The sequence below is a fragment of the Mycolicibacterium nivoides genome (assembly GCF_003855255.1).
Lineage (GTDB): Bacteria > Actinomycetota > Actinomycetes > Mycobacteriales > Mycobacteriaceae > Mycobacterium > Mycobacterium nivoides.
Map to the genome: position 1 here is coordinate 3564771 of NZ_CP034072.1, position 110413 is coordinate 3675183.

The 110413-nt window shown below is 63.2% G+C and carries 138 protein-coding genes and 15 tRNA genes (1 of these 153 running past the window's edge); 58 read left to right on the forward strand and 95 right to left on the reverse strand.

The features are described 5' to 3' along the window. Together EH231_RS17170 and EH231_RS17175 are read left to right on the forward strand one after the other, a co-directional pair. Positions 1–717: the 3' portion of a L,D-transpeptidase gene (locus tag EH231_RS17170; RefSeq protein ID WP_090426718.1), read on the forward strand. It extends 105 nt beyond the left edge of the window; 717 of the gene's 822 nt are visible here — the last part of the coding sequence; the start codon falls outside the window, past its left edge; the stop codon is at positions 715–717. Positions 718–772: 55 nt separating this feature from the next. Next, positions 773–1939 carry a hypothetical protein gene (locus tag EH231_RS17175; RefSeq protein WP_124712841.1) on the forward strand — a complete coding sequence of 389 codons (1167 nt, stop codon included), beginning with the start codon at positions 773–775 and terminating at the stop codon, positions 1937–1939. A gap of 77 nt (positions 1940–2016) precedes the next feature. On the opposite strand, the gene EH231_RS33880 is transcribed toward EH231_RS17175, so the two are convergent. From EH231_RS33880 to EH231_RS17190, 4 genes are all read right to left on the reverse strand, one after another. Then, positions 2017–2166 carry a hypothetical protein gene (locus EH231_RS33880; RefSeq protein ID WP_164480927.1) on the reverse strand — a complete coding sequence of 50 codons (150 nt, stop codon included), beginning with the start codon at positions 2164–2166 and terminating at the stop codon, positions 2017–2019. 268 nt (positions 2167–2434) lie between these two features. Continuing rightward, positions 2435–2710 (reverse strand): hypothetical protein, encoded by a 276-nt coding sequence (locus tag EH231_RS17180; RefSeq protein ID WP_241177752.1) that lies wholly within the window; start codon positions 2708–2710, stop codon positions 2435–2437. Next, positions 2703–3035 (reverse strand): hypothetical protein, encoded by a 333-nt coding sequence (locus EH231_RS17185; RefSeq protein WP_124714301.1) that lies wholly within the window; start codon positions 3033–3035, stop codon positions 2703–2705. Before EH231_RS17185 ends, EH231_RS17180 begins: the two co-directional genes overlap by 8 nt. Before the next feature lie 2 nt (positions 3036–3037). Then, positions 3038–3433 carry a hypothetical protein gene (locus EH231_RS17190; protein WP_124712842.1) on the reverse strand — a complete coding sequence of 132 codons (396 nt, stop codon included), beginning with the start codon at positions 3431–3433 and terminating at the stop codon, positions 3038–3040. A gap of 195 nt (positions 3434–3628) precedes the next feature. Here EH231_RS17190 and EH231_RS17195 point away from each other — a divergent pair, with 195 nt between their 5' ends. From EH231_RS17195 to EH231_RS34605, 6 genes are all read left to right on the forward strand, one after another. Then, positions 3629–3820 carry a hypothetical protein gene (locus EH231_RS17195; protein WP_124712843.1) on the forward strand — a complete coding sequence of 64 codons (192 nt, stop codon included), beginning with the start codon at positions 3629–3631 and terminating at the stop codon, positions 3818–3820. Then, positions 3817–4572: a VOC family protein gene (locus EH231_RS34320; protein WP_241177753.1), complete on the forward strand. Its 756-nt coding sequence runs from the start codon at positions 3817–3819 to the stop codon at positions 4570–4572. Before EH231_RS17195 ends, EH231_RS34320 begins: the two co-directional genes overlap by 4 nt. Before the next feature lie 126 nt (positions 4573–4698). Continuing rightward, positions 4699–5088, forward strand: coding sequence for a hypothetical protein (locus tag EH231_RS17205; RefSeq protein ID WP_124712844.1), 390 nt, complete (start codon positions 4699–4701; stop codon positions 5086–5088). A 140-nt stretch (positions 5089–5228) separates the two neighbouring features. Further along, complete coding sequence (locus tag EH231_RS17215) at positions 5229–5852, forward strand: hypothetical protein (RefSeq protein ID WP_124712845.1); 624 nt, start codon at positions 5229–5231, stop codon at positions 5850–5852. A gap of 203 nt (positions 5853–6055) precedes the next feature. Next, complete coding sequence (locus EH231_RS17220) at positions 6056–6934, forward strand: phosphotransferase enzyme family protein (protein ID WP_164480928.1); 879 nt, start codon at positions 6056–6058, stop codon at positions 6932–6934. A 125-nt stretch (positions 6935–7059) separates the two neighbouring features. After that, on the forward strand, positions 7060–7182 hold the full coding sequence (locus EH231_RS34605; RefSeq protein ID WP_277425604.1) for a hypothetical protein: 123 nt from the start codon (positions 7060–7062) through the stop codon (positions 7180–7182). A gap of 65 nt (positions 7183–7247) precedes the next feature. Here the strand turns inward: EH231_RS34605 and EH231_RS17225 are convergent, their stop codons facing one another. The 5 genes from EH231_RS17225 to EH231_RS17245 form a co-directional block, all read right to left on the reverse strand. Further along, on the reverse strand, positions 7248–9710 hold the full coding sequence (locus EH231_RS17225; protein ID WP_124712847.1) for a hypothetical protein: 2463 nt from the start codon (positions 9708–9710) through the stop codon (positions 7248–7250). Between the two features lie 184 nt (positions 9711–9894). Beyond that, positions 9895–10536 (reverse strand): hypothetical protein, encoded by a 642-nt coding sequence (locus EH231_RS17230; RefSeq protein ID WP_241177754.1) that lies wholly within the window; start codon positions 10534–10536, stop codon positions 9895–9897. Then, positions 10533–10916 carry a MerR family transcriptional regulator gene (locus EH231_RS17235; RefSeq protein ID WP_124712848.1) on the reverse strand — a complete coding sequence of 128 codons (384 nt, stop codon included), beginning with the start codon at positions 10914–10916 and terminating at the stop codon, positions 10533–10535. The genes EH231_RS17230 and EH231_RS17235 overlap by 4 nt, the downstream gene beginning before the upstream one ends. Continuing rightward, entirely contained in the window at positions 10913–11176 is a 264-nt protein-coding gene (locus EH231_RS17240; protein ID WP_124712849.1) for a glutaredoxin family protein, read from the reverse strand. Before EH231_RS17240 ends, EH231_RS17235 begins: the two co-directional genes overlap by 4 nt. A 79-nt stretch (positions 11177–11255) precedes the next feature. Further along, positions 11256–11630: a hypothetical protein gene (locus tag EH231_RS17245; RefSeq protein WP_124712850.1), complete on the reverse strand. Its 375-nt coding sequence runs from the start codon at positions 11628–11630 to the stop codon at positions 11256–11258. A gap of 259 nt (positions 11631–11889) precedes the next feature. Here EH231_RS17245 and EH231_RS17250 point away from each other — a divergent pair, with 259 nt between their 5' ends. Then, positions 11890–12366 carry a hypothetical protein gene (locus EH231_RS17250; RefSeq protein ID WP_124712851.1) on the forward strand — a complete coding sequence of 159 codons (477 nt, stop codon included), beginning with the start codon at positions 11890–11892 and terminating at the stop codon, positions 12364–12366. A gap of 475 nt (positions 12367–12841) precedes the next feature. On the opposite strand, the gene EH231_RS17255 is transcribed toward EH231_RS17250, so the two are convergent. Both EH231_RS17255 and EH231_RS17260 read right to left on the reverse strand, forming a co-directional pair. Continuing rightward, positions 12842–15124: an AAA family ATPase gene (locus EH231_RS17255; protein WP_124712852.1), complete on the reverse strand. Its 2283-nt coding sequence runs from the start codon at positions 15122–15124 to the stop codon at positions 12842–12844. A 99-nt stretch (positions 15125–15223) separates the two neighbouring features. After that, positions 15224–15406, reverse strand: a complete 183-nt coding sequence (locus tag EH231_RS17260) for a helix-turn-helix domain-containing protein (protein WP_164480929.1) — start codon at positions 15404–15406, stop codon at positions 15224–15226. A 323-nt stretch (positions 15407–15729) separates the two neighbouring features. Here EH231_RS17260 and EH231_RS17265 point away from each other — a divergent pair, with 323 nt between their 5' ends. The 4 genes from EH231_RS17265 to EH231_RS17280 all read left to right on the forward strand — a co-directional run bounded on the left by EH231_RS17265 (position 15730) and on the right by EH231_RS17280 (position 18659). Further along, on the forward strand, positions 15730–15933 hold the full coding sequence (locus EH231_RS17265) for a hypothetical protein (protein ID WP_124712854.1): 204 nt from the start codon (positions 15730–15732) through the stop codon (positions 15931–15933). An 86-nt stretch (positions 15934–16019) separates the two neighbouring features. Then, entirely contained in the window at positions 16020–16838 is an 819-nt protein-coding gene (locus EH231_RS17270) for a chymotrypsin family serine protease (protein WP_241177755.1), read from the forward strand. A gap of 46 nt (positions 16839–16884) precedes the next feature. Further along, complete coding sequence (locus EH231_RS17275) at positions 16885–17175, forward strand: hypothetical protein (RefSeq protein WP_124712855.1); 291 nt, start codon at positions 16885–16887, stop codon at positions 17173–17175. Between the two features lie 2 nt (positions 17176–17177). After that, on the forward strand, positions 17178–18659 hold the full coding sequence (locus tag EH231_RS17280; protein ID WP_124712856.1) for a hypothetical protein: 1482 nt from the start codon (positions 17178–17180) through the stop codon (positions 18657–18659). A gap of 13 nt (positions 18660–18672) precedes the next feature. Here the strand turns inward: EH231_RS17280 and EH231_RS17285 are convergent, their stop codons facing one another. Continuing rightward, positions 18673–18894 (reverse strand): hypothetical protein, encoded by a 222-nt coding sequence (locus EH231_RS17285; RefSeq protein ID WP_124712857.1) that lies wholly within the window; start codon positions 18892–18894, stop codon positions 18673–18675. Positions 18895–19008: 114 nt separating this feature from the next. Here EH231_RS17285 and EH231_RS33885 point away from each other — a divergent pair, with 114 nt between their 5' ends. Beyond that, positions 19009–19158, forward strand: coding sequence for a hypothetical protein (locus tag EH231_RS33885; protein WP_164480930.1), 150 nt, complete (start codon positions 19009–19011; stop codon positions 19156–19158). A gap of 13 nt (positions 19159–19171) precedes the next feature. On the opposite strand, the gene EH231_RS17290 is transcribed toward EH231_RS33885, so the two are convergent. Continuing rightward, on the reverse strand, positions 19172–19465 hold the full coding sequence (locus EH231_RS17290; RefSeq protein WP_124712858.1) for a hypothetical protein: 294 nt from the start codon (positions 19463–19465) through the stop codon (positions 19172–19174). Then, positions 19462–19935, reverse strand: coding sequence for a GNAT family N-acetyltransferase (locus EH231_RS17295; RefSeq protein ID WP_124712859.1), 474 nt, complete (start codon positions 19933–19935; stop codon positions 19462–19464). Before EH231_RS17295 ends, EH231_RS17290 begins: the two co-directional genes overlap by 4 nt. Before the next feature lie 175 nt (positions 19936–20110). On the opposite strand from EH231_RS17295, the gene EH231_RS17300 reads away from it, so the two are divergent. Next, positions 20111–21292 carry an HNH endonuclease gene (locus EH231_RS17300; RefSeq protein ID WP_206429580.1) on the forward strand — a complete coding sequence of 394 codons (1182 nt, stop codon included), beginning with the start codon at positions 20111–20113 and terminating at the stop codon, positions 21290–21292. On the opposite strand, the gene EH231_RS17305 is transcribed toward EH231_RS17300, so the two are convergent. Together EH231_RS17305 and EH231_RS17310 are read right to left on the reverse strand one after the other, a co-directional pair. Further along, positions 21253–22260, reverse strand: coding sequence for a DNA cytosine methyltransferase (locus EH231_RS17305; RefSeq protein WP_241177756.1), 1008 nt, complete (start codon positions 22258–22260; stop codon positions 21253–21255). The two genes, EH231_RS17300 and EH231_RS17305, sit on opposite strands and share 40 nt — an antisense overlap. A 145-nt stretch (positions 22261–22405) precedes the next feature. After that, on the reverse strand, positions 22406–22831 hold the full coding sequence (locus EH231_RS17310; RefSeq protein WP_277425605.1) for a very short patch repair endonuclease: 426 nt from the start codon (positions 22829–22831) through the stop codon (positions 22406–22408). 88 nt (positions 22832–22919) lie between these two features. Between EH231_RS17310 and EH231_RS17315 the strand changes: the two genes are divergently transcribed. Further along, the gene (locus tag EH231_RS17315; RefSeq protein WP_124712862.1) at positions 22920–23465 is read left to right on the forward strand and encodes a hypothetical protein; all 546 of its coding nucleotides are present in this window, start codon (positions 22920–22922) and stop codon (positions 23463–23465) included. 521 nt (positions 23466–23986) lie between these two features. Beyond that, the gene (locus EH231_RS17320; RefSeq protein ID WP_124712863.1) at positions 23987–24271 is read left to right on the forward strand and encodes a hypothetical protein; all 285 of its coding nucleotides are present in this window, start codon (positions 23987–23989) and stop codon (positions 24269–24271) included. A gap of 77 nt (positions 24272–24348) precedes the next feature. Here the strand turns inward: EH231_RS17320 and EH231_RS17325 are convergent, their stop codons facing one another. Further along, positions 24349–25026 (reverse strand): DUF8548 family protein, encoded by a 678-nt coding sequence (locus EH231_RS17325; RefSeq protein ID WP_124712864.1) that lies wholly within the window; start codon positions 25024–25026, stop codon positions 24349–24351. Positions 25027–25117: 91 nt separating this feature from the next. Between EH231_RS17325 and EH231_RS17330 the strand changes: the two genes are divergently transcribed. Further along, positions 25118–25714, forward strand: a complete 597-nt coding sequence (locus EH231_RS17330) for a uracil-DNA glycosylase family protein (RefSeq protein WP_124712865.1) — start codon at positions 25118–25120, stop codon at positions 25712–25714. Between the two features lie 112 nt (positions 25715–25826). Here EH231_RS17330 and EH231_RS17335 read toward each other — a convergent pair whose 3' ends face one another. From EH231_RS17335 to EH231_RS17345, 3 genes are read right to left on the reverse strand one after another with little or no spacing between them, the layout of a single operon-like run. Further along, complete coding sequence (locus EH231_RS17335) at positions 25827–26708, reverse strand: hypothetical protein (RefSeq protein WP_124712866.1); 882 nt, start codon at positions 26706–26708, stop codon at positions 25827–25829. After that, entirely contained in the window at positions 26705–27463 is a 759-nt protein-coding gene (locus EH231_RS17340) for a helix-turn-helix domain-containing protein (protein ID WP_124712867.1), read from the reverse strand. The genes EH231_RS17335 and EH231_RS17340 overlap by 4 nt, the downstream gene beginning before the upstream one ends. After that, positions 27460–28296 (reverse strand): TIGR04255 family protein, encoded by an 837-nt coding sequence (locus EH231_RS17345; RefSeq protein WP_124712868.1) that lies wholly within the window; start codon positions 28294–28296, stop codon positions 27460–27462. The genes EH231_RS17340 and EH231_RS17345 overlap by 4 nt, the downstream gene beginning before the upstream one ends. 130 nt (positions 28297–28426) lie before the next feature. On the opposite strand from EH231_RS17345, the gene EH231_RS17350 reads away from it, so the two are divergent. Continuing rightward, positions 28427–28852 carry a hypothetical protein gene (locus tag EH231_RS17350; RefSeq protein ID WP_124712869.1) on the forward strand — a complete coding sequence of 142 codons (426 nt, stop codon included), beginning with the start codon at positions 28427–28429 and terminating at the stop codon, positions 28850–28852. Between the two features lie 114 nt (positions 28853–28966). Continuing rightward, positions 28967–29164, forward strand: coding sequence for a helix-turn-helix domain-containing protein (locus tag EH231_RS17355; RefSeq protein ID WP_124712870.1), 198 nt, complete (start codon positions 28967–28969; stop codon positions 29162–29164). Between the two features lie 3 nt (positions 29165–29167). Here EH231_RS17355 and EH231_RS17360 read toward each other — a convergent pair whose 3' ends face one another. Next, positions 29168–29455, reverse strand: a complete 288-nt coding sequence (locus EH231_RS17360; protein WP_124712871.1) for a helix-turn-helix domain-containing protein — start codon at positions 29453–29455, stop codon at positions 29168–29170. Positions 29456–29596: 141 nt separating this feature from the next. Here EH231_RS17360 and EH231_RS17365 point away from each other — a divergent pair, with 141 nt between their 5' ends. After that, complete coding sequence (locus tag EH231_RS17365; RefSeq protein ID WP_124712872.1) at positions 29597–29911, forward strand: hypothetical protein; 315 nt, start codon at positions 29597–29599, stop codon at positions 29909–29911. A gap of 545 nt (positions 29912–30456) precedes the next feature. On the opposite strand, the gene EH231_RS17370 is transcribed toward EH231_RS17365, so the two are convergent. From EH231_RS17370 to EH231_RS17385, 4 genes are all read right to left on the reverse strand, one after another. After that, on the reverse strand, positions 30457–33345 hold the full coding sequence (locus tag EH231_RS17370; protein ID WP_124712873.1) for a bifunctional DNA primase/polymerase: 2889 nt from the start codon (positions 33343–33345) through the stop codon (positions 30457–30459). Then, a complete protein-coding gene (locus EH231_RS17375) occupies positions 33342–33581 on the reverse strand; it encodes a hypothetical protein (protein ID WP_124712874.1) in 240 nt (79 codons plus the stop codon). Before EH231_RS17375 ends, EH231_RS17370 begins: the two co-directional genes overlap by 4 nt. An 84-nt stretch (positions 33582–33665) precedes the next feature. Continuing rightward, positions 33666–33890: a hypothetical protein gene (locus EH231_RS17380; RefSeq protein ID WP_124712875.1), complete on the reverse strand. Its 225-nt coding sequence runs from the start codon at positions 33888–33890 to the stop codon at positions 33666–33668. Next, a complete protein-coding gene (locus EH231_RS17385) occupies positions 33887–34081 on the reverse strand; it encodes a helix-turn-helix domain-containing protein (protein ID WP_241177757.1) in 195 nt (64 codons plus the stop codon). Before EH231_RS17385 ends, EH231_RS17380 begins: the two co-directional genes overlap by 4 nt. Before the next feature lie 261 nt (positions 34082–34342). Between EH231_RS17385 and EH231_RS17390 the strand changes: the two genes are divergently transcribed. The 12 genes from EH231_RS17390 (at position 34343) to EH231_RS17440 (ending at position 43784) form a co-directional block, all read left to right on the forward strand. Then, entirely contained in the window at positions 34343–35362 is a 1020-nt protein-coding gene (locus EH231_RS17390) for a hypothetical protein (protein WP_124712877.1), read from the forward strand. Between the two features lie 2 nt (positions 35363–35364). Further along, the gene (locus EH231_RS33890) at positions 35365–37362 is read left to right on the forward strand and encodes a helicase HerA domain-containing protein (protein WP_164480931.1); all 1998 of its coding nucleotides are present in this window, start codon (positions 35365–35367) and stop codon (positions 37360–37362) included. Between the two features lie 19 nt (positions 37363–37381). Further along, the gene (locus tag EH231_RS17400; protein ID WP_124712878.1) at positions 37382–38056 is read left to right on the forward strand and encodes an FtsK/SpoIIIE domain-containing protein; all 675 of its coding nucleotides are present in this window, start codon (positions 37382–37384) and stop codon (positions 38054–38056) included. 19 nt (positions 38057–38075) lie between these two features. Next, complete coding sequence (locus tag EH231_RS17405) at positions 38076–38900, forward strand: hypothetical protein (protein ID WP_124712879.1); 825 nt, start codon at positions 38076–38078, stop codon at positions 38898–38900. Between the two features lie 91 nt (positions 38901–38991). Beyond that, on the forward strand, positions 38992–39369 hold the full coding sequence (locus EH231_RS17410; protein ID WP_124712880.1) for a hypothetical protein: 378 nt from the start codon (positions 38992–38994) through the stop codon (positions 39367–39369). Further along, the gene (locus EH231_RS17415) at positions 39369–39848 is read left to right on the forward strand and encodes a hypothetical protein (protein ID WP_124712881.1); all 480 of its coding nucleotides are present in this window, start codon (positions 39369–39371) and stop codon (positions 39846–39848) included. Before EH231_RS17410 ends, EH231_RS17415 begins: the two co-directional genes overlap by 1 nt. A 120-nt stretch (positions 39849–39968) precedes the next feature. Next, positions 39969–41084 carry a DUF2637 domain-containing protein gene (locus EH231_RS17420; RefSeq protein ID WP_164480932.1) on the forward strand — a complete coding sequence of 372 codons (1116 nt, stop codon included), beginning with the start codon at positions 39969–39971 and terminating at the stop codon, positions 41082–41084. A 64-nt stretch (positions 41085–41148) separates the two neighbouring features. Beyond that, on the forward strand, positions 41149–41715 hold the full coding sequence (locus tag EH231_RS17425) for a hypothetical protein (protein WP_124712883.1): 567 nt from the start codon (positions 41149–41151) through the stop codon (positions 41713–41715). A gap of 20 nt (positions 41716–41735) precedes the next feature. Continuing rightward, positions 41736–42401, forward strand: coding sequence for a hypothetical protein (locus EH231_RS17430; RefSeq protein WP_124712884.1), 666 nt, complete (start codon positions 41736–41738; stop codon positions 42399–42401). Positions 42402–42415: 14 nt separating this feature from the next. Next, positions 42416–42850, forward strand: coding sequence for a hypothetical protein (locus tag EH231_RS17435; RefSeq protein WP_124712885.1), 435 nt, complete (start codon positions 42416–42418; stop codon positions 42848–42850). 87 nt (positions 42851–42937) lie between these two features. Further along, a complete protein-coding gene (locus EH231_RS33895; RefSeq protein ID WP_164480933.1) occupies positions 42938–43078 on the forward strand; it encodes a hypothetical protein in 141 nt (46 codons plus the stop codon). An 82-nt stretch (positions 43079–43160) separates the two neighbouring features. Beyond that, the gene (locus EH231_RS17440) at positions 43161–43784 is read left to right on the forward strand and encodes a hypothetical protein (protein WP_124712886.1); all 624 of its coding nucleotides are present in this window, start codon (positions 43161–43163) and stop codon (positions 43782–43784) included. A gap of 67 nt (positions 43785–43851) precedes the next feature. On the opposite strand, the gene EH231_RS17445 is transcribed toward EH231_RS17440, so the two are convergent. The 7 genes from EH231_RS17445 to EH231_RS17475 form a co-directional block, all read right to left on the reverse strand. Continuing rightward, entirely contained in the window at positions 43852–44112 is a 261-nt protein-coding gene (locus tag EH231_RS17445; RefSeq protein WP_124712887.1) for a helix-turn-helix domain-containing protein, read from the reverse strand. Between the two features lie 177 nt (positions 44113–44289). Next, positions 44290–44715 (reverse strand): hypothetical protein, encoded by a 426-nt coding sequence (locus EH231_RS17450; RefSeq protein ID WP_124712888.1) that lies wholly within the window; start codon positions 44713–44715, stop codon positions 44290–44292. A gap of 52 nt (positions 44716–44767) precedes the next feature. Beyond that, complete coding sequence (locus EH231_RS17455) at positions 44768–45394, reverse strand: GAD-like domain-containing protein (protein ID WP_241177758.1); 627 nt, start codon at positions 45392–45394, stop codon at positions 44768–44770. 263 nt (positions 45395–45657) lie between these two features. Beyond that, the gene (locus EH231_RS17460; RefSeq protein WP_124712890.1) at positions 45658–46023 is read right to left on the reverse strand and encodes a DUF2185 domain-containing protein; all 366 of its coding nucleotides are present in this window, start codon (positions 46021–46023) and stop codon (positions 45658–45660) included. Positions 46024–46033: 10 nt separating this feature from the next. Next, on the reverse strand, positions 46034–46705 hold the full coding sequence (locus tag EH231_RS17465) for a hypothetical protein (protein WP_241177759.1): 672 nt from the start codon (positions 46703–46705) through the stop codon (positions 46034–46036). A 65-nt stretch (positions 46706–46770) separates the two neighbouring features. Continuing rightward, the gene (locus tag EH231_RS34325; RefSeq protein WP_241178219.1) at positions 46771–49059 is read right to left on the reverse strand and encodes a hypothetical protein; all 2289 of its coding nucleotides are present in this window, start codon (positions 49057–49059) and stop codon (positions 46771–46773) included. Further along, entirely contained in the window at positions 49056–49334 is a 279-nt protein-coding gene (locus EH231_RS17475) for a type VII secretion target (RefSeq protein WP_124712892.1), read from the reverse strand. The genes EH231_RS34325 and EH231_RS17475 overlap by 4 nt, the downstream gene beginning before the upstream one ends. 142 nt (positions 49335–49476) lie before the next feature. On the opposite strand from EH231_RS17475, the gene EH231_RS17480 reads away from it, so the two are divergent. The 3 genes from EH231_RS17480 to EH231_RS17485 all read left to right on the forward strand — a co-directional run bounded on the left by EH231_RS17480 (position 49477) and on the right by EH231_RS17485 (position 50832). Then, complete coding sequence (locus EH231_RS17480; protein ID WP_124712893.1) at positions 49477–49923, forward strand: hypothetical protein; 447 nt, start codon at positions 49477–49479, stop codon at positions 49921–49923. A 271-nt stretch (positions 49924–50194) separates the two neighbouring features. Further along, positions 50195–50329 (forward strand): hypothetical protein, encoded by a 135-nt coding sequence (locus tag EH231_RS34610; RefSeq protein ID WP_277425606.1) that lies wholly within the window; start codon positions 50195–50197, stop codon positions 50327–50329. Between the two features lie 2 nt (positions 50330–50331). Next, positions 50332–50832 (forward strand): hypothetical protein, encoded by a 501-nt coding sequence (locus EH231_RS17485; protein WP_124712894.1) that lies wholly within the window; start codon positions 50332–50334, stop codon positions 50830–50832. 11 nt (positions 50833–50843) lie between these two features. Here the strand turns inward: EH231_RS17485 and EH231_RS17490 are convergent, their stop codons facing one another. After that, positions 50844–51329, reverse strand: a complete 486-nt coding sequence (locus EH231_RS17490) for a hypothetical protein (RefSeq protein WP_124712895.1) — start codon at positions 51327–51329, stop codon at positions 50844–50846. A gap of 380 nt (positions 51330–51709) precedes the next feature. Between EH231_RS17490 and EH231_RS17495 the strand changes: the two genes are divergently transcribed. Continuing rightward, positions 51710–52279, forward strand: a complete 570-nt coding sequence (locus EH231_RS17495) for a metallophosphoesterase (RefSeq protein ID WP_124712896.1) — start codon at positions 51710–51712, stop codon at positions 52277–52279. Here EH231_RS17495 and EH231_RS17500 read toward each other — a convergent pair. Then, positions 52276–52779: an SMI1/KNR4 family protein gene (locus EH231_RS17500; RefSeq protein WP_164480934.1), complete on the reverse strand. Its 504-nt coding sequence runs from the start codon at positions 52777–52779 to the stop codon at positions 52276–52278. The two genes, EH231_RS17495 and EH231_RS17500, sit on opposite strands and share 4 nt — an antisense overlap. 138 nt (positions 52780–52917) lie before the next feature. Between EH231_RS17500 and EH231_RS17505 the strand changes: the two genes are divergently transcribed. After that, a complete protein-coding gene (locus tag EH231_RS17505) occupies positions 52918–54132 on the forward strand; it encodes a tyrosine-type recombinase/integrase (protein ID WP_124712897.1) in 1215 nt (404 codons plus the stop codon). 142 nt (positions 54133–54274) lie between these two features. Here EH231_RS17505 and EH231_RS17510 read toward each other — a convergent pair. From EH231_RS17510 to EH231_RS17520, 3 genes are all read right to left on the reverse strand, one after another. Beyond that, positions 54275–54351 (reverse strand) — tRNA-Phe (locus EH231_RS17510). A gap of 41 nt (positions 54352–54392) precedes the next feature. Next, positions 54393–54469: transfer RNA gene (locus tag EH231_RS17515), tRNA-Asp, on the reverse strand. Positions 54470–54516: 47 nt separating this feature from the next. Beyond that, positions 54517–54589 (reverse strand) — tRNA-Glu (locus EH231_RS17520). A gap of 558 nt (positions 54590–55147) precedes the next feature. Here EH231_RS17520 and EH231_RS17525 point away from each other — a divergent pair. The 5 genes from EH231_RS17525 to EH231_RS17545 all read left to right on the forward strand — a co-directional run bounded on the left by EH231_RS17525 (position 55148) and on the right by EH231_RS17545 (position 57443). Then, positions 55148–55522: a hypothetical protein gene (locus EH231_RS17525; RefSeq protein WP_124712898.1), complete on the forward strand. Its 375-nt coding sequence runs from the start codon at positions 55148–55150 to the stop codon at positions 55520–55522. 76 nt (positions 55523–55598) lie between these two features. Beyond that, positions 55599–56069: a histone-like nucleoid-structuring protein Lsr2 gene (locus tag EH231_RS17530; RefSeq protein WP_124712899.1), complete on the forward strand. Its 471-nt coding sequence runs from the start codon at positions 55599–55601 to the stop codon at positions 56067–56069. Positions 56070–56155: 86 nt separating this feature from the next. Beyond that, positions 56156–56902, forward strand: coding sequence for a nucleotidyltransferase domain-containing protein (locus EH231_RS17535; protein ID WP_124712900.1), 747 nt, complete (start codon positions 56156–56158; stop codon positions 56900–56902). Between the two features lie 89 nt (positions 56903–56991). Then, positions 56992–57183 carry a hypothetical protein gene (locus EH231_RS34795; RefSeq protein WP_420891974.1) on the forward strand — a complete coding sequence of 64 codons (192 nt, stop codon included), beginning with the start codon at positions 56992–56994 and terminating at the stop codon, positions 57181–57183. Then, entirely contained in the window at positions 57180–57443 is a 264-nt protein-coding gene (locus tag EH231_RS17545; RefSeq protein ID WP_206429582.1) for a hypothetical protein, read from the forward strand. The genes EH231_RS34795 and EH231_RS17545 overlap by 4 nt, the downstream gene beginning before the upstream one ends. A 326-nt stretch (positions 57444–57769) precedes the next feature. Here the strand turns inward: EH231_RS17545 and EH231_RS17555 are convergent, their stop codons facing one another. The 27 genes from EH231_RS17555 to EH231_RS17695 form a co-directional block, all read right to left on the reverse strand. Next, complete coding sequence (locus tag EH231_RS17555) at positions 57770–58192, reverse strand: hypothetical protein (RefSeq protein WP_124712903.1); 423 nt, start codon at positions 58190–58192, stop codon at positions 57770–57772. 2 nt (positions 58193–58194) lie between these two features. Continuing rightward, the gene (locus EH231_RS17560) at positions 58195–58449 is read right to left on the reverse strand and encodes a hypothetical protein (RefSeq protein ID WP_016040713.1); all 255 of its coding nucleotides are present in this window, start codon (positions 58447–58449) and stop codon (positions 58195–58197) included. Beyond that, complete coding sequence (locus EH231_RS17565; RefSeq protein WP_124712904.1) at positions 58449–58916, reverse strand: hypothetical protein; 468 nt, start codon at positions 58914–58916, stop codon at positions 58449–58451. Before EH231_RS17565 ends, EH231_RS17560 begins: the two co-directional genes overlap by 1 nt. 4 nt (positions 58917–58920) lie before the next feature. Beyond that, the gene (locus tag EH231_RS17570) at positions 58921–59838 is read right to left on the reverse strand and encodes a PE-PPE domain-containing protein (RefSeq protein ID WP_206429583.1); all 918 of its coding nucleotides are present in this window, start codon (positions 59836–59838) and stop codon (positions 58921–58923) included. A gap of 53 nt (positions 59839–59891) precedes the next feature. Then, positions 59892–60803: a peptidoglycan-binding protein gene (locus EH231_RS17575; protein ID WP_206429584.1), complete on the reverse strand. Its 912-nt coding sequence runs from the start codon at positions 60801–60803 to the stop codon at positions 59892–59894. 54 nt (positions 60804–60857) lie between these two features. Beyond that, positions 60858–61799 carry an LtfC-like domain-containing protein gene (locus tag EH231_RS17580; RefSeq protein ID WP_124712907.1) on the reverse strand — a complete coding sequence of 314 codons (942 nt, stop codon included), beginning with the start codon at positions 61797–61799 and terminating at the stop codon, positions 60858–60860. Between the two features lie 181 nt (positions 61800–61980). Continuing rightward, the gene (locus EH231_RS17585) at positions 61981–64074 is read right to left on the reverse strand and encodes a glycine-rich domain-containing protein (RefSeq protein WP_206429585.1); all 2094 of its coding nucleotides are present in this window, start codon (positions 64072–64074) and stop codon (positions 61981–61983) included. A gap of 195 nt (positions 64075–64269) precedes the next feature. Further along, on the reverse strand, positions 64270–64656 hold the full coding sequence (locus EH231_RS34800) for a phage tail fiber protein (RefSeq protein ID WP_124712909.1): 387 nt from the start codon (positions 64654–64656) through the stop codon (positions 64270–64272). 84 nt (positions 64657–64740) lie between these two features. Beyond that, a complete protein-coding gene (locus EH231_RS17595; protein ID WP_124712910.1) occupies positions 64741–65016 on the reverse strand; it encodes a phage fiber-tail adaptor protein in 276 nt (91 codons plus the stop codon). 165 nt (positions 65017–65181) lie between these two features. Continuing rightward, positions 65182–66978: a phage tail family protein gene (locus EH231_RS17600; protein ID WP_124712911.1), complete on the reverse strand. Its 1797-nt coding sequence runs from the start codon at positions 66976–66978 to the stop codon at positions 65182–65184. Beyond that, a complete protein-coding gene (locus EH231_RS17605; RefSeq protein WP_124712912.1) occupies positions 66962–67459 on the reverse strand; it encodes a phage gene 29 protein family protein in 498 nt (165 codons plus the stop codon). The genes EH231_RS17600 and EH231_RS17605 overlap by 17 nt, the downstream gene beginning before the upstream one ends. A 24-nt stretch (positions 67460–67483) precedes the next feature. After that, entirely contained in the window at positions 67484–69217 is a 1734-nt protein-coding gene (locus EH231_RS17610; RefSeq protein WP_124712913.1) for a Gp37-like protein, read from the reverse strand. Next, positions 69218–70132, reverse strand: a complete 915-nt coding sequence (locus EH231_RS17615; protein ID WP_124712914.1) for a hypothetical protein — start codon at positions 70130–70132, stop codon at positions 69218–69220. It abuts the gene before it with no gap. 88 nt (positions 70133–70220) lie between these two features. After that, positions 70221–75326: an NlpC/P60 family protein gene (locus EH231_RS34615; RefSeq protein ID WP_124712915.1), complete on the reverse strand. Its 5106-nt coding sequence runs from the start codon at positions 75324–75326 to the stop codon at positions 70221–70223. Positions 75327–75355: 29 nt separating this feature from the next. Then, positions 75356–75748 (reverse strand): hypothetical protein, encoded by a 393-nt coding sequence (locus EH231_RS17625; protein ID WP_124712916.1) that lies wholly within the window; start codon positions 75746–75748, stop codon positions 75356–75358. 137 nt (positions 75749–75885) lie between these two features. Further along, entirely contained in the window at positions 75886–76185 is a 300-nt protein-coding gene (locus tag EH231_RS17630; RefSeq protein WP_124712917.1) for a hypothetical protein, read from the reverse strand. Positions 76186–76273: 88 nt separating this feature from the next. Next, positions 76274–77176 (reverse strand): Ig-like domain-containing protein, encoded by a 903-nt coding sequence (locus tag EH231_RS17635; protein ID WP_124712918.1) that lies wholly within the window; start codon positions 77174–77176, stop codon positions 76274–76276. 27 nt (positions 77177–77203) lie between these two features. Then, a complete protein-coding gene (locus EH231_RS17640) occupies positions 77204–77707 on the reverse strand; it encodes a phage tail termination protein (protein WP_124712919.1) in 504 nt (167 codons plus the stop codon). Between the two features lie 9 nt (positions 77708–77716). Continuing rightward, complete coding sequence (locus EH231_RS17645; RefSeq protein ID WP_206429587.1) at positions 77717–78052, reverse strand: hypothetical protein; 336 nt, start codon at positions 78050–78052, stop codon at positions 77717–77719. A 95-nt stretch (positions 78053–78147) separates the two neighbouring features. Continuing rightward, positions 78148–78486, reverse strand: coding sequence for a hypothetical protein (locus EH231_RS17650; protein ID WP_124712921.1), 339 nt, complete (start codon positions 78484–78486; stop codon positions 78148–78150). 472 nt (positions 78487–78958) lie between these two features. Next, entirely contained in the window at positions 78959–80107 is a 1149-nt protein-coding gene (locus EH231_RS17660) for a major capsid protein (protein ID WP_124712923.1), read from the reverse strand. Positions 80108–80149: 42 nt separating this feature from the next. Further along, positions 80150–80749 (reverse strand): hypothetical protein, encoded by a 600-nt coding sequence (locus EH231_RS17665; RefSeq protein ID WP_124712924.1) that lies wholly within the window; start codon positions 80747–80749, stop codon positions 80150–80152. A 50-nt stretch (positions 80750–80799) separates the two neighbouring features. Further along, entirely contained in the window at positions 80800–81855 is a 1056-nt protein-coding gene (locus tag EH231_RS17670; RefSeq protein ID WP_124712925.1) for a VG15 protein, read from the reverse strand. Positions 81856–81872: 17 nt separating this feature from the next. Further along, positions 81873–83528 carry a phage portal protein gene (locus EH231_RS17675; RefSeq protein ID WP_124712926.1) on the reverse strand — a complete coding sequence of 552 codons (1656 nt, stop codon included), beginning with the start codon at positions 83526–83528 and terminating at the stop codon, positions 81873–81875. Then, positions 83529–85091, reverse strand: a complete 1563-nt coding sequence (locus EH231_RS17680) for a terminase large subunit domain-containing protein (RefSeq protein ID WP_206429588.1) — start codon at positions 85089–85091, stop codon at positions 83529–83531. It abuts the gene before it with no gap. A 208-nt stretch (positions 85092–85299) separates the two neighbouring features. Further along, positions 85300–85572 (reverse strand): hypothetical protein, encoded by a 273-nt coding sequence (locus EH231_RS17690; protein ID WP_241177760.1) that lies wholly within the window; start codon positions 85570–85572, stop codon positions 85300–85302. A 125-nt stretch (positions 85573–85697) separates the two neighbouring features. Then, entirely contained in the window at positions 85698–86075 is a 378-nt protein-coding gene (locus EH231_RS17695; protein ID WP_124712930.1) for a hypothetical protein, read from the reverse strand. Between the two features lie 893 nt (positions 86076–86968). Between EH231_RS17695 and EH231_RS17700 the strand changes: the two genes are divergently transcribed. The 4 genes from EH231_RS17700 (at position 86969) to EH231_RS17715 (ending at position 90516) form a co-directional block, all read left to right on the forward strand. Then, on the forward strand, positions 86969–87340 hold the full coding sequence (locus EH231_RS17700) for a hypothetical protein (protein WP_124712931.1): 372 nt from the start codon (positions 86969–86971) through the stop codon (positions 87338–87340). 248 nt (positions 87341–87588) lie between these two features. After that, positions 87589–87828: a hypothetical protein gene (locus tag EH231_RS17705; protein ID WP_124712932.1), complete on the forward strand. Its 240-nt coding sequence runs from the start codon at positions 87589–87591 to the stop codon at positions 87826–87828. A gap of 395 nt (positions 87829–88223) precedes the next feature. Then, a complete protein-coding gene (locus tag EH231_RS17710) occupies positions 88224–89465 on the forward strand; it encodes an AAA family ATPase (protein WP_124712933.1) in 1242 nt (413 codons plus the stop codon). A gap of 202 nt (positions 89466–89667) precedes the next feature. After that, complete coding sequence (locus tag EH231_RS17715) at positions 89668–90516, forward strand: DUF7192 family protein (RefSeq protein WP_124712934.1); 849 nt, start codon at positions 89668–89670, stop codon at positions 90514–90516. Positions 90517–91197: 681 nt separating this feature from the next. Here EH231_RS17715 and EH231_RS17720 read toward each other — a convergent pair. Then, positions 91198–91680 carry a hypothetical protein gene (locus tag EH231_RS17720; protein ID WP_124712935.1) on the reverse strand — a complete coding sequence of 161 codons (483 nt, stop codon included), beginning with the start codon at positions 91678–91680 and terminating at the stop codon, positions 91198–91200. A gap of 59 nt (positions 91681–91739) precedes the next feature. Between EH231_RS17720 and EH231_RS17725 the strand changes: the two genes are divergently transcribed. The 10 genes from EH231_RS17725 to EH231_RS17780 all read left to right on the forward strand — a co-directional run bounded on the left by EH231_RS17725 (position 91740) and on the right by EH231_RS17780 (position 96195). Beyond that, positions 91740–91955 (forward strand): hypothetical protein, encoded by a 216-nt coding sequence (locus EH231_RS17725; RefSeq protein WP_124712936.1) that lies wholly within the window; start codon positions 91740–91742, stop codon positions 91953–91955. A gap of 1 nt (position 91956) precedes the next feature. Then, the gene (locus EH231_RS17730) at positions 91957–92235 is read left to right on the forward strand and encodes a hypothetical protein (RefSeq protein WP_124712937.1); all 279 of its coding nucleotides are present in this window, start codon (positions 91957–91959) and stop codon (positions 92233–92235) included. A 12-nt stretch (positions 92236–92247) separates the two neighbouring features. Then, positions 92248–92511: a hypothetical protein gene (locus EH231_RS17735; RefSeq protein ID WP_124712938.1), complete on the forward strand. Its 264-nt coding sequence runs from the start codon at positions 92248–92250 to the stop codon at positions 92509–92511. Between the two features lie 271 nt (positions 92512–92782). Then, on the forward strand, positions 92783–92992 hold the full coding sequence (locus tag EH231_RS17745) for a hypothetical protein (protein ID WP_124712940.1): 210 nt from the start codon (positions 92783–92785) through the stop codon (positions 92990–92992). A 32-nt stretch (positions 92993–93024) separates the two neighbouring features. After that, positions 93025–93399 (forward strand): DUF3846 domain-containing protein, encoded by a 375-nt coding sequence (locus EH231_RS17750; protein ID WP_124712941.1) that lies wholly within the window; start codon positions 93025–93027, stop codon positions 93397–93399. A 96-nt stretch (positions 93400–93495) separates the two neighbouring features. Continuing rightward, entirely contained in the window at positions 93496–94347 is an 852-nt protein-coding gene (locus EH231_RS17755) for a DUF7192 family protein (RefSeq protein WP_124712942.1), read from the forward strand. A 424-nt stretch (positions 94348–94771) separates the two neighbouring features. Next, positions 94772–95335 (forward strand): hypothetical protein, encoded by a 564-nt coding sequence (locus tag EH231_RS17765; protein ID WP_124712944.1) that lies wholly within the window; start codon positions 94772–94774, stop codon positions 95333–95335. A 27-nt stretch (positions 95336–95362) separates the two neighbouring features. Then, the gene (locus tag EH231_RS17770; RefSeq protein WP_206429589.1) at positions 95363–95797 is read left to right on the forward strand and encodes a DUF6283 family protein; all 435 of its coding nucleotides are present in this window, start codon (positions 95363–95365) and stop codon (positions 95795–95797) included. Between the two features lie 2 nt (positions 95798–95799). Further along, a complete protein-coding gene (locus tag EH231_RS17775; protein ID WP_124712945.1) occupies positions 95800–96132 on the forward strand; it encodes a hypothetical protein in 333 nt (110 codons plus the stop codon). Next, positions 96123–96195, forward strand: a tRNA-Lys gene (locus tag EH231_RS17780). Before EH231_RS17775 ends, EH231_RS17780 begins: the two co-directional genes overlap by 10 nt. A 197-nt stretch (positions 96196–96392) precedes the next feature. Here EH231_RS17780 and EH231_RS17790 read toward each other — a convergent pair. Then, positions 96393–96462, reverse strand: a tRNA-Asn gene (locus EH231_RS17790). Positions 96463–96608: 146 nt separating this feature from the next. On the opposite strand from EH231_RS17790, the gene EH231_RS33905 reads away from it, so the two are divergent. Continuing rightward, positions 96609–96758, forward strand: coding sequence for a hypothetical protein (locus tag EH231_RS33905; RefSeq protein ID WP_164480935.1), 150 nt, complete (start codon positions 96609–96611; stop codon positions 96756–96758). A 76-nt stretch (positions 96759–96834) separates the two neighbouring features. Here the strand turns inward: EH231_RS33905 and EH231_RS17795 are convergent. The 29 genes from EH231_RS17795 to EH231_RS17975 all read right to left on the reverse strand — a co-directional run bounded on the left by EH231_RS17795 (position 96835) and on the right by EH231_RS17975 (position 110258). Continuing rightward, positions 96835–96906 (reverse strand) — tRNA-Cys (locus tag EH231_RS17795). A 362-nt stretch (positions 96907–97268) separates the two neighbouring features. Next, entirely contained in the window at positions 97269–97892 is a 624-nt protein-coding gene (locus tag EH231_RS17805; protein WP_206429590.1) for a DUF4417 domain-containing protein, read from the reverse strand. A gap of 108 nt (positions 97893–98000) precedes the next feature. Beyond that, positions 98001–98089 (reverse strand) — tRNA-Ser (locus EH231_RS33910). 1 nt (position 98090) lies between these two features. Then, positions 98091–98166, reverse strand: a tRNA-Lys gene (locus EH231_RS17810). A gap of 111 nt (positions 98167–98277) precedes the next feature. Continuing rightward, a tRNA-Gly gene (locus EH231_RS17815) sits at positions 98278–98351 on the reverse strand. A 67-nt stretch (positions 98352–98418) separates the two neighbouring features. Next, positions 98419–98493: transfer RNA gene (locus EH231_RS17820), tRNA-Gln, on the reverse strand. A 1-nt stretch (position 98494) separates the two neighbouring features. Beyond that, positions 98495–98567 (reverse strand) — tRNA-His (locus EH231_RS33915). A 1-nt stretch (position 98568) separates the two neighbouring features. Next, positions 98569–98642, reverse strand: a tRNA-Leu gene (locus tag EH231_RS17825). Positions 98643–98655: 13 nt separating this feature from the next. Next, positions 98656–98847: a hypothetical protein gene (locus tag EH231_RS17830; protein WP_124712949.1), complete on the reverse strand. Its 192-nt coding sequence runs from the start codon at positions 98845–98847 to the stop codon at positions 98656–98658. A gap of 186 nt (positions 98848–99033) precedes the next feature. Further along, positions 99034–99393 carry a hypothetical protein gene (locus EH231_RS17835; protein WP_124712950.1) on the reverse strand — a complete coding sequence of 120 codons (360 nt, stop codon included), beginning with the start codon at positions 99391–99393 and terminating at the stop codon, positions 99034–99036. Positions 99394–99426: 33 nt separating this feature from the next. Next, positions 99427–99499: transfer RNA gene (locus EH231_RS17840), tRNA-Trp, on the reverse strand. Positions 99500–99707: 208 nt separating this feature from the next. Beyond that, positions 99708–99781: transfer RNA gene (locus EH231_RS17845), tRNA-Pro, on the reverse strand. A 483-nt stretch (positions 99782–100264) separates the two neighbouring features. Further along, positions 100265–100337, reverse strand: a tRNA-Thr gene (locus EH231_RS17855). A 485-nt stretch (positions 100338–100822) separates the two neighbouring features. Continuing rightward, positions 100823–101077 carry a hypothetical protein gene (locus tag EH231_RS17865; protein ID WP_124712953.1) on the reverse strand — a complete coding sequence of 85 codons (255 nt, stop codon included), beginning with the start codon at positions 101075–101077 and terminating at the stop codon, positions 100823–100825. Positions 101078–101172: 95 nt separating this feature from the next. After that, positions 101173–101391: a hypothetical protein gene (locus tag EH231_RS17870; protein ID WP_124712954.1), complete on the reverse strand. Its 219-nt coding sequence runs from the start codon at positions 101389–101391 to the stop codon at positions 101173–101175. A gap of 980 nt (positions 101392–102371) precedes the next feature. Continuing rightward, positions 102372–103157: a ribonuclease H-like domain-containing protein gene (locus EH231_RS17890; protein ID WP_124712957.1), complete on the reverse strand. Its 786-nt coding sequence runs from the start codon at positions 103155–103157 to the stop codon at positions 102372–102374. Continuing rightward, positions 103154–103567: a hypothetical protein gene (locus EH231_RS34340; protein ID WP_124712958.1), complete on the reverse strand. Its 414-nt coding sequence runs from the start codon at positions 103565–103567 to the stop codon at positions 103154–103156. The genes EH231_RS17890 and EH231_RS34340 overlap by 4 nt, the downstream gene beginning before the upstream one ends. Beyond that, a complete protein-coding gene (locus tag EH231_RS17900; protein ID WP_124712959.1) occupies positions 103542–103802 on the reverse strand; it encodes a DUF7427 family protein in 261 nt (86 codons plus the stop codon). The genes EH231_RS34340 and EH231_RS17900 overlap by 26 nt, the downstream gene beginning before the upstream one ends. Before the next feature lie 96 nt (positions 103803–103898). Further along, positions 103899–104312, reverse strand: a complete 414-nt coding sequence (locus EH231_RS34805) for an HNH endonuclease (RefSeq protein ID WP_124712960.1) — start codon at positions 104310–104312, stop codon at positions 103899–103901. A 378-nt stretch (positions 104313–104690) separates the two neighbouring features. Beyond that, positions 104691–104930 (reverse strand): hypothetical protein, encoded by a 240-nt coding sequence (locus tag EH231_RS17915; protein ID WP_124712962.1) that lies wholly within the window; start codon positions 104928–104930, stop codon positions 104691–104693. 106 nt (positions 104931–105036) lie between these two features. After that, complete coding sequence (locus EH231_RS17925; protein WP_124712964.1) at positions 105037–105465, reverse strand: hypothetical protein; 429 nt, start codon at positions 105463–105465, stop codon at positions 105037–105039. 12 nt (positions 105466–105477) lie between these two features. Further along, positions 105478–106167: a Clp protease ClpP gene (locus tag EH231_RS17930; protein ID WP_206429591.1), complete on the reverse strand. Its 690-nt coding sequence runs from the start codon at positions 106165–106167 to the stop codon at positions 105478–105480. Then, on the reverse strand, positions 106164–106352 hold the full coding sequence (locus EH231_RS17935; RefSeq protein WP_124712965.1) for a hypothetical protein: 189 nt from the start codon (positions 106350–106352) through the stop codon (positions 106164–106166). The genes EH231_RS17930 and EH231_RS17935 overlap by 4 nt, the downstream gene beginning before the upstream one ends. 10 nt (positions 106353–106362) lie before the next feature. Continuing rightward, complete coding sequence (locus EH231_RS17940; RefSeq protein ID WP_124712966.1) at positions 106363–107661, reverse strand: RNA ligase family protein; 1299 nt, start codon at positions 107659–107661, stop codon at positions 106363–106365. Next, positions 107661–107963, reverse strand: coding sequence for a hypothetical protein (locus EH231_RS17945; protein ID WP_124712967.1), 303 nt, complete (start codon positions 107961–107963; stop codon positions 107661–107663). The genes EH231_RS17940 and EH231_RS17945 overlap by 1 nt, the downstream gene beginning before the upstream one ends. Before the next feature lie 346 nt (positions 107964–108309). Further along, the gene (ssb, locus tag EH231_RS17955; RefSeq protein ID WP_124712969.1) at positions 108310–108699 is read right to left on the reverse strand and encodes a single-stranded DNA-binding protein; all 390 of its coding nucleotides are present in this window, start codon (positions 108697–108699) and stop codon (positions 108310–108312) included. A gap of 631 nt (positions 108700–109330) precedes the next feature. Beyond that, positions 109331–109567 (reverse strand): hypothetical protein, encoded by a 237-nt coding sequence (locus EH231_RS17965; protein WP_124712971.1) that lies wholly within the window; start codon positions 109565–109567, stop codon positions 109331–109333. Beyond that, positions 109557–109961, reverse strand: a complete 405-nt coding sequence (locus tag EH231_RS17970; RefSeq protein WP_124712972.1) for a WhiB family transcriptional regulator — start codon at positions 109959–109961, stop codon at positions 109557–109559. Before EH231_RS17970 ends, EH231_RS17965 begins: the two co-directional genes overlap by 11 nt. Next, entirely contained in the window at positions 109962–110258 is a 297-nt protein-coding gene (locus EH231_RS17975) for a WhiB family transcriptional regulator (RefSeq protein ID WP_124712973.1), read from the reverse strand. Positions 110259–110413 lie beyond the last annotated feature (155 nt).

The following is a 110413-nucleotide window of genomic DNA, read 5'->3' on the forward strand; positions in this document are numbered from 1 at the left end:
GATCCGGCGCCGTTCGAGCCGCCGAGGCTCGTGCCTGCCGACGGCGCGACCGTCGGGGTGGCCCAGCCGATCATCATCAACTTCCCGGGCCCCGTCGAAGATGCCGGCGCCACCGAGAACGCCATCCATGTCTCGTCGGTGCCGGAAGTTCCCGGCAAGTTCTACTGGATCACCCCCACGCAGCTGCGCTGGCGTCCGCTGAGCTTCTGGCCGGCACACACCGCGGTCACCGTCGATGCCGCCGGCACGGTGTCCAACTTCACCACCGGGGACACCCTCGTGGCCACCGCCAACGACGCCACGCACCAACTGACGGTCACCCGTAACGGGACCGTGGAGAAGACCCTCCCGATGTCGATGGGTATGGCGTCCGGGGGCCGCCAGACTCCGAACGGCACCTTCTACGTCCAAGAAAAGATGCCCTCGGTGGTGATGGATTCGTCGACCTATGGCGTCCCGGTCAACTCGCCGAACGGCTACAAGCTGACGGTCGATCTGGCGGTCCGGTTCGACGACAGCGGCGACTTCGTCCACAGCGCTCCGTGGTCTGTCGCCGATCAGGGCAAGCGCAACGTCAGTCACGGCTGCATCAACATCAGCCCGGCCAACGCGCGATGGTTCTTCGACAACTTCAGCCCCGGCGATCCCATCATCGTGCAGAACTCCTCCGGCGGCACCTACTCCCGCTACGACGGTTCCAACGATTGGCAGATCTAAGTCTCGCGACGGTCAGCACGCGGTAGCGGTCGGCAGACCGCGGTAAGGGGGAACCGTGGCGAAAGGATCACCGATCGTTCAGGCGTGGAACGACGCTTTCAAGCCTGCATGCCGGCGCCGCGGGATGCGGTTCGTCAGCGCGACCGGGTTCCTCCTCGACGACGTCTACGTCACCGAACTCTTCTACCCGCAGGCGTTCCACCCGGACAAGGACCCGGACCGGCTGCGGATCAGCTGGACCGTCGACATCAAGCCGCTCGCCGTCGACGAGATCCTGTGGGCCGCTTTCATACCCGACGTGGTGATGGGGCAGCAGATGCAGATCAACCGCCGCATCAACGGCGCCTTCAAAGTGCAGCCGCTGCGGATCGGCAGTGGTCACCGGGACGTCCCGGTGACCAGCGAACCAGACTGGGGTCCGATACTCGACGAGTTCGACCGGGTCCGTGCCGAGTTCATCGCCGCGCATCCGACTGCGGCCGATTACGCGGCGGCGGTGGAGCAACACCCGGACGGCATCGCCCCCAACCGGGCCTTGACCCGCACCGTCACCGCACTGATCGCCGCCGGCCGGACCCCTGACGCGGCACGGATGGCCGACACCGCGATCGCCCGCGGCGAGCGGGGTGAGATGTCCTCGACGGTCGACGTGCTCAAGTACCTGGCCGCCTACGCGAAAGGGCCTGCGGCGTATGCGGAATTCACGACGAGCCTGATCCCCACCCACGACTACACCGTGCTCTACGAGTCGCGCGCGAGCAGGCAGACAGGCCTGTGTCGGGAACATCACCCCGGCAGCATGCGCCGAATGCTCGCCGAGATGAACGGCGCCGAACCCTGGGCCATCGTGGTCAGCGTCCGCCCGCCGGTAGGAACACCAGCCGACTTCTCGACATCGCTGTACCTACAGGCGGCCGGCACAGCCGAGGCCATGCAGATCGAGTTCTGCCGACCCGGCGGCGCCGATATCGGCGCGGTGTCGGTGCGGTCGGTCGTCGGCCATCCACACCCCGGCACAGCCGCGCTCGATGTCGACATCGTGCTGCCGCGCAGCGTCCAGACGATCAGCCGCCACGAGGTGTTCACCGCGCAGGAGGCGGCGGACATGTTCGAGCGCTTCTACCGGACCGACACGATCGGTGACGGCTACACACTGCGGCCCGTCGAGGGGTACACCGCCGACGGCGGCCACATCGACCTGCGTGGAGTGCGCAATGGTTGAGAAGACGGCCCCGAACTGTTCAACGTCGCACTTGGCCGGGCGTATCGCGAACGCGATCGTCATACCTCCGCGTAGCCCTAGGCATGATTGCGGCGATGCTGCGCCGCTGCCAACCGAAGCAACTCGGAATATCCCGGTTCAAAGTTCTTCGGTGTGCCGGCATCGAATCGACCCGCGAGGTAGCCGTTCAGCTCGTTGGCGATGATCGCGATGATCGCGACGACCAACTACCGTCCTGAAACCACAAAAGGCTGTTCATTACTTGCCCCACTGTGACGGCGTTCCGCAGGCCCACCGCCCCTTAGAAACAGAAAAACCCACCGTCGCCAGTGGGTTCTCTCAGTGGCCAGGGCCGGGATCGAACCGGCGACCTTCCGCTTTTCAGTAGTGCGCTTGAGCGTTGCCCCAGGTCGCAGATTCCCATCCCGGATCCATGACCTGGGGTTTCTCTGTCGCGGACGCACGCGACGCCGCCGCTTGTGTGTCACCTCTGTGTCACGTCGTGTCACCTGACCCCTGATCGGGCTCCCCTCGCCGCAGCGCGTCGCGCAGCTCGCGCATCCACATCTGTGTGAACTCCACCCGCTCCCCGGCCGGCACGTCTGCGGCGACCAGCTCCGCCAAGACGGTCGCGGTGTGCAGGTCGAGTTCGTCGTCGTACTGCAGGAACTCGACGGCGGCACGCTCCGCCACCGAGAGGTCCGGTCCCGGTTCGCCGGCTGCGGCCGCGCGCATCAGGCGGGTCTCCCAGGCGCGCCGCTCCCTAGTCATCGGCATCTCGCACCTCACGTCGGAGCACCAACGCCACCGTCGGTTCGCCGACCAGTTCCGGCAGCGGACCGGGATCGGCGATCGCCCATCCCGCCGCGTCTTCACCGGCGACCGCACGCGCCGCGTCGTCGAGGTGATCGAACCGGCCGAGATAACTGGGCCGGTTCGACAGTTCCTGTACCTCGGTCAGTGCGACCGCCCCGATCTGCGAGTAGGCAGCCTCGTACGCGTCGACCAATACCGGTATGTCTCCTGGGATCTGGTCGAGTAGCTGGCGCAGCTCCGCGACCGTCTTCGGCGGCGGGAACGCGATGTGCTCGGTCACGGTCAAGGTCGAACCACCTTGTATCCCTGCTTCTCCGCAGCTGCGCACTCCGCGCAGAGCGTGCGGATCCCACCGAACCGAGAGATCCACAACCGGCCAGGCTTCCCGCACAGCTCGCACACGGTGGCTGCCTTCTCCTCGGCGGCCCGGACCAGTGCGCGCATGCGCTCGTGATCGTCGTCGGTCGCGGTGTCGGAGACCTCGAAGTAGACGCGCAACTCGGACAGTTTCTGCTTCACCTGGTGCACTGTGTAGCCGGGATCAATCGCGGCGAGCTGCCGGTCGAGTTCCACGATGATCGGGTACCAGCCCGGGCCGGTATCGATCGACTGGCCCATCTCCGGAGAGATCCGGCGCAAGATCGGCTGCAGCTCCGGGTGCTCGTCCTCCATGTTCATGCCTTGATGATGACCGCCTGTACTGACGCCTCGCGACCGATTTCCTCGATGCACGCCGCGGTGCATGTGCAACGGAACCAGCAACATCGACTGGGCGTGCGACGGCGTCTAGGCGCGATGCAGGATCACCGAACTGGTCTGCACCGCTTGTGATTCCAGCTCCCGTCTGTCACATCGACATGGCACGCTGCGAGCATGAGCAACACCGCGACAACCTGGCCCGTGATCCGCGCCAGCGCCTCGAACATCGCAGCGACGGCCGAGTTCTTGTCCCTGCTGTTCGACGCACCGGTAGTGATCACCGCTGCGGACGAAGCCGTGGCAGCGCCGGCCGAGCGGCACCTCGTGATGATCGTGGCCGAGCCATCGGCGGGAGGTGCAGCGTGATCACGGAGATCAGGCTCCAGTCGAACAACGGCGAGCGCACCGCTGCGTTCTGGTCCGCGATCTTCGACGTGGCGGCGGAGGATCTCGGTCCCGATCGTTGGGGACTCCACAGCTGGCGCATCAGCCCGGCGGCTGCGCCCGCCGTGGTCGTGTCCACTGCGCGGGTGGTCGAGACCATCTCCCGGCACATCGACATCACCGTCGTGGTGGACGCCGGTGCATCGGATCGGCTGCGCGCGTTGGGATTCGAGGTTGCGGACGACGGAAGCCAGGCCGTCGACGTGAACGGGACCGACTCCACCGTGTTCTTGGTGACTCCCGACCCGATCAGCCCAGACTTCTACGAGGACGACCCAGATGACGGGAAAGTCCACGCCGCCGAGCTGATGCGTCGATCGCCGGATGCTGCCGCCGCCTCGCCAACGCGGTTGTCGCTCATGGTGATCTACGTGCCCGCTCCCCGCGTGGAGCTCGCGGCGAAGTTCTACGCGGCGATCCTCAACGTCGAACCGGTGCGGGAACAGCACGGTGGGCCCGAGCACTGGTCGGTGTCTCGCGGCAGCCTCACGATCGAGCTGTATCCCGTGGGCGACCGGATCCACACCAGCAGCCGCTTCGAGTTCGCCGAAGATGCCGTGGGTGCCGTCGCGAGGCTGACGGACCGGGCGTTCGCGCTCCCGGAGCGCACCCCGGATGGGCGCGGCTGGTGGTGCCGTGACCCGTGCGGGAACACCGTGATCCTGCTGCCGTAGCTACGCGCGCGGGGACATGAACCCGCCCGCGTCTACCGTCAGCTCGTGGCGTGGGCGGCGACGAAGGTAGTCGCTCCCCTGAAAACTCGTTCGCCCGTGTCAGTCGCCCGGCCTACGCTCCCCCACATGTCTGTGGTCGCCTCTACCGAACGTTGCGCCTGCCCCGACCCGCACCCGACCGCGGATGGCCGGTGTGTGGAACCGTCGATCCGCAGCGAAGATCCGGGCGACCCGACTCTCGCGAAGTACGCGTGGTGCGGCTGCTGCATGGCCGACTGCCCAGATGTGCACCCGGACTCCGACCGGAATCTGCGTGCGGTTCCCGGCTCGATTGCGGTGGCGCAGGAGTACTTCGACACGTTGCCTGCCGAGAAGCAGGTGGCACTTCGGGCGCAAGAGGCCCGTGGCGAGCTTCGGATCGCGCCCCGCTCAGAGATGGCGGTTGACCCCGACCGAATCAGGATTCTGCGCAGCGCTCTCAAGCACAGCGCCGAGATCGACGCAGCGGACGACTGATCCGGTCGCTGTCACAGTCCCAGCGTCGTGACCGCGTTCCCGATGAGCGGCGCGGACTCGCGCACGTAGCGGGTGACCATGGCCGGTTGTGGCCCGTCACCATCTCTCAACAGCCTCGACTGTTTCTAGAATCGGTGGCCATGACAGCGGAAGGCATCTGGGGGGACACCGCGCGCCTACTAGCGGCGTTTCCCGAGTCAATCCGCGCCGACGTGTCCGCAGCCTTGGCACTGATGCCGACGACGTCACGCGTGATGCCCAACGGGTCGAAGCTGTCCCCGCATTCGATTGGCTCCAACCGGCGGCAATACCACCTGACGGTCGGAGGTGAGGCTGTCGACATCCCCTACCGCATCTATCACGACAGCCCAGATCCAGACGTACCCGAGACACACCCGACGCAGCGAACGATCCTGGGTTGCCTCTACACCCGCCACTACGACGGCTTCGTGCGCCAGCAATGGCTTCGCACCATCCTTGACGCCGAGCACCCCTGGGTAGCGCCGTTCGTGATCCAGCTCCTCGGTGAGTACGTGCCCGAAATCGTCGACGACATCGACGGAGCTCTCCGTGCGCGACATGCCGAACCCTACGAGCGCTTCATCACCGAGAACCCCCAGTTCCACACACTCGTCCGGCAACGAGCAATCAGCTACTGGAACGCATACTCCCGGTCGAGGTATCCACGTCTCTGCGACTATCCCGGGTACTCGCTGCTGACCTCACTTGCGGCCGATAGCGAGGACCACTTGTCGGCGCACTAGGTGGACCCGGCAACGAGTCGACTGTGTGACCGCGCGGGGACCCCTCTCGCTCATCGGCCATCTTCCCCAGCTCACCGCCTCGTCATGTGCGGGAATCAAATTTCTCGGCGACGAGTTGAGCTGCGAATTCGACGCCGGCCGACACGGATCAGCCGTCGCGGCGCCGTCACCCGGCGATGGTGCACGTCGATACAGTCGTCGGCATGCACCCGCCAACGGCGCTACCGGACCAGCTGGCTGACGTGGTGCGTGCGGCGTGGGGCATCGACGGCGGGCCCACGGTCTCGCTGTCCGGCGGACAGGAGGCGGCCGTTTTACGCTGCGGTCACCACGTGATCAAGGTGGGCGCCGTGTTCCGTCGCGACGACGACCTCACCTGGTGCGGCGCCGTCGCAGCCTTCGTGGCCCAGCACGTTCCCGAAGTGCTCGCCCCGGTTCCATCAGTCGATGGGCGCACGGTGGTGCGGGTCGGTGATCACCCCGTCACCGTCTGGCCCTACGCCGAGGGACGCCCCGGCAACGACACCGTCGCTGCGCAGCGACGCGCCGCAGCGGAGCTGCTCGCGCGAGTACATGTCGCACTGGCCGCCGCAGAACTCCCTCCGCCCCCACCACGAGCGAATCCGGCCGCCGCGACACCCGACCTCGACGACCCCGACCTTGACGACTGGCTCGCCGACTTCGGCGCCCGCGCCACCGCGCAGCTCGTCCATGGCGACTTCTACGCCGACAACGTCCTCGTCGACTCGCACGGACGCGTCGCCGCGCTCCTGGACTGGGACGAGACGACACAGGCGAGCGCCGAGTGGGAGCTGGCCGGAGCGGCGTGGGAGTGGGGCGGCTGCCGGGCCACCCTCGACCTGTCCACCGCCGAACACTTCATCGAGCTGTATCTGGCGGCGGGTGGCACCGCGAACCGGCTCGACGATGTCGCCCTGCGGCAGCTGATCAGGCACCGCATCCGCGGCGAGGTCGCATACGACCGCGCCACCGCGGCGGCCTGCACCCCCGACCCCGAGGACGCCGAGTACCAGGCCCGCCAACTGCAGGCGTTCCACGAACTGCGCCCGGCAAGCCGGTAGCCGCGGCACTCGCACCGAACCCCACCGGCAACACGGCTGTGCTGCTGCCGGAGTCGACGCCGAGCTGAGATCAGCTACCCGCGCCCCACACCGTCGTCAGTCCGCCGCGGGTACACGATCGCGCCATGAACCAGACCGAGTGCCCCGCGGGAAGGGGCGGCCGCATGACGACCGGCCCGGTGTACGACAACGAGGACATCCGTGACAACGGCGAGCAGTGGAACGACGAGGAGCACGACCGGGACTGAGCACCGACCTCCGACACAGAGACACCCCGCAGCCGATTGGGCTGCGGGGTGTTCTGTTCCTGGTCTCAGCGGACGGCGTTGGGGTCGAGCGCGTTGGTCGAGGGTGACGGCGACGGCTGCCCGGTACCGGTCTGCGTGGACTCCGCCGAGGCGGGTCCGCCCGACGGCGTGGGCTTCGGCGCACCAGGGGTGCCGGCAGATGGGACTCCACCCGACGGTGCCGGTGCGCCGGGAGCGGGATCGGCCGGCTTCGGGGTGGCATCGGCCGGCGCAGCGGGAGGCGGAGTGCCACCCGGCACCGCCTGATCCACGGCGCCCGGGGTCTGACCGGAGACCGGCTGCGTGCCCGAAGCACCACCCGGAGCGGGGTCGGTCAGGTGGAAGTAACCGGCTCTCGACCCGGCGTCCTGAGGCAGCTGGTCGGCGTTGATCACCTTGTACTCGGCGAGGTCGTAAAAGCGCCCATCTCCGAGCAACAGGTACGACTTGTCGCCGGCCACGAGCAGGTCACCGGGCTTGGCCTGGGCCGGCGCCACCTGGGTACCGGGGTCCTGACCGGGGACGGGAGGCGTGAGGCCAGCGAGCTTCGCAGCCTCGGCCAACGGCATCGGATGAGCCGCATCCGCCGCGGCGAGCAGCGATGCGAGCTTGGCGGTCTTCGCGTCGGGGAAGCTCACCTTCTGGCCCTTCACGTCCGCCTCCTTGCTCGGCTCCGGAGGCTGCTGCTGTCCCTGTGCAGCGGCGGCGGCCGGAGTCGCCGGGGCCGTGGACGGCTGCGCCGGGACCACGGTGGGGTTGCCGGGCTTCTGCTCCGTGGTGAGCTTCGGCTCCGGGGTGACCTTGTTGTCGGTCTTCGACGCCGACAGCGGCGTGGCCTTCTTCTCCTCCTTGTCCTTCCGCGGATCGTCGAGCTTGCGCTCGGACTTGTCGTCGAGCTTCTTGTCGCGGCCCGAGTCGAGCTTCCGGCCCTCACCGGAGTCGAGCGGCTTGTTCGGCTGCGAGCTGAGCGGCGATCCACCGCCCGTACCGAGCGGGGTGCCGCCACCGAGACCGCTGCCGAGGTTCGGCACGCTCGGCGTGGTCGGGGTGGTGACCGGCTTCTGCTGGGTGAGGGTGCGCATCAGGTCGGCGAGGGGGTCGTCGGCCTTCGTCTGCGTCGGCTCGACCTTGGGCGTGACGGTCGGCGTCGCGGCGACCGGCGTCTGGGCAGCGGGAGCCGGAGTCGCGACCGGCTTCTCCGTGGTCTTCGGATCGATCTTCGTGCCCGTGCCGGTCGCCACCGCCGGGGTCAGCACCGCGGCGGGTTCACCGAACATGGTCGCGATGTTCTGGTCAGCGGCGATGACCTTGGAGCCGGCCGCGGCGACAGAGCTGGTGAACGAGCTCGCAGCGGCCTGGTCCGACAGCTTCGAGCCGGCCACGAGCTGCTCACGCGCTGCCCGGTTCGCGTCGAGCACGGCGGTGTACGCGGTGCCGGCACCGTCGGAGGCGTTGCTGAACTGGGTCACCAGCGGCTTGACCTGCTCGCGCAGCGCTGCCATGGCGTCCAGATGCGGGCGGAGACGCTCGCGGTACTCGGTGAAGTACTGCTCTCCCGCCGAGCTCATCGTCTTGTCGATCTCAGCGAAGAGATCGGCGATGCCTCCGAGCCATGCGGCGGCCTCCTGCTGCACCTTCTCGTCGTCCAGGCGCAGTGCCTCTGGCGGCGCGGAGCCCCACACCGTTCCCTTGGGCCCGTCCTGGAAGCTGAACACGCACTGCTGCGCGGTGCGGAGCTGGCTATCGAGAGCGGTGACGCCGCCGATGGTGGATGCCGAGGCGGGGAGGATGTGGGTGGCACTGCCGTCGGGCTCGTCCCACTGCTGGATCTTGCGCCCGCCCAGGTCGAAAGCCTCCCACCCGGTGCTCGCGGCGATGCCCACCCAGCCGATCGGCCCGGGGATCGCGGAGACCATGGCCAACGTGGCGCCCACGTAGTCACCCTGCTGGAAGTTGCGGTACGCCGAGATCACGCCGATCGCGGTGCCCAGACCCGGAACGAGACGGCCGGCGGTCTTGAGGCTCACCCTAGAGGCGCTCTTCAGCAGACCCTCGCCGGCGATCTTGCCCGCGAGCTTCTCACCGAGGGCGGTACCGGCCTTGTACTCGGCCTTCACGATCGCCGGGATGCCCTTGATGGGACTCTTCGCGGCCTCGAGGTACGCCTTGCCGAAGCTCTTGCCGATGGTCGACGCCTTGTCGTCCGGCGTGATCTGGCTGATGTCCTTGACCGAGGACTTCGACGGGGTCTTGTCGGCGTCGGGGGCCGGCTTGTCCGCAGCGTCGGGGGCCGGCTTCGTGTCCGCCACCGTCTTGCCGTCGCGGTTCGGCTTCGGATCTGAAGCCTTGTCCGCATCCGGCTCGGTCTTGGTCTCCGCCTTGGGATCGGCGGGGATGCCGGATGCCAGGCCGCGGTACTGCCCGCCGGTCTCGGGCTTCGGGGTCGGGTCAGGGATCGGGCTCGCGAGCCCGTTGTATCGGTCCGTCATGTTTCCTTCTCTTTTCCGTCTTGGGGGTCACCGGCGACGCGGGGGCGTCACGCGGCCGGCGAGGGAGTGCTCGGTCACCCGCGTGCCTCCCGTCGCGCTCTCCACCACAGCGTCAGGCGCTGCCACCACGACATGTGCGGGTGCTGTGCGGGCCCTTGGTACTCGGCCATCGGTTCTCCTCTGGTCAGGCCGCAGCGGGTGCAGCGATACGGGGCGGGGTGCTTGGGGCGGCAAGCTTGGCGAGTGCCTTGCGCCGCGTGCCGGTGACCTTGAACGGCAACACTGGGGCTCGGAGATAGGCGACGCCGAGGGCGGCGGCGAAGGCGGCGTCGGCACGATCCTCGACGTTCTTGTCGCGGGTGGCGTCCGGCCACCGCAGCGCGTACTCCGCGACGATCATGTTCTTGCTCGCGTTGCCCTTGCCGGTGGCGAGTTGCTTGATCTGCGACGGGGTGACTTCCAGCACGGGTGCACCCGCGGCGACGAGTCCCTCTACGACCGCCCACCACAGGAACCCCCGGCGGGAGAGGCTGCTGTCCTGCGCGCTCACGGAGAAGCGCAACCCCTCCACCACGACGAGCGCCGGGTTGCAGGCGAGCGTCTGCTGCACGAGGCCGTCCACGAGTGCACGGTGCCGCGCAACATGTGCGCCGAGCACGTCGTCCTTCGGCGCTGGAGATCGATGCACCGCGGTGGAGAGCTCACCGGTCAGCAGGTCGAGGGCGGCGATACCAGCGCCGGTGAGGCTGAGGTCGAGGCCGACGACGGTGCGGCCGGCGGTGGACGGGTTGAGCATCGTGGTCGACGCAGGACTCAGTGCGCTCACGGCTTCTCCTTCGGGCTGATCCGCTTCGGCTCGGCGTACGCGCGCACATCGGCCTCGCGCAGGTACACGCGGCCGTTGATGGTCTCGGCCGGCAGATCTCCGCGCGCCACCATGAGCCCCACCGCCCGGTGAGTGCAGCCGATGGCCTTCGCGGCGGCGTACCTGGTCACGTAGCCCTCGGGCGGCGCGGTCGGCAGGTCGACGGTGAGGACATCGCCCTCGAGCAGCATCACGTGCTTGCCGACCTGGTAGGCCGGGAGCTCCCGCCGCTGGATGAGGGTGTCGATCCGGCGCCGGGACACTCCACGGAGGTGCGCCGCCGCGGGGCGGGTGATGAAGGTGTCGCCGCCGGGTGCTGGGCGGCGGATGGTGCCGCTCACGCCGCGGCCGCCTGACGCAACTCACGCAGACGCGATCGGATGTCCGGGCCGAACACCACGCCGTCGTCTCCGAGGATCGTCACGGGCGTGGCCGGGTGCATGTCGGGTCGGAGGCGGGCGTAGATGCCTCGGAGCAGGTCGGCACCGGCAGGGTCACTGCGCACGTCCCGCAGCTGGTAGGGCAGGCCCTCGGCGTCGAGCGTGCGGGTCACCCACGTGCAAGCGGCGCACCCGGGCTGTGTCAGGACGGTGATCGTCATGGTCGAGGTCTCCTTGGGGTTGGTGCCGGCCGCCGCACCGCGGTGATGCAGGGTGCGGCGACCGGAGCATGGGGTGGGGTCAGCGGGTGGCGCTCTCGTGCAGCACGTCAGCGAGCGTGCAGATCAGATCCCAGTAGCGGTCCACCGTCGACTGCACGCTCGCCGCGGCCTCACCGAGCTCCGCGTGCGCGAGGTGGGAGATGGGGTCGTCCGCAGTTTCCGCGGCGGACTCGCGGTCGAGGCCCCGGACCTCGCGGGCCTGCCGGAACCGCGCGTACCAGCTCGCGGCGGCGGCCTCTGCGGCGGTGAGCTTCTGGAAGTAGGGCTGGCCGGGCTCGTCGAGCAGCACTGCCACGGCGGCGCGACCGGCGCAGTTCGTGAGGGCGTGCTGCTCGATCCACTCCGCGTCGGTCAGCGTGGCCGTGGGCAGGGCGATGGTCTCGGTGGTGGTCACTGGTTCTCCTTGTTTGCTGAGACTGCTCAGCCTGTTGCTACTGATACTACTGGCCGTACCGATACCTGGCAAGGAAGAAATGCGCTTCTACCAGCGATAATGTTCTCTAAAACAGAGAACGGCGGGGCAACTAGCGCATGAACCAGGAGATGCGCGCGGGGTCTGCTGACAGTTTGCTGTCGGTCGCGGCGCGGGTAGTGATGCCCGTGCCGGCGCTGCGGGGATCGAGCTGGAGAACGCGGGCGGTGTGGCCGCCGGGATGACGAAGCCGACCCCCGGCGCGTCGCTGCCTGGTATCGGTAACCCAATGGACAGCGATGCCACAGACGCGGGGATCCGCAACGAACTAGCGCTGGTGCTCGCCATCGTCGAGGTCGTCAACGAGAAGCCGGATCACCACGCGGAGCCCGACAGCGACCTCGCGGCGGACGAGACCCGGTTCCCCGACATCTGGTCGGCGACCGTCGCCCGCCGCGGGATTGTGTACGCCGCCGAGAACATCGAAGCCGCGTGCCTGCTGATGCTCAACGGTGACTGGACCGCCCCGCAGTACGCCCTGCTGCGCGCCGCCTACGAGTCGGCCGGCGCCGCGACGTGGCTGCTCGCACCTGACGACATCGACACCCGCCTGGCTCGCCTGCTGTGGCAGCACCGCGAGTCGTGGCGGTACTCGACGAAGGCCTACAGCGGCACACCTCTCGACCATGACGGTGAGGAGCGGCACCCGGGAAAGTAATTAGCTTCAGCAATCAATTCCGCGGCGTAGGCGGAGGGGAGAGTCCGCCCGCCGCGGGGGTTACTACGTAGACCCCCGGCGGACTTGCGGACTTCGCCCTCAGCGCCACATATGCCCAGGTGAAAGGGGGGATCAAACTCCGCCGCGAAGTCCGCCGAGAAGGTTCAGATACCGACGGTATCGGCGGAGTTTGCGAAGTCACATCGGTGCAGGTGAGAGCCATAATCGACGCCGAGATCGGCCAGTGGCTCGCGACTCGGCTCGGCGGACTTCCGAAAGTCCGCCGAGGGCGCATCGGGCTAGCGTCACCGATTCCTGTTTGCGCAGCTGAGAGGGCAAATCAAGTCCGCCCAGAATCTGGCGGACTTCCGGCGGACTTCGACCTGGCAACCGCGTTTCCGCAGGTGAGACTATGAATCAAGTCCGCCGAACCCCCGGCGGACTTCCAAGCCGGGGGTACGGAGGGGTTCGAGGGTCACTCGGCGGCCGTATACCGCTTCCCGCCACCGCGGCCCGACCCATCTGCGACAAGCTCCATGCTGGTGTCGGTCATGTGTCGGATCACGGCGCGGAAGTCGGCCTTGGTGAACCCCTTCCGCGAGGCGAACAGCGGCCACACGAGCTCCTCGATCCGGTTCGAGGAGAGCGCTTCCTTGGCACCACGCACCGCCGTGAGGATCGCATCGTGCGCCTCGTGCGCGACGGCCACGCCCTCGTCGGACTCGCGGCGTTCCTTCGCCGCCGCGACCGTGGATGCCGGGATGAACCGCACCTCGGTGTGGCCGCTGTTCTCCTCGTCCCGGTCGACCGTGACGAGCCCCAGATCGGGCCGCGGCGCGCGGTCGCCAGGTGCCAGGTGCCTCCTCATCCCGCCGTCGCGGTCCTTCGTCCGGACCACCACCGCCGCGGCCACGGTGTTGGGGTAGTCGTCCGCGTCAGACTCGATCGGCTTCATGGTCAGCACGACGCGGGCCGCGTTGATCTTCGCCGCCGCGCCCGACGGCCGATCAGGCTCCGCGTGCCCGACGTGGTCGAGGACGATGACGCAGCAGACCGCGGCCAGTCGGTTCAGCATGTTCAGCACGCGGGTGATCCCGTCGCTGTCGTTGGAGTCCTCCCCGCTCTCCGCCATCACTCGCGTCAGGGAGTCGATGATCACCACGCGCGGCGGGGTCTCGGTGAGCCCGTCGATGATCGACCGGAGGCAGGCCACCGTCCCTTCGCCTCGCTCCGCAGCGAGCGCCCCGACGTTCATCGCCACCACCTCGCGGCGCTTCATCGCGGTGCGCGACAGGCCCAGATCCCGCAGTCGCGGGTAGAGCTCGAGGTTCTGGTCGAGGTCGAGGTAGACCGCGGCCGGGCCGCCGGCGGCGTCGCCGACGTGCACTGCAGGGACCGACGTGACACAGGCCGCGAGCGCCACCCAGGTCTTGCCGCAGCCACCCGGGCCCGCCAGCACGTGCAGTCCGCGGTCGTAGAACAGCCCGTTGCCGATGGTCGGCGTCGGAGGCTCCGCGTCGAGGAGGCGGTCGAGGTCGGCGTCGCTCAGCGGCTCGAGATCAGTGGTGGCCCACGCGGCGGCGGCTCCCTCGCGGAGCCGGAGCCAGTTCTGCTTTGACCCGGGGGCCATGGCCGACAGGTACGCCGCCCGCAGACCGAGCCGGGTGAGCTGACCCGTCTTCGCGGCTTCGATGGCCTCTGCCCGGTCCGCGAGGGTCATGCCCATGAGCGCTTTGATCTCCGCCTGAACAGCGTCGTCGTCGGGCATCCTGCGCAGGTAGGCGGCGAGGTCGGTGGTCAGGGTTGTCTGTTCGATGAGACGCGCGTTCATCGCTTCCGCGAGGACGGCCTCCTCCGGGGTGAGCGGAACCAGTTCCGGGATCGGCGCCGCGCCGGCGGTCGGAGCCGTGGGCACAGTGGCCCCCGGCGCCGGCGGGACCGTGAACGCCTCAGTCGGGGCGGGAGGAACCGACGCGGCGTCGGCGACATCCGGCAGCGCCGCCACCTCTGCGCGCAGCCGGGACAGCACGGCGTCGGGATCGCTCACGTCGAGGTCGTCGAACAGTTGGTCGTACGCCTCCACGCTCATCCGCTTGCGCAGCGTCTCGAACAACGCGTCTGCTTCTTCCTCGGCAGCCTCGGACTCGGCCTGGTCCCTGTCGAACTCTTCGCGGACAGCGGGATCGCGGTCGTAGGCCTCGCGGTTCGCAGCTCGGACCGCCAGCTCCTCCGGCGTCCGGTCGCGCTGGAGCACGGCGGCGAACTCACGGTCTTCGGCCTCCCAGAGCATCACGTCGGCGAGGCCCTGCACCGTGATGCCGCGCAGGGCAGCTCCGAGCACGACGGGGTCGATGGGCGCGTTGAGCGGCAGGTCGTACTCCGCGCAGAAGTCGGTGTCGATGGCCTGCGCCTTGCCCGCCACACCCTGGGAGCAGCCCTCGACATGGAGGGCCACCTTCCCGTTGTTCGGGCAGGCGCACGCGCTTCCTTCGACCGGTGCGAACGACTGGTTGATGTGCTCGGGGATGTACGGCCTCCACGCGGCGAGCGTGTCCGGGGGCGCCGCAGACGACGGCTCGGCTGGAGCGGTGACGGGGGTGTAGATCACCGCGTCGGCCTCGTCTGCGAGCCGACTCAGCGCGGCGAGCTCCTCCGCAGTGTGGGTTCCGGCGGCCGTCGCGCCGAGGTAGTCCATGCGGGCCGCGGTGGCCGGCGTGTCGTGCGTGAGGTTTGCGAGATTGGCGGGGTATGCCATCATGAAGGTGCCTTTCGGTTCTGTCGCGGGACGCGGGGGCAAACAACTGAGAAGTCAGGACCCGGTGTTGGCGCACCGGGTTCGTCTCGTTTCTGGGGTCGATCAGGCGGCGTTCGCGGGGGCGGTACCGCCGGCCATGAAGGCCTCCAGGTCGGCCTCGCGGACCCTGTAGTAGCGGCCGCCGATCCGGATCGAGGGAAGATCCTGGCGCTTGAGCATGGCGCGGACGGTGTTGGGGCACACGTCAAGACGCTCGGAGAGCTCCGGCACGCTGAGCATCCTCATCATCAGCTCCTGTCGTTTGTCGTGGTTGTTACTCGAACTAGCTCAAGTTGTAGCAAGCACATTGGACAGAGGTGCGCAACGAAGCCGCTGCATCGTGCCTGATCAGACCCCAAATCTGTCTCGATAATCGAGAGTCCGCTGGTCAGCGACGAGGGTGGGACAAAATCAGAAAGTTGTTCCAACTTTTCGGAACCGTCTGCAGCGCAACGGTTCCTACTGCAGCTCGGTACCGGCCCGTTGAATGCGGCACGACTTCGGTGCGCACCTGCTGAACCCGCGCCGCGTACATCACCTCACCGCGGTGCCGTGCCACCGTGCCCGACATGAGCACCGACTACCGACCGCTGATCACGAACCTGACGACGTCGATCCACGACGACGTCGCAGGAGCTCGCACCCGGCTCCAGAGCGTGGTCGAGCTCCTGGAACAGGGGCGCGACACCGGTGCCGACGCGGAGAAGTTCACCGACGTGGTAGCCGACCTTCGCGCCGTGGAACAGCGCCTCGCCGAAGCGGAGCGTCGATGAATCCCGCGCGCGCTCAAGGCATCCGGGTGGGGGGCGTGACAGCAGACTCGGCGTTTCGTTTGGCACCACCTGGGATGATCGAACACATGAGCAGGAAGACCGGGTTCGCGATCGCCGCCGTGGCAGCCGCCGCGGCGGTGATATCGGCGTGCTCGACGGCGACCGGCGGGCAACCGGTTGCGGTGCCGGCGTCCCCGAGCGCGACGGTGGCGGGTGCGGAGGGTGCCGACCCCTCGGCCGGCGTTGAGAGCACCTGGCTGACTATCCCCGCTGAGCAGGCCGCCGCGGCACCGAAGCGGATCGACCTCACGCAGACGGCTTCCGGGGCGCGCTGCACCGCGGGGCCGGCCGTCGCGGCGACATCTACCCCCACGCAGCGAGGCTTCGTCGCCGCGGGGCACTGTGACGAGGTACCCGGCTCCGCCGTCTCGGCCGGCGGAGAGTCCGTCGAGCCATACACCGACACTCGACGCGGAGACCGCGGCGTCACCGTCACGTGGGGAACGTCGAACGCTCCGCCGACTGTGGCCGGTGGCGAGTTCAGGGTCGCGGGCGTGCTGAAGCAAGACGTCGTGCAGCGCCTGAAGCAGCACACGCCCGTGTGCATGGACGGGACGATCAGCGGCGTCCGATGCGGAACAGTGGTCGAGAACGACGAGACCGGCATCTACCTCGATCTCTCCATCGAGCGCGGTGACTCCGGCGCTCCGCTGTTCCTCGTCAGCGACCGCGGTACCGCCACCCTGATCGGCATCGTGGAGCAGCGCTCCAGCGGTTTCACCTTCGGGGCCTACTTGGACCCGCTCCTCGACGAGCTCGGCGCGAAGGTGCTCACCGCTCGAACCGCCGCGGTCGATCCGCGTACGGATCCGCGGTACTCCGACGCTGTAACCGTTGCTCAGTAAAGCGCCTCAGGCTCGTTTTTGCTGGTAGAGCTGGCAAAATGGATGCATGACCGATGAGACTGACGTTGCCATCCACGACCGCAAGGGTTTCCTCGCCGCCCTCGACGCGATCGACGAGGTGCGCTTCGCCCCGCTGGCCGACGCCCTGACCGACATCCCGGGGGCGACAGACGGCAGCGACAGTGCTGCAACAGTCGCCAAGATCCTCGCGGACGCGCAGGCCACTCTCGCCGCGAGCGACAAGGCCATCGCCGGTGCCGTCACCGACCTGCGCGCCGTCTACAAGGAGGTCACGGGGTCCGATGCGACCGCCGAGACCCGCGTCTTGGAGGCCTGACCATGGCGCCGTCGGGAGAACACCGCCCGGAGGATCTCGGGTACAGCGCGGTTCACGCCGCCGCTGTCGCGACCAGTAACGGTGCCATCGCCCTGCGCAAGCAGGTGGCGGAGCTGCACACCCTTGGCGCGGGCAAGACAGTCGCCACTCGGTGCGAGACGCTCACCGCGCAGGCGGTCGCCGCGGAGAAGCTCTCCGCGAACCTGGCTGCCACTGCAAAGGCTCTGAAGCTGCGCGAGGACGCCGCGAAGGCGTGGAACAAGAACGCACCCAAGGACAGCGAGATCAAGGCCGCGGAGGAGGCAGTCGCCGCGGCGAAGAAGAAGCTGCAGGACGCGGCCACTGCGAGTGGTGATACGAGTGCAGCCTCGACCGAGCTGGAGAACGCGCAGAAGAAGTTGGGCGAGCTCCATCGCAAGCGTCGCGAGGCCGACAAGGCGTATGACGACGCGGAGAAGAAGGCGAACCTGGAGCTCGCCAAGATCACGCCGGAGGACACCTCCGCCGACAGCGGCACTGGCACTCCCGGCACCGGCAACGGCAACGGCACCGGCGGCAGCACTGCGCCCTCGACGGGTACCGGTCGACCCTCCGGCGAGACCGGCAAGCGCACCGACCCGAGCAAGACCCCCGCCGGTACCGCGAAGCCGTCCGCCACTCCGAGCGGTACCCCGTCTCCGTCGTCCGCGAAGCCGGCCGAGACCACCACCAACACCGCCACACCGGAGTCCGCCGCCGCTCTCGCAGCGCTCCTCGGTCAGCAACAGCAGCAGCCCGCCGCGCAGGCCCAGGCACAGCCCGCCGCGGCGACTACTCCCACCGCGGCCACCCCGCAGGTGCCGCAGAGCAGTCAGCCGACACAGGACAAGAAGAAGGAGACCGGCACCTCCCCGCTCGACAAGATCCTGGGCTCGGACGGCGTGTTCGGCCTGGATGATGCGGCGCGCGCCCTCGGTCCCACTGCTGTGGCCCTCGGCGGTGGTAGCGCACCCACCACATCCACGCACAGCACTCCCGCCGCGACCGTCACACCGAGCGCTCCGGCGGCCAGCGCCCCGTCGGCGACTGGTCTCAGCGCAGGCACCGTCACTCAGCCCGTCACCAGCGGCACGTCGGCGGCGAACCTCAACACCAGTACGGACGTTTCCGGTCGCCCCGCCGAGCAGCAGCGCACCGCGTTCTCGGTGGGCCCGGAGACCAAGACGAGTTCGGCGACTGGTACCGGTACGAGCGCGGCCCCGGCTCACGCTACGGGCACCCGGCCCATGGGCGCGGGCGGCATGCCGATGATGGGCCCCATGGGCGGCATGGGTGGCCCGGCCGGCGGCGGCGCGGGCAAGGAGAAGGAGCAGACCACTCTCGCCTCGGGCAGCGAAGAGGCCTACATCCTCCATGGCCGGGCCGCCGTTGATGCGGCTGTTCCCGGCGGCACCATCGCTCAGAAGGACCACCCGCGGCGTCGACCCGACGAGGACGCCGCGTAGCGACATGTGGCCGCTAAGGCCGTTCCACAACCTCGTCGCCGTCCAGCCACTCGAGGTTCGCGGTCTGGTCGAGGCCGGCGGCGATGGCACTCTCCCGCCACGCGATCAGCTCCATGTCGAACGCGCCCCGATCGGTGGCCGCGGCCGCGATGTCGCGTGCGCATGCGGCCTGGTCAGCCGGAGACAGCGCCAGCATCCAGGTCTCTTGGTCGGCGGCGGGGTCGTCGGCGGACATGGCCGCCACGGTAACGCTGCTCGCGGCGGGCTGGAAGCGGGTTCCGGCGATGCATGTTCGGGTGCCGATCGGGGTTGCAGGAACCGATCGACGCCGGCGTGCGTCTAATTCGACATGGACGACGACGAGACCGCCCCGGAACTCCCGGCGTGGGTCGAGGACTACTTCGCCGAGGAGCGGACCTGGTGGCGGCTGCTGCGCGGGACCGGCGCCATGGACGAGGGGCAGGCGCGGGCGGAGCTGAGGCGGTGGATGCAGCGGTAGCCCATCGGCCCGGTCAGCGCTGGAAGGTCCCGTAGCCCTCGATCGCGTAGACGGGCACCCCGCCGGCCATGCCGACGGCGGGGAACACGAAGCGGTCGGTGTAGGAGTCGTGGATCAGGGCCCCGTCGCCCTCGATGACCGTGTCGGGCCCCATCATCCAGTTCTCGACATAGTTACGGAACGCCTCGGCGGTGGCGACGGGGACGTCCCCTATGAAGCCCACGGCGTGCAGCAGGACATCGGGATTCGCCGCGATGTCCGAGCGCACGCTGCCGCCCGTCCACTCGATGCCTTCGATGCCCTTCATGGCTCCAGCGTAGGGGGCTGGATGAACAGGATGCCTCCGGTCAGGCCCCGCTGCGAGTAGTAGAACGCCTCCCAGCCGAGGGAGTTCCAGAAGTCGTCCGCGCCAGCGCCCTTGCTGTACGCCATCAGCCGGCGTTCGGGGTGCCGCTCGGCGAGGGCCTGCAGCGCCCGTGTCGCGACCCTGCGTCGGCGGGCGGTGGTACGCACCTCGATGTTCTGGATCTCCAGGAGTTCGTCGCTGTCGATCGCGGGCGCGCCCGCGTACTCCGGGTTGATGCCCCCGCGCTCGTCGAGCTGCACTCGAGCCACCTCGACGCCGTCCTCCATCACCTGGACGAACCACGGGTCTCCGACCGCGCCCTTGGCACTGCTCCACCAGTCCGGGTGCTCGTAGCCGTCGGACGATGGGAACGGGGTCCACGAGCGCTTCTCTGCCGCGGGGGCGCGGTGGTCGACGAGTTCCAGGGTCATGGCGCGAAGCCTACGGTCGAGCACCGTCAGCGTGCCGGTCGCCGTCCTCGTAGTCGTCCGGGGCGCGCCATGTCCCTTGTCGGACCGGAGAAGAAATCCCTGGCGGCGTTCGTGTCCATCCCAGCGCTTGGGACCGTCGGTGAGAAACTGACGTGTCTGAATAGGAGGGGCGAAGTTGCACATCGGGTTCCGCACTTCCGGTGGCCGCGGCGAGTACGAGGTAGTCGGCAGCCACTCCTCCTTCAGCCCGCTGAGCCTCGAGGGGTTCACGTTCAAGATGCGCTGGCCGGACGGCATCGTGCGCGACACGGGACTTTGGCTCGACCCGGCGGACTCCGGCAAGGCGCGGCTTCGCTCCATGTTGACGCCGCAGATCCAGATCGGGCGGATCGTGGCGCCGATGCTGCTGCTTCCGGACGCGACTCGCGCGTATCGCCGCACGCCCTTCGACCTGCCGATCGCGCGGTCCAAGCAGTACACGGTCACCGAAGTGGGATTCGGGTCCGAGAGCGAGTTCAGCGGCAACGCGGAGCTCGTGACATTCGTGCCATCGTTCATCACCATCGCCAACCAGGGAAACTCGGACGACGTCGGCGTCGCCGCGCGATGGGAACGAATCACCGCGGTCTACTCCGCCGCCGAGTCACTGCCCACGGGGCTGCAGCAGTTGATCAAGCAGCACCAGGACTACCTCGCTTCCGGACAGGTCGTGGACGGGAAGCTGACGACGGTGGTCAGCAACATCATCAAGCAGTTGGCGGCGTCTCCGGCGGCGGCACCCTACGTGGAGGGAACTGATCCGCTGCCGGCGCTGGAGAGGATGCTCGGCGTTCGGCCGAAGCCCGGGCCCACCCTGCCGCCGCCGGATGAGCTCGGCGAGGATGCCCCGGAAGTCAGCGCTCGCTCCGCGCACCAGTACCGCCTCGCGAAGTCGCGCGGCCCGTCAGGGCAGAAGTTCAGCGCCGCTGTACGCGCTGTCTACGACCACCGGTGTGTGATGTGCGGTGCCAGATACGGCGGCATCCCAGGGGTTCGTTCAGGCATCGACGCGGCCCACATCCTGGCCTGGAGCAAACACGACTTGGACGTAGTTCAGAACGGCATCGCCCTGTGCAAGCTCCACCACTGGGCGTTCGACGCGGGGATCGTGATGCCGGTTCATGACAGCGGCTGCTACCGCATCCGGTTCACCACGCTCGCTGATCTTCTCGAGCCGGAAAGCGTCGCGCGGATCGGCGCCGAGGATGCGCCGATCCCCGAAGAGTGGCTACCTGTGGACCCGAAGCTGCGCCCGAGTCCGAAGTACTTGCAGAGGCTCTACGCGGACCTGGGCGTGACGTTCAGAGGGGATACCTGAGCATCCAGGTGCGAGCTGGCCATCGCCTCCACGATGCGGTGTCCCAACCATTCGGCGACTGGAACCGACACCGCGTTGCCGCACGCGTGGTACCGCGCTGAGTCCAGAGTGTCCTCATTGGGCATGAGGTGTGTCGGCATCGTCCAGTCGTCCGGGAAGCCCTGTAGCCGCTCGGTCTCGAGTGGGGTCAGCCTCCGTACGGCGCCTTCTGGGTAGGAGACGTAGTTGCGCGACCAGTCTGTTCCCGTGTGTCGGGCGGACTCCGCGTACAGGCAGTGAGCGAGCTTCTTTACGTACCCCTGCTTAGAATTTCCAACGCGGATCGCAAAGGGGGAAATAGATTTCTCCCCATCCGGTCGGCGCGCCTCAGTATTCCGGTCGCTGCATTCGGGCTCAAAAAGTATCGAAGCGGCGGTCTCCGGACCTCTAAGAGATCCGACAACGAAGACTCTTGAGCGACTCTGGGGGACGCCGAAGTGTCGACTGTCAAATACTCGCCACGCAACGCCATACCCGACGTCGGCCAGCGACCGAAGGATGATTGCGAAATCTCGTCCATCGTGGGAAGAGAGGAGTGCCGCAACGTTTTCGAGGACGACAAGTTCGGGGCGACGTTCTCCAATGAGGTTTGCAAAGTCGTAGAAGAGTCCTGACTGCTTCCCTCGGAGTCCACTTCGAGGACCCATTCTTGCGAGGCTGACGTCTTGGCACGGGAACCCGCCCGCCCAGATCTCCGCTTCGGGGATGTCATCTGCGCCTACCTCCGTGATGTCGTCCCGCCGCGGGACGTCTGGCCAATGCTTCTCCAGGATGTCGAGGCAGAACGGCTTCTTCTCGCACTGCCACACCGTCTGGATCCCGGCGCGTTCGAACCCCAGGTCGAACCCGCCGATGCCGGCGAAGAAGCTCGCCACCCGGAGGGCGTCGGGACTGGCCTTGCTCCGCGATCGTGGCTTAGGCGCTGCCACCGACCCACCTCCTCGATCCCGGTCGTACAGCCAGTACATAGAACATACGTTCGATGATGCCAGAGTTTTCGTCCGGTTGCCGCATTCTGAGCCGTACCTTAGCGGTCCGCGGTGACAACAATTCGGCGACGCGCCGCACCGCCCTTCACCGCGGGCGTGATACGCGAACGGTCTCCACGATGCGTCCCGCGACCACGGCGGGGTCTTCGTGCTCCCAGAACCGCAGCACCGTCCAACCCGCTTCGCGCAACGCGGCGTCGGTCCGCGCGTCCCGCGCACGGTTCCCCTCGACCTTGGACCGCCAGTAGTCGGCGTTGGTGGCCGGGAATGTGTGATGCTGCGGGCAGCCGTGCCAGAAACAGCCGTCGATGAAAACAACGACCTTGACGCGGGTGAACACGAGGTCGGCCCGCGAGCGCTTGTTGCCGGGTAGGGGCGCGTAGTCGACGCGGTATCGCAGGCCGGTTGCGTGGACCAGTCGCCTCACGGCCAGTTCCGGTTTCGTGTCACGGCGCCGGTTGGCCACCATGGACGCGCGGGTGGCAGCACTGCTCGCCCAACTCGCCTCCACAGCCACATTCTGGTCCGAGACCGCTGCGAGCACTACCGCGACATCAAGTGCGCCTGACCCGACACCAGCCCCGACTACCGTCACCCGCATGAGCAAGCAGTTCACGTTCACCGGCACCGACCAGGCGTTCACCGCCCACCACTTCGCCGAGCCGTGGAACGACTGCCTGGTGCCGGTGGTGGACCGAGACACCCTCACCGCGGTGGTGGACGCCCGCCCCGGAACCCAGCTGTCCTGGGACGGCAACATCGCGCTGATCGACGGCGAAGAGGTGTACCCGGACCCGTACAACGCCGACCGGTACGCGATGGAGTTCGAGTGGGGCTTCGAGCGGGTGTTCCCGGCCGGGGCTCCCACACTGCGGTTCGAGATCGACGGCTACCCGGCGACCGACGACGAGGAGTTCTTCGCCTACCGCTTCGACGAGCCCTGGAACGGGTTCGACCAGCCGGTGGTGGACCGGGAGACCCTCGTCGCCGTGGTGGCGACGGCGGGCGACACCGCGGTGCTCAGCTGGGGTGGTGACACAGCGATCATCAACGGAGACGGCTACCTGGTGGAGGTGCCGCCCGACAACGCCGGCCGGTACCACCTCCGTCCGCTCGGCTGGTGCTTCACCGCGGTGGAGATGTGAAGCCACCGGTCACACCTCCCAACCAGCCTCCGCGTCTCCCCCGTTCCACTCCCGGGCAACTCCACGGAGTTGAGCTCGGCGCGCACCGCGACCGGACCTGCGAGGGTGACGGCGCTTGGGCCAGTGACACATCCAGCAGCAACAGACCTCGATGCCGGTGAACATCCACTGCCAGTAGCAGCGCCCGACACGGCCGTTGGTCCAGTCGGGGTCGAGGTCGGGAAGGTCGCACTCGCGGGCGGCGCAGCGGTGCACGGGAACGACGGAGACTTCGCGGCGGGCAACGCGGACACGGAAAGGTGCGTGAGCATCGGTGCGGGACACGGCGGATCCTCGAAAACTGGGGCGCCCCACCGAGTCCCGCAGATCCGCTACGGGGTGGGGCTACCGCGGTCTCTCGAGACCGCCGGCCGAGGTTGCTCGCATAGGTGGGAGATTACTCGGCGGCGCCGACAGGCAGAACCGAAAAGACTGCGCCCGCCGCGTCTACGCTCCGTCGAGACCGCCCTGAGGAGGCCCCGATGTCAGACGAGTTCTACGACGACGGCGCGAACGACTACATCGAGGTGTTGAAGTCCGCCATTGGCGGGCTGAACCTTCTCATCGACACGCTGATGGGGAACTCCGTCGACGGGGTCGAGACCACTCCCGAGGAACAGCGGCAGGCGTGGGAGGACGGGAAGGAAGCCGGTCGCCAGAGAATGACGGGACCGAACCCGTACCGCACAACCACCGAGGGGCGATACCTACTCGCACAGCTCTGGCTCGCGGGCGGACACGGAGTCTGGGATGGTCACCTGAGCTGAGGCACATCGCCCGACGGCCACTGCGACGGGGTGAGTCCGTGGCGGGTGCGGGAAGTGAAGCGGTCGGAGAGCGGAACCTACTTCCGGTTCCGCTGGAACTGCCACACCGCGTGGTCGAGGCTGGTTGGTGACATGTCCAGCTCCTTGGCCGCGGCAGTCAAGACCGCCAAGGCGAACGGCGGCATGACACCCCGTCGGGGCAGACCCAGTGCGTCGGCCACGAACCGGCAGATCATCCGGTCCGGCTTCACTCCCTCGATGCCGGCCAACATCTGCATGTAGTGCCACGTGATCCCGTAGCGTTGCCCCTTCACCGCGCACCATGCCTTGCGTACCTGCTCCAGCCGCACGTCGTCCTCGGCCGACTTTCGAAGGGCGACGGTGTCGCCGATTCCCTCGCTGTCGAGCACGCGTGCCGCATCTCGAATCGCCTGGGACTTGAGCACCCCGCCGCGGGTGGAAGTCCGGTTGCTGTTGCCGATCTTCTGCGCCCAGCCGTCCGGGCCGTCCAGCTCGTCGAAGGTGGCCAGGAGTTCCGGGACGCCGTCGGCGTTCGGGTCACCGCCCTGCGCGCGGCGGTGGGCCCGGTATCGGGCGACCACATTCTCAACGCTGGAGTACTTCACGCCGGTGGACTGCACCGAGTCGACGACACAGAGGGCGAGGCCGTCGCGGTAGCCGTCGGGGGCCTTGGCGCCGCGGAACTGCTCGCAGGCGGCGACAAGGGAGTGCAGCTGCTCGGCGGTGTGGGGCATGCGCGCAAGCGTGACACGGGGCACCGACATGTGCGGGGGAACCTCTCGGATTCCTAGTCGTCGCGTCGGGGATAGGTGCGACGATCAGGCGATGGCGACGAACACCAGACGGCGACAGCTGGACCTCATCGCTAAGCAGATCAAGGCGTGTCGGGCCTGCGACGAGTTGAACGTGCCCGGCGTCACGGGGTCCGCACGTGGGTACGGATCGGAGTATTCGCCCGTGGCGATCGTCGGACAGAGCCTGTGCCGCAAATGCATGGACTCGGGGATCCCGTTCACCGGCGGCAGTGGAACCTACATCGACCGCGCGCTGCGGCTCATCGACCGGAAGAAGTCCGAACTGTTCATCACCAACGTGGTGCACTGTCACCCGCCGGACGACCGGAAGTCGCGGCGGTACGAGATCGACAACTGCAGACACTTCCTCGACGCGGAGTTGGACGTTGTGGCGCCGCGTCTGATCATCGGTCTCGGCGAAGACGCGGAGAAGGTACTGACGGAGCGCTACCCCGACGGACACCACCTGCCGTGGCCGTTCGATGAGCCGCGTTGGTCCAAACCGGACTTGACGTACCTACTGTTCCCCGAGCACCCGGGGTCCCTGCGGTTCAAGAAGACAGCCGACCGCGCGTACTACTCGCCGAGTCTCGCCCGCGCGATCACGTGGGGATTCGAGGTCGGGTAGCTGTGGAGGGCGCGGCGTGTCGGTTGGGATCGAGCGAGACGCGCGACCAGCTGTGTCAGATCGCTTCCTCGCAACCGAGGAGGAGACGGGCTCCCAAGCCCGCAGTCGGGATCTACGCGAACCTTCCCCGTTCCAACGTGAGAACCTCAATCGGAATAGTGGCGCGATACAACCTCACCGAGCAATGGTCGACGGTAACGAAGTGGATTGATTCCCAGGTGATCCCAGCGTCCTTCAACGCCTTCCTGTGGGCCTTCCACTCTTCCCGTAGCGGCTTCCTCTCGGAGGGTCCGAACTTGTGATCCGTCAAGACGAGCAGCCGTACCCGCTTCGGATACAGTGCGGTCCCCTCGACGACTTCGAGTCGCAACTGTTCAACGTCGTCGCACCAGACCTGCGACTTCTTGGCCTTTGCGATGAACTTGCGCAGAGCGTCGAACACTGGGCCGGCCAGCGCGTCGTGAACCGCCGGGCGGGCGAGTTTGCTGGCCAGGCGCTGCCCGAGGATCAGCTCATCCTCGATCGAGGCAAAGCCTTCGATGGGCTCCACCGCCGCGAGCAGGCCCTTGCTCACCGAGACCATGGCGCGCAAGTCCACAGCCCACATCGCCCCCTCGACAGGCGGCTTACTGAGCCAGACGTACTCGGAGACCAAGCGGTCCTTGACCTGCTGAATCTTCTCCGGCGAGAACTCCGAGATGTCGCGTACAGGGCATACCTGCACCAGCGGATGCCGCCGCGCCGGATCGCCCGCGATGTCGCACGTCTGCGAGACCACCACCGCGTACCCGGTGTCGCTCAGAGGGGCGGAACGCGCACGCACCTCGCCCACCGCGCCGCCGGCAGACGGTTCACCTGTCACGGGGTCGTCCACCCATGCCGGGACGATCCAGGCGCCGCGGTCCATCTCGATGAGGTGCCCCTGCCTCCACCGCTCCAGCGCGGCGAGCGTCTCTGGGGTCCATGACTCCGGTAGGAGCCGATCGATCGTCACCGGGCGAATCCGTCCTCGACATCCTCGGTGACCAGCGGCTCCGAGCCACGGATGATCGGCGTCTCGACGTCCGCGGCGATGCCCTCGTAGACCGAGGTGCCGATCTCGCGTCGGGGGAACGGCGCGCGGTCCACGGCGAGGTCCACGAGCTCGTCGAACCTGCCGTCGAGCAGGGCGCCGATGCGCTTCTCATCGCCGCGCAGCCACCGGCTCAGCGGTTGATCCAGTGTCTCGCGCAGATCGTCGACGGCGTCCGCCAGCTCCCACAACCGTCCCAGGCTGGCGACGCGTGGACGGCTCCCGGCGGGTTTGTCCGACCAGGAGTGGAACGTGCGCTTGCTGATGCCGGTCGCCTTGAACATCTCCTTCTGCGTGAGGCCCAGCTCGGCGCGGAGGCGCTCGAACGCGTCGACGACATCGGCGGTCTCGTCGACGCTGCTGTCGGTCTCGGTGTCCATCACCGTGTCGATGAAGGTGTACGGGGCCGTCAACCACAGCGCCGAGCCCGAGAGGTTCAACTGACCGTCGAGCCCCTTGAACACCTCGACGCGGAACTGATCCCAGGCGCAGGGATCGAGCGCGCCGGAGAAGTGCGCGACAGCGTCTCGCAGTCCCGAGGACGAACTGATCTCCACAAACGTGCTGAACCAGACGTTGGAATCGCAGGGCGCCGGATGCCGATGCCGTCGCTCACGCACCTGGGACGGTGACCGGAGCACGCGGGAGCCGGTCGGCTGTTGCTGCATGATCGTCATCTCTCGCCTCCCTCCCGGAGCTCCTTCAGGTAGGTGTCGGTGACCGACGACTGGAAGATCGACAGCGCCGTGCGGTTGAGTCGCTCGGCGGAGATGACGACCTGTCCTGGGTCGAACGTGAACGAGGAGTGGCGGAACACGTCGGTGTCGAGCAGGTATTGCACGCACTTGCCGGAGTCGTCACGGACCGGGCCGTGACGCAGCAACGCGCCGTGGTGGTCGTCAATGCGGATCTCCACCTGCTGCTGGGCTCCTTGGACCCTGGCACCGAAGTCGGGATTCAGTACCGGGCCCAGCAGGGTGTCATGGATTCGGCCGTGCCACGCCGCGGCGGAGTCGAACCCGCTGTCGTGGAAGCGGTCGACGTAACGCAGACCGATTCGGTGCACGAGCGACGGCTTGACCAGTCGGGCGAGGGACTCGACGAGGACGGTCAACGGGGGCTTCACGCTGGTGCTCCAGCGCTCATAGCGATTGATCTGCATGATCAGGATGTCGGGCATCAGGGTGATGAGGGTGCCGTCCGCCGACGCGATCTGCCACCCGCGCGACTCCGCGGCGACCTGGGAGACGCCGTTGGCCCCGAAGTCGATGCGCATCTGCTGCTGAACCGTGGGCTGGATGTTCGGGTAGTCGACGCCGGTGTTCTCCACGAGCTCGTCGCGGAAGGCGGCCGCGGTCTCCGGGGAGATCTCGGGGGTGGACGAGGTGTAGCGGATCTCGATCACCGCGACCTCGAGCGGGGCGTTACCGAGCAGCGTCGGATCAGCCGGCGGGAGGTCCCCCAGAGGGATGTCCTCGGCTGGGTGAAGAGTGTGTGGGTCGATGCTCATGGTGTCCTGTCCATAAGATGCACCTTAGATGCACCTACCGACCAGTGTAGGCGTTATGACCTGAGAAGTAGCGGTGGGAGAGCTAGTTCATAGTGGGGCGGCGCAACACCGCCGAGTGCAGAATCGAGCCGTGGCCGGCCGCGCAAACTCCGACGAGCACTACATCCTCACCCTCTGTGACGAGGTGCTCGGCGTGCCCGGGGTTCGGCAGGCGCGGTTCGACTGGCTGCGCGGTGATCCCACGCCCCGACTGCCCCGTGGGGTGAAGCTCCCAGTCGACGGGTACTGGCCGGACCTTCGGTTGGTCATCGAGTTCCAGGAGGAGCAACACTCGGCGCCGTCCCCGTTCTTCGACCGCCGCCAGACCGTCTCCGGAATGGGGCGCGGTGAGCAGCGCCGCCGCTACGACGAACGCAAGCGCATCTTGATCCCTGAGCACGGGCTTCGGCTGGCGGTCATCGAGAAGTCCGCGTTCACGTTGAAGTCACGGCGGATCGATCGTGACCATGCGCGCGATCTCCAGGTTGTGCGTCGGCACCTCGCCGAGTTCGCGTAACGCGCATTCGGGCCACGGGGACGGGTCGCGGATGCATCCACCGGTGCCTACGCGGATGCACCGGCATCGCATCGGACCTCGCTATGCATCCTGATCAGGGTTTAGTGTCCCGACATGGAGCCCGATGACCGGCTTCTCACCATCCCTGAGGCGATCCGCGTACTCAGGATCAGCCGCACGCACTTCTTCAGGTTGATGCGGCAAGGTGTCATCGTGCCGATGCGACTCGGCGGTCGCACACTCATCCCGGCGTGCGAGATCCAGCGACTGATCGACGAGAACTACCGGCCGCCGCCGAGCAGCGGCGGGTAGGCGCTACTGGTCGCCCGCTGCCTGCACCTCGGGGTCGGCCGCGATCTCGGCGACGATCTGCTCGGCGGTCACCCTGTACGCCGTGGCGAGCGGCAGGAGTTCGGTCACCCTCGCGGCTCGCTCCCCGCGCTCGGTCTTGCTCAGGACGGGCTTGCTGATGCCGGACGCCTCGGCTGCCTGATCGAGCGTCAGTCCTGCGCGTTCGCGCACGCGCCGCAGTACTGCTCCCACGGCGTGGTCGGCCTGCGTCACACGCTTCGGGATCCACTTCGCCGGCATCTCGTCACCCACGCCGAACACTCTCCAGGGCTTCGTGGCGGCATGGGCGGCGGCGCGCCGCTCGGGCCCGCGGTGACGACTGGTCGGTGCCGCACTGCCCACACATCGGCGAGTCCCCACCCGCTTCTGTTCTCTGTTTTAGAGAATCAGTTGGTGTTCAACGAGGTGAAGGTCCCGTTCTCGCTGGAGGACTTGCCCGACGGCGAATCGCTCGCCCTCCACGATGTCGACGCGTTCATCCCGTACCTCACCGAGCGGTGGCCACCCAACGGACGCCCGCATCACATCGAGTTGTTCGAACCCAGCGGCAGGAAACCGCCGCCGGGCATTGACGGTTGGATCGTGTTCCGGCTGTCGGCACCGGACCAGGAACCGGATCCCGACGCCGGCACGGCGATCGACTGGGACAAGGCACTCGAGGGACGGCTCGCGGATCGGCCGCCGGTGCCGGGAGGCGACGACGGGTAGGGGCTACGAGTCGCTCGCGGCGTGGACTCCAGAGCTCGATGCGCGGCGTGGACTCCGGGTTCGGCTGCGGTGACGGGGATGGTCGTCGAACAGGTACGGGACGTCTGCGATTCAAGATCACAAAGTCCGTAGTGGCGGCCACTACTTGCGCCGGAGCCACTGCTAGAAAGTACCGTTCACCTGCGCTGATACAAGTAGTGGCTGTAGTGGCGGCCACTACTCCCTGGCCCGCGCCCTCCGCCGAAACGGCGCCGAATCGGTACTCCACAGCAGGTCTACGGCCCTCGATCGGTGACCGAAATTAAAGATAATGAATCAGACTCTCACTTTCGTGTGAGGCAGTGGAGCAGTGGCTCGTAGCGCGGGGCAGCCAGTAGTGGCCGCCACTACAGCCACTACTCACATACCCGCAGGTGGGAACCGGTTTCCTGTCCTGGTTCTTGCGTAAGTAGTGGCCGCCACTACCTCGGTTCGCCCGGAAGCGGAAGACCCCGCAGCCAGGAGTTCGGCTGCGGGGTCTCCACGCTGTGGAGCACGTGTGGAACCTACGCTGCGGGCGCCGGTATGGTTCCGATCGGAGGCGCGACCGTGAGGGCTGGGCGCCGGGTCACGGACTCCTCCCCGGTGATGACCTGCTGGGTTCGAAGTTGCGCGACAGCAGTGGCAGCGAACCCGCGCTGAACCTTCGACAGCGAGGCATCGAGGTACGCGACCCGGACGGCACCATTCTCAAACAGCCGCGGGTTGGCCTTCTCGACCTTCTTGCGCAGCGCAGCCTTTCCCCTGACACCCGCCGCGGCGTCGACGAGGTCCATGATGCGGTCGCAGGCCGACTGCAGGTGTCGTGCCGTGGTAGCCGCTTCGGAGGCCTTGGCGCCCGCGCTGACGATGCCGCGGTCCACCCCCTCGGCCGTCTTCGTCTTCCCCGCGGTGATGCGCGACTCGATGACTGCGGCGTCGTACACCAGCTGACGCATCTCGAGGAGCAACTCCGCAGCGCCCCAGTGTTCCTGCGCGATGTTGTGCTCTCCGTCCCACATGGCGATGGCGAACGCCATGCGCTCCTGGAGCAGGACGTTGTGGCCGCTGATGCCTGCCTCGTCCTCGCGTCGGGCACGGTCCCAGTCCGCCGCCCGCAGAGCAGCGCGGTCACCTTCCGCGTCGATGATCTTCTGCACCACCTCCGGGACGCCCACCCAGATCGGAGGTGCTTCGTCATATCCGGGCAGGCCACCCACGGTGACCACGTTGCCGTCCTCGTCGGGCTCCGGCGGCGTGTACCCCGGCGGCAGACCGGTCGGCGTCCACCACGGCAGCCGGTCCTGGTGCATGAGGATCGGCTGGGTGGGCTGCTTCCCGTACAGCTCGTCGCGCTCGCTGCTGTGCACCACGCCGGCGAGTCCGAAGTCGAACCGCTGCGGGGTGCCCCGACCGGCCTGCCCGATCAGCGGGGTCAGCGCTCCCGGCTGGGCGCCGTAGAGCATGCAGACGCGGGTGCTGTGCGCGGGAAGCTGAGCGTCCTTCTTCTTATCGCTGGCGGTGGACCCGGCCTCCACGCCCATCCAGATCTTGCGGGTGAACGCGTCGTACTTGGAGCCGTTGCGGCCCATCTCCTCGGCGACGGAGTCGAACTCATCAGCGGCCACGAGGAGGCCCGTCGCGGTGATCTCCACCCAGCCGTGATCCGCGTTCCGCGCCTTTCGGCAGATGCCCTCGGCGGTGCCGTCGCTGATCGGCTTGATGCCGAGGCCGCCGATCGGGATCGCTGCGTTGGCGACACCCATGGTCACCGTCTTGCCAGCGGCCGAGGGGCCGTTCAGCAGGCCGAAGGCGTTCACCGACACGCCCATCGCCTTGGAGAAGGTCAGCCCCTGCCGCGACGGGAGCACGACGTTCGGGGGCACCAGCGTGATGCTGTGGCAGATCAGCGCGGTCACCAGGCCATGGAGGTACACGCCCGTGCACTTGGCCCAGTGATCCGCGCGCCCCAGCCCCGGCGTCATGAGGGCAAGGCGCCGCTCGCGGACCTGGATCTCCGAGCGGAGCCGCCGCACCTGCTCGAGCTCCTCGGCGGTGGCGGTGACCTGGGCGTCCGAGTCCCCGTCGTCGAGGTCATCCGAGGCCTCTGCGGGGGCGCTCTCGGAGCGCTGCTGCTCACTGGTGTTAGTGGAGTCCGCGGTGGGCGTCTCCGCCGCCACCTGATCCTGCTCCTGGTACTCGAACCCCTCCGGCGCGGGGACCGCGGTGAGCGGAGTGCTCAGGTCGATGTCGAACCGCTTCGCGACGTCTGCCTCGGACTCGCCGTGGATCAGCGCGGTGAACTGGAGGCGGCTGCCGTGCGGCCGCCCCCACTCCTCCTGCAGGTGACCGGACCACGCGTGAACGCCGCGGCCGACCGAGCACCCGTCGTGGATCACCGCCGAGCGGTTGGTGGAGCCGGTGTCCGAACCCAGCACGTAACAGCCGTCCGAGTCGTACTCCGTGATCCAGACCCGGTTCTGCCCTGCGAGCATGGCGTCGACGTCCATGCCGTCGACCTCCTGGGTGATCCTGTCCGCATTGGGGTTCGGGGTGTACTCCCGCTTCTGGCGAGGCAGGAGGATCCCGTGCAGCGGCACCACGGACTCCGGGCACTCGACCTCGTTGCTGAACAGCCAGTCGGCGAGACCACGGTTCTGGAACTCGCCGGTCGTGAACACGCCATCGGCGGTGTGTCCGTACCGGTACCCGGGCGCGACGTCGAGTCGCGATCCCAGGCCCACGACGACGCGGGTACTGCGCAGCTTGGGATCAGCGGGACCGGCGAGGATGTCCACGACACCGCCGCCAGGCAGCTTGATCGCGGTCCGCGTCTCGAGAGTGTCCCGGTCGACGCCATCGGGGATCGGCACGATGAAGTGCGAACCGCAGAACTTCGAGGTGGTGGGGTCCTGTGCCTTCGCGGTGATGGCGTCGGGCACCATGCCCAGCGCTTTCATCGACGCCGTGGACGACGCGTCCTCACAGTCGATCACCACGACGCCGCTCTGTCCCGCGTCGTAGTCCAGGTTGCCGCCGGCGACCAGGTGCGCGATCGCTTCGTCCCGACCGATCGGGGCACGCTCGGTCCACCACTCCGAGATCGGAGGCTTGTCACCGACCCGCGCTGGCACCAGGGCGAGGCCAGCGCGGAGCATGGCGTCGACGAAGAAGGCCGCTTCCTCAGGCGTGCAGGCCGACAGCTTCTCAGGGATGCTCGTCGGCTCGGGGATGCCGTGCGCGGCCATGTACCGGCGCACCTCGTCGAGCGTCACGGCGAGGCGTCCCGAGCGGACGACGTCGATCTGCACGCCGGCGTACCGCGCCACCACCTCGGCCTCGGCGGTCTCCCAAGCGCGGCGGTATCCGACCCAGAGGTCGCCACGCTGGTCGTAGGTGGGATCGATGCAACTCATGCCGCCACCACCTCTCCATCGGCGACGGTGACCGTGACAGCCATCCCCTCCCTGGTCATCACCAGGCCGGCGATACGCTCGCCGTGGGCGAGCGGCTGAGACAGGTAGGGCTCGAGCTGGTCCTGATCCGTGATGCGAACGCCAGCGACGGGCAGGTTCAGGAGAATGGTGCGGCTCGACGCCGTCTTCGGCGTGTCGTCCGTGAGGGTTGCGTCGAGGGCTTCGTATGCCATCATGAGAACGTCCTTCCGTTCAGTGATGCGGGCGGGGGGTACTACTCGAAGCGAAGCGGGCCGGCCGACACCGGCCCTTTCGCGTATCTAGGGCGCGATCCGCGCCCAATGCAGGTCCAACCAGGTGTCGATCTCCGCGGACCTCTCCTTCTCCTCGTCGGCGAGCTTGCCGACGGTGAACGCCTGGACGTGATCCGGATCCGCGACGCGTGCTGCGGCGCGGCATCCCGCGATGAGGGCTCCGTGGCGGTCGGCGGGATGGGCTGCGCGGAATAGGTTCTCGGCCGCGGCGCGGATTCCTTCGGTGCTCACGCCGCGTCTCCGGTCACCACACGCGGGAGCGAGCCCAACCAGGCATCGAGATCCTCCGGATAGACGATCACCGCGCTTCCACACCGGTGCGCGACGAGTTCCCCCGACGAGATCTTGCGCTGGACGGTGCGCAGGCTGAAGCCTGTCGCCTCGACCACCTCGCGCGGCCGGTAGCCCAGCTTCCTCACCATGTTGTTCTGCTTCACTTCGTGCCCTTCCGTGGTTCCAAGCGCCTCGCAGCGCCGTGTGCCGCAGCACTATGGCTGAAGCCGCCACCAGACGACGACTCAGATGAAACCCGCAGGTCAGGAGCGTGTCGCGTCCCAGAACTTTTTTCTGACGCGGCATCGATCGCCACGCGGTGCCATACGCCGTCGTGAGGTGCCAGAAATGGCTCTGACCAGGGCGTTCGCCATTGCGGGACCGTCTTAGAACGGGCAAGCATGGTCGACATGATCACGCGAACCGACCGCCGCAGCTCCCAGGGGCTGAGTGTCACGTCCCCCGGCGTCCGCAGCCGCCTGACCTGCGGGTTCGCCCTCGCGAGCCTTGCGGTCGCGACGCTCAACACGTCGGTGGCGCACGCGAACACGCCGAACACGGACATCTGCGACCCCAGCAGCGACTACTACATCGGTGGCGCGCTGTGCGACGACGCGTCGACCACCACGGCGCCGTCGTCCGGCGGTTCCGGCGGCGGGTTCAGCGGCTGGGTCAGCGACTTCGCCAACAGCCCCGCGGGCGCGTTCGTGTTCTTCGGAGGACTCGCGGCGTTCATCGCCTGGGTCGTGATCGCGAACCTGCGCGAGAGCGCCGCTGAGAAGCAGCAGCGCGGCGCCGCCGAGCTGGCCCGCGGACGTGCCATCGCCGAGGCCGCACATGCCGAGCAGGTTCAGCGCGCGCACGCGGAAGCCGCCGCGCAGGTCCCACCGCGTGAGGTGTGGGATCCCCACAACGTGGGCCTCGCCCCGCCCCCGATGCCCGAGCCGAAGATCCCGGCTGCACCCGCAACCACGCCTGAGGATCTGCAGCGGTACGCCACGTTCGGGTGGGCAGTGCCCTGGGCCCCCGGGACCGCGTTCGCCGCGGCCGTGAGCCGGTCGGGCAACATCAGCCGCATCGAGCAGGCATGGGTCGACGCCTGCCGCCTCGCCGGCCTGGGCGACACCGACGAGCAGGGCGCCTTCACCCCCGCCGCGACGGTCGTGCGCGTGAACGGCATCGAGGGCTCCGGCGACGCCTGGGTCGCCGTAGACACCCGCGACTACACGGTGGGCGCGAAGCAGCTGGACAGCGTCCGCGATCACCTGCTCCGCACCGCGCGCGTGGAGAGCGCAACCCCGTTCGAGCGCGACGCAGCGCGCGACTGGTTCATCACTGTGCTGTCCATGGACGCACCTGCCGCACGGCAGGCGACCGCTCCCGCGGCGGAGGAAGTGCAGGGCCCCCGCATCGACCCGAGGTGGGCGTGACGATGACCGGGTTCGACGAACTGTTCGGCGACACGTCCACCACCACCACCACCGCCGCGGCGCCGACGAAGAAGACGAAGACCGCCGACGCCTCCATCAAGCCCGCCGCTGACCGACCCCAGCGGAGCCAGGCTGACCACGACGGCGAGGTACGGGCCGCGGCCGACCGGTACATGGCGCTGCTCCCCGAGATCCGTGCGGCACGCCCGCAGGGCCCTCGCGCCGAGGAAGCCGCTCCGCAGCTCACCGGTCCTGCCTGGGTGATCGACGCCTGGGAGACCGCGCTGTTCGGTGGTGACCACGCCGCGTTCGGCCTCGACGCACGCTTCGGCGCTGAGGTCTTCACCCGAGGGGACACGCTCTACGTTCAGGTCACCGTGCCCGCCGAGCTCGCTGGCGAGGGACGCAAGGCTGTCGCGGAGACGATGTTCGCCGAGACCGCCCGCCGGCAGAACCTCGGTGACTACGAGGTGGAGCCCGGCGAGGACAAGCGCAAGTTCTTCCTCGTCCGCACCAACGCCTTCGACACCACGAACGGCTGGCGCGAGCATCCGAAGACGCGCGCCTTCTACCGCAGCGCAACCACCGGTGGCACCTACCACCAGGAGCTGTTCGACCTCGTCGGCCTCCGCGTGATCGACCCGAAGACCGGCGAGATCAAGTACCCGCAGCGCGAGTTCGGATCCGACGACCGAGGCGGAACGGTGACGCTGACACTGCCGCCGGGGATGCTGCCGCGCGACGTGATCGCAGCTGAGCCGGCGCTGCGCGCAGCGTTGGCGATGCCGGAGCTGACGGTGACGGCGGGCGACGGACTGCGGCCGACGATCCACCTGAACTCGAAGCCGTTGGTGCGTGCGTTCCCCAAGTCGAACCCGTTGTCGGCGGGGCGTCTCTGGCTGCCGCGCACCGAGGCCGAGCGCTACGCCGTCAGCAACGAGGTGCGCCTGTTCCTCGGCGTGACCGAGACCGGAGAGGTGGTCGCGCCGCGGCTCAAGGACCGCAGTCACGCCGCGATCTTCGGCATGACGAACAGCGGCAAGAGCACCACCATGGTCATCCTCGCGCGCAGTCTCGCGGCGCAGGGCGCCGAAGTGTGGCTCGCAGATGCAAAGGGCACGCCGGAGTTCCGCAGCCTCTACAAGGAGAACGTCCCGGGGATCACGCACCTGAGCGTTGCGACTCCCGCACTCATGCACGCCACCGTGCACAAGCTGCGGGAGTTGTACAAGTTCCGCGCGGCCGTGGCCAACGAGCTCGCGGACCGAGGCCTCGGCGTCGACGACATCCTCTGGCCGCGCGTCGTCCTGATCTTCGACGAGATGGGCGAGTTCCTCAACACCGCCTTGAGCGACGGCGGCGACAAGGTCGCCAAGGCTCAGGCGCAAGCCACCGTGAACATGTTGGGCGAGATCGGGGCGAAGGCCCGCGCCTACGGCGTGCACCTGATCGTGGCCGGACAGCACGTCTACGTCGCGGCGCTCCCGAACAAGGTGAAGGAGCACCTCAGCATCCGCGCCGTGCTCGGCAAGGCGTCCGACACGCACATCCAGCGGCTCTTCGACGAGCAGGATCGCGACGCCGCGAAGGCCGCGCGTGAGGGGATCCTCCCGGGCCAGAAGGGCCGCGGGATCGTGATGGCCGACGACGCCGAAGTGGTGCAGTTCCAGTCGTTCTACAACGACGCGGACCAGGCCGCGAAGTTCGCTCGCGACACCGCAGGTACCCCGCGCCTCAAGCGGTGGGGACACCAGTTCCCGATCGAAGACGACGCCCCCGGGGCGCACGGTGCGTGGCAGTCGTGGGGGGCGTGGGAGGGCGACAAGTCCTTCGAGCCGGACGGCACTGTCGAGGACCTCGGCACTGTCGTCCTGGACCGGCTGAACCCAGTCACGGGAGAGCTGGAACCCGATCCCGGCGCCGCGGCCTGGGACATGACCAGTCCTGCCTACAACCCCGGATCGGCGCCGCTGTCCGCCGCCTTCCAGAACGTCAACTGACCCACGAACGGAGACCACCATGATCACGAACACCAACGCCACCTTGACCGTCCCCATCGGCTCGACCCCCGACGGCGACCCGATCGCTGTCGATCTCCGCCGGCACCCCAACCTGACGCTCGCCGGCAACGCCGGCTGCGGTAAGTCGACGCTGCTCCGCCAGATGGCCGGCGCCCTCGAACGGCAGGTCGGCAGCAACGGCAAGGTGCTGCTCGTCGAAGGCATCTACGCCGGCGTGGAGGACTTCATCGCCGAGGTGCACGACGAGCTGCGGCACCGCCGGTCCGAGCGCAACCCGGATCCGGAGCGGGGACCGATCGCCCTCTGCATCGACGACTTCGGCGTCTACGCAGAGCACCGCATGCCCCCCGAGATCCTGACCTTGCTCCGCCACATCGCGAACACCGGCCGAGTAAGCGACGTGCACCTGCTGCTCGCCACGCAGGCCGTGATCGGAATCAGTGGCGCGCTGCTGGCGTCGATGTCGAACCGGATCGTCCTGGGCAAGGTGACCCGACACATCGGCCGGATGTTCTCGAACGTGCAGTGGCCTGACGTCGTGGCGGAGGCGGAGTCGGCGAAGGGTGACCGCTTCTCGGGCGTGTTCATCGGCTCGGACGGCCAGCCCGTCGCGTTCACGCCGCTGCTTCCCGAGACGTTCGCCGCCGCTGTCCCCGCCACTCCCCGGCGCTGATCCGACAGGAGTTCCAACCATGACCACGACCACCGACCGCATCATCGCCGCCGCGGACGCCGTCCGCGCGGCGCACCTCGATGCGCTCCGCCCGCTCGCGAAGGTCGCCGGCCGCACCGTCGCCGCCCCGCCCACGGTCGAGGACGCTCTCGCCGCGGCACTGCACCTGATCGGCGCGAAGCCCGCGCTCGATAACGCCGTGACCGACTTGCTCCGGGAGCTCATCAGCGCCGGCATCAGCTCGACCAAGCTCGCTCGGCTGATGTCGATCCGTCACAGCACGCTCACCGACCGCCTCGACGCGCCTGCTCCCGTTGCGCCCGCCGTGCCGGAGCTGCACTACGGGATGTTCGGTCGAAAGGAAAAGGTGAGCCGCCGCGCCGCGAGGGAGAGCATGATCGCCGCGGCCCGCGACCTCGGCCGGGCGTACGCGTCTGCGCTTCGGCCGATCAGCACGGTGAGTCAGGGAGCCGTCCCCGAGGCCGCCGTGGTCGATGAGGCCCTCGAGTCGGTGCTGCACCTGCACGGCTCGCGTGCCGCTCTCGATGGTGCGCTCGACCCTGTTCTCGCCTGCCTCGTCCTCGGCGGCGTGCGGCGCATGTCGCTCGCCGAAGCCCTCGACGTGCATCCGAACACGCTTCAGCGCCGACTGGCCCGACAGCCACTCGCTCATGCGCGGTGGGCGGATCTGGTGGACGGGGGCAACGGTCGATGGTCCGTCGCCCGTGCCGAGGTGGGCCGGTACAAGCCCGCCGATCCCGAACTCGATCCGGCCCTGGTCGCGGCCGCCGTGAACGAGGCGGTCACTGGAATCCAGGAAACCGGGGGCAGCGCGCGTGCGTGAAGACAGCGCGACCGTCCCGCAATCCCCGAGCCAGTTCTAAGACGGTCCGGCACACCGATTCTCAGACCGTCCAGCAGGAAAGGACAGACAGATGGCGTTCATCAAGGTCACCCCGGAGCTCGCCGCCCAGACGGCCCCGACCACCGCCTCGCAGGCGAACTTCCTCGGCACAGTCCACGCGGCTAGGGTCGCCGACCTGCTGGCCGCCGCCGAGGCCCCGACCGACACGAACACCGCTCTGGCTGCGATCAAGGCCTGGCGGACCGCCGCGGGCGAGACGCAAGGCTTCCGACGGCGCATGGCTCTGCTGCTCATCGCCGCTGGTGACGATCCCGACGCGGTCTGCGCAGGGCTCGGTATCGGCAGGACCGCGCTCCAGGACGCCGTGCGAACCGAGGGTTCACCCCTGGCGGAGTTCAGCCGGATCATGCACCGCGCCCCGCGCAAGCAGAAGAAGGAGGTGGCCTGATGGCTCGTTATCGCCGGCCGACCCCGAGCAACGTCACCGCGAGCCGCGACATCCAATCGCAGGTTCTGCGCCGGATCGCCGCTCTGTCCGCGACCGTCACCGAGCGCCTGAAGGCCGCTGCCGACCCCGCGATCGACGTGGAGAGCCGACGCGGTCACCTGGCCGCCGCCCGCACCGCCGAGCGCAGCATCGATGACGCGGTGATCGAGCTGGCCGCCGCCTGCATCCTCGGGGGCATGTCCGCCGCCGATGTCGCCCGCCGATCGGGCATCTCTACCGCCACCCTCACGCGACGTGTACCGCCCTACCTCCGCGGGTTGCGTGGGGAGCACCTGGTGCCCGACCCCGATGCCCCGCACGGCTGGAGGCCCGCGGGCACCGTTGCGCGAGGCCTCGACCAGGGGTTTTGCGTCGCCCCGGAGCGCTGCGGCGTGAACGAATCGCGTAGCCGATCAGGAAGCCGATCCACGAGCCAGTAACCGATCCAGCAGCCGATCGCCTAGCCGACGAACCAATCCCGTAGCCGATCACCAAGCCACGAACACCGCATGAAGCCGATCGTAGAGCCGATCAGGCAGCCGCCCCCGAGGAGGGACACCATGAAGATCACCGAGAAGATCTCGGACCCCCTGCGTGAAGTACGCGCGATCCTGTGGACCCTGCTGATCTCCGCGACGGTGGCCAGCATCGCAGGGAACATCGCCCACACGGTGATCGTCCACGGCTTGCACTGGGCGACGATCGGCCCCGTCGTCCTCGCTCTGCTGGGGCCGACCGCACTGCTGGGGCTGTTCCACCTCATGGCCGCGTGGGCACGGGTACAGGGGGCCGGCCTCGCGATCTTCTGGTTCTACCTCCTGGCGATCATCGGCCTGGCCAGCGCGGCGTTCCGACTCAGCTTCGCGGCCCTGCGTGACCTCGCACTGCACTACAACTACGGCCGTTTCGACGCCGCACTGTTCCCGCTGATCCTCGACGGGCTGATCGCGGTGTGCACTGTGGGACTAGTGGCCGCGACCCGCCCGCGACGCAAGGAGAAGCGGGCCGCTCGTCCGTCGATCCCGCAGCGTGTGCGCACCTGGTGGCGTGGCACCCCCGCCGACGCGGAGCCGGTGCAGGCGGTGCAGACCACCGCGAACCGCGACGCGGAGCACGCAGATACACCGGAGTACCCCGACACTCTGACGTGGCTCGCGCCAGTGCACAGCATCGAGCAGACCGCCGTGGAGCAGGCGGTGCACCAGTCCACGGAGACTGCACCGGAGCCCGCGGAGCAGCCGGTGCACCAGCCCGCAGACGATGCACCGGCCCCTGCGTCGGATACCGGTGCACTGATCCTGACCAGCGACGACGAGGCAGTGCACCGCCCCGGTGCACCGGTGCACCAGGAGTCCGAGACCCAGCCGGCGCACACCGTGGAGCGCCCCCACCTCGTCGCGGTGCACCGCACCGATGCACCGGCGCAGGACGGAGCGGAGACCCCGGTGGTGCAGCCGGTGCACCTGGCGCAGGCCGAAGCGGTGGTGCAGGCCGGTGCTTCAGAACTGCCTGTGTCGCGCATCGCCGAAGTCTTCGCCCGCAAGGACCGCGGCGAGTCGCAGAACACGATCGCCAAGGCCGTACCCGTGAACAAGCGGACCGTGTCGAAGATCCTCGCCGCGCGCGAGGAACTCGACACCACCACCGCCGAGGAACCCGAGCCGGCCTTCGCATAGACCTCCGCTACGCCACCCACCGGCACCGGGTGCATCCCCCACTCCGTCCAGAAAGGACACCGCTATGAACAAGACCGTCACCCTGAGCGCCGCCGCGCTCGCAGCGGCCCTGACCCTGACCACCGCCGCGTGCACCTCCGCCACCGAACCGGTCCCGGCGCCGAGCTCCCCGGCGTCGGCCTCGCCCTTCGGGGCGCGCGAGGTGAAGAAGGCTGAGGCTCAGGTCGGCGAGCGCGAGTTCGCACTCCACGGCGTCCTCTCGATCCCGAGCACCGTCGACCGGATCGCGGCTGAGGATGCGGCACGGCGGGCCTTGCCATTCGCGTTCACCTACCGCGACGGGTGCCAGTACCTGCGGACGTGGGATGCCGGACTCTGGCCCCTGTATCGCGGCGAGGGCGCACTCACTCGTGCCCGCGACGACGAGGAGTGGTTCCGGCTCCATCCGGGTGTGGCGTCCGACCGCACCTGCTACAAGCCCGCTGGCATCCCCACTGCCGACGATCCGACTGTGAAGACGCCGTACCGCTGGCGCGACGGCGGCCGCAACCTCGTGCGTGTCCAGGGCGTCGTCTTCGTCATCCCCGACGCGATCCCCGAACGCGGCGTGGCCCTGCGCACCGCGAACTGATCGAGAACAAGGAGAACACCATGAACACGAAGAAGTACATCGCCCCCGTCGGCGTCGCCGCCCTCGCAGCCGCGACCATGCTCACCACCGCGTGCGGTGCGCCGACCGAGACCAGGGCGGCGTCGAGCAGGAGCAGCGCGACCGCCGCATCGTCGTCCGCCGACGAGGCACTCCGCCGCGTCGTCCCGTACGGCGCCGAGCGGATGGACCGCGCCGCCGCCCGTGCCGCGCTCGAAGCGGGCAAGCCGTTCCTGGTCGGCCTGCCCGACGGCGGCGTGGAGGCGTGCCACTCGGCGCTGCTTCTCCCCGGCGACGCGCGGCCGTGGATCCTGAACGAGTCCGCCGTCCGGGTCGCCGGCAACGCGCTCATGGCGGAGCGGCTGCAGACCTACGGCTGCGGCGTGAGCGAGAGTGCCCCACCGGCTTCCATCCCTGCTCCGGCTACCGGCACGGCGATGGACACCGCGGCCGCCGATGCTGCGAAGGCGAAGGGACGCCCCTTCATCTACGCGATCCCGGACGGCGGGAACCCGGTCTGCAACGTCGGGGTCCGTCTCGCTGACGGCACCGAGTGGTTCCTCAACCGCTCCGGCGGACCGCGCGCTGCCGGCGACGCGCTGTCGAAGGTCCAGCGTGGCTACGGCTGCACCAACGGCGAGACCGTTCCCGGTGTCCCGGCGAACTGACAAGGAGAACGAACATGAACAAGCTGCGGAGCATCATCACCAGCCGCACCACCCTGATCGCCGCGCTGGCGCTCGCCATCGGCGCCCTGGTCGTGCTCGCGTTCCTCCCGCCGCGGGTCGAGGGAGTCGCTCCGCCCGCCGCGGTCGCGCACCGCATGGCCGGACCGGAGTGTCAGGTGGCAGTGGTCGGGTTCGACGGCCGGACATGGACGGCCGAGCAGGGCAGTCAGCAGCTCCGCCGCGTCGACGGTGTCGGCGACACCTGCAGTCCCGCCGTTGTCACCGATCGGGTCTCGGTCGGCGACCGCTGCGTCCGGGTGCTCCGTGTCGACGGACGCATGTACCTGCTGCCCGACCGCGACGGTGACGGTGCGCTCGAGCCCGCCCCCGCCGAAGCGACCACGGCGGTCACCGGCTGCCGCGTCGACCCCGACCCGAACCGCCACTGAGTCCGACGAGCGGCCGTGCTGCAGCTCCCCGGAGCTGTGGTCGCGGGGTCCGCCGGACCATGAAGAAGAACGAGCAAGGAGAAGACCATGACCGACCCCAACAACGACGAGAACCTGCAGCGCACCTGGACGCCGGATCCGAACTCCCGCGGCGACGTGCCGTTGGGCGATCCGTTCGGCATCTACACCAGCAAGACCGCCGACACCGACGACGACGCCGACCGCTAACCCCGACGGTGAGGGTGCGGCATCCGCCACCTGAGCGGGTGCCGTGCCCCGACCGCCGGGCCACAGGAACCAGGAGAAGACCATGGACGAGAACGCCTACCGGTACGCCGCCTACGCCATCGCCCAGGACAGCGACGCGCCCGCCGCCGTCACCGCGTACGCCGGTGCCGTGGCCGCCGCGATGCACCGCGCGCAGCTGGAAGGCACCACGGTCGCGTGCCAGCTGATCACCGAGCTGAGCACGGACCCGGTGACCCATGCCGCCGCTGTGGCGGTCGGCCCCTTCACGATGCTCACGCTCCAGGACTGGCTCACGGCGGTGTGGGACGACGTGACCGAACTCGCGGCCGTGACGGCGGTGCCCGAGCTGACCGAGACCGAGTGCATGTACCACCGCGCGACGATCGAACTGTTCGCGGAGTCCGACGCCGACGCGTCAACCGCCACGCTGGCCTTCGGCGCCGCGCTCGCAGTGGCGCATGCCCGCTGGCTCGCAGCGGGTATCGACGGGCGCACCGATCCGGCGGCCACCGCTGTGATCGGGGCCGTCCTCGACGAGGATCCCGTGGCCGCCGTTGCGCGCGAGGAGCTGGACGAGGCGACGCGCGCCTCGCTCGCGATGGCCGTCGGCAACCGGTGGACGGAGATCACGGAGCGCGTGCAGATCATGGGAACCGTCGCCGCGATCGAGGCCGCCAACGCCTGACCCACCGAGACAGGAACAGCCCCCGACCGCTTGGGTCGGGGGCTGTTGCTGAGGTTCGCTACGGGGACTATGCCGCCGCGATGTCACCCGCGATCAGTCGGTCGATCTCGGTCATGGGCACCAGCCGACGCCTGCCCACCTTCACGCCGCGAAGACGGCCGTCCTTCATCTGTGCATAGATCAGGGACTCGCTACAGCGGAGCAGCTCCGCCGTCTCGGCGACGGTCAGCATCGTGACGGGTGCGGCCGGCGCCGCGGACTGCGTCTGCCCCACCGCGGCCAGCAACGCGGCGATCGCGACGGCGAGGTCGTTCTGGTTCTCGCTCATGTCTCTATCGCACCACGGAGTTCGGACACCTCCAAGCCAGCCGGAATCGCGTACTTTTTCGGCGTGTCGCGCGGAGTGCACCTCGCTGCGTGGTCTACATGTCGGCGTGTCGGTAGGAGGTCCAGCAACCCCCGGTGCCGCGGTCCTTCGTGACGCCTCCGGCTCAGCTCCGACTGATCAGCTGCGCGGGTACCAGTCGGGAATCTGGTCGGCGGACCGCGGGTACTTCTTCAAGTCCTCGATGTACGTCTCATCAGCGGGCTGCACCGTCCAGTTGGGCCGGACGTTGTAGTTGTAGTCGAACATGCACTTGCCGTCGGGCGTGGCGGTGACCGTTGCGGAGAGCCACGCGCCTTGACCCCGGCCCGCCATCAGTTCCCGGAGCCGCTTGAGCGCGAGGATCATCGGCACCGGGGACTTCACGACTTCCGTCACACCTTCGTTACTGGTGAGGCTCACCCGCGACTCGGCGACCGTGTTGGCCTGGCGGTACTCGACCGTGCAGCTGGTCCAGCCGCCGGTCGGCAGGGAGTCGAACAACGCCTGCACCACGGCGGTATGTGCGTCACCCAGCTGCACCATGTACGGCGGTTGGTCTGTCACGCGATTGAACCAGTCACCATGTCGCTGTCCCTTCATCTTCGAGCGGTGGCCGTTACGCAACCACATACCAGTCGTCGCCGATGACCGATCTCAGGAGCGCCATGTGGACATGAATCTGGAACAGGTGGGTGGCCTCCACAATCGCAGGGCCGCCGACAAGTAGACCCGGCGCGAATCCGTACAGCTCGTCGAACCGCAAGTCTCCGAGTTGCTGGTGGACCCGCTCGAACATGGGCCTCTCGTTCTTGTCGAAGAACTCGAACCGCTCCATGGTCGACGCGCCGAAGAACGACAGCATCGCCCGCTCGAATCCACTAGGGGAGAGCTTTCTCGCCGGCGGCTTGACGAACAGCTCTCCGCGCGCCGGATCAACGATCAGCGATATCCCGTACCCGGGCGTCCAGAACCACACCTTCCCGAAAGCACTTCGGACGAACGGAATGTACCGCGCGTCCGCGCCCAGCTGTGGGTGCTGAACTCGATCGAGGAGGACCTCCTCGGTGGTCACCTTCCACTCGATCGGATCCACCAACCAGGCCGTCCCGTTCCCGAACCCGGAGAACCCAAACTCCTGCCAGTAGGAGATCAGGCAGTCAGGGACGAGTCCGGTATAGGCCTTAACGTGCTCGTCAGTGCACGCGGGCCCGGGGATCGAGAACGGGAGCTTCGTGAGGAACAATTCGAAATCTTCGTCAGCCACCGTCACCCCTCCACAGTCTGATGTTCACGATCGCATCGGGCGCTCCGGAGACCTGGCTAGGTGCTGCGCCCTATGGAGGGGGCTACACCACCGGCTGTGAGCTGATCGACCTTCGTGACGCCCGCTCACGGGCGAAGTGCTGGCGCACAAGCTCCTCGACGCTCAGCCGCCGGTCAGCGCCGCGACGACCGCAAGAAGAGCAGCTGTCCCCCCAGTTCCATCGCCATGCCTCCCGGTCGCGCTCAGTCTCGGAACTGGGGCGGCACGTAGAACTCCTCAACGGGGATCTGCCGCCCAGTGGGTGTGTCGTAGATGCTGATGCCGCGCTCATCGCGAACGATCTGCAGGTCAGAGCCGACGGGGAAGTCGTAGATGCCGATGAGTGCCGGCTCGATGTTGCACAGGTCGTTGAACGCGACGATCCGCCAGTTGCTCTTGTCGGTGAGGTACTCAGTGGTGTCGATGTGGCTCATGATCTGCCAGCCGTTGTCCGCACCGCCCGTGGACGGCACCCTCACCATCCACCGCACCTTGCCGCGACGCTCCATGACGTTGGTCGTCGCCAAGCACGCTCCGGCGTGGGGGATGAACTCGATATAACTGGTCACCGCAGCTGGCCTAGTGCGGCACTTCGTCGAGACCGTTCGCGGCGAGCGTCTCCGTCATCGCCTGGACGACACGTTCGCCGGGCCAGTCGTCTGGCGCCGAGATCAGCGTTCCCCCAGCCAGTTCCGACGCGGTGAGCCCTTCCGCGATCCGACTCACCGTCCCGACCTCGGAGTTGATCCAGGTGCGGTAGCCGGCTCCGATCTTCCAACCGGAGCGGCGCGCAAGGCGATTCGTCGCGGAGTCGGTGAGCGTCGCCGTCGCAGGTCGCCAGGCGGACGCGACGGCCGCGCACACCGCGTCGCCTACTTCATTCGTGATGCCGCCGGACAAGGTCTCCCGCAAGTCGATATGGAGACGGTGGCTAGGAACCCTCCTGCCGATACCGATCGACCCCGCATCGATCCAGACCTTCGCAGCCACCGCGGGGCCGGCGCCAGCCAGGACCATCGCGTAGCCCTCAGCTGGAATGACCTCACCTTCCTCGCCTTCCGGGAGCGCCTCGTGCACCTGGTTTCTGCGCACGATGTCTGCCAGCTGTGCGGGTGAGCCTTCCCAGTGCTGGCTCCGGGAAGTGTCCCAGTGCGTGATCCCCAAGGCGTCTCCCAATTGCCCCAGTAGTGCATCGGTGCGGTCGGCGATCCACTCGGGAGATTCACCCGTCGCGGCCCAGACCGAATTCACGAACGCGGAGCCCGCCCACACGGGCTGCGCAGGAGACGTGGATGTCATGACTGTCGACCCTACTTTCATGGCTTCTGAGGCGTGTAGATCACGTGGACGTCGTCGAGCCCGCGGCTCTCCAGGAGGTCGCGCATTATCGCCGCGCTCTGGGGGTTAGCGACATGCCACTCCAGAATCGCCCCATCGGGCAACGCGTTCAGTTGCCGCTGCGCCTCCTTGAGCAGATCCTGTCTGATGTTGTCGACCCACGGCGCTTCCGGGTACTTGAACAGCGGCTCGTATTCACGCTTAGCGTCTAGGAAGACCTCCTGATCGCCGCGCATGACCGGTCCGCTGTCCATCCTGACCGGTGCGCCCGTGTCAGGGTCGACCAGAACGTACTCAGGGATGCGTCCGTCGGGTGTTCGTTCGATACCGGTGATCTGCTCTTGGTAAGGCATCCACGGCTTCTCCGGCCCGCGGTTCATGTGCTCCCATCCGGGAGTGGTATCGCCCTTGGTCCACGTCGGATCAGGCGTGCTTGGAGGCCATCCACCAGGATGGTACGGATCACCCGAGTTGTAGTGCATCCCCTGATGCGGGTCGAACACATCCGGCGGCGGGAGCGGATGTGACGGCACCTGGTCGGGGACGTGGTGTGCCGGGGTGTCGGGCGGCGGCGCAGGGTGTTCCACCGGTGCATCGGCTGAAGGTGCGGGGTGCCCGGCCGGCGGGTCTGCCGTGTGCGGGACGGGAGGCGGCTCCGCAGTGTGGGGAACGACAGGCTCGGCACTGTGCGGGATGGGCGGGGCTTCTGCGGTGCGGGGCGCCACGGGCGGCTCAGCTGTGTGCGGAACCACCGGCGGCTCAGCTGTGTGCGGAACCACCGGTGGTGCACCACGTTCCAGCGCACCTACCTCGGGCAGCACGCTACGTTCCAGAGCACCCAGCTCGGGCAGCACCGACTTGCCTAGCAACCCCTCCGCCCCCAGCGGTGCCGTGGCGGCCATGGCAGTGGCGTCGAACGCCTTGTCGCCGGCGTACTTGCCGGGGTTGTCGATCATTTCCGGGATGTCGTGGACGACGTCGTTCACTGCGCCCCACGGTCCCAGCGGCCCCAGCGGGTCGCGCAGATGGAACGGGTCTTCCTTCTGGTGAGCGGCGGCGGCTTCCCCCAGCTGTTGCCACGACTCGAGGACACCGGGGCGGCCCTCACCACCCGTGCCGGTGAGGTTCTGCAGCGTCTCCACCGTGGAGTCGAGCCGGTTGTAGAACTGGTCGTGGGCCTCGTTGACGAAGTTGTTGAACTTGTCGCCGAGCTTCTCCCCGAGGCTGCGCGTGTCGACGGGCGCGGGACCCGGTGTGGTGTCCGGCTTGGCCGGCGTGTGAGCAGCTGAGTCCGCGAGCGTGGCGTTCATCCGCTGCGCGTCCGCCACCATGGCGTTGACCCGCGACTCGATCTGGTCCGGTGGTACGCCCTGCTGCCGCAACAGGTTCCGAGCCTGAGTCTTGAACTGTTCGACTGCCTGCGGGCTTATCGGCACCGCTGTGGGCTTCGGTTCTGCCCCTGCCGCCGGAAGATCGCCCGCACCCAACAGGTCTCCGAGATCGCCTCCGACGTCGCTCTTCACGGGAGGCTTCTCGTCGGGTTTCAGTCCCGACTTCTTCGCCGCGTCCTCAACGGATTTCGGCACCGCAAAGGGGCCGATCTGTCCGGGAGCCTGAGCGGGCGCCTCAGGCTTCTTCTCCTCCGGCTGGTCCTTGGCCCCGGCGTCGTGCTTGACCGTGTGGTCGGCCAGATGCACACGGCCGGACGAGGTGTCCTCAGCCTCCCCTTCGAACCGGATCCCTTCCAGATCAGCGGCTTTCGCCTCCAATCGGTTGCCGACGAGCTGATCTGCCTGCACGAGCTGTTGGGCGGTCCAACGTATGTCCTCGGCGTGCTCCGCGAGGGCCCTGTTGCGCTCGGCGATCGTGTCGATGTCGTACTCGCGGGTGTCAGTCACCGAGAGGTCCTCGCCGACGCTGAACCCGTCGTTCTCAGCTGCGGTGATCGCCTCCACCGCTTTGTCCTTGGCGGCCTTGATGTCGTGCGCGCCGTTCTCGGCGAGGGTGGCGGCCTCGCGCAGCACACTGTTCTGGCGGCCGACCACCGCGACGTCTTTGGTTACCCGGTCGAGCGCGGCGTCTTTGGCGTCTCCCGTCCACGTGGTGCCGCCCGGAGACGAGATGTTCTGCCGGTGCTCATCGAAGGCGTTCTCGGATCCTGTGGCCGCGGTCCGCCAGGTGGTTGCCGCCTCGGAGAGGTGCGAGGTGCTCCACTCCTCGATCTCCGACTTCGTGGGTAGGGGAGCGGGCGCGGCCGCAGGGCTCACACCGACACCGCGGTGATGGCGTCCCCGCCATCGGTGTCGGTGCTGTCGTAGCGGGCACTGCTCACGGAGAGGTCATCGGCTTGGCCGGTGATCCGTGCCGACTGGCGACTCTTCACGGAGGTGAGCGCCGCGTTCATGGCGGCTACACCTGCGCCGCTGGGCTGTGCCGATGCCGCGGCGTCGAAGGACCCACCTGCCAGCCCAGCTGCGAGGCCGTCACTGCCGGCAGCCGCTACCCGCAGACCGCCCGCGTCGACTTCCAACTCGTTTGCCATGCCAATCCCCCAACCGGCGAACTCCTGGTCGTGAGGTTACCGGACACTTTGCAGCCGCATAGACAGCAGATTGTTGAAGCTGACCTGGACGGGGCGGTCGAATCGTGCCGTACGACCGCTCGTCCGCAGCTACGATCCGCACGTGCGCCTGGTTGCTGCAGCGCTGACGACACTGACCATCACGGCCTGTTCTCCGAACACGGTCCAGGAACCGGCGGCCTCTGTCTCCGTCCCCTCCGTCGCAGAAGCTGGCGCCCCTTCCCAGACGCCGCAGCGGGCGACCGGTGACGAGAACACGTACCTGCGGACGGCTCGCGAGAGTCTCACAGTCCACAGTCCGGATCTCCTACTGAAGACCGGATACCGAGTCTGCGACCAGGTGGAGAAGGGCTGGGACTACCAGTTCATCCACGACGACGTCGACGCCGCACTGTGGCCACCGGACAAGCCCCGGCCCACCAGCTACCTCATTCCGGACTTCGCCAACTATCGAGACGACGAACTGATCACCCTGGCGATGATGCATCTGTGCGGGATGGAACCGGCCGAGGTCGGCGAGTACGTGCAGGCCCACGGCGGCGGTGAGTAGCTGTGCCCGACCGGCCTCCGGCAAGTCAACCGAGTGATTCTTCAGTACGACCATCCCGCCCTGGCCTAGACGCTCATACTGCCGCTGTGAAGATCCTGATCGCTGGAACGCGTGCGCTCCTCGCGTTCCTCGGTGGTGCCCCATCGGCGGGTGCCCAGCCGGTCAGCGAGCGCCACTCCGAATCCCCCTACATCGAGGGGTTTTACCGGCAACTGGAAGCACAGGCTTCGGCTACCTCGACAACGTCAACGGCAACAACCTGTTCAACGACGTGGCGCTGAACGCCTGCAACATGTACGAGTCGACGTCGCGGTACACCGCCGAAGCGGTGATCAAGAACTACGGGTACTCAGCTGACGAATCCACCGCGATCATGTCGGCGGCACTGGACAACGGAATCTGTTGAACGTGAACGTCGTCGAACGGTCGATGGCTCCGCTGACGAACGAGCACCTGCGCCGCTTGGCGGAGATCGCCGAGACGGACCGTGAGGGCCTGTTCAGCCGCAAACCGCACCTGGCTGTGTACCGCAACCGCATCGTGCTCACCGCGCTGTGCCAAGGCGCCGCACTGCATTTCGTCAACGGCACCAACGGCGTGAAGGACCTCGACGTCTACACGTTCTACGCCAAGGATCCCAGCATCGGATACCCGTACCGCCGCATCGGGACCGGCGACTTCGGGGAGTCGGAGCTCGGCCGGCATCCCGACGATCACGGCTTCGTCGGGAGACGCGTGGACTTGCTCGGTCGCACCCTCGAGGCCGTTCCCTCCGCCGATCCCGTTGCCGCCGTGCGCAGCTACCTCCGGGCAGGCTTTGCCGCGACCTCCAAGGAGCTCGCCAAGAAGGCCGTAGTGGTGGTCGACCCTGGTCCTCGGTTCGGGCAGATCGTCTGGCCCGTGCTCTGAGCGTCGCGCAGTCACGCGGTCTTTGTAGTGCCGAAGGCTTCGCTCTGCAGGAATCGGGATGTGATCGCCAAGCTGCTTCGCACCGTGACGTAGAACTGGTCGCGCACCATCCCGGCCGCACGGAACAGCTCCATGAACTCCGCCTGCTCGACGGTGCGTCGCCCGTCCACCGCGGCCACCAGCTCCCAGACCGCTTCCTGCCACCGGCGGGCGGCCTCGATGGTGCGGTCTTCAAAGAGCAGGAGGAGCTCCTCGAACGCTTCGGAGCGTTGCTCCTCCGCTGCGTTGAGAAGATCCAGACCGGCAGTGCGATCAAGGCGGACGACGTCCATCGTTCCCAGCCCTTCGCCGGCACCGATCCGGAGGCATAGTTGGACTTGTCGCTTCACCGCCCCGCTGTACCGGACCGCAGCGGTCAGACGACTCTCATCCCAGCGCGCCGCCCGCTCTCGCCGCCACTTGACCCGCTCGTTCGAGAACGAGGCGAGCCAACCCACAACTGCACCTGCGAAGGCGGCTCCGACAGGTATGAGGGACGCGGCGGTCACAGTTGGGAATCTACGTCGAGTCGGCGCATCCCCGGTGCGGAATGCGTGGGCTACCCACGACGCCGCCGTGATCGCTCCGCTACCCATCGCAACCTGACCTGACTCGCCGGCACCCGCGTGGTGTGCCCACAGCTCCCGCAGTGGTAGATGCGGTGTCCCGGGTTGCCCGGCTCCCACCCCACCAGAGAATGTCCAGTCCCGTAGCGCTCCCCGCACGCCTCGCACGTACGCGGTGACACCTCGGCCCACGCCACGTGGTGACGGTAGCCGCGACCGGGGACAGGAAACTCGATTTCGCCTGTCCCCGCGCACGCGTAGTCTCGCCGCCCGTGCAGTACTTCACCGCCGACTTGCATCTCGCGCACCCGAAGCTCGCGGGCCTGCGCGGGTTCGGCAGCGTCGCCGCGCACGACGCTGCCGTGATGGCGGCGCTTTACCGACTCAACCCTGAGACCGACGTGCTGTGGGTTCTCGGCGACATCTGCGCGGGCGGCATCGCCTCCATGGAGTCGGCGCTGGAACAGCTGACCACCCTGCAGTTGCCGATGCACCTGGTGACCGGGAATCACGACCCCGTGCACCCGATGTATCGCGGCGGGCAGAAGCACTTCGCCGACTACGCGGCGGTGTTCGCGAGCGTGCAGCAGGTGGCGCGGACGAAGGTGGGCGAGCACGGCGTGATGCTCAGCCACTTCCCGTACGCGGGGACACCGGACCGGTTCTCCCGCAAGAGCTTCGACCAGTACCAGCTTCCCGACCTCGGCATGTGGCTGATCCACGGACACACGCACGCCACCGAACGCAGGTCGGGGAAACGGTCGATCTGCGTGAGCTTGGAGGCGTGGAATCTGCGGCCGGCGTCGGCCGAGGAGCTCACCGCGGAGATGCAGCTGCGCTAGGACTCACCGTCGCCTGTCGGCACCAGCTGTGCCAGGTACTCGTCGAACGACGCGGCGACGAACGACTCGACGTCGGGATCGCGTGCCTCCGTGTCGATCACGACCACGGCCGCGTCGATTCGGAGGCTAGCCGAGTCCGTCGGTGACCGCCGATAGTCGAGGCACAGATCCCAGTGCCCGTCTCCGTCGAAGGGGACGAGCCACTCCGCGTCGGACGGCCTGGGTTCGAAGTCCTCGTCGTCGTGCCACCACGCGTCCTTCTCGAGGCGCGGGAACCTCGTTCCGATGCCGCGGATGATGTCGTGGGTCGTGTTGTAGTCCCGGTCCTCGGGGAAGCCGACCTGGAGATAGCCACCGTTCTGGCGACGGAGCAGGGCGACGAGGGATTCGGGCAGGCGCACACCCAGTCGTTGTTCGGTCGCGTCGAGCAGCTCATCGGTCAACGGCGGCTGCACATAGTTCTCGTAGGGCGGCACTTTCCAAACGTGTGCTGGGTCCACTGCGTCAGGCTAAGGGCATGTGGGGGCCTCCGCCGAGCTGGCAAACACATGCGTAGTCGGTAGCGGCGACCGCATCTACTGCACGTGAATGCTCGGCGTGTCGCGCAGAGCGCACGTCGGACGCTGGAATCGCCTGGGATGCTTCAGCGCATGGCACGGATACCCGACTACGTGAAGGTCATCGATCTGGACAGCGGCCGCCGCTACGAAGTGCGACCCGAGGTCACCGGCGCTGACGGCAAACGGCGGCAGAAGCGACGGAGGTTCAAGACCCTCAAGGAGGCGGTGGATCACTACACCGCGATCGCTGGCGACCGCGGTCGAGGCATCCACGTTGCACCCAGCGAACTGACTGTGGAGGAGGCCGTCGACTCCTGGTTGCTCGGGCAGCGGGTCAGATCCAAGACCATGAGCGCGTACATCACGAGCCTTCGACCGATCGTGGACCACCTCGGCTCACGGCCGGTGCAGAGCATCACGAAGGATGACATCGAAGGTGTGGTGCAGGCGCTGCGCGCGGGCACGTCGAATATGGGTACCTGGAACGCGCCGACCAAGCTGAAGAAGTCCGCGAAGAAGGTGCGCTCCCCCTGGGCTGCCACGTCCATCAACCCGATGTTGGCCCGGATCCGCTCGGTGTTCTCCGACCTTGTGGATCAGGGCGTGCTTGTCCGGAACGTCGCCGCGTTGGTGAAGCCGCTCGCCACCGACTCCGAGAGGAAGATGACGACGTTGACCGCCGAGCAGGTCACCCAGCTGCTCGCCGCGACCGACTCCCATCCGTTCGGGATCGCCTGGCGGCTGGCGGTTCTCGGCCTGCGCCGCGGGGAGATTCTCGCGCTGCGGTGGGACGCGGTCGACTTCGAAGCCGGCACGCTCTCGGTGACGGCCGCGCGGCTCGCCACGGCGGGTGGCGCCACGACCGGAGCCCCGAAGACGAAGACCAGCGTGCGCACCCTCCCGATGCCCGAGGACTTGACCGCTGCGCTCCGCCGCGTCCGGAAGCGGCAGAAGGAACAGAAGCTCGCGCTGGGGTCGAAGTGGACCGACAGCGGCTACGTCATCGTGGACGAGCTCGGGGTCGCGCCGTACCCGGATACGCTCACCGCGGCGTGGCGCAAGGCACTCGCCAACGCCGGTCTCCCCCACGTGCGGCTGCATGATGCGCGGCACAGCTGCGCGACCTTGATGCACCTCTCGGGTGTGCCGACCGTGGTGATCGCGGCGTGGCTCGGCCACCAAGATCCCGGCTTCACGCTCCGGACCTACGCGCACTCGAACCACGACGCACTCGCCGATGCCGCAGCCATGCTCGGCTCGATCACGACCGGGAAGAAGAAGGACGCACAGTAGGCCGGAGACATGACACATCTCGTGTCACCTCGTAGGCCGACGCGGAGGAATAAGGAAGCCGATGTGTCACATGTGTCAGATTCAGGCTTCCGAGCAACGTGCTCCAGATACAGAAAAACCACCTGCTACCAGGTGGTTCTCTTGGTGGCCAGGGCCGGGATCGAACCGGCGACCTTCCGCTTTTCAGGCGGACGCTCGTACCAACTGAGCTACCTGGCCGGAAGGCACCGGCTCTCGCAAACCGAACTGCCTCGCCGTGATGGCGACCCTGACGGGACTCGAACCCGCGACCTCCGCCGTGACAGGGCGGCGCGCTAACCAACTGCGCCACAGGGCCTTGCTTTTCCTGCGTACTACATATGTTCCAACGTTACCGTTGTCACGTACCCCCAACGGGATTCGAACCCGTGCTACCGCCGTGAAAGGGCGGCGTCCTAGGCCACTAGACGATGGGGGCCTAATCCGAATCTCTCCGGGGCGTTCACAACGTGTCCGTTGGGAGCTTCGATAGCTTAGGGTACGGATGCCCAAATCTTCAAACCCGGTGGTCGCAACACCAATTTCCTCCATCTTGTACCCTGTCTTCTCGCGCCCCTATAGCTCAGTTGGTAGAGCTACGGACTTTTAATCCTCTGGTGAGGTTAAGAACGCGCAGGTCAGACGGCGTTTTCCTCCGAGGTATCAACAAAAGTATCAACTAAGAGCCAGATCGGCGCTGGTCGGAGCACTGCGGCACGTACACCTGCGGACACGTTCAGGCAACCCCCCACCCCTGTGGGAAGGCTGTGGGTTTTCTTTAATATTTCCATAATTTGCGAAATTCCTGGTGTTCTATATCCAGACACTCGCTAGTAGCGTTCCCCGGCCAAGCAACGACAACAACCCGCTAAACGTCACCTTGGGCACTGGGTCATTAAACGAAATCTTCTAATCACGCTCTAACGCAACTCACGTTGAGTAAGTGAACAGTCCTCGTAACTAGTGGTTACCTAAGTCCGGCAGGAGACACGCGCGCATGAGCATCGAGTCACCCAGCTTCATCCAGGCGCTACAAGAGGCCATCCGGCGTGACACGTCCGTACCTGCGCTACGCGAGGCAGACGACGCCCTCCGGCGATACCGGGAAGCGTTGAACGACTGGCAGCGCACTCCCGGCGTCTGGCGGCAGGCCGAATACATGCAGCACGAGCGCAAGTACGACCAGCTCGCCGCCGACCTCAACCGCCTAGAACTCAACTGGTCCTCTGCTTTGACCCGCCAAAAGCTTTACGTCCCGTTCTATCGGCGCGTATCGCCTACTCAGCTCATCGTCGGCGGTATCGTCGCGGCTGTGGTGCTAACCCTGTTCGTCCTGTTCATTGTCCAGTTAGCGACTAATCCGCTCAGGTGAAGTTGACGGATAATGATTAAGGTGCTTACTGTGTACGCAGCACATACCCGAAACACGAAAATGAAGGGGTACCGAAATGGGTAAGCGGGTAACCGTCACACTGTTCGATGACTACGAGCCGGAGCTGGAAGCCGAGGTCGAACGCGACTTCGGCGTCGGAGGAGTCAACTACCACCTGGACCTGTCCGAGAAGAACGCTAAGCAGTTCGACAAGGACATGGCGAAGTGGCTGGAAGTGGCTTCACGCGTCGGCAAAGAAACCGGACGCAAGCGCTCTAGCAGCAAGAACACGTTCTCCGGCGGAGAACCCGGCCTGCCACTCGCCGAAATCCGGCGGTTTGCACAGGCCAGCGGGATCGAGGTCTCTGACCGTGGCCGCGTGTCCGCAGAGGTTGTGCGGGCATGGAAAGCCGCAGGCTCGCCGGTCGGCGAAGAAATCGACAAACTCGAGAAGGCCGCGCCAGCTAAGAAAGCCGCGCCAGCTAAGAAAGCTGCACCGGCACCGAAGAAAGACGACCCGCAGTTTTCAGCCGCCGGGCAGGCTTAACGGCAACACGGACCGCTGGCCCCGGCTTGGCCGCTCTCTTGGGAGGGGGAGCGCCAACCGGGGTTAGCTTTGTTTAAGGGGGGAATATGGCTGAGATAAGGCCATTGATCATTGGCGAGATTGGATCGTTTGCCCACGGCCTAAACCGTGAGGACTCCGACCATGACTACATCGGCATCTACGCCGATCCGCCAGAAGCGCTAATCGGCCTTAAGCCGCAGGTCGGAGCTGTGCGTCGGCGCGACAAGCCCGAAGGCGTTAAGAGTGAGGCCGGGGACTCCGAGACGCAGTTTTACGGTCTGCGTAAATATGTGAGCCTCGTTTGCCAGGGCAACCCTACGGTTATGACCCTGCTGTTCACCCCTAACCTGATCTTCCCTGACATGATCAGGCTGCAAGAGAACCGGCACCTATTCCTAAGCAAGCGGCTAGCTGCCCGGCACATGGGATACGCAGACTCAATGAGTGCCCGGCTAACCGGCGAACGTGCGCCGCGCACCAACCGGCCCGAGCTAATCGAGGCACACGGCTACGACACTAAGGCCGCATTCCACGCGCTCCGTCTGCTCATGCAGGGCCACGAAATGCTGGTCCACCAGGAAATGCAGATGCCAATGATGGAGCTTAGGCGGGACTACCTGCTCAGCATCCGCAACGGCGAGGTCGCCCAGGAGCAAGTGCTAGACGACATCGCGGACTGGCGGGCCATGATCCAACGCGCTGAGCAGACGACTTCCTTGCCAGACGAACCTAACCGGGCCAAGATCGACCAATGGTTAATCGACACGCACGCGCAGTCGTGGGGCTTGCAGCCCTTGCGTTCAGCGTCCTAGCCGCGCCGCAAGCCGCCGCCGCGCCGCAGGACGACTACGAGTTCTGCACCTACCTAACGGACCAGACGGGGCGCAACGTCAACTGCAACATGGCCGTGCCAATCGCTAAGTCACGTTGCGCCCAACTGTCGGACGGCGCAACGTGGCCCGACATCGTGGCCGACGACACCAACCTCCTAGGGGACAAGGCCCTCGCGGTCGGCATCCTTAGCGGCGCGGTCGCCTTCTACTGCCCCGAGCATGAGCCTGCTATTTACGCGACAGGAGTCCAAGTGTCATGAGTGAGTTCGCCGTCTGGCTGGCTATCGCCGTGGTGGTAGTCCTGGTGGTCAAAGTCCTGTGGCCGCTTCTGCTGGGCGTAACGCTCGTGTGGCTGGCTTACCTCACCGCGCGCAAGATCATCGCGCGGCAGGACGCTCAGGCGGCAGAACGGGCCAAGCAAGACCAGGCGCTCATTGAGCGGGCCGACTGGCAACACGAACGGACCCTGGCCGGATTCGAGGACGGCACGTACGGCAAGTTCCCACCGGCCAAGCTCTAGAAACACAAAAAGACGGGCACCCGCGCTCAACCCCAGGGGAAAGAGGGGAGCGCGAGTGCCCGAGTCTATTTAAGCCGCCAATGGCGTCTGTTCCTGCCGTAGTTCCTTAAGTCGCTTAATGTCGTCATGGCGGTAACCACTCCACGTCCACGTAGCGCCATCGCCACAATCCACAATCACGATTGGGAATGACGTGTGACCATCCGCCCTGAACTTCTCGATCTGTGCATCAGAAGCGACTACCGCCGTAAACGGAATAGCCTGCTTCTTAAAGGCCAGCTTCGTTGCCATGCAGCTTGTGCAAGCGGTCTCCGGTGAGTAAACCGTTACTTCCAAATGTCCAATTCCTTATCTAGTCCACGCTCGCGCATCCAGCGGTCGCGGAACTCAAGGAATGACACATGCGGTTCAAACACCCAACCAAGTGCCGCCGCCTTAAGCTCATGCCTGCGATGCCACTCCGTGTCAGCCAACACGTACGCGAAATAACACTGATCGCGGTAAAGCAGACGCGTAACCCGCTCATCCAGGTACGCAATCCGCTTCCGCATGTCGTCTGATTCAGCTTTGTTAATAGCGCGCTGAGCGCGGAGGAACCTACCCACCGGCCCTAGCGCCCTACTAAACGACTCAAAGGTGCCCGCCAGGAAACGAACGATCATATAAACGCCGAACACTAAGCTGGCAATAACTGCAAGCTCAGGCCAGTTAGTGACCAGCACCCCAATCCACTCGCCCGTCTCCGGCATCGCTATGACTTCTCAATAAAAGGTGGGTACTCGACAGGCGGGTCAATCACGTCCAGCCCATCAATTACCGCAGCCACATTGGGCTTAGCGAGGTAGACGCTCACACCCGTCAGGAAGGCCGTCACAGTCGCCACTACAGCCGCAACACCTACCGGTAGACCGGCCACAGGCAACGCCACTAGCAGTACCAACAGGGCAGCCGCGAACCCCGCAATTGACTTCCGAATCTCGCTTGGCTTGTGCCCGAGAATCTTCATTACTCACCGTCCTTCACGTCCTTAGTGTCATCACCCTTAGGCCCCGGCTTAGGCGCATTCTTCGCCTGCGCGTTCTGCGCCCGTACAAGAGCCTTAACGTCGGCATTCGACGCCATAAAGGCCGCTGGCTTTGGTGCCAGCTCCTTAAGCGCCTCCAACACCTGCGTTAGCCTGTCGCCACCGATATCCCGAACGTCCGCGTCCACATTGAAAGCCGCCAGAGGATGCAACCGCTGACCCGAAAGGGCCGACGTAACTGCACCCACCGTGTGAACCCACGAGTCCTTATTGACCGCGACCTTCACAACGATCTTCTTTAGCTGGCCCCGGTCCGCTGCGTGCTTAGCCCACGCGTAGTTCCGGCGGAAATGCCGATCCACGCGGCCTCCGCGCACAGCAAGTAGCGCAACCTCGTCACCCTCAAACGTGTCGTCCAACACCGGCACTTGCTCGTCATAAATCAACAATGGATTACCCCTTAATGCTTCGTAAATGATTGATTGCGTGCTGCAAATACGTGGTACCTGGCGTGGCCTGACGAATGTGATACTCCACATGCGCAGCCGTCCGCGTACCCGCGAACCTAAGCCCCAGCACGATTGCCTTAACAAGAGCCGGAGTCTCCGCAGCCGGGTTAGCCAAAAGCTCCCAAATCTGCCACACCAGCTTCGGCGCACCCTTAAGCGGGTCCATCACCACGGCATAGATTGAGGACATTTCCTCTCCCCCAGCGCCCGTAGGCGTGGCCGCGTAAATGTCGTCAGGGTCCGCGTACTCATTCCAGTTCGGCGGCGTCACCTTAAGCTGTTCCGACGCGATACCGCGCCCGCCAGGATCGCGCCCACCAGGGAACGACACCCCGCCTTGCCGCATCGGGTTACCGATCATGGAGCCGCCCAGCAGATCGCCCTTACGGTGCGACAGGCTGCCGAACAGAATCTCAATCAGCACCAGCGAGCACACGATTGCGCCCTGGCTGTAACCACACAGCGCGAACTTCCGGCCCGGCCTCATCTTGTTAATCAGGTCGATAAGCTCACGCACGCCCACATCGACACTCGCCCCCATCGGGAACGCTGCCGCCGGATAGTTGACCGGCTGCCAGTAGTAGACGCCCGCCAGCGCGCGAGCAACATCCGCCGGGTAACCCGACCACATGTCCGCGAACGTCCCGCTAACCGTGAACAGAACTGGCAGCTCCTCGGCGGGTGGAGTCGCAATCAACCCCAGCGCCGCCAAGTCGCCATCGCTAACAATGCCGTCCTGTACCTGATTAGTGCGCCGCTCGTACTCCTGCTGAACGTCACGGTCCGGATAACCGAAATAGCCGTCGACCCTAAGCGGAGTTCCATCCTTCTCGCGCGAGTAGGACGAAAACCGCTTATTCATCGTCCGGACCCACTGATTAACTAGCTCGCCCTGCGAGCCAACCTGTAGCGGCATTAGGCCGCCTCTAGACGCTTCTTAACCTCGGCAATAGCATCGACCAGTGAAAGGTTCTCGCCCTTAGCGTTCTTCCCTAGCTGTGCCCAGCCCTTGCCATCCGGACCGCGCAACTGCTCCCAGATATCGTTAATGACCTGACGGTCAGTCCAATCCTCTGGCAGATTCGCCACCTTTACCTCACTCTCAGTCTTAAGGCCGTACTTAAAGCCGTGCTTCACCATCGCGTTCAGCGTGATAGGCCCGACAATGCCGTCAGCCAGAACACCAACCCGCTTCTGAAACTCGACAACCACAGCCTTAGTCGCCGGTCCGAAATCGCCGTCGACCTCAAGCCGGGAATAGCTCTTAAAGTTGTCGTTAAAGAACTGCTGCAAACGCGTCACCCGGTCGCCCGAGTCGCCCTCTTCCGCGTAAATGTCATCCACGCCCGCCGGAGGATCAATAACCCCGCCGCCGCCAGACCAGATACCGAGATATCCGTTCTGCAACTTGGTAGCGAAAGCCGCGTTCCGCGCGTCACCCTCGCCGTAGTTAAGCTGGAAGTGCATCGGGTCCTTAGGTGAGTTCCAGTCCTGGCCCCACCAGATCGTCCCCTCAAACAGCTTTAGGCCCTCACGGACCTTGTTAATCTCTGCCTGAGTGAACCCCGAGTACGACACCCGAAAGGCGTGGTCCGACCAGTTAAGGTCAACAGCCGTACCTGACAGGTGGTTAGAGTTCGCCACGTCATTAGTCGGCGTCCACGCGCCCTCATCACTGAAACCGCGAGCGTTATTCAACGACTCAACATTGCGGTGAAACCACGCCACCCAAGCCTTAAGGATCAGGTTCGCAATACCCTTCCGGATAGGCAGCACCAGCGAAGTGCCCGGCACCGCCCCCCGGTCAAGCTCGTTGGCGTCACACATGCGCCAACCGTTCTCCGAATACCAGTTTCCATACCTGCTAACAAAAGCCATCTGCTAAATACCGTCCTTAGCCCACCAGTCGTAGAAACACGCGCCACGAGCAGCCAGAGACGAAATCCAAGAGAACCCCGTATAGCGGAAGCCATCACCAATAGGCAGAGACTCGCTCTCATCGGTCCACGTCAAAACCGGCGTAGTCCCGTTATTCCGGAACGCCGTAATCTGCCGTGCAGCGTGATTGAACTTGATCAGCGCGTTATTGCCGTTGTCCGAGTTCGCGTTAACACTGGCCTTAACCTCGTAGTCGTCGCCCTGAGGCGAATGCCCAACCACGATGTGCCACTTATTGTTAGAAATGCCCGTCTCGAACTGGACCCCAAGCCATGAAGTCATGTTGTAGTCAGACGCCAGAACGACCGTCGACTTACCCGCACCCGCGTTAACGATGTTTACGTTTACGGTCACCGAATCCAAGTTCAGCGGCGCAAACCACAACACCGACGCCCGGTCAAAGAAAATGAAGTCCGGACCGATAGCGCGCTTAGGATGCAGCGAAATCCAGTCGTCGTAGATCGCAGCCTTGCCGCCAACCTTGCGCCACCGAGGCCCAAGGATCGTCCGCTGCATATCGTCCGCGTAAAGCAGCGCCGTATCCGAAACGTCAGTCGCAGGCGCATCCGGAAACCGGACCTCCCGCCGCGTGACCGTCCCATAACGAACCATCACCGGCACACCGGTCTCATCCGGCGTTACGAACAGCTCAAACCCCGCACCATGCGGAATGAACTCAATCTCAGTCGGCTCAGCCTCAAACAGCAGCAACTCCGGCTTAACCGACCCCTCAAGGGTTGCGATTACCGCGCCAGTCGACTCGTAGAAAACCACGTAAGCGGTGCCCGACTCCGGCCAGTAATCGCCCGGCTTACCGCGCAATTCGTACTTAAATCCCGACCCCCGCGACATGGGGATCGTGCTCAATACAGCTTCGTGCTTCACCTAGAGCACCCGCCCTAGGTGAAACCGCACGAAAGCCTCGGAAGCCGCCAGCCAATTCCAAAGCCAATGCTTGAAAGTGGGATGGTCAACACTGCGGTCGCCGCAGGCAACGCAGCGAACCTCCGGCTCCCCCGCGTGATCCATAATCATTGGACCCCCTCTATTTAGTTGTTAAGCGGCCTTAGCGCACCGCCACCGCCTTAGGTACCGGCGCGACCTGAACCCACCTATCGGCAGGGGCCACCAGCACGGACCTATCCGAATCGCCAACCACAACCACGCGCTCAACCTCAGGCACACCAACAATGCGGTACTCGCCCCCAGCGCTAATCAGGCGCAGCTCGCCCTTAACCTCCACTAAGCGCGGATTCTCAGGCACAACCGCGTGCCGATCATGGAAAGGCACCACCACAATTTCGCGGACTGAGCCGAAGTAAACCGACGCGTTAGCGACCAGCTCCAAAATGGCATCAATGCCGAAGCTCGCGGACAGCTCGCCGTCCGTGACAGCACTAAGCGACAGGTTCGCGTCCACATACTGCGTCCGCTGCATCGCCGCCGTAGTCGTCACAACCACAGCCAGCCCCGAGCCAGCGACCGGCCCCGACGAAGCGTCTGCCGTGCCGATTACCGCCACAGCCAAGTCCGCATCCGTAAGAGCGTCCCGCTCCGCGACCGCGACGAACGTTGCGTTAACCACCAGGTTCGCCCGCACCGCGCCCTCGTAAAGCATCGCCGCCGTAGGCGACACGATGACCTCAAGATCAGCGCCCACGTCCTGGCCCTGCGACATTTCGCCCGAAGGCGTAACCCCGACCGCTAGCGACCCGCCAATCCCCTGCAACTGGGAAAGTTCCGCCCACATGTCAGCGACCACCGGCAACTCCGCGTCGGCCACACTGAACTCCGTAACGTCAGCCCAGGTGTCCGCAGTGAGGGACAGCACCGCAATTCCGTTCAGGGTTTTCATGCCCGAAGCCGTGAAAGCCACGTCTAGGAACAAATCGGCGTTAGTCACCGCGTCATACCGGGCCACGTCATCTGGGACGGCAGAGAGGCTAAGAGACGCCTCTATGGCTTGCCCATGCGAAACCACCGACACCGGAGCTGCGCTGATATCCAACGACGCCTGAGCAACAGCAAGCAGCGTTGCAGCCGCCTCCGTAGAAACCACCAACGCAAGCGAAGCCTGGCCGTCATAGTCGACACCGACGCGATACGCGTAGAAGAACACCCGACCGGCCCCGCCAGGGCCACCAGGCGAACCAGTGCCGAACAGGACACCGCCGCCACCCTCGCCACCGCCGCCGGGAGCATTACCCGTCGTACCGGTGCCGCTTGGGTTGCTCGATGTGCCAGCCTGCGCACCACCCGTATACGTCTGCCCGTTAAAGACCCGGTTACCCGGCGACTTGCCATACGTTGTGCTGCCACCGGCAGGGTTAGTGCCCGAACCGCCCGACCCTCCGGCAGCGGAAACGCTTAGCCCAGAAGCTACGGCGGTCGACGCATTGCCACCACCACCGGAGCCGTTACCTGAACCGCCAGCCGTACCGCCAGTACCGACAACACCCGTAATCTGCGTGACACCCGACGGGATATCAACACCGCGCTTAACCGTCAACGACTGCCACGTACCGGCGCTACCGCCCTGGCCATCGCCGTTACCAACGTTAGCGCCGCCAGCACCACCGCCACCGCCACCAATCGCAATGACATCGACATGGGTAGCCCACGACGGAATGTCATACGTATAAGCGCCCGTAGTCGAGAACGTCGCTAACTCGCCAGGGTTCTCCGGCTCGCCGCCCTCCGCAGGCAATAGGCGAACCGCAGCCGCCGCATACTGGTCACCCGAAGTGGTACGCGTCCCACTGAACGCAACCAACGACGCACCCGGCGCATCGCCGAAAACTCCGTAAGCACCGCCGCCAGAATCAGTAGCGTTAACAATCTGCCGCTGCGTGCCACCGCCGGTAGCCGACCAACTGGTAACCGTGCCCAAGAGAGTCACGAAAGCCTGAGCGACAACCTCACCCACCGCTGCCGAGACCGTCATTCCCAGCCCGGCCCCCGAGCCAGTCCCGTAAGTCGCAGTCGCGGCCCCGAAGCTCGCCACCCCGGTATACGACATAGCCGCCGCTCGCAGCGACCACGTGATATTTGTCTTAGAGAACGCGACAGTCTGCACGCCAGTAGGCGGGTTAAGCATCCCGAAGAACGCCACGCCGCCGAAAGTGCCTGCGTTAGTACCGATATGGCCCAACAGCGTCATAGCCGAACCGCCGTAGGTACAGGTCAAGCCCTCTGAGTCGCCATTGCCCCAAGGCTGTTCATTGCTTGGCCCGCACCCGCCGACGACCATAACGATTACAGCCCGGTTAGAGCCGTTAGCCGTATGCGTAACAGAAGCGGTCCGCCCAGAAGTGGCGATGTTCCCAACAGTGGCCGCGTTGAACGCGATAGCCATTTAAGCCGCCAAAGCGCCCAGCGACAGCCCGCACGTAGTAAGCGTCAACGTGTCGCCCGACTGCACGTTCTTAGACGCAGCCAGCACCGCAGACCACAGAAAGTTCCCACCAGTCGACGCGTCCCACACGCTGATATGCGTAATCGTCTCCGTGGCCGTCATCGTCCACGATGGGTTAGTGCCCGTAAGCGCGATAGCGCCAGAAGCCGGAGCCGCGAAAGTCGCAAGCGCCCGCGTCGTTACCGCCGAAAGGTTAGCCGTTCCAGCCCCGCCAGGATCGCCCTTATGTAGCTGAATATAAATGCCAGTAGGCGCAGTGAAAGCCGTACCCCGCAGGATGCCAAGCCACTTATTCGCCAGGTTGACCGTGTGAATCCCGACCGTCATTACCGTCCTCCATATTTAGTTGTGTATTAGCCGGAGTGACCTCCGCAGTGGCATAAGCCACCAGAGTGAAAACCGGGTTCGTCACTACTTCTCCTTAATCTCAATCGTGATCGACCGGTCACCCTCGCGCCCGCCATTAGTAACCACATGCACGCTAATGTCGTAACGCTGGCCCGCAGCGCCACCAGAAACCCAAATGGTCGTAGAACTAACCGTGAAAGACGTGGAATCAACCGTGATCCCAGAAGCCGGAGTAGCCGCAACTTCGGTGATCGTGTCACCCTCAGCCAGCCACTCCGACCAATCAATCGTGTAGTCCAAAACCTCATCTGGGTCTTGCGTGAACTTCTTAAGCGACACTTAGCCCCCCTTTCTCAGCCCTCGCGCGCTTAAGGGTGGCTTCGGCAATCTGCTGACGAACCTCTGCACTCGCGGAAAGAATCGGTTCCTTAATGGACGGCTTCTGCGGCACATCATCGGGAACCGCCTCCGTGCCCTTATCCGGCACGTAAACACCCATCTTGCTTAGTTGTCCTGAATCACCCAATTGTCTACCTGCCCCCCATTAACGCCACTAACGCGCTGAATCTGAATCTGGAAATACCGGAACTGGACACCCTTATCTAGCAAGTTGCCACTGTCGGTCCACGACAGCCCGATAGGCTGATCGTTAAGCAGAACGTTGTACGTCTTAGATGCCGGGTCATACGTAAACGTGTACCTACCCGCGTTATTGACCCTGAGCACTTGCGCGCGCACCGTCACCGTCGTGCCGATCAAAGTCTGAATAGACACACCAGTAGTGCCAATTGCCAGCACCGCAGACACGTTGTTATTGCGACCACCAGCGCACATGAAATACACCTGGCCCGTACCGCCAAGGTTTGAAACCTCAGCCGTTAGCTTGAACTTGTCCGTAGCCAACGGATGGATATACAAAGCCTGCTGGAAACCGTTAGTCGTCCCGCCGTACGTCAGCTTGTTAGCCGCAATGACTAGATCGCCGTTATCCGTCTTGCTGTGGTTCCACAAGTAGCCCAGCTCAGGACGGTTAAAGTCATCTGCCCACGTCCGAGCCTCAGGGATATCGGACTCCTCAGCCGCCAGCATCAGCCACGGCGTAATACCCGACGTGGAGATAATCGCAGCCGCCTCCGCAGCCGTGTAGGTCGTCTTATTCGTGTCCGTCGCGCTCGTGGTCTCCCACTGAATCTCCGGAACACCAGTGCCCCACGCAAGGCCACGCAAACGCGGCACGACGTTAGGGCTCGACGTGTTCTTAATCCGCAGCAGGTACCGCTCGCCCCGGCGCGCAACGATCCGGAAGTCCGTCCACTGCAACACCAGAAGCTTGCTTGAACCGGTGATGTTCGCCGAAATGTCCGTCTGCGTCAGCCGTTCCAAGCTGCCGCCCGGCTGCTCCCGGTAGACCTCGAAATAGACCGTCCCGGCAGGAACCGGCGTCGTGTCCGAGAAGATCACCATGCCGAACTTGGAGAACACCGTATCCTCAGCCGCCGTGACGAACCCGCCCAAGCTGCCGTTCTGCTCACACGCCCAAAACGGCGCGATAGCGTAAGCGTCATCAGTCGACCCACGAATCTCATGCGAGTGCGCAGTGCCCGCCGTAGCAGGCCCCACCGTCTCCGCATAGACCGTGAAATCCGAATGCAGGATCGCCGGATACGTCACCGCCGAAATCGGGTAAGCCGACGCCCACGCGGGTTGCCGCTGCACCGAACTCGTAGACGAAATCGTTAGGTTCTGCTGAACAATCTGATCAGTCTCAACACCCTCGCGGTAACCCGTAAGGATCGACACCAGATCAGCAATCCCAGCACCCACCAACGGGATACCCCGAATAGCGCCAATGATGCCTTCGATAACCGCCTGGATCGTGCTGTTAATGCCGTTAAGCGCACTCTGTAGGCCCGACACAAGCGTCTGCGGGATAGACCCGATCACCGACGCCGCGTTGTTCCACAGATCGTCCACCAGGTCAGCCAGCCAGCCCAACGCGTTACCAACGTCGGTCACGACGCCCGTAATGAAGCTCGAAAGCGTGGCTAACGTCCCATTGGCAGCGCCAGTGATGGCCTGAATGATCTGCTCAAGGAAATTGCTTAGCGTCTGAAAGCCGCCCATGATCGTGTTAAAGAAAAACGTCATGGCCGGAGACAGCGGATTACCCGCGTCCTGAATCGCCGCCCGGTGCTCAGCTTCTACGTTAGCCTGCGTCCGCTGCGCGAGCGCAGTGACCGTGTTCTGAACTACATACTTCGGGTCGTCTAGACCAGCATTACCACTAGGTAGACCCGCCATCGACCGCCTCCGCTTCCGGAGTTACCTCCCGGTCCTCGCGCTCAGCCAAACGGCTCTCCATGCGCGACCGCGCCTCATTAAGGCGCTCGATCTTGCTAAGCAAGTCCTTAGTCGCTTCCTCAAGCGCTTCCTGGTGCTTCTCGGGAGTCACCGCCGCGACCTTCGCCGCGATCTGCGGGAACTCCTCAACCGCCATCTGAGCAACATCGTCCAAAATGTCCTCAGGCTTGATATCCGTAGTGCCCCACGCCTCAAAGTTGCGCGTCGGCCCGGTCCGAGGACTAACCCACTTAGTCTGCTTATCCTCATGCCAACGGAAACCGAAATCCCAAAGCATCTGCGACAAGCCCCCGAAGCACTTAGCGGGAATCAAAGGCTGATTCGGGTAACGCTCGCCGCGAGGGTCAGGTACCCCCGCAGCGAACGCCCACGCCGCAAACTGTTCCGGATTTTCCATGTCGCAATCGTTCTGCGATAGCATTACTTATCTCCCCCTAAGCTGGCGTTAACCCTGAACAAGGTGAACGCCAACGTTGTTAATTGCATCTAGGAACTTCTTTGAAAGCCGCGCCAGCCGCTCGCCGATGCTCATATTCCGCTGCGACTTACCAGCCTTAATGACCCACGCATACGGCTGCCCATCGCCGGAGTTATCCCACTCCGCGACCATTTCCTCGACCTGGTTAACCCAAACGATGTCCTGCACGCCCGGCGAATCCACCGTCGTACCAATCCGGTGGCCTACATCGAAATGCAGGCCAGGAATAGCCCAGGAATCATGCAGCGCCACCAGGTGCGTCGTCTCCGACTTGCCGACCAGGAACCCGCCACGCAGTGCGCTAAGCGCAGCCAGGGACCAAGAGTTATTCTCGGCACCGGCCTGGTACAGCTCCCAGTAGTGCATCCAGCCAAGCGCGTTAGCTCGCCCAGTGTTCTTCCATTGCAGCCAGGCCGCGATGGTTCCCACCAGGAACGGCATAATCACGTCCGCCGCGATACTGCCCAAGCCGGAGAACCCAGCCAACAGGAAATAGCCAATGAGCGCGCCAGTCGTCTCAATGATCAGCTTTGCAATGGCGTCCGCCGCCGGGTTATCACCACCCACAACAACGGATACGTTCTTAGACGGACCCCACGACATATCGGACGACGTAATCGGCGTCCACTCGCTATCACGGATAACTAGCCACGGCTGCTTAGCGATAGTGCCCAACCAGCCGGACTGGTAATACTCGTCCGGATGCAGAGTCGAGTCCTCCCCGACCTGGTTAAACACGTCCTCAACGAACCCGCCGCCATACGTGATCAGGGACCGCGCGAAACCGTCAATGACCGTCCCCGATAGGAACGTGCCGTCGAAAGCGTGCGCGTTAGAGTTATCGACAACCTCGAATACAAGCGCGCCATTCTTAACGCGCGTGCCGTCCGCAATGCCCATCAGGCCGTCTGCGACCTCGCCATCGTCCGTTAGGACTCGGCGGTAATTCATCGTGAGCTGGCAATCGTCCAGCGCATCAGCGATAACCGCGTCCACCGGATTCATACGTGCAGACAGGAACGTCCACATAGACGAGTCGTCCACCAGCCACGGCGAACCCTTGATATGAACCTGCCAATCGGACCAATCAAGAATCTGGTCCCACTCCTCAGGATCAAACGGGTCGTCTGGCAATTCCCAAAGGTTCCCCTCGACCCTTAGCAGGTTAAGGAGAATAAGCATCGAGATAGCCCACTTACTAGGGCCAGCCAGCATGAACATGCGTGGAAACTGAAATACCGGAATCGGCAGGAACGGATTAGGAGGACACAGCAGGTATTGCAAATACGTCAGGTCATCCTGGAACGTCATTTCAAAATACTTTGCGCCGTCCTCAGTGGTCTTAATGTTCCACTTATCCAGCAACCCAGACCAGCGCTTAGCGCCACCGTAAAAATCAACCGTGATCATTACGTTCTTCTGGTAACGCTCATCCTGCGGCAACCGCTTAAGGAACAGAGCGATGTAATGATCGTCTCGAATTTGCAACACGCCCTGCGTGGCCGTGTTGTTCTTAAATGGGAACGAACCCTTAATGGTGTCCGTAAAGTCGACCCGCCCGACACAGACAGCGCCATGACTATTCTCAGGATCGTTAATCCAAATACGGATTAGCGGGTGCGCCTTCCGCATCGACTCGTGCCGACCACGGTAGTAATCGCAAGACTTGTCAATATCCCAAAGGTCACTGTCCTGCCACATTTAGTACCCCGTCCGAATCACATGCGGACGCGACCACGGACGCGAATACCACTTAGGGACAGTTAGCTTGAAAGCGCCGCCGTTCTCAGAACCCGGCTCAGTCGGCTTAGCCTTGAACCCGACCGGCAGCTCTCCGCTCTTACCCGGCATCAGCGGGTACAGCAGATCGTTGCCCTTCCACCTGTGCTGAACAGGCGCGTCGTTAGCGGCCACAATCGTCTGGACGCGCGGGTCTGAATCAACCGTGATGCTCTCGCCCTGCTTAAGCTCAGGCAGCACCAGCGTTCGGCCACGGTCCATTTCGCCGCGCGCAAACATGTCGTTTTCCCACGAGAAGTCAGGAATGGTCCACGTACCAGGCGCAGTGAACGTCCACCGCAGCCACACCGGCACATCGCCGTTATTGGCGACAAACACCGTCGTGCGGTCCGCAAGGTTCGGCGTTTTCCAAATGAAAACGTCCGGCTCGCTCACCCAATACGGGAACTCAGCGACCGTCGTCATCATCACTTCGCAGTCGCCCGTAAGGAACGGGTCTTTCGCGCCGTACGCCTTAGGTTCCTCTAGAAGCCGAAGCTTAAGGTTCCTAATGCCATCGGAAGTTTCGACAGTTAGCGTGCATTCCTGGTCGTAATCCCATGCCCATCGCCAACGGGAATCGACCGTGGCCCACGTATCGGGGTCCCATCCCTCATGCCCAACCTGGACAGAGAAAATGACCTCGCGCCGACGCACACGCTTACCGGCGTACTGCTCACCAAAAGGGCCGGGCGTCCACAAAGTCTTAACCGGCGCATCAATAAGATTCTGGACATTCGGGGAAAGGGTTACGCCCTCTCGACCCGCGCCAGCGCCCGACAAGCACCAGGTAGAACCATCCCGACCCGTCAAAGTAATCTTGACGTAATCGCTCACTATTCAGTTGTCTTTCTAACGGGAAAGCCCCGCCCGGCCACCGGAGTAGTACCGGCATTCGAGCGGGGCTAACCCGTCGTTAGAGTGTTTACTTCATCGGCAGGAATGGAGCCTGCGTCTGAGCTTCACGCCTCTGCTGACCCTGATAGAACTGGTCATAAGAAGCCGTGTGGATATCGCCGTAGTTGTTAACCACAGCCGGTCCCCCTAGACCGCCACCCTGAGGCTGCTGAGGAAGCACCGGAGCGCCATACGCGTTAGGTGACGAACCACCAGACAGCGTGCCCACCAGCAAGCTCGACAGAATGTTGACAGCGCCGCTAGCGACCTGCCCCGCAATCTGCGCGCCAGCCTGAATACCGGCACCAGCCGCACCACCGGCAGCACCAGCTCCCGGCGCAGCCGCACCCGCCGCGCCAGCGCCCATAGACGCTGCCGTGGCAATCAAGCTGCCCACATGCGTAAACCCTGACTGAATACCCTTGCTCAAGGCAGGGTTGTTGTGGTCAAGGTTCGTCGGCGCAGCCCCCGCAACAGAACGCGGATCAACGCCCGGCGTAGCACCCTCCGGCGCAGCCGCACCCGGCAACTGCCCGCTCGGCCCGGCGTTAGTGCCAGACAGCGCGCTACCAAGCCCACCAAGCGCCTGCTCTGCCGTCTCCGTAGGGACAACAGGCTCAACCGGTGGAGGAGGCACAGCCGGATCGGCAGGCGCACCATTCGGCGCAGCCGTCGCAACTGGCGGCGGTGGAGCTGGCTGAGGCGTCGGCAACGGCGTCACCGGAGGCAACGGCATACCACCCGGCGCGAAGCCCGGCAGCATCGACGGATCAATCCGCCCCGAGTTAATAGCCTCAAAGAAGCCCCGACCGTACTTAGCGACCGAATCCGCACGCGTGATGAACTCGCCGTTACTAACTCGCGCAAGCATCGAATCTGAGCGGCCCGTACCGGCACCACTCAGGAACCCTCCACTAGCGAAGCCAGGCAACGGGAAGTACGCCCAGTTCGTGAACTGCGGATCGTTGTAACCCGAAGCCCCCGACCCAACCGCAATCGGCTTCCCATACGTGCTCGACTCAATGTTCCGGCCATCAGGCAGCGTTGCCGCCGTATGCGAAGCATTCCAGCCAATCCGGTAAGTTCCCGGTGGAGCCTGCGACGGATCAGCGATAAGCACGCCACCCTTAGCTGGAATGGCCTGCGCGAACCCGCCAGTACCACCCGTACGACCCGCGAACGGCTTACCGTTAAGCGCGTCGGCAACGTACATCACCAGACCTGAACAGTCCGTGCCGTCAAGACCCGAACCACCCCACACGTAAGGCTTACCCGCCATCAACTCAGCCATATTCGACGCACGCTGAGCAGCCGGAGATACCGACCCACTATTGAGCGTTCCGACAAATGGATTCTGAGCCTGCAAATCGGTCGGGTAACCGTCAATGATCTGCTGAACCTGAGGATCAGCATCACGAGGCTTATTCTGATCGTCCTTACTTCCGGTTAGCCCCGTAAAGATGCGCTTACCGATATTGAAGTACGTCGGATCAATGCCAAAGAAGCCCAGCACCGCGCTAAGCAGAATCTCACCGATCTGCTCCAAGATGCCTACCGGCTGCAACTCCTTAGGTAGACCGGCCAATCCCATCGGGTCATTAGCACTAGGCGTCAGACCTGGATTCGGGACACTGCCCGGCATACCCGCCTGAGGCGTAAGCCCCGGCAGAGCCAAACCAGCAACAGTCGGCGTCGACCCCGGCGCAGCACCCGTCAAATGCGGGATGCCGTTGCCCGGCCCCGGCGAACCGCCCAGGCCGTGAGCCGGATACGCAGGCGAACGCGGATCAGTCGGCGGCACATTAGGCCCGCTCGACTCCCCCTTGTCGCCATCGACACCCGGCTTAAGTGGACGCTGAGTCGCTGACGCTGGCGCAGCACCATACTTGCCGGTAGACGGATCGAAGAGACCAGGATTCGCAAGGTCCGGAATCGGAATGACCGGCTTAGGCAGCATGTCCAACGGCGTCGGCGCGTCAAACGCACCAGGCGGCGCAGGCGGAACCGGAGCCAACGGCTTAGGCGCAAACCCACTGATCGGCAACGGAACTGGATCAAACGGGCTGCCGACCAGACCGCCACCGTCGAAACCGGGCAGCATGGACGGATCAATCTCGCCCTTGTTGAGAGCGTGAAAGAACTCCTGTCCGTACTTGGCCACCGAATCGGCCCGAGTGATGAACTCGCCGTTAGACACCCGCGCCAGAATCGAGTCACTACGACCCGTGCCCGGCCCGCTTAGCATTCCACCCGTAGCCGCCGTAGGCGCAGGCTGCAAGTACATGCCCGCGCGGTCAGCGTCAAGGTGAATCACCGTGCCGTCAGCCAGCTCCTCGAACCGGCCACCGTTCTTACGAATGTTCTCAACTAGGTCCGGATGGTTGCGCTGGATATCGCCGAAGCGCATATCGACGCGCACGCCCGCCGCGCCCTGGCCCCCAGGCTCGTAGTACGGCGAAGGGCTGCCAAGACCCGCGAACGGGTTAGGCGTGCCCGGCTTGAACTGCGCCCGGCCCGTAACCGCCTCGTTGTTCGACCGCACTTCCGCGCCAACCTGCAACGCATGGTTGGTGTCGTCCATGACGAACCGGCTGATATTCGCGCCCGCACGAGCACGCTGAGACAGACCCGGCGTGTCATCGTTACGCGACCCCGGCAGCCACGACAACGGATTGTTGTAGCCATACAGCAGATCGCTAAGCGAGAACGAAGCCCCCGACTTCTCAAACAGCTCCCGAGCCTGATTATCACCCGTAAGCGCCCGAGCCAGAACATCATTGTTGATCTGAGCTTCCGGCTTACGCTGCTTATTCAGCAGGTTAAGGAAATTCGCGTCATCCTCACCAACGAACGAAGCCAAAGGCTTAGAGTTCAGCTCGTCAAGGATCGCCTTACGCGCCGTCCCGATAACCTGGTCACGTGCAGCCTGATTCGTCGGCGTCAACGCCTGCCCGAACAGCTCCCGGTTAATGTTGAACTCACTCTGAGCCAACCCCGGCAGATCACGCGGCTTAGCATCCGACTCGTTAGGATCAACGAAACCACCAGCCCGGCCCAACTTCTCAGCCAAACCCTGCTGCGTCAACGACCCCGACAGCGCATCCATTTCGCCGCGCAACCGCGCAACCATGTCCGCGTGGTAAGCAGTCGACTCAGCGGCCTCCTGCTGCGCATTCACGTACTGGTTGAGCAACAGTGCAGCCACCGCGCTCACGCCCACAGCGATAGGCCCACCAACAGCCATCAAGCTACTGAAACGCGAAGCCTTACCGTTAGCGCCGGAACTACCGTTACCAAACGCGTTCGACACCAGGTCAAGCGCCTTCGTGAGGCCGTCTATCCCAGTCTTAACGCCCGTTAGGATCGGCTGGATAGTCCGCCAGCCAAGCCACGCATACAGGATCGTCTGAATTAGCGCCGGATGGTTCTTAAGTAGAGTCGCCGCCGTATTTAGGAACGGCAACAGCATGTTGGCCCACCGCTGAGCCGCATCCTGAACATTCTTGAGAATGCCCGGAATCTGCTCCAACGTCGGACGCCACTTCTGGAACTCAGCACGCGCCTCGTAGAAAAAGTCCTTAAGCTTCTTTTGCCCCTCGGCACTCTTAAGGAAATCCGCCAGACGCTTAGTGCCATCGCTAAGCAAGTCAAGTAGGCCGCGGCCTCCCGTACCGGTGAACGCCTCACTGACAGAGTTCATGATCGAACCGATATTCAGCAGAGTGTTACCCAGATCGGTTAGCGCCTTAAGGCCCGAGTCGATCCACTTATCAAGACGGCCATCGTCGTCAGCCGCAGACACGAAGTTCTCAAACCGCGTCATCACGTCACCAAAGGCGTCCGCTAGACGTGGCAGCGAATCAGAGCTAGCCGCCGTTAGGCGCAGCACCCCACCCACCAACGGATCAATAGCCCGAGTGAGTAGGTTCTGCGCGTCCTCCGTGTTACCGAACAGGCGCTCTAGGAATCCCTGATTCTTGCTATCGCCTAGTGAGGAGATAGCCGCGCGCAGGTTGCCGTTAATGGCCCCTGCAATGCCCGTCAAGCCACGTTCAAGCAACGGCAGGCCCGTACCCGCCAAGCCCTGGATATCGGACCCCAGATTGGCGAATAGTCGATCCTGCACAGCCATACGTAGGTCCAGCCACGCACCACTGAGCGACCGCACCCGATTAACAAAGTCCTGAGCATTCGGAGACAGGTTGCCCATAGCGTCCACGAGCTTTTTGACCGCAGTAGAGCCGTCCGCAGCCTGCTCAAGCGCCGAAGTCAAACGCTCCGTCGCCGCGACCACCGCGTCACTGCCCTGGACGCCCTTAGCGTTAGCCTCGGCTACGTCCTCTTGTAGTCGCAGATTCCGCCGACGAGTCTCCGTAAGCTGGCCCTCAGCCCTGCGAATACCAAGCTGATCCTTCTGCATCTGCCACGCCGACTTGCCAACCTTGTCGTTAGCCTCGGCCATCGCCTCTTGCAGGTTCATCATCGCTTCGGCTTCATCCAGCGGAGCGTCACGCATCTGCGCGTTCAAATCCTCAAGATTCCGGCGAGCATCCCGAATGGCGTTATTAAGATCGCGCGTCGAATCCCGCACCGCGCGGTTAGCGTCACGCTGCTGACGCGCAGACTCCACCGCGCTCTGCTGAGCCTGAGACTGCGCCTTGAACGCGTCCGCCAGGCCACGAGAGCCGACCATCGCCGCCCCGAAAGACGACGCCAAACCGCCAACAATGCCCGGCAGAACCAAAGACGACTGCGCCAACTGCACGATTGACGTATTCAGCGACCCCAGAATCAAACCGAGCTGCGAAAGCTGCGCCATCCCGGCCACCGCAATGTTCAGGGTCAAACCACGCCGCGTCTGATCCTTTAGGTCAGTGACCTTCCGCTTAATCGACGTGATCTGGTGCGTAACCTGCTGTTCCTCAATCCGAAGTCGGATCGGGTCACGTTCGGCAGCCTGCTTAGCCGACTCAATCTCAGCCAGCATTTCAGCGGTCTTTGCCTCAACCTTGACCTCGACAGACTCGCGCACCGTCTGTAGTTGTGTCCGTAGCTTCTGGTGGAAACTATTGGCACCCTTCCCAAGCGTGGGCACCATAAGTACCCCCGCTTGGGCGGCAATATATTCAGCCACAGTGCCCCCTCTATTAAGTTGTTATTCAGTTATAATTTGACCCACTTAGCCTTAGCCGACTCAACGCCACGCGCCATAGCCGCCTCTAGCCCAGTGTTAACCTTCTGCTCCTTACGGCGCTTCCGTTCCTTTTCAGCCGGAAGCTCAGGACGCGGATAAGGCTTAAAGTCGTCCGCATTGCGCACCCGACCGGCCTGCACCTGATCGGCGATGTAGAACAAAGCGTCCAGCTCAGCCGTCCAACCAAACAGCGGCGGCTTACTAGCCTTCCAATCTTCATCCTTAGCGCTAGCTTGCAGCTCAATTACGTCAGGGTCTTGCAAGTACATTGCCTGCGTGTAAGAGCCACGGATTTGCAGCAGAGTTTCGTAGAACATGATGAACTGATCCCAGTTCCGACGTGACGCATAACGAGCGCCCATATCGCTCCCGTACCGCTCCTGGCAATACCCGCACCGGCACGGCGCTGCGAAGTAGTCAAGGGCATTGACGTGCAAGATCGTTTGGAAATCCCAACAGATCGCACGCCAATACCGCTCAACAATGTCCGCAGCGTAGATTACTTTCCCGAGTCCTTATCCCCGAAAAAGTGCTCGTTGTACTTAGCCATAAACGCGTTCCACACCTGCACAGGCTGAGGATCGAACAGCTCCATAGCGCGGTCATAGTCATCGCCGAAGATGATGCGCTGAGCCTCTTCCTCGGTCGTGGCCTTGATCAGCGCATTCGCCTGCTTCTTAGTCGGGTTCTTAACAACCAGACCAGGCGCAACAGGCAGCGGATCAGGCACCCGCACCGACGCAATCAGATCAGCAAACACAGTCCCGACCAGCTCGTCCAGCACCTTGTTTTCTTCCATAAGATTCTTTCCCCCTTAGATAATTCAGACAACAAAGGGAGAGGGGAGCGAACCTAAGCCCGCTCCCCTCATTCCCCCCAAACTGCGACTAAGCAGTAATGGTCACCGTGGCCGTAGCCGTCAGAGACCCCTTCTTAGCCGTGATCGTCGCGGTACCAGCCGCAACACCGGTCACCAGACCGTTAGCCGAAACGCTCGCCTTAAGCGGATCGCTCGACTCAAAGGTGCAATCCGGCGTGTAGTTAATGCCGTTGTCACCCTCAACCAGAAGCTGAGCCGTATGGCTCGCGCCCGTAGCCACCGTGACAGTCGGAGCGTTAGGCGTAATCGTCAGAGCGGTCAGCGCCCGGCCAAAGCCAGCCGTAGCCACAATGTCGCGCCAGCCCGGCCCCGCGAAGCCCTGAGCCACCGAGTAGCCCACAACATCGTCACGGAACGCCTTAAGCGTCGGCTTGTACTCAATAACGTTGTCGTCGTTGAGCGTCTGGTTATCAACCCGATCCAGCTTCACCTTCGGCATCAGCCAGTAGACCCAAACCTCACGGTCGTTACGGTCATCCAGGCCAACCAGGATCGCCCGGTAGTAGATGTTCTTCGGCACCTTAGGCGCTTCCAGAACAATGCCGCCGAACTCAGAAGGCTCGATGTCCGTGAAGTCCTGAGTCCAGATCAGCTCAAGCACGTTGCGCTGGTTCTGGTACATCGAGAAATCGAACGTCGTGGTCCGCTTGTTGATAATCGTGCGGATAGGCTCAGGCTCGCCGTAAGCCTCAATATCCTTCGAGTCGAACTCGTTACCGAGCGTAAGACCCGCCTGCTTCTGGAAATGGCCCACAGACTTGTAGCCAGCAGGAATTTCCAGCGACCCGTCAACGGCAGACTCAAGCGTTAGCGCAGGAGTAGCCGAATACGGAGCCAGAAGCACGGTAAGGTTCAGAGGCGCAATCGCTAGGTCGGCCTGCGCGTCCTTAATCGTGTAAAAATCCGTCATATTAAGTTGTCCTTATTCAATTATTCGCTAAGGGCTACCCGTCAGCCCATGCCACAAGGCATAAAGAAACTGCTTGTAGTTCTTAGCGGTTTTCATCGACACAGAAACTTGGAACGTCGCCGTGACAACGCGGTTGTCGATCCTCTGATTCGGTGTTAGCAATTGCGGCCCGGCCACTTCTTTATCGCAGCGAATCTGCGCCGTGTACCCGTCAGCCATCTTGAACTTGTCCCCCTGCATCGGCAGCAGGATCGAACGGACAAAGTTCATAAGCTCCCACGAATCATCGCGCGAGCCAGTAACGGCCATGACCTGCAACTGGCACTCATCCTTACGGGCGTCCCAGTCGACCTGGCCCCCCGGCATCCGGAAGAACCACAACGTAGGGTCAGGGTCCGCATTATCAAGCCAGTCGTCAGGCAACCAACACCCCGACTCATAATTCGGCAGTAGTTTCGTGAAAATGTCGATAAACAGGTTCTCGATGTTTACGAAATTATTTTCGTACCAATCCGGCAGAACCAAAGACATAAGCCCCCCTTAAGCGCCGTTCTTCGCCTTAACGACAGCCACGGCTTTCTTCAAATCCTTATGCGCAGGGAAGTCCCAACCCGAAGGCGGATTACCACCGTCGCCGTGCTCATGAAGAACGCCGTAAAAGAACAGGTCGCCAGGATTAGGGTTACGTGGACTGTGCCAAGTCGACACAGCCGTCTCGCCGCCAACAGTGACGTGCGAAACCCAGCGGTCATTCTTCTTACCGCCAATGATCGTTTCAGCACCGGCAGACGACATAAGCTTTCCGGACCGCTTAGCAACACCCGCCCGATAGGCAAGCACGACCTCCTGGCCGATAATGCCCATGAGCAGTTCCATCTCTGGACCAAGCAGCAGTTTCGCCAAACCAGGGTTAGGGACCGGAATGTGAATGTCAGTAAGCCTGTGACCAATCGTTGTGCCAGCCGCAGGCATTACCCATTCACCGCCTCCACCTGAAACACCACATAGCCGAAGTCGTACCCATCAAAGGCGTGCCCCTGATCCCACATCGAATGACCAACGACGGTGTAAACCTCGCCGTTGCCACGCTCGATGCGATCCCGAGCCTTAACGTCCGCGCCCCGCTTCACATACAGCTCCGCAGTCAGGCTCGAACTCTCCCCCTTGAAATTCTGCTTCCGGCCAAACTTATTGGTGCTGGTCCCCGGCCCCCACGCAAAAATGCCCTTAACCGTGCCGTGAACCTCTTTGTTCGGATTGCCGTACTTATCCGTATCGCCCCGGCGAACGGTTAAAGTCTCCTCGTTCACCAGGGCACCACGTCTCCGTAACCGTCGTCCTCGCTACAGAACGGGAACATGCTGCCCCCGTATCGGATAAAGGCCGTCTTACCGGCCCAAGGCCGTCCTTCCTCGCCGCGAGAAGTGCTCACCGTCTGTAGACCCCCCGACCGCTTAAAGCGCTTAAGGATCGCCATTTCAGCCGGGTAAAAGAACCCGTCCGGTGGCTGGGAATACTGGACGCTGAACGGACCCATCTGCCGCGAAATCACGCGGTCAGGGTTCTTAAGCTCCCGGCGGGACGCCTGCAACACAACAGCCCGCACATCATCAGGAACGTCGGCGGGGGCGTCGGGCCACGCTCGACCCGACACCACCCGCGCCCACGAAGAAACGATGTCTAGAACAAGCTTGGCCTGCTCTAGCTCATCGCCTTCAAACGTCTGAGACATGAGGGTCTGCAAGTCCTCAATGGACGCTAGACCCGCCATAAGAGCCTCGACTAAGGAACGGTGACCGTAGCGGTAGCCGTCTTAGCCGCACCACCCTGAGGCGGAACGTAAGAGGCCGTGATCACCGACGTACCAGCCGCAACACCCGTCACCAGGCCAGAAGCCGAAACGGTCGCGTTGCTGGCCGTGGCCGACTGGAACGTGCAGCGAGCCGTCACGTCCGTGCCGTTGTCGTCACGCACCTTGAGCTTCCGCGTACCCGTCCGAGTCGCAAGCGCGAAGTCGCCACCCACAATCGAGATACCCGAAGCGGTTAGCTGTAGCTCCACAGCGCGGACGAACGACCCGTCGACCTCAGTCACAACCTTGCGGCCAGTGAACACGTCAAGCAGGGTCCGGTCCCCAAGCTGGCTGTAGTCGTAGTCAGCCAGCCAACGCAGAGCCACGTTGTTAGCCGAGAACGAAGCACCAGCCTTAGCGCCCTCAGGCACAACCGGAGTCCGGTAAGCCAGGATGAAGGCCGTACGGTGCCACAGATAAGCCTTATCCGGAGCGATAGCCAGCGAACGAACCACGTTCATGCCAGCCAGACGACCCACATGGGCCTCACGCAGAGCCGAGTTGGCCTGATCGCCAGACCAATCAGCATGACGGAACTGCTTATCCTTAGCCAGAGCCGCAGCCACAGCAGACCCGACCACCAGGACACGGCCATCGGTAGGCACGAATGCCTCACCCATGCGCTGGTCAGCCGTGATGAACGACGGAACCGTATCCGACGGATCAATCAGAATCGTCTCCTCATACGGAGCGCCCTCGATCAGCTCAGCAATGTAATCCTCAAGCTCGAAAGCAACAGCCGAGACCTGCGGCACAAGCACCTGCGACGTGTAGTCGCGGATATCCAACGTGCGCTGCTCGTCCGTGAACTTAAGCGCGGCGTAGATGTGCTTATCCAGCGTCACGCCGAATGAATGCTCAACCAGCTCAGAAGCGACGACCGTACGGTCCGTATCGCGCAGGTCTCGCCGGTTAGCCGTGGTGATGGCAGGAACGCGCACGGTAATCGTGTCATTCTTAGAACCACCGAAATTGGTCAGCGGGTTAGTCCACACCAGGCCAGGTAGAACGATCTCGCGCTGTAGCTGCTTAACGCCAATCTCAGCGACGAGTTCCGGCTTCACGAAAATGTGTGCCATATGTTTCTCCTATTAATTTGTTATTAAGTTATTGACTGCTAATTAAGCGCTGCCGCGAGGAATATCCTTAAGAATGTCGTCGGCACTAAGCTCCAAACCATCGTCCGACTGATCACCAGTCGACGTGAAAGTCATGCGAGCCTTAGGGGACTGAGTAGGCGGCTTCTTCTTATCGCCGTCCTCGTCCTTCTCGACCTTCTGTTCGCTCTTTGGCAAGCCCTCTAGAAGATCCTCAATGTCTGCGCGAATATCTTCCTCAGAATCTCCCTGAACCCGCTTAGCGAGCTTCTTAGGCAGACCCATTTCATCCGCAATATCGCGTACCAACTCATTCCGTTCAGCCTTAGTCAGCTTCTCGGTCAGCTTGGTTAGCTCACCCTCGGCCTTCTCGGCACGGCGAGTCAGCTTCTCGATATCCGACCCCTTCTCAGCCTCAAGCTTGTCGAACTGCTCGGCCTTGGTCTTAAAGTCCTCAAAGCCTTCGTACTTCTTCCGCTCACGCGCCACCCGGCGCGCAACAGCCTTATCGAACTCATCCTGAGAGGTAATCGCCTTAAACGTGCTCTCAGACTTCTCAACGGGATCGCCGCCAGTAGGATCGGTCTCGACAGGATCATTGTTGTCAGGGTCAATATCAGACATAGAAAATTCCTCAAAAAGCCAGTCAATAAAACGCGTGACTGTTCCGCGTCCTAAGCGATGCTTAGTCTCTTAATCGAATCGTCAATGAACTTGACGTTTGGCGAATCCGCCTTAAACCCGCGAGCTAGAAGTCGCTCACGGTTCTTTTGAACGTCGGCAATAATCTTCCGGCGCTCGCTTAAATCCAGCACATCTGCGCTGTAAGGTGGGGGCGGCGTATAGTTCCGGCGAAAGTTCGCCTCAGGCGACAAATACTTGCCGTCCACGTAATTGCCGTGACCATACTGTTCCCACAAATCAAGGAAATACTTAGCGCGCTCATCCCATTTGTCTTTTTCACTAAAGACCGGTCGCATCGTGCATTGACAGTTGTCATGCACCTTCGCCGGTCCATCACCGATGAACGCGCGCCTCGTGCCCTTGTCACTATTGGAGGACCACTTAACCTCCCGAACCTTGCGATTCGAGACAGCGAAAGCGTCCTCTTTGTAGAAAACCGCACCCTGTGACGCCAAGATGGCGCAGAAGTAGCACGGATTGTTGTCGGTCTTACGCGCGTACCCGATAGCCTTACCCTGCTTTAAACGCCGGGGGGCCTCTCGCTGCACGAACTGCAAAACCTCGGAGCGACCGCCGTCAGTCGCCTTAGTGGCACCCGTCCCTTCGGACTTAGCCTTACCGGCTTCCATCGCTTCCGCCTCAGGCTTAGCGCGCGCAACTTGGCGCTTAACCTCAACCGGACCACGAACCCGCATCGCAGTTTGAATGTCCTGCACGGGAAAATTAACCGCCGCCTTCACAGGTGGCGTAGCGTCTGGCTCACTCGCAAACAAAGCCCGCTGCACATACTCAAACGCCGCTTCGCTGGATTCATCCCAGCCCATTTTGATTTGTAGCGTGGTGGCGTGCAGCCAAGACGGAGTTGACCCGTCCAGATCGCCAAAGTTAATGATCGGCCACAGCAGGGCCAGGCCCGCCGCAGTCGTCGCCGCGATCTGCTCCTGGCGCTCGACATGCTGAGTCGCATACCAAGCGGCCAGGGCAGGAACCGCGATCAACGGAAGAGTGGCCTTGTCGTCCCTATCGTCCTGGTCGTCCTCGGCCACCCATCCCCCTTATTCAGTTATGCAGCCCTACTCGACGGGTCGTTACCGTTCACCCCGCCGGACTTCTTAGGCGTCCGCTTGGACGTAGAGCTGGTCTTGCGCGCAGCCGGAGCCGCCCCACCGGCAGGCTGAGCCGGAGCCGCCTTAGCGACCTCCACAGCCTGCTTCCGCTGAGCCTCCGCATTCTGCTTAGCCAAATCCTTCTGAGCCTTAGCCTGCGCATCCTGCAACGCCTTCTGGACATCGCCCTGCGCCTCAATGACCTGCTTCTGCGTATCAACCTCAATCTCGGCTGCGAACTCGCCGCCAGGACCATTAGCCGTCCACCACAAGAGCATCTGCGTCATCTCGTCGTCGTCGTTGAAGTGCTCGCGCATCGTCTCAACGTCCGTCTTAGTAATGCCCGGAATCAGACCCCATAGGAACTCCTTAGGCATACCCAGCATCGTCGCGGCCTTGCCATAAGCGTCCACAGCCTGAGCCAGCGACCGCACCGACGTGTCCTGCCACGACACACTGGCCGTGAAGTCACGCGCGCCCGCCGCATCACCCTCGACATGCGCCGCAAGCCGAAGCAACTGGTTATGCGCCGACCCAAACGTCACCTGACGCTCATAAAGCTTCTGGATCGTGCCCTTAGTGGCCGCTGTAAGCGCATCTGCCGAAAGATTGGCAAGCTGCCCATTAAGAATCCACACCGGCACCTGAGCGTTGTTAGCGAGGATTTCAACGTCCTGCGTATGCGCCGCGATAAAGCCATCAAGGCTCGTCTCCGGCAGCGTGTAGAACTTCGCCTCATGATTGCCGTGCATCAGAATGTCGTCCTGAGCCAGGATCAACTTCGCGCGCTGCTGCTCCTCCGGCGTAGCGTCCTCAGACAGGTCGTCAATGCCAGTAGCAACCTTGACCTTCCAAGAGTTGTAATGCTGAGCCAACAGACGGTCGTAATCGGTCTTGTCGATCTTCGACGCCACCGGCACCAGATACTCGACCTCACCCATAGTGAAGCCGTCCAGGTCCATCATGTTCACGTACCGCACAAACGGGCACACGCCCACGCCGTGACGTACCTTCTTAATCGTCTGCTCGTTAGGGAAGCTCCCCGGCGACGGCATCTTAAGCTCGTAATAGAACTCGTCCGTATACAGCCGCACATACTTACCGTTAGCGGCAAGCTCTAGCGCATACCGTGGGTACTCGTCATTGATCTGATCCTCATAAAGGGCCAGCAGACGACGCGGAGACACACCACGAATCTCAGCCTGATTCTTACCGTCCCACGCCTCACCCGGCAGCACGCGCGCATACGCATACCCATAGGTCAGCGCGGCCCGGTGAATCGCAATCTGACGAGACTGCATATTGTTCGCGTTCCACGTCTGCCAAGGCCCCTTAGTGTTCTCCTTAGAACCCTCAGCCCGGTAGCCGTCCACAAACAACGCCTGAGTGAAATGAGTGACCACCAACCCCAACCACGGAGTCTTAGCGAGCTTAAGTAGCGCCCGCTTCTCAGGGTTAGCGTTCTGAATCAAATAATCTGGCTGTTCGCCGCGCGCCCAGTTAGCAATCTTGTCCAACTTGTCGCGCCGACGCACAAACTCCGGCCACAACGTATTCTCAACGAACTTCCGGACGTCACCGTCCGAGATTTCCTCGGGAAGTTCAATAGCCATTTACACCATCCTGTACCGCTTCTTCTTAGTCATGGATTCCTCAGCCGATTCCAGGGTCAGAATCCGGTTGGCGTAAGAACACGCGACAATGCCAGTGATATCGACGTTCGTCCCTTTACGAAGCCAGCCCCAGCCGCCGTGCTCAATCTTTCCGATTGGATACTTAGTAGCCCCGGCCAAACCAGACACAAGCGTGTCGTCGTCCAAGTGAGTCAGCTTCTCGCTAACCACATCGTCGTAAAACTTCGCAGTAGCCGCCGCAACCTCTTGAGGCGTCAGCATGTGGACCTTGTAGCCGATCTGTTCAAGCTCGGCGTAATACGCGCCAGCTTGCGCACCAGCCTGCAAAGCGACCGCCCTAGGGGGCGTGCTTGAGCTGATAAGCCGCTGCATCGTCGGGATAATCCAGTTAGTGCCCTCGTCGGCCACCAGAACCTCAACATGAGACCGGCCATCCGGACGCTTACCCGCCAGCGCAATAGAACCCCAAGCGCGGTCCGGAGCCACGTCCACACAGGCGACCGTCCACTCGACTTCCACCGAAGGCTGTTCACCGTTAGGCAGATCGTCAATCTTGCAGGCTTCCCAACTGTCCATCGGGATCACGGAGTTAACGCGGGGGTCATCCCACATGCCCATGTGCTCGCGGGCGAACTCAACAAAGTCCATTCCCATGAACTCGGCCTCAAGGTTGCGAAGCGAGCAGAACGGAGCACCCAACGACGCCTGAGCTACAGGCCACAGCGCGCGGTCAGTCGGATCAGCACCCTCAGGTAGCGACCACTCCGCAAAAAGCAAGTTCGGGTCAGCCTTAGCGATACCAACGTCCCGAAGCTTCGTGAGCATTTCGGAATCCTCGGTACCCGCCGAACTGGTAAACCACGTCTGCGGATTGCGGTTAGCACGCTGAGTCGGACCCAACGAGCCCCACTCGGCATGGGACAGGGCGTAAGCCTCGTCGCACACAACCAAGTCAATGTCACGGAAGCCACGGCCAGAATCGGGAGACCGGGCAATGTAGCGGACGAACCGCTCACCATCCAGATAGCCCTTACCGGCCTTAAGCCGGATAGACGTTTCCTCGCCACCATTCTTAGGCCGCATACACATGTCGGCCAGGTCTTGGTAGTTCTCAATCCGGTTCCGGAGCGTCTGCCAAGACAGGGTTGCCGTCTTAGCCTGCTGCGCCGTGTGGAAAATCTTCTCGTTCAGCTCGAATAGGCCGAACAGCTCCCGCGCCTCAAGCAGCTCGGTCTTGCCCTGCTGCCTCACAACGATCAGGCCGACGCGCCGCGCCGACCACAGGCCATCAATCGTCTCGCCCAGCGAGTGCCTAAACAGCGCCTCTTGCCAGGGCAATAGGTTGTAGCCGAAGTTCTCGACAAAATCGACACCATCGTCGGCCATCGACGTAAAGAACGTCGGATAGTTGCTTAGACGAGGCTTCTGATTACCGGAAAGCTCCGGCCACTTCTCGGAAGGGTCCGCAATATCGGCGAATACTTGCGCCTCAAGCCGCGCCTGGTCGACCTCTTCCTCCGACAACGGCTCTGCGACCGTCATAGGCATTAGTCATCACCAAATCCAATCTCTAGAGAATCAATAACGTCAGCCACAGCCGCACGCTTAAGCATGTATTCGTATTCGACGCGCTCACCGTCGGCCTCACGTGCCCATTGGCGCTTCTCAGCCGCCCTAGTGCCCGTCCACTCGTCGCAGCAGGGACAAACAACCCCGCGCCCAGACCGAATGGACTGCATCATCCCCGGCACTAGCTCGCCTTCTCAGCGGCCTTCGCGGCACGCTCCGCACGCCTCTTCGCCAGCTCATCCCACTTCGACTCACCGACCTTCGGCTTAGGCAACTCGCCCAGCCCCATCTTGCCCAGAATGTTCGCCAAAGCCGTGTACTGCTGACGATGCTCAGAGATAAGTGGGTTAATCACTTCATCGCCCCGCTGGTTATACGAAAGCAGCCGACCGCCAATCTCGGTATCAAGCTGATCCAGCCTGTCCGCAATACGGCAAGCATTGACCAGAAGCACCCGAGTGGCAGCGTCAAGTTCCCTATCAGCAGTAATGCTGACCCACAGCGTTTCCCCAGCCTCCATAAGGCCCGCCGGAACAGCGCTTTTAGCCGGTGCCCGCTTACGTGGTGGCATAAATCCCCCTACCCGTACTTCTTAAAGAGTTCCTTCATCGCTTTACGCTTATTCTTGCTGGCAGTGCCGAAATAATCGCTCGTGTGCATACCGTTCTTGCGGACAGCCGCATCAGCAATCCGGCCCTTAGTGCGCGGCCTATCCGTGTACTGCACGCCGATAGACACATCACCCTTCGTGAACGTCCCGTACATGTGCCGAGTAGCGCCCGAAGGGCTGCTAGTCATCAGCTTTTCCGAGTATTCCCAGCCCTCTTTAGCGCCCAACTGCTGCGCATACTCCATCGCGTTGCGCGGTTTCGCCTGGTAGACGTCCCTAGAGGCTTTCCTAGACGAACGATCACGCCCGCCGTAGTTCCGAGCGTGCGGAGCGCCACGACCGCCCATAGTGACCTCCTAAGTGGGTGCGACCTGCTGTTTTGTCGCACTTTCCAGGGCTTTTAACGGTTCTTAATCGCCAGAGAGAGAAGAAACGCTGGCTGATCGAGGAGGGGACCGCGACTCGAAAATCGACACCCCCCAGGGGGGTCAAGTCTCTGACCTGCGGTTTCTCTGTTAGCTGGCAGAGGCCGGCTCAGGCTAAGGTCACCCTTAGTCACACGCTTTGGCCTTAGCTCGTACCCTCTGACCTGCGCATATGTCGCTATGATCGAAACAATGGCTTAGGCTGGGCCAGCAAACATGTGCTGATCGTTTGCTACGTCGAGGGTCGGGCATGGTACACCCTGTGTACGGTCCATGTCAACACTATTGGTGTGTCGTGTTTGTGCATGTCGCCCTGTGGCTAACGTGTCCTTAGGCGTGGCCTTAGTCATGCGTTAGCGCTGTGCCCTGTGGGCTGTGTAGCGCTGTGCGTAGTGCTGCCCTGTGCGATGGCTTAGGTATGTGCCTTGGGTGTGGCTGTGTGCCCTGTGGGCTAGCGCTTAGGGCGTGCCCTGTGTGTTGGGCGCTCTGGCCGCTGTGTGTGTGGCCGTGCCCTGTGTGTGGGAATGGCGCTGTGTGGCGCTGTGCGCTGTGCTGTGCCGTGTGCCCTAGCGGCTTGTGTGTCCGCACTGTGTTAGTGGCTGTGTGTGGCTGTGAGGCTGTGTTGTGCGTGCCCTGGCCGCGTGGCTGTGTGGGCTGTGCGCTGTGTGGTGCGGCTGGCGCTGTGCGTATGGCCGCTGTGTTCTGAAAAGCTGCTCGGTTCTAACCCTCACCTACGCGCATGTTGCGCCTTACGTACACGGCGCGTACTGTGTCGCTTGTCAGTCACCACAACCACCTACCGAAGGGTCACCACAATGAGCACCTACATTGATCAGCTTCTGGACACTGTTACCGATATCGAAGCTGAGCGCGCTAGCCAGTACGCAGAGCACGACGTAGACGACACCAGCGCCGACGACATTGCAGACATGCACGATTGGGCAGCTAAGGCAGAAGCTGAGCGCGCGTTTGCAAGGCTTATGCAGCGTGCCCACGGCTTGATTGACCGCGCTTACATGTCCAGCAAGGTTGGCTATGCGCAGAGCGCCATTGCTACGGCTCAGCGTGCCCTCACGGTCACTACCGACGCTTACGCAGTGGGTGAGGCTAACCACTTGATCGGCGAAGCAACACGGTTGATTGACCGTCTCAACAACAACTATGCAGCGGCTAAGGGCCGGTACTAAGCCAGCGTTGCCCGGCCCGGTATGGCTCACAGCCTGCCTGGCCGGTCCCTTACCAGCACTTACCTACAAAAGGAGACACAACAATGGACCCGAACGCGACATTGCGGGAATTGCGCGAAATGATTGGCGACAGTGACCCGCATAGCGCAGCACGTTCGCGCCGATACGCGGAATTGATCGAATCGCTAGACGATTGGCTCTCAAGTGGTGGCTTTCTGCCGAGCGACTGGAATAGGGGATAGCGCACCATGAACACGCAAACGATCAACGTCACCACAGAACGCAGCATGACGCGGGCCGGAGTAATGCGCCTGGCCGCGCTGGTCACGTTTGGCGCTGGCCTGGCCGCGCTGGCGCTGTACTGGCCGCACGCGGACACGCTGAGCGCTCCCGTACTGCGCTGCACAGTGACCAATGTGGACGGTCACGTGTACCTAGACGATTGCGACACGTACAGCGACAACGTGACGGGGGAACGCCATGCGTAGTTTCATCCCGGTTTGGCACGGTTGCATGACACATAACGCCAACCATTGCGCAGACTGCCGCACGTGCGACTGTCTCAGGGACAAACCGCGCTAGCCGCGCTCCCCTGGCTTAGGACCCGTTACCCGGTTGGGTAGCGGGTTCTTTACGTTGTGGCCTGGCCGCTGAGCGCCAGGCGTAGCCGGACACGAACCAAGCAGCTCCGTCGTGGCTGCCCTGGCCGCTGGCCTAGTGCCACCTAAGGCCACGTAGTGACACACAGGGACACACAGCCTGATCAGGCACTTTATGCGCGTTGTACTTAATCGTTTGCAAACATCGTATGTGCTGTGTAACTTGTCTCTTGTCACCACAACCTAGCCGGACCAACCAACCGGCCCGCGAAAGGACTACCGATATGACTGCCACCCTGACCAAGCTTTCACAGCGGACGCTGCGCACAGGCTGCCCCAAGTGCAAAAACGAGGGACCGTTCTACCTTGCTTCTGACGAGAACGGCGCAGAGCACTTGGTTATCAAGAATGCTTTGACCAAAGCTGCCGCACAGGGCGAAACCATTGCCGCACAGTTCCAGCACGTGTGCGTCGAAACGTTCGGCACTAACGAGGGCAACGGTGACGCTACCGGCGGTAGCACTACCGAGACCGGGCGCAACATTCTTACCGACACTCAGGGGAGCGTGCCGACGCAGGGGACCGCTACCGAGACTGTGCCCACGACTGGCGCTAACGGTGCCGACGCTGGCGAAATGGACGCGTTGCGCGAACTGCTGCTTAAGGTGCTCGGTAAGCAGCAGCTTGACGAGACCCAGATTGAGGCGATCATTTCGCGCAAGATGGAAGAGTTCGTTTACCCGACGCGGACGTATGTCCAGACCGAGACCGAGACCCGCGAGATTGAGGGTGTCACTCATAAGCAGTTCGGCGACATTCTCGATGCCATCGCTAGCGGTGAAAACGTGCAGTTGGTCGGCGGCCCCGGTGTCGGTAAGACTCACGTGTGTGAGCAGGTGGCAGAAGCGCTTAGCCGTGAGTTCTACGTGGTCAACTTTCACTTGCAGAGCACGGCGTCGGAACTCAAGGGCTACATGTCCGCTACGGGCGAGTACGTGCCCACGGCGGTTTACGATTGGGCGACTAACCCTGAGGGTGGCGTGCTGCTCTGCGATGAAGTGGACCGGGCGCACGCGGGTATCCTGGCTGGCCTCAACTCCATCCTGTCTAACCGTTTCCTTGCGCTCCCCAACCGTGAGATTGTCCGTCTCAATGACAACCACGTGATTCTGGCCGCTACCAACACTTGGGGTATGGGTCCCACGTGGGAATACCCGGCAGCTCAGAAATTCAGCGCTGAGTTCATGGACCGGTTCATCGCAATGGAAATTGAGATTGATACCGATATCGAAATGGCAGCCGCTATGGCTAAGGGCGCTCCGGTTGACGTGACCAAGCGTGCAGTTGCCTACGTGCAGCGCGTTCGGGAGAACGTTAAGCGTGAGGCTGTGACCGGGGTGGTTATCTCGCCTCGTGCGTCTCAGAAGATGGCCGCGCTTCTGGCGCGTAACGTCGATTGGGATAAGGCAGTCGCTTGGTCGCTGCGTAAGGGCATGGATGAAGCTACGTGGCGTAAGGTGGCCTAGCCACTAGCCCACAGGGGACCGGTTACCGCTCTGGTAGCCGGTCCCTTTGCTTTGCGCCTAAGCACGCCTTAGCGCGTGCCAGCCAGCATGACGGAGCTGCTTGGTTCCGGCCCCTGGCCGCGTACGCGGTTGCGTCACCACGTACACGTGCTGTACCTTGACCCGTAGCAGGTCACCACGGCCCAAACGGGAGGATTGAAAAATGCAGGTCACCAAACCGGGCAACATTATCCAACACAGCTACGCCAGCCTTGCAGAGTTCGCCGAATACCAGCGCTCCCACAAGCACTACAACATGGGCAAGCGCAGCGCAGCGGCTAACCGTGAGTTCTCCGGCGTGGCCAGCATTAACGAGGCGTGCGACAAAGCACTAGCCGGACTGCCAGAAGATGGCGTTAAGGTTCTGGACACGTCACGGTCCCTTACCGATAGCGCCATGCGGCAAGTGTCCGCGTACGACATGGAAAGCACGTACGACGTAGCCGGTTCATACGTCGATATGGGACGGTTCGTTACCGGTGAACCTGAGTGCATGATTCAAACCACGTTCGATGAAGTGCCCGTTACCCGTCCCGTCGTGACCATCGTTAGCAATATCAACGCGTCCGGCGGTATCGGCAAGGACGAACTACGGGACCGTGGTCGGTTGATCGTGGCACTGATCAAGGCAGTTGAAACGTCGGGCCGGTCCACTGAGCTTTGGACGGACTCAACCAACCAAGCGCGTAAGGGCTACGAGACGATTGACGAGTATTACCGGATCAGCGTCAAGATCAAGGCTGCCAGCCAGCCGCTAGACATGGGCGCTGTGATGTACGCGTTTACAGACCCGTCCATGCTGCGTGTTCTCAAGTTCAACGCCATGCACGCGCTACCCGCGTCGGAGCAACGTAAGTACAACGTCGGTAGCGGCTACGGGTACGTGGTTAAGGAATCTGTGTGCGTCCCTGAGACCTACGGTGACGGGGCGGTTTACTTGCCAGCCGTGCGCTTGGGCGACAACGCAGAAGAGACCGTTAAGCAGGTTCTACGGGACTTAGGTATCGGCTAGCCGGTACCGGTCCACTAAGCGCCAGGGGAGCAAGTGCCCTGGCGCTTTTTTCGTGCCCTGGCTGGCGCGTCCCCTAAGCGCCCCTAGCGCGTTCTAGGGCACCCGTTACCCTAACCGGCCCCTAAAAGTCTGCCAGCGTTGAATCTAGCGGCCATTCTGGCGCGCTCCCGGCTGGCTTAGTTATTCCCCGGCGCGGTACCCGTCCCCCGGCTGGCGCTGGCACGCTCCCCCGGTCCGTCGCCCTGGCCGCGTACCCGGCTGGCTTATCCGGTCCCCTGGCCGCTGGCGCTAAGCAACCTAAGCGCGCTTAGCCGTAAGGCACGTTCACCAGAGCTGGCACAAGTCGGACTAGCGGTTACCGCTAACTAGTTCGCAAGCCTAAGGGTTTGGCCGAAAAAAGTTTCGTTTGCCTAAGTAAATGGGCCGAACGGGTGTTCGATCGCTTAGCGGGCAAATCGCTCATCCGTTCGAGGCTGCTGCTCGGTTCCCACCCGGCCTAACCCCTGCTGCGTACCCGCTGACCAGGGCCGACCTAAGCCTAAGGCCGCCCCAGCCGTGGGGGCTGCTCGGTTCTCCACCGCCCCCGCCCGCCTGACCAGGCCAAACGCCCAGCCGGGGCCGGGGGGAAGAATTGGCATAATTGCAAAATTGGAAAATTGCGGAATTGAGAAAATTGGAAAATCAGCGCTTCGCGCGATCCACCCAGTACGCAGTCAACATTGCCGCATTCACAGCCGCCAACGCGGGAGCACTACCCGCCTGCGTCACCGTGGACGACACAGCCATAGCCGTCTTGATAAACCGCACCAGAGACCAGTACGCACCACGTGAGTACGCCTGAGCCGCACCGCGCCCGTACTTGCGCTCATACGCGATCACAGCCGCCTTATGTGCCGCGAGCAACTTAGCCGCATCCGCTGGCTTAATGACCTTGCTCTCATCGCGCCCAATGCGCGGTATCCGCTTGCCCTCAGCGTTAGCGCCGTTCACAAAGTGTTCCTTGTCGGACCCCGTAAGGCCCAGAGCATCAGCCGCCGCGTTCGGGTCACTGTGCTTCTCGGCAGAAGCATCCACAGCAGGCCGCTTATCGACAGTTAGATCACTGTCACCGCCCTTACTGCCACCCTTACCACCGCCGGTACCGCCGCCACCGCGACCACCCATGCTTAACCCCCTTAGTAAGAACATTTGACACTCGGTACAGGGCATGTATTGTGAGGTCCATGAGCAACAGCCGAGTGAAGTGGGTCAGCCCCACCGGATTCACTGTCATGTACGAACACGAGGACGGCAGCGTGAGCTACGACTTCCCGACCGAGCGTCACCCGCAGCTCCCCCGCGAGGACACGTCCAACAAGGGCAAGTTCGGCCTCAAGGGCGCGGTCCAGGCCGTGATGGCTGACGAGGACGCCGCCGACGCACTAGCGATGGCGAGCTGACATGCCCACACAGACCCGACACACCTACGACATAGGCGACCTGGTACGCGAGCGTGCCACCGCTAAGGACTGGGAACTGATCTTTGACAACGGCAAGGTCGTTGTCTACGAGAAGCCCGGCAGATACGGCGGCATGTTCGAGCTGGAAGTCCGATTCGACCGCGATGGCCGCATCGAGTGGGCAGAGAAACGTAAGGACGGCGAGTGGACCAGCCGTATGCACGTAATGGACGACTTCGGCACCACTGACGTGCAGATCGAAACTCTGCGACTGTTCTAAGGACACGTAAACATGAGCGCATTCACAAAATGGATTGACACGTTCCTAGACGAGAAGGACGTGAACCTTGACCACACGTTCGTCATCGAAACACCCGGCCACCAGTGGGAATCGCACCTGATCCCCGTAGCCGTCGTGGTAGAGGTAGCCAAGAGCGTGTCCGCGTCCGAGCAGCTACAGATCAAGAACACGCTGGTCAGGCTCGACGCGTGCAACCAGCCGGTGCTCCCCTACTTCGAGCACCTAGCTAAAGCTCTCGCAGAAGCCGTGGACTAGCGTCTACCGGTGTAACTTGGTGGGCGGGTCTGGTTATCACATAACCGGGTCCGCCCACACGCATTTCAAGCTAAGGAATGAATAAGGGTGCCTAGCTTTCTCCCAGACATACCCGACAGCGCCGCAGCACTCATGCTCCGACAGGAACGACAACGCTTGACGCAAGAGCGCATTCGCCTAGTGCGCGAGATTGAGCACAACCAGCACCGCATCGACGCAATCGACGCGCGTCTAAGGGAGGTTAACGATGGAGAGCGTGTACTCTCCGAGCATGGTTTCTGACGCCACACTAATTGCCATCGCTGCCCGCACCGAGGCGATAGTTGCTGAGACCGTGGCACTTTACGACGCCATACGGGACGCTAAAGAAACGGGCTATTCATATAACGAGCTAGAAGCGGCGACTAAGTTTACGCGTGGCACATTGCAAAACATTGCAGCAGGTAAAAACCCGCGACTTTCAGTAGAAGATCGGTGTTGACACAGCCGTACTAGCCGTGTACCGTGAGTGACATGAGCAACGACAGCAGCCCACGCGCCCTGGTCCTCCATCCCCACGGAGCGCATTGGTTCATGGAAGCGCCACACGCCCATGAGCTGACAGCCATGCAGAACGCAGTGGGCGGCAACATCGAAGCCGTGTACGGGTGGAGTAGCCCCGACGCGGAAGTGTTCGACGTGACGTTCTTTTGCCACGACGAAGGTAGAATCTTGAATCAGCCGGTGAACTGGCAGGCAACGACGCTGTGGTGGCGCACGAACCCTGCTATGCCCGGCGTCGACCACCTGCGCGGAGTGGTTGTGGTGACCGGTGGCGCAGACGAGGACGGGAACACCCTGCCCGTCCCCGATACGGTGGTCGAAATGTTGGAGCGGGCGGGGGAGTAATCCCCCGCCCGTCTCCCATTCATCAAACTTCTCTGTCTTTAGCCTCTTTCGCTAAAGCATCCTAAATTTACTAAACCTCAAAGGGGTGGCTTAATCATGCGTATGCAACGTTACGAGGACAAGGAACGTAGCCTCAAGCGGAGCGTTATCACGTTCGATTCGTTCGATGAGCTGCTAACCCATAACCGCGAAGGTACAGACCACCGGTCTAAGCACATGGACGACCCGTCGTTCTACGGCGTTAAGGACATGAAGGAAGCTGACCAGCTCGGCCAGAAGGGTTTGCCCAAAGCTGGTATCGAGGCGATCAACATTGCAGAGCACAAAGTGGCCCTGCTAGCGGGCGATCTGTACCGGCCCGCGTACAACGAGTACCACGACACTGCCGGGGCATTCGTGGACATGGGGCGCTACATGGAAGGTGAGCCGGAGTGCATGGTCGACTTCACGCCGACCGAGGAACCCGGCCAGAATAAGATTGTCGCGCTCATCCTTAACATCACCTACAACTGGGCGATTAGCGCTAAGGCGATTAAGGAGAACGGCCAGGCAATGTTTGCTCTGGTTGAAGCTATCGAAACCGCTGGGATGCAGGCCGAAATCTGGGTCGACATGTACGTGCGTGGTTTCGGTAGCGAATACCGTGCCCGTACCGCTGTGCGGCTTAAGAAAGCGGGTGAGGCATTCGACGTGTCCATGTTCATGTACGCGCTGACCCACAACTCATTCCTTCGCGCTCACCTGTTCAACGCGATGCACTCCCACGATTCCGACGTGCGCGATGCCTGCGGTATCCACCCGTCCGGCGGGTACGGCTCGTGCATCAACAACGCACAGGACATGGAGGACTTTCCTCCGTACTCGATTTACATTCCTTGCATTTCCAGCGACTCGCAGGCCGGTAAGTTCGTACCTGCCGTGCTGCGCCAGCTCGGCCTCATGAAGTAGAAATGTCACAGTGACGGAAGGTGTCGCAATGCCTGAGTGTGTAGATCACAACCACGTTGACGAACTGGGAGCCTGCGAGGGTGCAGTGAGCCTCTACGCGTCCCTCTCCGGATCGGGAGAGTCGTACCCGCGCTGTGAGCGCCACTACCGGCTGTACGTCGAACGTCTGCAACCGCAGATTGACGCTATCCGCCGGAACTACCCCGACACCGACCAGCCGCCAAGCTGGTTTGACCCGACCTATGCCGGAGAACGCTGGAATGAAGATGATTAACAAGTGGCGTCCGCGCCTCGTTAAGGCGACCTTGGGGCAGTTCTTTACCGCCATGTCCCAAGCGTCTAACACTCAGTCAGACGAGAAGCTGTTTATGGTGACAATGGGGCCGTTTATGTTCGTAGGCCCCGGCGAGAGGCGTGCATGGAAATGAGCGACGACAACGTTGACATTCGCATTGAACTGCCGCTGCCTATCGACATTACCGGCACGCTCATAAACGTTATCGGGCTAACCTGGCCGCACGCCGTCATCAAGGACGACGGCAACGATAAAGGCTGGCGTTCCGATAACCGGCTAGTCCTCAGCATTCCACCGGAGGACCGGCATAAGAGCGCTAAGAAGGCCGAGAAGTACGCCAAGGTCAAGGCACACCTGAAAGCCGAAACCGACGCGATGATTAGCGAGCTGGACCCCAACGCATTCAGCTTGGGCCTGCCAGCTTGGCTAGCCGATCAGTTCGTGGCAATCGCTAAGGTCTGGCACGCCCAGTACCCCGAGGGCACCAACTACCTGGAATCCACGCTGCGCGAGAAGGACACTAACCAAGAGTGGGTGTTCTACGTCGCCAAGGCTAAGGACCGGACCCCACACGCGCTCCGTCAGGTCGCAGAGAATAAGCTAGAGAAACTTAAAGCGTTAGCGCTTGACGCTAAGGCAGAGAATGAGCGGCTTACCCCCGACGAAATTCTCGCCATTATAGGTGTTGACTAGTCAGTATACGGCCTGTACGGTAAACGCATGAGCGATATCAACCGGCCCGCACCGAACCCCTGCGCCTCATGCCCATACCGGCGCGACGTGCCAAGCGGCATCTGGGCCGAACAGGAATACGTCAAGCTCCCCCAGTACGACGCTGACATGCCTTACCAGCCGACCGGACTGTTCCAGTGCCACCAGAACGAACGGAACGACCCGCACGCCCGGCTCTGCGCCGGTTGGGTCGGAACCCACGGCCCCGACAACCTGCTAGCACTGCGCCTGGCATCCGCGTTCGGGTCCATGTCGCACGAGGAGCTGGACGCGACATTCGACTACAGCAGCCCCGTCCCACTCTTCGCCAGCGGGCACGAAGCCGCAGAGCACGGCGTGCGTGATATCGACGCGCCTGACGAGGACGCAGAGCGAGCAATCGCCAAGATCGCTAAGCGCCGCAACGACGTAAGGATGAGCTAACTATGGCACCGATCTATGATCGACTCAATTCAGTCGCGCTATCTCTGCATTTCGGATGCGACGAAGAAAGCACCGCAGCGAAGAATCAGCAGGACATCGCCGAAATGGCATACGACGTGATCAGAGACTTATGGGGTTACGACGTAAGCGACGAACACGCCTTCATAAAGGCAATAATGGACACGTTCGACATGTATGGATACCCCGACCTTGAGTCACTTAAGGGTATATCTGAAATGTCGGCGCTGGACATGGCCGATTACATCTTGCAACTGCTACCCACCGATGCGCTCACGCCGAAGCGGTCTGATACACTATGCGCCGCGCCCCTATAGCTCAGTTGGTAGAGCAGGAGACTTTTAATCTTCGGGTCCTAGGTTCGATCCCTAGTGGGGGCACCCATGCAGCGCCCTAGAGGCCAATTCCTCATTACCCTCGTCGTCACAACAGACCTGGACGAGTGGATAGAGGACTTTAAGCTAGTCGGCCCCTTATCCGCTAAGGCATTCATACGCGGACTCGCCGCCGAAGCGGTACAGCACGAAATCGAGAAGCACGGCTACAAGGCCACTATCGAACTTAAGCGGCCATAAAGCTCCAACGGGTGGACTCGAACCACCAACCACGCGATTAACAGTCGCGCGCTCTGCCAATTGAGCTACGGAGGAATAAACATGTGGACCGTCTGGATGAAAGACGCCATAGACGACGACCGGATCGTGCTAAGCGACATAAGTCACTACCACGCGGACCGGCTCATGCACAACCTGTTGGGCATCATGCCTGACGCCAATGTATGGATGGAGGAAGAATGAGCAGCAACCACGACCACGACGACATCGAACCCGGCTGGGCTGGCCTAGGCCGTTTCCTGTGGCCCGTAGGCGTCTACTTCAAGCTCAAGGGCTGGCTCATGAGCAAGGGCATCATCAAGCCCAACAACTGGGACGATGGCCGCTAACTCATGGTGTCTTGCGATATGCCCTGCCTGCTTACGCACTTACCTAGTGCTGCCGGTAGGGCATACCTGCGAAACGAGCCGCCACCCAGAATCGAACTGGGATAAGTCGGATTTGCAGTCCGACGCCTAACCACTCAGCCATGACGGCACTACCGCTTCTTCCGGCGCTTACCCTCATAGTGCCGGAAGTTTGCGTTACTAAGCTCCTCCACCCTCACCCGAACATGACCCGACCACGGATCACGCTCAACCGCAGACTTCGGAACCTCCACAGCCACAACATTCTGGCCGTAACCCTCCTGGCCCTTAGCCGTCTTACTAAAGAACCCATACTGCGAGTTCTCATCCCGATAAGACTTATCCATGCCAGGCCGGAACTGAGGACGAAACCCACCATCCACAATCGCGCGAGCCGCATCCGCAGAAGTCCGGTGATACAACGTCACCGTGGACGACCTGGCGCTCACCGGGCCACCGCCACCACCACCGCGACCGCCCATGTGGCACCCCCTAAGCGTTAACCGCCTTACGGCGCTCATCCCAGAACGTCGGGAACTCCCGCACAGGTGGCAGGTCCAAACCCTCCACATGCACAAGCCGCCCGTAGCTAAGCAAAATCGCCGGCTCAAGGCGCTCGACCATCGCGGCCAGGCCCTCACGGAACAGCGCTTGATCCTCCGGCTTCGCCCGCACGCCGACCGCAGACACAGCCACAGGCCCGCCACGAGGCAGACCCTCGAAGCAGAAGTCGAACGTGTCTGAGCGTGCCCAGCAGGCCGTAGGAATGACGTTCACGCCGTGGCTCTGCCAGTACGCGCCACACCAACGGGACCGGTACACGTTCCACAACTGCGCTGCACGCGGCATATCGCGCCACAAACTGAAATCTGGCGTCAGGGCACCGCCGACCGCTGTAACTCGCCCCAGCGTCCTCTCAGGGCTCGTAAACGCCGTCTCAAAACGGTAGTCGTCCAAAAAAAAGTGGATCGCCCCGTTCTCCCGAGCTGCACGCTCCCGCTGACGCGGCAGATGCCACGCCCCCAGGTAATCGGGCACCCAATCGCAACGCTCAAGATCAGGGAAACCAAACGGATTGCTCGACGGGAAGATCGCACGCAGATTCAACGCGTCCATCTTCGCCGGAGCCTCCGACCAATACTTAGATGACCTCGTGCCGTAAAGGCTAAGCACCTTAGACACGGACCACCCCCAAGTAAGTCAGCATGAGTACGTTTTCATGAGCGGAGAGCAGAGGGATCGAACCCCAAGCTCCATAACGGCTACCCGGCTTTCAAGGCCGGTCGCGGGCCACCCCCGCTGCATTACTCTCCGTGGTACCCCGTACAGGACTTGAACCTGTGACCCGCCGATTAAGAGTCGGCTGCTCTACCAACTGAGCTAACGAGGCAAGGCGTAGTCAATGCACCGCCACGCTTCCCCGTAGGGGGACAGGCCCGCCGCCTGGTCACCGACTACGCATAAGTGACCGCAGCTTTCAAAGTCCTAGCGATGCAAAGAGTGTGCTAGACAGGAATCGAACCCGCGAAATCCTGATTGGAAGTCAGGCACCCAGCCAACATGGGTTACTAGCACGAGAGCTGGCAGTTGTTTAACGTCGCACCAGCAGACGAGTACAGCAGCTCCGTACGCGAGCCGCCCGCTGACCACCCCGGAATCGAACCTGGAACCTCCGGAGTCAGATTCCGGCGCAACTGCCTAATTGTGCTAGCGGTCAATGGCGACAGGCCGGGACTTGCACCCGAATCACCCGAGTCACAGTCGGGGGCTTTGCTACTTAAGCTACCTCGCGTGGCCCCCGCGAGACTCGAACTCGCACTGACAGGTACCTAAAACCTGTGCCTCTGCCAATTGGGCTAGAGGGCCGATAAAATCTGCCTTACGTCAACCTGACACGGATGCCCCACACCGCTAAGCAGTGCTTGGGACCGGGTGGGTAGATCGTCAGCACGCGATCCCATTGCTCGCGGGTTAGGTGCAGGTAGCCGTCGTGATACGCGGGGTGATCAGGTACCCATGTCCACGGCTTCTCCAACTCGCCTGCGGCCACGATCTGGTCAACGATGTCCATTCGTTCCTCCACCGCTAATTTCGCGCTACGTAAGGTAGTCCAGCCAGCCAGCCGGGAACGTGAACTCATGTCCGCACTCAAGCGCAACGGTAACGAGCCAGTCCCTATCCTCACGCAAAGCCTGACTAGTCACAGCTTTCAGGTCGTCGTCAGGACAGTCTGGGCAATGCTGCGACGGAAGCGTGTTCATGGCTTTACCCCAACGTCCGACGCATGGCCCCCGCCCTCAGCGTTGCCATGCCACAGCCGACCAGGACGCACGTCCTCCTCGACATAAGGCGTGTCAGGGCTAATCAGCTCGCCACACACGCACTTAATCGGGTACTCGACCGGCTCAGGCTTCGTCGGAATCGCTGTAATCATCAATCCCTCATCAGCCAATGCGCTAAGGAGCGCCTGGCCTCGAGCAATGTTGTTCAGCCGATGAATGACCGCTACGACCTCCTGGTCGTAGATGCCGTACGCGGACTGGACCGGCGTCTCCCACGCGGCCATCATCGCAATGTGGCCGTACTTGGCTAGGGCGTCGTCTCTTGCTGCACTCATGAGCATCACCGTACACGGCATGTATGCCATTTGCAACCCGACCCCGACTTGAACGGGGAACCTGCGGCTTTGGAGACCGCTGCTCTACCAATTGAGCTACCGAGCTATAGGGCTATACCGGAGACAGCGCCCAACCTGTTCATCTACGTGCATCACCGCAACCAACACCAACCCCCATCGTGATGCCCGCTCTCCTAGCCGTTCAGTCGGTGGACTAACCGAAGGGGCCGCACGCCGTGAGGCGGGGTAATCCCTTTAAGCAGGTGCGGGACCGTATAATCTATCCCACCTTAAGCGGTTCGTAACCTGCATCGTCTGGCTGGCAGGATTTGAACCTGCAACCCCTGGCACCCAAAGCCAGCGCTCTACCAAATTGAGCTACAGCCAGATCGCATTGCCGGTTTGAGGATGCTCAACCCAGAGAGCATAGCCTTGGCAATGACTGTTGAAACTTACGCGTTACCGACCTTCGCGGGCTTCTTAGCCTGCTCAGGAATTTCGGCCTTAGGCCACGCCTTGCGGTCCCGAAGTTCCTGCACCCAACCAAGCTCATCCCGGCCAACCTGAATCGGATCAACCTCAACCGGATCAGAAATCAAACCCACAATAATCTCCTCTATTTAGTTATACACGCGGAGGCCAATTCCAAAACCCCGCCTGCGGAACAGGTGACCACGGCACCCACTCATCAAAGAACAGTCCAGTCGGACTCAACACCGCCAATGACACCACCGCCGCATTACTGGACTCAGGGTCCACGTCAACCGCAGTAATGATTGCCGCACGCGGCACCAACGGATACTCACCCTCAGGCGTGCTATACGCCTGATAATGCACTACACGCCCAACCGTGGGCTTCTGCTCACTCACGAGCCACCTAGCGGAGTCGAACCGCTGACCTGCGCGTTACGAAGGCGCTGCTCTACCAACTGAGCTAAGGTGGCCTTACTGCTACCCTTTCCAACGATTCTCAGTCGGCCAAGGATTGTTAATCTTCCGCTTTTTTATCCGCGACGGAACCGGGTTAGACGGCGGCGCAAGATCAGGTCGCTCGTTAATGCCCTCCGGCTCCCCACACACGCAGCAAGGATCGCACCAGTCATGGCCCGACGCGCAGCACTTAGCTTTGAACTCCATGAAGTCCCCCTAGCCTCAAGGGCGGGCCAGCAGTAATGCACAAAGCCCATGTCGTCTCGTATAACGACCTCGCCGCCTTCGTCATACGACAGCAGCTCACCCACCGCCGTAGCCAGCGGCTCACGGTTTAGCACCACCACCACCTGCTCACCCAGCAGGGACCGCATGTGATCAGTCCAGTTACTTTGGCGCACACTCGACATGAAACAGCTTCCCCCAACCACGCCCATACAGCTTATGGAAACGCTCAGTAGGAACGCTCTTGCCGCACGCCACGCAAGGCCGCTTGACCTTAGGCACGGCGCGACCATCCATCAGCTTCCATCTGGGCACGATGCGAACGCGCGTCGGCGTCGTCAAAGTTCACCGACACGCCCACTAGGTAGTGGCCCGGCTTAACCCACAGCTCAACATTCTCATTCGAGATATCAACACCAGCGTCATCGGCCACGAACTGCACAGACTCAAGCGACCGCTTCATGGCGCTGGGTGTCATATCGCTCTGGCAAGCGTGGTAAAAGAACTGCTTATCAGACGCACTCAGCATGAAACAACTCCCCCGCGAACTCGACAACCTCATCGCCCAGCCGGATCGAATCATCACACGCCACACAACGCGCGAAAACCTCCGACGTGTAAACCTCACTCATTAGCGAGAATCGCCGCAACCTTCGGAGCCAACGTGAACGCATGGCCCCAATCGAGCAACTGCGAATACGCCTCGTCCTCAAGCTCAGCGCCCCCCGGCCCCTGAGACAGGTCAACCGTATTCAGGGTGCCGTCACCGTCAATGTACTGAACGATGCGCAGCTCCCCGACCATGATGTTGCCCTGGTCGTCGGGCGAAGAATTATCCGACACTATGCGAACCAATCTCTCGAAGTCTTATTTCGAGGCTTAGCGTTTTTGCCGTCGCCAAGCTCCTGATTGCACTTCAAGTGCATAGGCTCAAGGTTCTTAGCAGACGCCAACAGTGGTGAATCCGGCGGCAACGACGCCACCGCGATCTTGTGGTTAGCGGACTTACCCCACGGATTGCTCTTGCGATAATGCTTAAGCTCCCGGCAATCAGGGCCACAGTCCAAAGGAATCAAGTGCGCCGTCTCCACCGTGTACTTGCTCGTATCCACGAACTGGCAGACCGGCTTAAGAGTTAGGTCAATCGCCTTACGGCAACTTGGGAGTGCGCAAATCTGAGACTGCCTCAGCACGCGGTTACGCGCCCTAAGATAATCACGCTCAGTCTTGCCAGTCCCACCCTTCTTCCGCAGATTCCCCGGCATACCGACATTCCCCCTTATCGTCGGGATCGCACCACGAACAGTGCAACCCCGGCATCAAGCGGGCATGACAATCACAGTCGGTCAAACCCTCCGCTATGGCCTCCCCATGTCGACCCTTTCCACTCTTAAACTCCCGGTAACGGTTACGGTGCGGGACCGCCGCATTAGACCGGCGTAGCTCCTGCCGATACCTGGCTGCCGCCTTGCTCACGGTTCTTCTCCCAACACGAGTAATGACCCTGCGGGCCGGACGGCTTACCGCAGAACGCGCAGTGCATACCGACACACTGCCAAGGCCCCTCCGGTGTCAGAGACATGACCCGGCAGCCGAAATGCTCGCCGCCGGGCATGAACTCCGCATGGTCCGCGACCACGGTCACTTAAGCCACCGCTTAGCCGCGCGATCCATATTCAGCTCCGACACGTTATTCGCCAACGTGCCCCGCCAATGACCGGGACCATCCACACCCTTAGGGGCAGGGACATACACCTGCTTATTGTCCAGCAGAGCGCCCACAATCACTTGGTGCAGCATATTAGGCTGCGCTACAGGCTTCATTAAACCGGCCTCAATTCCGTCGTTCCCCGAATACGCTTACCGCGCGAAGTCGCCCCACAGTCCTTGCAGCGGTACATCTGATAGATACCCGCCGAAGTGACGTAAGCCTTCACGCCGTCTTTCTTCAAGTTTTCGCTATTGCACTTAACGCAACGCTCAATACCGTCATCAACCGTGTCCTCATACAAGGCCAGGTTCAGATCAGTCCGGTAAGGCAGGTGCGTCTCAAACAGACGGGCAGTCAGCTCTACGTCATGTTCGTTGTACTCGCGCATAATCTTCTGCGCTGCGCGCTTCTCAGCCCGCGTACCGTGCCTAATATCCCACCAGAGGTCACTCCCTCCGTGGTGAACCTTGCGGTCCTTAAGGATCATGCGGGACGACCAATCGAGCTTCATGCTCATCAGCCCGCCCTTGAACCAGCGGCGCACCGTCTTAATCAAGTCAACCGACTTGTACGGCAGCGGACGGCCCATGCCTAGGCGCAGGAACTCAGCCTCAAGCCATTGCAAGTCGAAGCGGTCCCCGTTCCACGTGACAACGATGTCGGCGCTATCCAGCGCATCCCACATCACCTGCATCATGGTTCGGTAAGCGGCCTCGTCGTTGTCGTCCCAAGCGGCCTTGAACATCACGCGATCCTCACCGCGCCACTTAGCAGCCCAGCACAGGACACGTGTAGGCACTTGCACCTGGTCAATGCCAATGAACTGTTTGAACAGGCCGAACGTCTCAACAATGGCGCGCTGCGTCTCAATGTCCAGGATTAGGACGCGGGCGCTCACGCGAACGCCTTAGGATGCTTAGCCAAGCTTCTGTAGTACGCATCCAGATCAACCGGATAGACAGGGTGATTAATCGTAACGTTGCGTACCTCGATAGGCTTAACCGGCATGGCGGTCTTGCTCCGGAGACGCTTAATCTCCCGGTCAAGGAACCACTTAGCCTTCTCTAGGTCCTCAATCCACTCAAGTGTGTTCTTACCCTTGTTCTTACTGGTGTCCAGCCGCGTCGACCGCGCAATGTACTGCACAGCCTGCCCGCCCGAGCTGGTCAAGTTCTCTGTAATGCTGATCAGCTCTGCGCCGTCCGACCAGCCATCTTTGTAATGACTCGGATTGATAGCGTCACGCTTAACTGCCTTAGCGGCCTTCTCGGCGGCTAGATGCTCAAGCACTTCCTTTGGATCGGTCAATTTTTCCCCCAAGCGCCGCGAACAGCACAGACAACCGGTGAACCGGGTCATAGCGTTCAGGCAGCGCATTAATCACATGCAAGGTAAGCACCAACGGCAGCACACGCCCACCAATTGGAAACCTCTGCAAGTAGCGGTCCCAGCCTTCACTAAGAAGCTCGCCAGGCGGTGCCGCAATCTCATACCCGACAATCGCGCAAAGTAGCACCAACCACGCATAGTCAGATGGCTTCACTGCACCCCCTTAAGAGAAAGGCGGGTGCCCCGACCCCTCGCCAGGACACCCGCCTCAGCGCAGCCAGAACCGTCACATTCGCGTGCGACGGGCGCGCTAAATCACTTCCGGAAGCTGAATCACCTTAGGGACGCCCTTCTCGCAATCAAGGCAAACCCGGTGACCCGAACCCCATACCTTTGTGTTTTCTCGTGAGTACACGTGACCATTACGGCAACGGTTGACCCGCGTCAGAACTTCTGGCTCATCCTCGGTGTGCCATTTCAGATTCACCAGCCGGTTATCTGTGGGATCACCATTAAGCCACCGTGGAGCACCCCCAGGTGGACGAGGGCCGACGAACGTCAGCAAGACCAGCATGTGTACCGCCCACGGCCTCCCAGCCGCTTTAACGCGCATGCAGCCCCGCTCGTCTGCCCACTCGGACAGTTCCTTGCGAGGACCGCGAATCTTGCCCTGGTCGCTGGCCTCATACCCCTTAAGTTCTGGAATAGGAATATCAGCCCACATTTGGGTACAACTTTCCCCTCTTTAATTAAATCATGACCAAGAGTTCCCTAGCGGGTCGCATGGAAAGTGAGCACGTCCCCGACGCGAAATAACGTCCGACCGTTAGCAGCTTTATGCCGCCTGATCTTGTCCGGATGACGCTTAGCCCAGTTCCTCACGTCCCACTCCGAAATGCCGAACCGCTCAGACAGTTGCTTAGCGCTCAGCATTTCGTTCACGTCGATAATCGAGTTATCAGACACCCACGGCTGCCCGTACTCTGCCATCTTCTTATCGACTACCAGGCACGCCTCTAGGTCAATATCCGCTAGGGCTGACCGGTAGTGGTCAATGATCCTGCGGTACCGGTCGTCCTTAGTGTCCGCAGGCCACGGCCACTTAGCCACCGCCCGTACGCTCGTAAGCCCACCAGACCCGCAGCTCATCGAGCTTGTCGAACTTGCGACCGTAGTAATCCCAGAGCAGATGCTCACCAGGACTGAACGCCTCCGCGTGGTCCGCGTTCTGGTAGAAGATGATGCCGTCCGGACGCCCAAAGTTGTAGCGGAACACCCCGCCGTCCGGATGGCTAACCAGGGCCAAGCCGTTAGCCGACCCCGCTAGCAATGTGTAGCTCACTAGTCCTCCTCGGGAGTGATTGAGAACTTGCCGCTGGCGAAGAGGTAGAGCGTGAGCGCGGCCCCAACGACCGCGCCCACGAACAACCCCGACAGGTAATTGACCACTAGCCGGAAACCACCAGCTCCCAAGAGTTCTGAATGGCCGCGTTATCGGCAGGCGTCTCCACCGACCGGTACGCAGGCTTATCCACGTCGATAAGCAGCCACTTCCCCGGCTCGAATGAGAACGCGTACACGCCCTTGCTGTTCTTACGCAGCGTCCCCACCGGATCGTGAGTCCGCACGTGGTTAATGGCGTCCAGCACGGCTTGCAGCTTCACGTCCATGTTGGCGTGGACCTGGCCGATGGCCTTACGCGCGGCCTTCGTCTCAGCGGCAGTGAGGGTCAGTACCTCACCGGTCCCCTGCTCGGTCGGCAACACCTGCGAGCGGGCCACCTCATGCGGCTGCACCGCGTGCCCAGCCTTACGGCCATTCAGCGTCAACGTGGGAGCCTTAGCAGCGTCCCGGTATGCCGCGTCAGCCGCGCTCATCCCGTACTCCACTTAGAACCACCCCTCAATCCGGTCGACAAAGCCCAGATTGAAAGCCTCCTGAGCGGTAAGCCACACGTCCTGGCGCGTCCACAGCGCCGCGAACTGCTCGGCAGAGCACTTGCCGCCGGACCGCTCGACGTAAATCTCACCGATACGCGTATTCAGCTTCCGGTAGAACGCCATCGTGTCCTCAAGCTCACCGATCTTGCCCGCCGTCTGGCCGGACAGCTCGTGAACCATGAAGAACGACTCAGGGCCGATAACCCGCTCGTCGGCAGCCTGCACCAGCACAGTCGCCATGCTCGCGGCCAGGCCACGGACAGTCATGGTCACCTTGTGCTGCCCGCCGCCGCTCAAGCTGTAGCGCGTCAGGTTGTCAAACAAGCTCAGGCCCGCCAGCGCGGAACCGCCGCCGGAGTGAATCTCGATGTTCATGTCGCACGTCGGGTCCAGCCGGTGCCAGAACTCAAGGTGCTGCGCGCACTCAGCGACGTTCTTAGAGTCCACGCCGCCGATGAAATAGTGCTGGTGAACCATATCGTCGGTCGCCTGGAAATGACGCTCTGCGCGCTTCGCCTGCGCCGTCTGCAACTCCGCAAGTTCAGCCTTAGCCTGCGCCTCGCGCAGCTTAGCCGCCTTGAACGGGGCCTTAAACGGGTCGGTGCTCTTAATCAGAACGTCGTCTGCACCAATGCTCACTTAGTATTGCTCCAATCGCAACTCAGGCCCCGGTCGTAGAACACGCAGAACTTTTCGCCCTTGCGCGTCTTTAGGTAGCCATCCCAATACTGGGCACCAGACTCGGCATCACCGCCGTAGGTCTGCTTATCCTGAATGTTGGAGGCGCAGCCCGACAGCCCGAAAGCTGCCAGGACTGCGACCACCCCTGCGGCTTTACGCCACCGACTCAAGGTCAACCTCTCCCTTATCCAACTGCTTAGTCTCGTGCTCAAGGAACTTCGGCGACTTCGCCTTAAAGACGCGCGGAATCTGGCCCTCGATACGAACGCAGACACCCTCGTCAACCGTCTTACGGTCACTCAACGGCACCGGAGACTCATCGAACTCGCCCGCATCCGGAGCCTCGGCCAACCGAATGTCTAGGTAGTTGTCGGAATACTCACGAATGGCGTATTCCTCACCCTCACCGCTCGGCACCCACCTAAAGCCGGACCACAACTGCGGCACCGTCTTAAGTTCCAGCGTCCGGCAGAAGTCCTTAACGCCTTCCCATGACAGGTCCGCGATAACACCCTTAGGGTTCACGGTCGCCACGCGGTAGACGTAAAGCTCACACTGCCCCGGCGGCAGGTCGTAGGTGTAGCCCCGCTGGATCGGCTCATCCTCGCTAACCCAGCCGATAAGCTCGCCGTAGATCATGAAGTTCTCAGGAATCTTGCCCTCAAGCTTCTCGCCGAACTTCGCCCACAGGTCGGACTTGTAGAAGTGGTTGTTCTCCGACCGGCCCTTAACCACGTTCCGAGAGCCGTACCTGTGCTGGTACTCGGCGTCTGGCGTAGCGATGCGCAGCCACTTGTTAACAACGACCCGCTCAAACCAACCCTTGTCGCGGTTGACCGGGATATTGCCGCCGCGCCAGCTCGTGCCGTGCAACTTCTGCGTCACTACTTCATGCTTAGGGTCACGGAAGTAATGCAGGTTCCGGAACAGATGCTCCGTGTCCAGATGCTTCGGGAACAGCCGCTCATCAACCTGCTTACGCACCTTGGGCTGCCCCTGCGTGGCCTGCTTCTTACCCTTCGCCACATACTTGCGGCAGATCGTGTGGCCGTTCAGCTTGTCGAACGTATCGCCCGGCTTGAGCGTCGACACGTCGTAGCCGGTGTAGGCCAGCGACGACAACGGCATCAGCAGCGCGTCTGACTGGTGCTTACGCAGCCGGAGCGCCTTCACGCGGGCATTCGGCTCTAGGTAGCCGGTCTCGCTGGCGTCCCGGTTCAGCGTGGCCTCACGGAACAGGTTGTTTTCCCGCGCATAGTCGGCGTCAAGCTGAGTCTCGGCCATGAACAACACACGCAGCGCGCCCAGCTCGTAGCCCTCTTTCTGGGTGAGCGCCTGGTAGCCGAACATGGGCACGCCCACCAGGTTGTCGAGACCTTCCAGGAGAAGCCCCTGTGGCAACTTAACGATTGTCGCCGCGTAGTTTGCGCTCTCTGGTGCATCAAAGCTCATCAGTAACCCCGATCTAGCTTCTCGACCCACTTAGTGGCGACAGCCGCCACCTGGATCAGTTCAACGCGAAGCTTTTCCTTGTCGCCTAAGCGAGCTTCATCAACGGCTTCTGCGACTTCCTCTAGGAGGATGTCGGTGTAGGTGCATTTCCCAACCGCAGAACGGCTCTCCGTGACCTGCTTACAGTAGTCGCCGCTTAGGATCGGATAGTCAAGATCGGCAGTGATATCAGGGTGGTTCTGCTCACCCCACTTAGCCTCCTGCCGGGCGCGCTCAGCGGCGATTTCGTCAAGCACACTCACTTAACCCACCGCCCCTCAACACCCCACAAAATCCGGTCGATTACCTTAAGAACCTTGCGCCACGTCACTGCCGCCACCAGCCCTTTCCAAGTTTGTCCTGCAATTGCCGGTAAGTGGCCTCAACCCGCGTGACCTTAGTGCCATTAGGGATAGTGACCATCAAACCGTCTAAGTCGTAAATGGTGTGATTTCCGCCGGGCCGTCGAATCTCGAAATTAAGCCCTCGCACTCGCGCGGCCTTGTCGATCTTTCGCAGCACAACGGAAGTTTTCTCATGAGACATTTCGTATCCTTACGGGCCGGGAGGTAGGGCCAGGGTCACTAGCCCTACCTCCGGAAATTTCGCCTACCAGGCCGGAGCGTCGTTACTCGCGGCAGACTGATAGCCGCCGCCACCGTTCTCCCGACGCTTACGAACGTTCTTCCCGACGAACTCGCCGTCGATTTCAAACACGGACCGCTTCTCGCCCTCGCGGGTCTCAAACGACCGCTGCTTGAGCTTGCCGATCACCACGACCGAATCGCCCTTACGCAGAGCCTCAGCCGCACCCTCGGCCAGCTCGCGCCACACGGTGGCACGGAGGAACAGCGTCTCCCCGTCCACCCACTCATCGCCCTTCTTAACCCGAGGCGTAGAAGCCACCGAGAACTGAGCGACGGCCACGCCCGACTCAAGGAACCGCAATTCCGGATCAGCGGTAAGGTTGCCCTGAATCGTAATTTCAGCGTTTGGCACGTTTCTCCTTTGATTTCATTTCGCAATAATCTTCGTACTGCGCTTTCGTTAAGACGTTCCCGCAATCCGCGTTAGTGCAGTAAATGCGGTCCTCGCCCACCCATCCCCCGAGAGTGGGTAAAGCGCACTCAGGACATGGGACGCGCCTCCGCTCCCACACCCTTTGCAGCCCGATAATCCCGTCAGCCTTTGAATGCACCGAACGGATATCGAGCGCCACGTCTAAGCCGTAGTTAAACGTGATTAGGTCACATACCTCGTACCCCTGCGCGCGCTGAATTACCGCGCGAATCTGGCCGATCAGATCAACGACCGTCAGGTTTAACGGAGCCTTAGGCTCTGCCGACGAACTGACTTTCGACTGCCCCACCGAACCGGGCACGTAGCCCTTATATGTTTCGAGCAAGTCGGAATAAGTCGGGAGTTCATCTAGGCACTTCTGAATGTCCTTAACGCAGCCGTCGCACAGCGGACGGAGCGACACCAACGCCGGGCCGTCCGGAGTGCGACTGACACACCTGCGCCCTGCCCGGCAGCGTTCCGCTAGTCCCATGCGTCGATCAACCCTTCTAGGAATCCATCGAATAGGTCAGCCAGGAACCGCCGCCAGTTCCGGCGCGGCTTACGCCGCCTACGCATCGTGCGGAAACTGGGACAGCCAGCGGATCAGGTCTGCTACCTCAGGGGTATCGTCCCGGTAAGGCACCAAGACGTTAATAACCTCGCCCGGCGTCTCATGCAGCGAATACCAGACAGCATTTGAACAGCCCTGAGCGACCCTTACCGAGTGGTACTCGCCGCCGTTAGCGAACGTGAACGCGTAGTCCAACACGCCACACTTGAGCTTGATACTGGCCTTAAGCCGCATTGCTTTCCTCCTTAAGGATTTCCCGGCGCTCCGCTTCCGTGGTTCCGCCCCAAACGCCTTGCGTGCGGTCGAAATAGTCAGGGTGTGCGCGGTCCCAATCGAGCGCCGCGTCTAGGCACTTCCGTTTAGCCGGGCAGCCGTTGCATACGACGCGGGCCTCCGCGACCTGCTTACGCCCGCCAGCCCCCGCCTTAGGAAAGAACGGGTCGTCGTCAGCGTCGATGACAGTCCCTTTGCAGGCCGCTCCCGGCAGATCAGGAATATCCAGTTCAGGGATAAGCTTGCTGCGCACACCGCTTACATTGGTGACGGGAATGCTGAACGCACTTCCGCGATTAATCGCATTAGCGTGGAACCGCATTTCAACACCTACACGCTGGTTGACTGAATACACTTACGCAGCCTCTCCGTGAATTTCCCACTCGCTCTTACCGACGAACTCGCCGCGCTCCACAGCCAGCGCGTACCGACTGTCCGGCACTAACCCGCCTCGGATTCCGAAGCGCAAGGTTTTGCACATGCCGTATTCCTCACGCATCGCGGCCTCTAGGCACTGCTCCCGCACGTCGCACATGGTGTTGCAGACGCGCTTAGGCGCTTCTGTCGATCCACCCTTAAGCGGGAAGAACATTTCGGGGTCAATGAACTGGCAGGTCGCAAGCTCCCGCCAGTTCGATTCCGGTTTCGCCAACTTCCCAAATCCTTATCTCAATCCGTGGATTTTTCGTATCCGAGTCCGTTACTGCCATCCGTGTCTGTTTGACGTACTTAGAGTTGTCGTCAGGCCAAACGTCAGCCTTCACCAATCCGTCTAAGGCACCCTTAACAAAAGGGCCAAGCGAATCG

Bases quoted from the DNA above. Each gene is read 5' to 3' on its own strand.
- EH231_RS17180 (WP_241177752.1), bottom strand. From the start codon at position 2,710: ATGACTAGGGAGCGGCGCGCCTGGGAGACCCGCCTGATGCGCGCGGCC.
- EH231_RS17190 (WP_124712842.1), bottom strand. From the start codon at position 3,433: ATGAACATGGAGGACGAGCACCCGGAGCTGCAGCCGATCTTGCGCCGG.
- EH231_RS17195 (WP_124712843.1), top strand. From the start codon at position 3,629: ATGAGCAACACCGCGACAACCTGGCCCGTGATCCGCGCCAGCGCCTCG.
- EH231_RS17205 (WP_124712844.1), top strand. From the start codon at position 4,699: ATGTCTGTGGTCGCCTCTACCGAACGTTGCGCCTGCCCCGACCCGCAC.
- EH231_RS17215 (WP_124712845.1), top strand. From the start codon at position 5,229: ATGACAGCGGAAGGCATCTGGGGGGACACCGCGCGCCTACTAGCGGCG.
- EH231_RS17220 (WP_164480928.1), top strand. From the start codon at position 6,056: ATGCACCCGCCAACGGCGCTACCGGACCAGCTGGCTGACGTGGTGCGT.
- EH231_RS34605 (WP_277425604.1), top strand. From the start codon at position 7,060: ATGAACCAGACCGAGTGCCCCGCGGGAAGGGGCGGCCGCATGACGACC.
- EH231_RS17225 (WP_124712847.1), bottom strand. From the start codon at position 9,710: ATGACGGACCGATACAACGGGCTCGCGAGCCCGATCCCTGACCCGACC.
- EH231_RS17240 (WP_124712849.1), bottom strand. From the start codon at position 11,176: ATGACGATCACCGTCCTGACACAGCCCGGGTGCGCCGCTTGCACGTGG.
- EH231_RS17250 (WP_124712851.1), top strand. From the start codon at position 11,890: ATGACGAAGCCGACCCCCGGCGCGTCGCTGCCTGGTATCGGTAACCCA.
- EH231_RS17255 (WP_124712852.1), bottom strand. From the start codon at position 15,124: ATGATGGCATACCCCGCCAATCTCGCAAACCTCACGCACGACACGCCG.
- EH231_RS17260 (WP_164480929.1), bottom strand. From the start codon at position 15,406: ATGAGGATGCTCAGCGTGCCGGAGCTCTCCGAGCGTCTTGACGTGTGC.
- EH231_RS17265 (WP_124712854.1), top strand. From the start codon at position 15,730: ATGAGCACCGACTACCGACCGCTGATCACGAACCTGACGACGTCGATC.
- EH231_RS17270 (WP_241177755.1), top strand. From the start codon at position 16,020: ATGAGCAGGAAGACCGGGTTCGCGATCGCCGCCGTGGCAGCCGCCGCG.
- EH231_RS17275 (WP_124712855.1), top strand. From the start codon at position 16,885: ATGACCGATGAGACTGACGTTGCCATCCACGACCGCAAGGGTTTCCTC.
- EH231_RS17280 (WP_124712856.1), top strand. From the start codon at position 17,178: ATGGCGCCGTCGGGAGAACACCGCCCGGAGGATCTCGGGTACAGCGCG.
- EH231_RS17285 (WP_124712857.1), bottom strand. From the start codon at position 18,894: ATGTCCGCCGACGACCCCGCCGCCGACCAAGAGACCTGGATGCTGGCG.
- EH231_RS33885 (WP_164480930.1), top strand. From the start codon at position 19,009: ATGGACGACGACGAGACCGCCCCGGAACTCCCGGCGTGGGTCGAGGAC.
- EH231_RS17290 (WP_124712858.1), bottom strand. From the start codon at position 19,465: ATGAAGGGCATCGAAGGCATCGAGTGGACGGGCGGCAGCGTGCGCTCG.
- EH231_RS17295 (WP_124712859.1), bottom strand. From the start codon at position 19,935: ATGACCCTGGAACTCGTCGACCACCGCGCCCCCGCGGCAGAGAAGCGC.
- EH231_RS17315 (WP_124712862.1), top strand. From the start codon at position 22,920: ATGAGCAAGCAGTTCACGTTCACCGGCACCGACCAGGCGTTCACCGCC.
- EH231_RS17320 (WP_124712863.1), top strand. From the start codon at position 23,987: ATGTCAGACGAGTTCTACGACGACGGCGCGAACGACTACATCGAGGTG.
- EH231_RS17325 (WP_124712864.1), bottom strand. From the start codon at position 25,026: ATGCCCCACACCGCCGAGCAGCTGCACTCCCTTGTCGCCGCCTGCGAG.
- EH231_RS17330 (WP_124712865.1), top strand. From the start codon at position 25,118: ATGGCGACGAACACCAGACGGCGACAGCTGGACCTCATCGCTAAGCAG.
- EH231_RS17340 (WP_124712867.1), bottom strand. From the start codon at position 27,463: ATGACGATCATGCAGCAACAGCCGACCGGCTCCCGCGTGCTCCGGTCA.
- EH231_RS17345 (WP_124712868.1), bottom strand. From the start codon at position 28,296: ATGAGCATCGACCCACACACTCTTCACCCAGCCGAGGACATCCCTCTG.
- EH231_RS17355 (WP_124712870.1), top strand. From the start codon at position 28,967: ATGGAGCCCGATGACCGGCTTCTCACCATCCCTGAGGCGATCCGCGTA.
- EH231_RS17370 (WP_124712873.1), bottom strand. From the start codon at position 33,345: ATGAGTTGCATCGATCCCACCTACGACCAGCGTGGCGACCTCTGGGTC.
- EH231_RS17375 (WP_124712874.1), bottom strand. From the start codon at position 33,581: ATGATGGCATACGAAGCCCTCGACGCAACCCTCACGGACGACACGCCG.
- EH231_RS17385 (WP_241177757.1), bottom strand. From the start codon at position 34,081: ATGGTGAGGAAGCTGGGCTACCGGCCGCGCGAGGTGGTCGAGGCGACA.
- EH231_RS17390 (WP_124712877.1), top strand. From the start codon at position 34,343: ATGATCACGCGAACCGACCGCCGCAGCTCCCAGGGGCTGAGTGTCACG.
- EH231_RS33890 (WP_164480931.1), top strand. From the start codon at position 35,365: ATGACCGGGTTCGACGAACTGTTCGGCGACACGTCCACCACCACCACC.
- EH231_RS17400 (WP_124712878.1), top strand. From the start codon at position 37,382: ATGATCACGAACACCAACGCCACCTTGACCGTCCCCATCGGCTCGACC.
- EH231_RS17405 (WP_124712879.1), top strand. From the start codon at position 38,076: ATGACCACGACCACCGACCGCATCATCGCCGCCGCGGACGCCGTCCGC.
- EH231_RS17410 (WP_124712880.1), top strand. From the start codon at position 38,992: ATGGCGTTCATCAAGGTCACCCCGGAGCTCGCCGCCCAGACGGCCCCG.
- EH231_RS17415 (WP_124712881.1), top strand. From the start codon at position 39,369: ATGGCTCGTTATCGCCGGCCGACCCCGAGCAACGTCACCGCGAGCCGC.
- EH231_RS17420 (WP_164480932.1), top strand. From the start codon at position 39,969: ATGAAGATCACCGAGAAGATCTCGGACCCCCTGCGTGAAGTACGCGCG.
- EH231_RS17425 (WP_124712883.1), top strand. From the start codon at position 41,149: ATGAACAAGACCGTCACCCTGAGCGCCGCCGCGCTCGCAGCGGCCCTG.
- EH231_RS17430 (WP_124712884.1), top strand. From the start codon at position 41,736: ATGAACACGAAGAAGTACATCGCCCCCGTCGGCGTCGCCGCCCTCGCA.
- EH231_RS17435 (WP_124712885.1), top strand. From the start codon at position 42,416: ATGAACAAGCTGCGGAGCATCATCACCAGCCGCACCACCCTGATCGCC.
- EH231_RS33895 (WP_164480933.1), top strand. From the start codon at position 42,938: ATGACCGACCCCAACAACGACGAGAACCTGCAGCGCACCTGGACGCCG.
- EH231_RS17440 (WP_124712886.1), top strand. From the start codon at position 43,161: ATGGACGAGAACGCCTACCGGTACGCCGCCTACGCCATCGCCCAGGAC.
- EH231_RS17445 (WP_124712887.1), bottom strand. From the start codon at position 44,112: ATGAGCGAGAACCAGAACGACCTCGCCGTCGCGATCGCCGCGTTGCTG.
- EH231_RS17475 (WP_124712892.1), bottom strand. From the start codon at position 49,334: ATGGCAAACGAGTTGGAAGTCGACGCGGGCGGTCTGCGGGTAGCGGCT.
- EH231_RS17505 (WP_124712897.1), top strand. From the start codon at position 52,918: ATGCTTCAGCGCATGGCACGGATACCCGACTACGTGAAGGTCATCGAT.
- EH231_RS17525 (WP_124712898.1), top strand. From the start codon at position 55,148: ATGAGCATCGAGTCACCCAGCTTCATCCAGGCGCTACAAGAGGCCATC.
- EH231_RS17530 (WP_124712899.1), top strand. From the start codon at position 55,599: ATGGGTAAGCGGGTAACCGTCACACTGTTCGATGACTACGAGCCGGAG.
- EH231_RS17535 (WP_124712900.1), top strand. From the start codon at position 56,156: ATGGCTGAGATAAGGCCATTGATCATTGGCGAGATTGGATCGTTTGCC.
- EH231_RS34795 (WP_420891974.1), top strand. From the start codon at position 56,992: ATGGCCGTGCCAATCGCTAAGTCACGTTGCGCCCAACTGTCGGACGGC.
- EH231_RS17545 (WP_206429582.1), top strand. From the start codon at position 57,180: ATGAGTGAGTTCGCCGTCTGGCTGGCTATCGCCGTGGTGGTAGTCCTG.
- EH231_RS17555 (WP_124712903.1), bottom strand. From the start codon at position 58,192: ATGCCGGAGACGGGCGAGTGGATTGGGGTGCTGGTCACTAACTGGCCT.
- EH231_RS17560 (WP_016040713.1), bottom strand. From the start codon at position 58,449: ATGAAGATTCTCGGGCACAAGCCAAGCGAGATTCGGAAGTCAATTGCG.
- EH231_RS17570 (WP_206429583.1), bottom strand. From the start codon at position 59,838: ATGAATAAGCGGTTTTCGTCCTACTCGCGCGAGAAGGATGGAACTCCG.
- EH231_RS17575 (WP_206429584.1), bottom strand. From the start codon at position 60,803: ATGTGTGACGCCAACGAGCTTGACCGGGGGGCGGTGCCGGGCACTTCG.
- EH231_RS17585 (WP_206429585.1), bottom strand. From the start codon at position 64,074: ATGACGCTGTTGGGCCATATCGGTACTAACGCAGGCACTTTCGGCGGC.
- EH231_RS34800 (WP_124712909.1), bottom strand. From the start codon at position 64,656: ATGACGGTCGGGATTCACACGGTCAACCTGGCGAATAAGTGGCTTGGC.
- EH231_RS17600 (WP_124712911.1), bottom strand. From the start codon at position 66,978: ATGGCGGGTCTACCTAGTGGTAATGCTGGTCTAGACGACCCGAAGTAT.
- EH231_RS17605 (WP_124712912.1), bottom strand. From the start codon at position 67,459: ATGCTATCGCAGAACGATTGCGACATGGAAAATCCGGAACAGTTTGCG.
- EH231_RS17610 (WP_124712913.1), bottom strand. From the start codon at position 69,217: ATGTGGCAGGACAGTGACCTTTGGGATATTGACAAGTCTTGCGATTAC.
- EH231_RS17625 (WP_124712916.1), bottom strand. From the start codon at position 75,748: ATGGGCGCTCGTTATGCGTCACGTCGGAACTGGGATCAGTTCATCATG.
- EH231_RS17630 (WP_124712917.1), bottom strand. From the start codon at position 76,185: ATGGAAGAAAACAAGGTGCTGGACGAGCTGGTCGGGACTGTGTTTGCT.
- EH231_RS17635 (WP_124712918.1), bottom strand. From the start codon at position 77,176: ATGACGGATTTTTACACGATTAAGGACGCGCAGGCCGACCTAGCGATT.
- EH231_RS17640 (WP_124712919.1), bottom strand. From the start codon at position 77,707: ATGTCTTTGGTTCTGCCGGATTGGTACGAAAATAATTTCGTAAACATC.
- EH231_RS17645 (WP_206429587.1), bottom strand. From the start codon at position 78,052: ATGGAACTGCTCATGGGCATTATCGGCCAGGAGGTCGTGCTTGCCTAT.
- EH231_RS17660 (WP_124712923.1), bottom strand. From the start codon at position 80,107: ATGGCACACATTTTCGTGAAGCCGGAACTCGTCGCTGAGATTGGCGTT.
- EH231_RS17665 (WP_124712924.1), bottom strand. From the start codon at position 80,749: ATGTCTGATATTGACCCTGACAACAATGATCCTGTCGAGACCGATCCT.
- EH231_RS17675 (WP_124712926.1), bottom strand. From the start codon at position 83,528: ATGGCTATTGAACTTCCCGAGGAAATCTCGGACGGTGACGTCCGGAAG.
- EH231_RS17680 (WP_206429588.1), bottom strand. From the start codon at position 85,091: ATGACGGTCGCAGAGCCGTTGTCGGAGGAAGAGGTCGACCAGGCGCGG.
- EH231_RS17695 (WP_124712930.1), bottom strand. From the start codon at position 86,075: ATGGGCGGTCGTGGCGCTCCGCACGCTCGGAACTACGGCGGGCGTGAT.
- EH231_RS17700 (WP_124712931.1), top strand. From the start codon at position 86,969: ATGAGCACCTACATTGATCAGCTTCTGGACACTGTTACCGATATCGAA.
- EH231_RS17705 (WP_124712932.1), top strand. From the start codon at position 87,589: ATGAACACGCAAACGATCAACGTCACCACAGAACGCAGCATGACGCGG.
- EH231_RS17710 (WP_124712933.1), top strand. From the start codon at position 88,224: ATGACTGCCACCCTGACCAAGCTTTCACAGCGGACGCTGCGCACAGGC.
- EH231_RS17715 (WP_124712934.1), top strand. From the start codon at position 89,668: ATGCAGGTCACCAAACCGGGCAACATTATCCAACACAGCTACGCCAGC.
- EH231_RS17720 (WP_124712935.1), bottom strand. From the start codon at position 91,680: ATGGGTGGTCGCGGTGGCGGCGGTACCGGCGGTGGTAAGGGTGGCAGT.
- EH231_RS17725 (WP_124712936.1), top strand. From the start codon at position 91,740: ATGAGCAACAGCCGAGTGAAGTGGGTCAGCCCCACCGGATTCACTGTC.
- EH231_RS17730 (WP_124712937.1), top strand. From the start codon at position 91,957: ATGCCCACACAGACCCGACACACCTACGACATAGGCGACCTGGTACGC.
- EH231_RS17735 (WP_124712938.1), top strand. From the start codon at position 92,248: ATGAGCGCATTCACAAAATGGATTGACACGTTCCTAGACGAGAAGGAC.
- EH231_RS17745 (WP_124712940.1), top strand. From the start codon at position 92,783: ATGGTTTCTGACGCCACACTAATTGCCATCGCTGCCCGCACCGAGGCG.
- EH231_RS17750 (WP_124712941.1), top strand. From the start codon at position 93,025: ATGAGCAACGACAGCAGCCCACGCGCCCTGGTCCTCCATCCCCACGGA.
- EH231_RS17755 (WP_124712942.1), top strand. From the start codon at position 93,496: ATGCGTATGCAACGTTACGAGGACAAGGAACGTAGCCTCAAGCGGAGC.
- EH231_RS17765 (WP_124712944.1), top strand. From the start codon at position 94,772: ATGAGCGACGACAACGTTGACATTCGCATTGAACTGCCGCTGCCTATC.
- EH231_RS17770 (WP_206429589.1), top strand. From the start codon at position 95,363: ATGAGCGATATCAACCGGCCCGCACCGAACCCCTGCGCCTCATGCCCA.
- EH231_RS17775 (WP_124712945.1), top strand. From the start codon at position 95,800: ATGGCACCGATCTATGATCGACTCAATTCAGTCGCGCTATCTCTGCAT.
- EH231_RS33905 (WP_164480935.1), top strand. From the start codon at position 96,609: ATGAGCAGCAACCACGACCACGACGACATCGAACCCGGCTGGGCTGGC.
- EH231_RS17805 (WP_206429590.1), bottom strand. From the start codon at position 97,892: ATGGACGCGTTGAATCTGCGTGCGATCTTCCCGTCGAGCAATCCGTTT.
- EH231_RS17830 (WP_124712949.1), bottom strand. From the start codon at position 98,847: ATGGACATCGTTGACCAGATCGTGGCCGCAGGCGAGTTGGAGAAGCCG.
- EH231_RS17835 (WP_124712950.1), bottom strand. From the start codon at position 99,393: ATGAGTGCAGCAAGAGACGACGCCCTAGCCAAGTACGGCCACATTGCG.
- EH231_RS17865 (WP_124712953.1), bottom strand. From the start codon at position 101,077: ATGCTGAGTGCGTCTGATAAGCAGTTCTTTTACCACGCTTGCCAGAGC.
- EH231_RS34805 (WP_124712960.1), bottom strand. From the start codon at position 104,312: ATGTGGGCTGATATTCCTATTCCAGAACTTAAGGGGTATGAGGCCAGC.
- EH231_RS17925 (WP_124712964.1), bottom strand. From the start codon at position 105,465: ATGAGCGCGGCTGACGCGGCATACCGGGACGCTGCTAAGGCTCCCACG.
- EH231_RS17940 (WP_124712966.1), bottom strand. From the start codon at position 107,661: ATGAGCTTTGATGCACCAGAGAGCGCAAACTACGCGGCGACAATCGTT.
- EH231_RS17965 (WP_124712971.1), bottom strand. From the start codon at position 109,567: ATGCGGCTTAAGGCCAGTATCAAGCTCAAGTGTGGCGTGTTGGACTAC.